At 70.2% G+C, this 115,343-nt stretch carries 101 protein-coding genes and 3 pseudogenes (2 of these 104 running past the window's edge); 44 read left to right on the forward strand and 60 right to left on the reverse strand.

Annotated features, from left to right (window positions below; all coding sequences use genetic code 11):
• The 5 genes from ACGFZQ_RS19855 to ACGFZQ_RS19875 all read left to right on the forward strand — a co-directional run.
• Positions 1-1,301, forward strand: the 3' portion of a protein-coding gene (locus tag ACGFZQ_RS19855) for an ABC transporter transmembrane domain-containing protein (protein WP_393841436.1). Its footprint begins 574 nt before the window's first position; the window shows 1,301 of its 1,875 coding nt (coding positions 575-1,875); the start codon falls outside the window, past its left edge; its stop codon occupies positions 1,299-1,301.
• Positions 1,298-3,040, forward strand: a complete 1,743-nt coding sequence (locus ACGFZQ_RS19860; RefSeq protein WP_393841437.1) for an ABC transporter ATP-binding protein — start codon at positions 1,298-1,300, stop codon at positions 3,038-3,040. Before ACGFZQ_RS19855 ends, ACGFZQ_RS19860 begins: the two co-directional genes overlap by 4 nt.
• Positions 3,041-3,331: 291 nt before the next feature.
• Positions 3,332-5,365, forward strand: a complete 2,034-nt coding sequence (locus ACGFZQ_RS19865; protein ID WP_393841438.1) for a M4 family metallopeptidase — start codon at positions 3,332-3,334, stop codon at positions 5,363-5,365.
• Positions 5,366-5,618: 253 nt separating this feature from the next.
• Positions 5,619-7,262, forward strand: coding sequence for a M4 family metallopeptidase (locus ACGFZQ_RS19870; RefSeq protein WP_393841439.1), 1,644 nt, complete (start codon positions 5,619-5,621; stop codon positions 7,260-7,262).
• A 69-nt stretch (positions 7,263-7,331) separates the two neighbouring features.
• Entirely contained in the window at positions 7,332-7,847 is a 516-nt protein-coding gene (locus ACGFZQ_RS19875; RefSeq protein ID WP_351739759.1) for a DUF1990 domain-containing protein, read from the forward strand.
• Positions 7,848-7,933: 86 nt separating this feature from the next.
• Here the strand turns inward: ACGFZQ_RS19875 and ACGFZQ_RS19880 are convergent, their stop codons facing one another.
• Complete coding sequence (locus tag ACGFZQ_RS19880; protein ID WP_393841440.1) at positions 7,934-10,558, reverse strand: glycosyltransferase family 1 protein; 2,625 nt, start codon at positions 10,556-10,558, stop codon at positions 7,934-7,936.
• A 217-nt stretch (positions 10,559-10,775) separates the two neighbouring features.
• Between ACGFZQ_RS19880 and ACGFZQ_RS19885 the strand changes: the two genes are divergently transcribed.
• From ACGFZQ_RS19885 to glgB, 5 genes are all read left to right on the forward strand, one after another.
• Entirely contained in the window at positions 10,776-11,978 is a 1,203-nt protein-coding gene (locus ACGFZQ_RS19885) for a S8 family peptidase (RefSeq protein ID WP_393841441.1), read from the forward strand.
• 264 nt (positions 11,979-12,242) lie between these two features.
• Positions 12,243-14,297 carry an alpha-1,4-glucan--maltose-1-phosphate maltosyltransferase gene (locus ACGFZQ_RS19890; protein WP_393841442.1) on the forward strand — a complete coding sequence of 685 codons (2,055 nt, stop codon included), beginning with the start codon at positions 12,243-12,245 and terminating at the stop codon, positions 14,295-14,297.
• On the forward strand, positions 14,294-15,991 hold the full coding sequence (gene treS / locus ACGFZQ_RS19895) for a maltose alpha-D-glucosyltransferase (RefSeq protein ID WP_393841443.1): 1,698 nt from the start codon (positions 14,294-14,296) through the stop codon (positions 15,989-15,991). Before ACGFZQ_RS19890 ends, treS begins: the two co-directional genes overlap by 4 nt.
• Before the next feature lie 104 nt (positions 15,992-16,095).
• Positions 16,096-17,466 carry a maltokinase gene (locus tag ACGFZQ_RS19900; protein WP_351749011.1) on the forward strand — a complete coding sequence of 457 codons (1,371 nt, stop codon included), beginning with the start codon at positions 16,096-16,098 and terminating at the stop codon, positions 17,464-17,466.
• Between the two features lie 17 nt (positions 17,467-17,483).
• Positions 17,484-19,670, forward strand: coding sequence for a 1,4-alpha-glucan branching enzyme (glgB, locus tag ACGFZQ_RS19905; RefSeq protein WP_393841444.1), 2,187 nt, complete (start codon positions 17,484-17,486; stop codon positions 19,668-19,670).
• Here the strand turns inward: glgB and ACGFZQ_RS19910 are convergent.
• From ACGFZQ_RS19910 to ACGFZQ_RS19930, 5 genes are all read right to left on the reverse strand, one after another.
• Entirely contained in the window at positions 19,645-21,885 is a 2,241-nt protein-coding gene (locus ACGFZQ_RS19910) for a HelD family protein (RefSeq protein WP_393841513.1), read from the reverse strand. The genes glgB and ACGFZQ_RS19910 overlap by 26 nt on opposite strands.
• A 180-nt stretch (positions 21,886-22,065) precedes the next feature.
• On the reverse strand, positions 22,066-22,383 hold the full coding sequence (trxA, locus tag ACGFZQ_RS19915; RefSeq protein ID WP_393841514.1) for a thioredoxin: 318 nt from the start codon (positions 22,381-22,383) through the stop codon (positions 22,066-22,068).
• Positions 22,384-22,397: 14 nt separating this feature from the next.
• Positions 22,398-22,826: a MerR family transcriptional regulator gene (locus ACGFZQ_RS19920; RefSeq protein WP_393841445.1), complete on the reverse strand. Its 429-nt coding sequence runs from the start codon at positions 22,824-22,826 to the stop codon at positions 22,398-22,400.
• 29 nt (positions 22,827-22,855) lie between these two features.
• A complete protein-coding gene (locus ACGFZQ_RS19925) occupies positions 22,856-23,629 on the reverse strand; it encodes a DUF2127 domain-containing protein (protein WP_393841446.1) in 774 nt (257 codons plus the stop codon).
• 141 nt (positions 23,630-23,770) lie between these two features.
• A complete protein-coding gene (locus tag ACGFZQ_RS19930) occupies positions 23,771-25,444 on the reverse strand; it encodes an MFS transporter (RefSeq protein WP_393841447.1) in 1,674 nt (557 codons plus the stop codon).
• Positions 25,445-25,619: 175 nt separating this feature from the next.
• Between ACGFZQ_RS19930 and ACGFZQ_RS19935 the strand changes: the two genes are divergently transcribed.
• Positions 25,620-26,237, forward strand: a complete 618-nt coding sequence (locus ACGFZQ_RS19935; protein WP_393841448.1) for a TetR/AcrR family transcriptional regulator — start codon at positions 25,620-25,622, stop codon at positions 26,235-26,237.
• Between the two features lie 218 nt (positions 26,238-26,455).
• On the opposite strand, the gene ACGFZQ_RS19940 is transcribed toward ACGFZQ_RS19935, so the two are convergent.
• On the reverse strand, positions 26,456-27,835 hold the full coding sequence (locus tag ACGFZQ_RS19940; RefSeq protein ID WP_393841449.1) for a cation:dicarboxylate symporter family transporter: 1,380 nt from the start codon (positions 27,833-27,835) through the stop codon (positions 26,456-26,458).
• A 151-nt stretch (positions 27,836-27,986) separates the two neighbouring features.
• Between ACGFZQ_RS19940 and ACGFZQ_RS19945 the strand changes: the two genes are divergently transcribed.
• The gene (locus ACGFZQ_RS19945; RefSeq protein WP_393841450.1) at positions 27,987-29,612 is read left to right on the forward strand and encodes an ATP-binding protein; all 1,626 of its coding nucleotides are present in this window, start codon (positions 27,987-27,989) and stop codon (positions 29,610-29,612) included.
• Complete coding sequence (locus tag ACGFZQ_RS19950) at positions 29,609-30,292, forward strand: response regulator (protein ID WP_393841451.1); 684 nt, start codon at positions 29,609-29,611, stop codon at positions 30,290-30,292. Before ACGFZQ_RS19945 ends, ACGFZQ_RS19950 begins: the two co-directional genes overlap by 4 nt.
• On the opposite strand, the gene ACGFZQ_RS19955 is transcribed toward ACGFZQ_RS19950, so the two are convergent.
• Positions 30,268-30,453, reverse strand: coding sequence for a hypothetical protein (locus ACGFZQ_RS19955; protein WP_393841452.1), 186 nt, complete (start codon positions 30,451-30,453; stop codon positions 30,268-30,270). The two genes, ACGFZQ_RS19950 and ACGFZQ_RS19955, sit on opposite strands and share 25 nt — an antisense overlap.
• 52 nt (positions 30,454-30,505) lie before the next feature.
• Complete coding sequence (locus ACGFZQ_RS19960) at positions 30,506-31,066, reverse strand: hypothetical protein (RefSeq protein ID WP_393841453.1); 561 nt, start codon at positions 31,064-31,066, stop codon at positions 30,506-30,508.
• A gap of 112 nt (positions 31,067-31,178) precedes the next feature.
• Here ACGFZQ_RS19960 and ACGFZQ_RS19965 point away from each other — a divergent pair, with 112 nt between their 5' ends.
• The 4 genes from ACGFZQ_RS19965 to ACGFZQ_RS19980 all read left to right on the forward strand — a co-directional run bounded on the left by ACGFZQ_RS19965 (position 31,179) and on the right by ACGFZQ_RS19980 (position 34,850).
• Positions 31,179-31,421: a hypothetical protein gene (locus ACGFZQ_RS19965; protein ID WP_393841454.1), complete on the forward strand. Its 243-nt coding sequence runs from the start codon at positions 31,179-31,181 to the stop codon at positions 31,419-31,421.
• Positions 31,415-31,864, forward strand: a complete 450-nt coding sequence (locus tag ACGFZQ_RS19970) for a DNA-binding protein (RefSeq protein WP_393841455.1) — start codon at positions 31,415-31,417, stop codon at positions 31,862-31,864. Before ACGFZQ_RS19965 ends, ACGFZQ_RS19970 begins: the two co-directional genes overlap by 7 nt.
• Before the next feature lie 57 nt (positions 31,865-31,921).
• Positions 31,922-32,770, forward strand: a complete 849-nt coding sequence (locus ACGFZQ_RS19975) for a 5'-methylthioadenosine/S-adenosylhomocysteine nucleosidase (RefSeq protein ID WP_393841456.1) — start codon at positions 31,922-31,924, stop codon at positions 32,768-32,770.
• A 61-nt stretch (positions 32,771-32,831) separates the two neighbouring features.
• Positions 32,832-34,850, forward strand: a complete 2,019-nt coding sequence (locus ACGFZQ_RS19980; RefSeq protein WP_393841457.1) for a tetratricopeptide repeat protein — start codon at positions 32,832-32,834, stop codon at positions 34,848-34,850.
• Between the two features lie 5 nt (positions 34,851-34,855).
• On the opposite strand, the gene ACGFZQ_RS19985 is transcribed toward ACGFZQ_RS19980, so the two are convergent.
• A complete protein-coding gene (locus ACGFZQ_RS19985) occupies positions 34,856-35,332 on the reverse strand; it encodes an ATP-binding protein (protein WP_393841458.1) in 477 nt (158 codons plus the stop codon).
• Positions 35,333-35,573: 241 nt separating this feature from the next.
• Between ACGFZQ_RS19985 and ACGFZQ_RS19990 the strand changes: the two genes are divergently transcribed.
• A complete protein-coding gene (locus ACGFZQ_RS19990) occupies positions 35,574-36,425 on the forward strand; it encodes a helix-turn-helix domain-containing protein (RefSeq protein ID WP_393841459.1) in 852 nt (283 codons plus the stop codon).
• Between the two features lie 9 nt (positions 36,426-36,434).
• Complete coding sequence (locus tag ACGFZQ_RS19995; RefSeq protein ID WP_217554459.1) at positions 36,435-36,626, forward strand: hypothetical protein; 192 nt, start codon at positions 36,435-36,437, stop codon at positions 36,624-36,626.
• Here the strand turns inward: ACGFZQ_RS19995 and ACGFZQ_RS20000 are convergent.
• On the reverse strand, positions 36,623-37,084 hold the full coding sequence (locus ACGFZQ_RS20000; RefSeq protein ID WP_393841460.1) for a PPOX class F420-dependent oxidoreductase: 462 nt from the start codon (positions 37,082-37,084) through the stop codon (positions 36,623-36,625). The genes ACGFZQ_RS19995 and ACGFZQ_RS20000 overlap by 4 nt on opposite strands.
• A 142-nt stretch (positions 37,085-37,226) precedes the next feature.
• Here ACGFZQ_RS20000 and ACGFZQ_RS20005 point away from each other — a divergent pair, with 142 nt between their 5' ends.
• From ACGFZQ_RS20005 to ACGFZQ_RS20020, 4 genes are all read left to right on the forward strand, one after another.
• Positions 37,227-38,600: an extracellular solute-binding protein gene (locus tag ACGFZQ_RS20005; RefSeq protein WP_393841461.1), complete on the forward strand. Its 1,374-nt coding sequence runs from the start codon at positions 37,227-37,229 to the stop codon at positions 38,598-38,600.
• Positions 38,597-39,457, forward strand: coding sequence for a carbohydrate ABC transporter permease (locus ACGFZQ_RS20010; RefSeq protein WP_393841462.1), 861 nt, complete (start codon positions 38,597-38,599; stop codon positions 39,455-39,457). The genes ACGFZQ_RS20005 and ACGFZQ_RS20010 overlap by 4 nt, the downstream gene beginning before the upstream one ends.
• Positions 39,458-39,465: 8 nt before the next feature.
• The gene (locus ACGFZQ_RS20015) at positions 39,466-40,296 is read left to right on the forward strand and encodes a carbohydrate ABC transporter permease (protein WP_393841463.1); all 831 of its coding nucleotides are present in this window, start codon (positions 39,466-39,468) and stop codon (positions 40,294-40,296) included.
• A 100-nt stretch (positions 40,297-40,396) separates the two neighbouring features.
• Positions 40,397-41,113 carry an XRE family transcriptional regulator gene (locus tag ACGFZQ_RS20020; RefSeq protein ID WP_393841464.1) on the forward strand — a complete coding sequence of 239 codons (717 nt, stop codon included), beginning with the start codon at positions 40,397-40,399 and terminating at the stop codon, positions 41,111-41,113.
• Positions 41,114-41,194: 81 nt separating this feature from the next.
• Here ACGFZQ_RS20020 and ACGFZQ_RS20025 read toward each other — a convergent pair whose 3' ends face one another.
• Positions 41,195-42,220: an ATP-dependent 6-phosphofructokinase gene (locus ACGFZQ_RS20025; protein ID WP_393841465.1), complete on the reverse strand. Its 1,026-nt coding sequence runs from the start codon at positions 42,218-42,220 to the stop codon at positions 41,195-41,197.
• Between the two features lie 175 nt (positions 42,221-42,395).
• Between ACGFZQ_RS20025 and pta the strand changes: the two genes are divergently transcribed.
• The 3 genes from pta to pyk all read left to right on the forward strand — a co-directional run bounded on the left by pta (position 42,396) and on the right by pyk (position 47,201).
• Entirely contained in the window at positions 42,396-44,486 is a 2,091-nt protein-coding gene (pta, locus tag ACGFZQ_RS20030; RefSeq protein ID WP_393841466.1) for a phosphate acetyltransferase, read from the forward strand.
• Positions 44,483-45,700 (forward strand): acetate kinase, encoded by a 1,218-nt coding sequence (locus ACGFZQ_RS20035; RefSeq protein WP_393841467.1) that lies wholly within the window; start codon positions 44,483-44,485, stop codon positions 45,698-45,700. Before pta ends, ACGFZQ_RS20035 begins: the two co-directional genes overlap by 4 nt.
• 73 nt (positions 45,701-45,773) lie before the next feature.
• Positions 45,774-47,201 (forward strand): pyruvate kinase, encoded by a 1,428-nt coding sequence (pyk, locus tag ACGFZQ_RS20040; RefSeq protein ID WP_351748476.1) that lies wholly within the window; start codon positions 45,774-45,776, stop codon positions 47,199-47,201.
• Between the two features lie 193 nt (positions 47,202-47,394).
• Here the strand turns inward: pyk and ACGFZQ_RS20045 are convergent, their stop codons facing one another.
• The 4 genes from ACGFZQ_RS20045 to ACGFZQ_RS20060 all read right to left on the reverse strand — a co-directional run bounded on the left by ACGFZQ_RS20045 (position 47,395) and on the right by ACGFZQ_RS20060 (position 51,729).
• Positions 47,395-48,747, reverse strand: coding sequence for a hypothetical protein (locus tag ACGFZQ_RS20045; RefSeq protein ID WP_393841468.1), 1,353 nt, complete (start codon positions 48,745-48,747; stop codon positions 47,395-47,397).
• Positions 48,737-49,315: a DUF6114 domain-containing protein gene (locus ACGFZQ_RS20050; RefSeq protein WP_393841469.1), complete on the reverse strand. Its 579-nt coding sequence runs from the start codon at positions 49,313-49,315 to the stop codon at positions 48,737-48,739. The genes ACGFZQ_RS20045 and ACGFZQ_RS20050 overlap by 11 nt, the downstream gene beginning before the upstream one ends.
• 142 nt (positions 49,316-49,457) lie before the next feature.
• Positions 49,458-50,105, reverse strand: coding sequence for a DUF6230 family protein (locus ACGFZQ_RS20055; RefSeq protein WP_351748479.1), 648 nt, complete (start codon positions 50,103-50,105; stop codon positions 49,458-49,460).
• Between the two features lie 646 nt (positions 50,106-50,751).
• Entirely contained in the window at positions 50,752-51,729 is a 978-nt protein-coding gene (locus ACGFZQ_RS20060) for a tetratricopeptide repeat protein (RefSeq protein ID WP_393841470.1), read from the reverse strand.
• Between the two features lie 231 nt (positions 51,730-51,960).
• Between ACGFZQ_RS20060 and ACGFZQ_RS20065 the strand changes: the two genes are divergently transcribed.
• The gene (locus tag ACGFZQ_RS20065; protein ID WP_393841471.1) at positions 51,961-52,593 is read left to right on the forward strand and encodes a TetR/AcrR family transcriptional regulator; all 633 of its coding nucleotides are present in this window, start codon (positions 51,961-51,963) and stop codon (positions 52,591-52,593) included.
• A gap of 37 nt (positions 52,594-52,630) precedes the next feature.
• On the opposite strand, the pseudogene ACGFZQ_RS20070 reads toward ACGFZQ_RS20065, so the two are convergent.
• The 9 genes and pseudogenes from ACGFZQ_RS20070 to ACGFZQ_RS20110 all read right to left on the reverse strand — a co-directional run.
• A pseudogene (locus ACGFZQ_RS20070) lies at positions 52,631-52,906 on the reverse strand (DUF6086 family protein); the annotation flags it as partial.
• A gap of 104 nt (positions 52,907-53,010) precedes the next feature.
• Positions 53,011-54,711: a methylmalonyl-CoA mutase gene (locus ACGFZQ_RS20075; RefSeq protein ID WP_393841472.1), complete on the reverse strand. Its 1,701-nt coding sequence runs from the start codon at positions 54,709-54,711 to the stop codon at positions 53,011-53,013.
• A 75-nt stretch (positions 54,712-54,786) separates the two neighbouring features.
• On the reverse strand, positions 54,787-55,125 hold the full coding sequence (locus ACGFZQ_RS20080; protein WP_351748484.1) for a DUF3817 domain-containing protein: 339 nt from the start codon (positions 55,123-55,125) through the stop codon (positions 54,787-54,789).
• Positions 55,126-55,179: 54 nt separating this feature from the next.
• Positions 55,180-55,689 (reverse strand): MarR family transcriptional regulator, encoded by a 510-nt coding sequence (locus tag ACGFZQ_RS20085; protein WP_351710567.1) that lies wholly within the window; start codon positions 55,687-55,689, stop codon positions 55,180-55,182.
• A gap of 264 nt (positions 55,690-55,953) precedes the next feature.
• Positions 55,954-56,601 (reverse strand): TetR/AcrR family transcriptional regulator, encoded by a 648-nt coding sequence (locus ACGFZQ_RS20090; RefSeq protein ID WP_393841473.1) that lies wholly within the window; start codon positions 56,599-56,601, stop codon positions 55,954-55,956.
• Entirely contained in the window at positions 56,598-57,278 is a 681-nt protein-coding gene (locus ACGFZQ_RS20095) for a DUF4166 domain-containing protein (protein ID WP_351748486.1), read from the reverse strand. Before ACGFZQ_RS20095 ends, ACGFZQ_RS20090 begins: the two co-directional genes overlap by 4 nt.
• Positions 57,275-58,018: a hypothetical protein gene (locus ACGFZQ_RS20100; protein ID WP_393841474.1), complete on the reverse strand. Its 744-nt coding sequence runs from the start codon at positions 58,016-58,018 to the stop codon at positions 57,275-57,277. The genes ACGFZQ_RS20095 and ACGFZQ_RS20100 overlap by 4 nt, the downstream gene beginning before the upstream one ends.
• 159 nt (positions 58,019-58,177) lie before the next feature.
• Positions 58,178-58,471: an MTH1187 family thiamine-binding protein gene (locus tag ACGFZQ_RS20105; protein ID WP_393841475.1), complete on the reverse strand. Its 294-nt coding sequence runs from the start codon at positions 58,469-58,471 to the stop codon at positions 58,178-58,180.
• Positions 58,468-58,821 carry a DUF3817 domain-containing protein gene (locus tag ACGFZQ_RS20110; RefSeq protein WP_393841476.1) on the reverse strand — a complete coding sequence of 118 codons (354 nt, stop codon included), beginning with the start codon at positions 58,819-58,821 and terminating at the stop codon, positions 58,468-58,470. The genes ACGFZQ_RS20105 and ACGFZQ_RS20110 overlap by 4 nt, the downstream gene beginning before the upstream one ends.
• Before the next feature lie 215 nt (positions 58,822-59,036).
• Here ACGFZQ_RS20110 and ACGFZQ_RS20115 point away from each other — a divergent pair, with 215 nt between their 5' ends.
• The 5 genes and pseudogenes from ACGFZQ_RS20115 to ACGFZQ_RS20135 all read left to right on the forward strand — a co-directional run bounded on the left by ACGFZQ_RS20115 (position 59,037) and on the right by ACGFZQ_RS20135 (position 63,516).
• The gene (locus ACGFZQ_RS20115) at positions 59,037-59,669 is read left to right on the forward strand and encodes an AIM24 family protein (RefSeq protein ID WP_351748504.1); all 633 of its coding nucleotides are present in this window, start codon (positions 59,037-59,039) and stop codon (positions 59,667-59,669) included.
• 1 nt (position 59,670) lies between these two features.
• Positions 59,671-60,321 carry an AIM24 family protein gene (locus tag ACGFZQ_RS20120; protein ID WP_351710633.1) on the forward strand — a complete coding sequence of 217 codons (651 nt, stop codon included), beginning with the start codon at positions 59,671-59,673 and terminating at the stop codon, positions 60,319-60,321.
• On the forward strand, positions 60,318-61,115 hold the full coding sequence (locus tag ACGFZQ_RS20125) for an AIM24 family protein (protein WP_351748491.1): 798 nt from the start codon (positions 60,318-60,320) through the stop codon (positions 61,113-61,115). Before ACGFZQ_RS20120 ends, ACGFZQ_RS20125 begins: the two co-directional genes overlap by 4 nt.
• Before the next feature lie 92 nt (positions 61,116-61,207).
• Positions 61,208-61,684: a MarR family transcriptional regulator gene (locus ACGFZQ_RS20130; protein WP_351710553.1), complete on the forward strand. Its 477-nt coding sequence runs from the start codon at positions 61,208-61,210 to the stop codon at positions 61,682-61,684.
• 216 nt (positions 61,685-61,900) lie between these two features.
• Positions 61,901-63,516 (forward strand): annotated as a pseudogene (locus ACGFZQ_RS20135) (IS200/IS605 family accessory protein TnpB-related protein).
• Between the two features lie 31 nt (positions 63,517-63,547).
• Here the strand turns inward: ACGFZQ_RS20135 and ACGFZQ_RS20140 are convergent.
• The 4 genes from ACGFZQ_RS20140 to ACGFZQ_RS20155 all read right to left on the reverse strand — a co-directional run bounded on the left by ACGFZQ_RS20140 (position 63,548) and on the right by ACGFZQ_RS20155 (position 67,116).
• On the reverse strand, positions 63,548-64,072 hold the full coding sequence (locus ACGFZQ_RS20140) for a hypothetical protein (RefSeq protein WP_393841477.1): 525 nt from the start codon (positions 64,070-64,072) through the stop codon (positions 63,548-63,550).
• Complete coding sequence (locus tag ACGFZQ_RS20145) at positions 64,039-64,755, reverse strand: MFS transporter (RefSeq protein WP_393841478.1); 717 nt, start codon at positions 64,753-64,755, stop codon at positions 64,039-64,041. Before ACGFZQ_RS20145 ends, ACGFZQ_RS20140 begins: the two co-directional genes overlap by 34 nt.
• 151 nt (positions 64,756-64,906) lie before the next feature.
• Positions 64,907-65,863, reverse strand: a complete 957-nt coding sequence (gene meaB, locus ACGFZQ_RS20150; RefSeq protein WP_393841479.1) for a methylmalonyl Co-A mutase-associated GTPase MeaB — start codon at positions 65,861-65,863, stop codon at positions 64,907-64,909.
• Positions 65,864-65,910: 47 nt separating this feature from the next.
• Complete coding sequence (locus tag ACGFZQ_RS20155) at positions 65,911-67,116, reverse strand: acetyl-CoA C-acetyltransferase (protein ID WP_393841480.1); 1,206 nt, start codon at positions 67,114-67,116, stop codon at positions 65,911-65,913.
• Between the two features lie 179 nt (positions 67,117-67,295).
• Between ACGFZQ_RS20155 and mce the strand changes: the two genes are divergently transcribed.
• From mce to ACGFZQ_RS20190, 7 genes are all read left to right on the forward strand, one after another.
• The gene (gene mce, locus ACGFZQ_RS20160) at positions 67,296-67,736 is read left to right on the forward strand and encodes a methylmalonyl-CoA epimerase (protein ID WP_351748497.1); all 441 of its coding nucleotides are present in this window, start codon (positions 67,296-67,298) and stop codon (positions 67,734-67,736) included.
• Positions 67,737-67,958: 222 nt separating this feature from the next.
• Positions 67,959-71,807 (forward strand): polarized growth protein Scy, encoded by a 3,849-nt coding sequence (scy, locus tag ACGFZQ_RS20165; protein ID WP_393841481.1) that lies wholly within the window; start codon positions 67,959-67,961, stop codon positions 71,805-71,807.
• Positions 71,808-72,002: 195 nt separating this feature from the next.
• Entirely contained in the window at positions 72,003-72,938 is a 936-nt protein-coding gene (locus ACGFZQ_RS20170; RefSeq protein ID WP_351748500.1) for a cellulose-binding protein, read from the forward strand.
• A gap of 170 nt (positions 72,939-73,108) precedes the next feature.
• A complete protein-coding gene (locus tag ACGFZQ_RS20175) occupies positions 73,109-74,065 on the forward strand; it encodes an ATP-binding cassette domain-containing protein (RefSeq protein ID WP_351747594.1) in 957 nt (318 codons plus the stop codon).
• Positions 74,065-74,841, forward strand: coding sequence for an ABC transporter permease (locus tag ACGFZQ_RS20180; protein WP_393841482.1), 777 nt, complete (start codon positions 74,065-74,067; stop codon positions 74,839-74,841). Before ACGFZQ_RS20175 ends, ACGFZQ_RS20180 begins: the two co-directional genes overlap by 1 nt.
• Before the next feature lie 120 nt (positions 74,842-74,961).
• Entirely contained in the window at positions 74,962-76,209 is a 1,248-nt protein-coding gene (locus ACGFZQ_RS20185; protein WP_393841483.1) for an ABC transporter ATP-binding protein, read from the forward strand.
• Complete coding sequence (locus ACGFZQ_RS20190; RefSeq protein WP_393841484.1) at positions 76,206-77,087, forward strand: ABC transporter permease; 882 nt, start codon at positions 76,206-76,208, stop codon at positions 77,085-77,087. Before ACGFZQ_RS20185 ends, ACGFZQ_RS20190 begins: the two co-directional genes overlap by 4 nt.
• A gap of 7 nt (positions 77,088-77,094) precedes the next feature.
• On the opposite strand, the gene ACGFZQ_RS20195 is transcribed toward ACGFZQ_RS20190, so the two are convergent.
• Positions 77,095-77,436, reverse strand: coding sequence for an ATP/GTP-binding protein (locus tag ACGFZQ_RS20195; RefSeq protein WP_393841485.1), 342 nt, complete (start codon positions 77,434-77,436; stop codon positions 77,095-77,097).
• Between the two features lie 224 nt (positions 77,437-77,660).
• On the opposite strand from ACGFZQ_RS20195, the gene ACGFZQ_RS20200 reads away from it, so the two are divergent.
• The gene (locus tag ACGFZQ_RS20200; protein ID WP_351747603.1) at positions 77,661-78,689 is read left to right on the forward strand and encodes an LLM class flavin-dependent oxidoreductase; all 1,029 of its coding nucleotides are present in this window, start codon (positions 77,661-77,663) and stop codon (positions 78,687-78,689) included.
• A 106-nt stretch (positions 78,690-78,795) separates the two neighbouring features.
• Here ACGFZQ_RS20200 and ACGFZQ_RS20205 read toward each other — a convergent pair whose 3' ends face one another.
• Positions 78,796-79,188 (reverse strand): SCO5389 family protein, encoded by a 393-nt coding sequence (locus tag ACGFZQ_RS20205; RefSeq protein ID WP_351747605.1) that lies wholly within the window; start codon positions 79,186-79,188, stop codon positions 78,796-78,798.
• A 340-nt stretch (positions 79,189-79,528) separates the two neighbouring features.
• Here ACGFZQ_RS20205 and nucS point away from each other — a divergent pair, with 340 nt between their 5' ends.
• Positions 79,529-80,200 (forward strand): endonuclease NucS, encoded by a 672-nt coding sequence (gene nucS, locus ACGFZQ_RS20210; protein WP_351747606.1) that lies wholly within the window; start codon positions 79,529-79,531, stop codon positions 80,198-80,200.
• Between the two features lie 73 nt (positions 80,201-80,273).
• Here the strand turns inward: nucS and ACGFZQ_RS20215 are convergent, their stop codons facing one another.
• From ACGFZQ_RS20215 to ACGFZQ_RS20225, 3 genes are all read right to left on the reverse strand, one after another.
• Positions 80,274-82,775 (reverse strand): ATP-binding protein, encoded by a 2,502-nt coding sequence (locus ACGFZQ_RS20215; protein ID WP_393841486.1) that lies wholly within the window; start codon positions 82,773-82,775, stop codon positions 80,274-80,276.
• Between the two features lie 319 nt (positions 82,776-83,094).
• A complete protein-coding gene (locus tag ACGFZQ_RS20220) occupies positions 83,095-83,418 on the reverse strand; it encodes an STAS domain-containing protein (protein WP_186284954.1) in 324 nt (107 codons plus the stop codon).
• Positions 83,419-83,604: 186 nt separating this feature from the next.
• Positions 83,605-84,453: a 3-hydroxyacyl-CoA dehydrogenase family protein gene (locus ACGFZQ_RS20225; RefSeq protein ID WP_351747609.1), complete on the reverse strand. Its 849-nt coding sequence runs from the start codon at positions 84,451-84,453 to the stop codon at positions 83,605-83,607.
• 251 nt (positions 84,454-84,704) lie between these two features.
• Here ACGFZQ_RS20225 and ACGFZQ_RS20230 point away from each other — a divergent pair, with 251 nt between their 5' ends.
• The 3 genes and pseudogenes from ACGFZQ_RS20230 (at position 84,705) to ACGFZQ_RS20240 (ending at position 87,732) form a co-directional block, all read left to right on the forward strand.
• Complete coding sequence (locus tag ACGFZQ_RS20230; protein WP_393841487.1) at positions 84,705-85,292, forward strand: cob(I)yrinic acid a,c-diamide adenosyltransferase; 588 nt, start codon at positions 84,705-84,707, stop codon at positions 85,290-85,292.
• Between the two features lie 159 nt (positions 85,293-85,451).
• Positions 85,452-85,823: pseudogene (locus tag ACGFZQ_RS20235) on the forward strand (response regulator transcription factor); the annotation flags it as partial.
• Between the two features lie 85 nt (positions 85,824-85,908).
• Complete coding sequence (locus tag ACGFZQ_RS20240) at positions 85,909-87,732, forward strand: glycoside hydrolase family 18 chitinase (protein WP_351747617.1); 1,824 nt, start codon at positions 85,909-85,911, stop codon at positions 87,730-87,732.
• A gap of 34 nt (positions 87,733-87,766) precedes the next feature.
• Here the strand turns inward: ACGFZQ_RS20240 and ACGFZQ_RS20245 are convergent, their stop codons facing one another.
• The 26 genes from ACGFZQ_RS20245 to nrtL form a co-directional block, all read right to left on the reverse strand.
• The gene (locus tag ACGFZQ_RS20245) at positions 87,767-88,213 is read right to left on the reverse strand and encodes a DUF2550 domain-containing protein (RefSeq protein WP_351747619.1); all 447 of its coding nucleotides are present in this window, start codon (positions 88,211-88,213) and stop codon (positions 87,767-87,769) included.
• 129 nt (positions 88,214-88,342) lie between these two features.
• Entirely contained in the window at positions 88,343-88,717 is a 375-nt protein-coding gene (locus ACGFZQ_RS20250; protein ID WP_351710510.1) for a F0F1 ATP synthase subunit epsilon, read from the reverse strand.
• Between the two features lie 113 nt (positions 88,718-88,830).
• Positions 88,831-90,267, reverse strand: coding sequence for a F0F1 ATP synthase subunit beta (atpD, locus tag ACGFZQ_RS20255; protein ID WP_393841488.1), 1,437 nt, complete (start codon positions 90,265-90,267; stop codon positions 88,831-88,833).
• Positions 90,267-91,181: a F0F1 ATP synthase subunit gamma gene (locus tag ACGFZQ_RS20260; protein WP_393841489.1), complete on the reverse strand. Its 915-nt coding sequence runs from the start codon at positions 91,179-91,181 to the stop codon at positions 90,267-90,269. Before ACGFZQ_RS20260 ends, atpD begins: the two co-directional genes overlap by 1 nt.
• 21 nt (positions 91,182-91,202) lie before the next feature.
• A complete protein-coding gene (gene atpA, locus ACGFZQ_RS20265; protein WP_351710504.1) occupies positions 91,203-92,792 on the reverse strand; it encodes a F0F1 ATP synthase subunit alpha in 1,590 nt (529 codons plus the stop codon).
• 133 nt (positions 92,793-92,925) lie between these two features.
• Positions 92,926-93,741, reverse strand: a complete 816-nt coding sequence (locus tag ACGFZQ_RS20270; RefSeq protein ID WP_393841490.1) for a F0F1 ATP synthase subunit delta — start codon at positions 93,739-93,741, stop codon at positions 92,926-92,928.
• A complete protein-coding gene (locus ACGFZQ_RS20275) occupies positions 93,738-94,283 on the reverse strand; it encodes a F0F1 ATP synthase subunit B (protein ID WP_351710500.1) in 546 nt (181 codons plus the stop codon). Before ACGFZQ_RS20275 ends, ACGFZQ_RS20270 begins: the two co-directional genes overlap by 4 nt.
• A gap of 37 nt (positions 94,284-94,320) precedes the next feature.
• The gene (locus ACGFZQ_RS20280) at positions 94,321-94,569 is read right to left on the reverse strand and encodes a F0F1 ATP synthase subunit C (RefSeq protein WP_067003022.1); all 249 of its coding nucleotides are present in this window, start codon (positions 94,567-94,569) and stop codon (positions 94,321-94,323) included.
• Between the two features lie 76 nt (positions 94,570-94,645).
• Positions 94,646-95,479 carry a F0F1 ATP synthase subunit A gene (atpB, locus tag ACGFZQ_RS20285; protein WP_362575525.1) on the reverse strand — a complete coding sequence of 278 codons (834 nt, stop codon included), beginning with the start codon at positions 95,477-95,479 and terminating at the stop codon, positions 94,646-94,648.
• Between the two features lie 225 nt (positions 95,480-95,704).
• The gene (locus ACGFZQ_RS20290) at positions 95,705-96,145 is read right to left on the reverse strand and encodes a hypothetical protein (protein ID WP_393841491.1); all 441 of its coding nucleotides are present in this window, start codon (positions 96,143-96,145) and stop codon (positions 95,705-95,707) included.
• A gap of 301 nt (positions 96,146-96,446) precedes the next feature.
• Positions 96,447-97,814 carry an MraY family glycosyltransferase gene (locus ACGFZQ_RS20295; protein ID WP_393841492.1) on the reverse strand — a complete coding sequence of 456 codons (1,368 nt, stop codon included), beginning with the start codon at positions 97,812-97,814 and terminating at the stop codon, positions 96,447-96,449.
• 125 nt (positions 97,815-97,939) lie between these two features.
• Positions 97,940-99,208, reverse strand: coding sequence for a serine hydroxymethyltransferase (gene glyA / locus ACGFZQ_RS20300; RefSeq protein ID WP_351747632.1), 1,269 nt, complete (start codon positions 99,206-99,208; stop codon positions 97,940-97,942).
• 84 nt (positions 99,209-99,292) lie between these two features.
• Complete coding sequence (locus ACGFZQ_RS20305; RefSeq protein WP_393841493.1) at positions 99,293-99,976, reverse strand: protein-tyrosine-phosphatase; 684 nt, start codon at positions 99,974-99,976, stop codon at positions 99,293-99,295.
• Positions 99,973-100,620: an L-threonylcarbamoyladenylate synthase gene (locus ACGFZQ_RS20310; protein WP_351710488.1), complete on the reverse strand. Its 648-nt coding sequence runs from the start codon at positions 100,618-100,620 to the stop codon at positions 99,973-99,975. Before ACGFZQ_RS20310 ends, ACGFZQ_RS20305 begins: the two co-directional genes overlap by 4 nt.
• 79 nt (positions 100,621-100,699) lie before the next feature.
• Positions 100,700-101,545: a peptide chain release factor N(5)-glutamine methyltransferase gene (gene prmC / locus ACGFZQ_RS20315; RefSeq protein WP_351747636.1), complete on the reverse strand. Its 846-nt coding sequence runs from the start codon at positions 101,543-101,545 to the stop codon at positions 100,700-100,702.
• 35 nt (positions 101,546-101,580) lie between these two features.
• Complete coding sequence (prfA, locus tag ACGFZQ_RS20320; RefSeq protein ID WP_351710484.1) at positions 101,581-102,657, reverse strand: peptide chain release factor 1; 1,077 nt, start codon at positions 102,655-102,657, stop codon at positions 101,581-101,583.
• Between the two features lie 108 nt (positions 102,658-102,765).
• The gene (rpmE, locus tag ACGFZQ_RS20325; protein WP_190206740.1) at positions 102,766-102,990 is read right to left on the reverse strand and encodes a 50S ribosomal protein L31; all 225 of its coding nucleotides are present in this window, start codon (positions 102,988-102,990) and stop codon (positions 102,766-102,768) included.
• Positions 102,991-103,323: 333 nt separating this feature from the next.
• Positions 103,324-104,457: an LCP family protein gene (locus ACGFZQ_RS20330; protein WP_393841494.1), complete on the reverse strand. Its 1,134-nt coding sequence runs from the start codon at positions 104,455-104,457 to the stop codon at positions 103,324-103,326.
• Between the two features lie 217 nt (positions 104,458-104,674).
• Positions 104,675-106,501, reverse strand: coding sequence for a trypsin-like serine protease (locus ACGFZQ_RS20335; RefSeq protein ID WP_393841495.1), 1,827 nt, complete (start codon positions 106,499-106,501; stop codon positions 104,675-104,677).
• Positions 106,502-106,631: 130 nt separating this feature from the next.
• Positions 106,632-108,671, reverse strand: a complete 2,040-nt coding sequence (rho, locus tag ACGFZQ_RS20340; RefSeq protein WP_393841496.1) for a transcription termination factor Rho — start codon at positions 108,669-108,671, stop codon at positions 106,632-106,634.
• A gap of 404 nt (positions 108,672-109,075) precedes the next feature.
• On the reverse strand, positions 109,076-110,005 hold the full coding sequence (gene thrB / locus ACGFZQ_RS20345; RefSeq protein WP_393841497.1) for a homoserine kinase: 930 nt from the start codon (positions 110,003-110,005) through the stop codon (positions 109,076-109,078).
• A gap of 331 nt (positions 110,006-110,336) precedes the next feature.
• The gene (gene thrC, locus ACGFZQ_RS20350; RefSeq protein WP_393841498.1) at positions 110,337-111,395 is read right to left on the reverse strand and encodes a threonine synthase; all 1,059 of its coding nucleotides are present in this window, start codon (positions 111,393-111,395) and stop codon (positions 110,337-110,339) included.
• A gap of 6 nt (positions 111,396-111,401) precedes the next feature.
• Positions 111,402-112,694, reverse strand: coding sequence for a homoserine dehydrogenase (locus ACGFZQ_RS20355; RefSeq protein WP_393841499.1), 1,293 nt, complete (start codon positions 112,692-112,694; stop codon positions 111,402-111,404).
• 93 nt (positions 112,695-112,787) lie between these two features.
• Positions 112,788-113,087, reverse strand: a complete 300-nt coding sequence (locus tag ACGFZQ_RS20360) for a hypothetical protein (RefSeq protein ID WP_393841500.1) — start codon at positions 113,085-113,087, stop codon at positions 112,788-112,790.
• A 16-nt stretch (positions 113,088-113,103) separates the two neighbouring features.
• Positions 113,104-114,495: a diaminopimelate decarboxylase gene (gene lysA, locus ACGFZQ_RS20365; protein ID WP_393841501.1), complete on the reverse strand. Its 1,392-nt coding sequence runs from the start codon at positions 114,493-114,495 to the stop codon at positions 113,104-113,106.
• A 19-nt stretch (positions 114,496-114,514) separates the two neighbouring features.
• On the reverse strand, positions 114,515-115,343 hold the 3' portion of the coding sequence (nrtL, locus tag ACGFZQ_RS20370) for an ArgS-related anticodon-binding protein NrtL (protein ID WP_393841502.1). 179 nt of this gene lie beyond the right edge of the window; only the last 829 of its 1,008 coding nucleotides appear in the window; its start codon lies off the right edge, out of view; it ends in the stop codon at positions 114,515-114,517.

Raw genomic sequence — 115,343 nt, forward strand, 5'->3', positions numbered from 1 at the left:
TCCAGGGCCGGGAGACCGAGTACCGGGAACGCCAGGGCGTCCTCACGGCCCGTATCGGCGACCTCGCGGGCGGCCTCCGCGTCCTCAACGGCCTCGGCGGCAAGGGCCTGTTCGCGGACGCCTTCCGCAAGGACTCACAGCACCTGCGCGTGCAGGGCTACCGGGTGGGCTCGGTCGCCAGCTGGGTCCAGGCCCTGGGCGTCGGCCTGCCCACGGTGTACCTGGCGGTGGTGACCTGGATCGCGGCCCGGATGGCCGCCCGCGGGGAGATCACGGTGGGCCAGCTGGTGTCGGTGTACGGCTATGTCGCGGTCCTGGTGGGCCCGGTGGCGTTCTTCCTGGACATGGGCTACCAGCTCAGCCGGGGCGTGGTGGCCGCCCGCAGGGTGGTACGCCTGCTGCACCTGGCCCCGGAACCGGACGAGGGCACGGAGCAGGCCCCGGCCGACCCGTCCGTCCTGCACGACCCCCGGTCGGGGGTCCGGGTCCGCCCGGGCCGTCTGACGGCACTGGTGGGCGCGAGCGCGACGGAGACGGGGGCGGTGGTGGACCGTTTGGGCCGCTACACACGGTCGGACGTGACGTGGGGAGGAGTACGGCTGGAGGCGGTACCCCTCCTCGAAGTACGGTCCCGCATCCTGGTGGCCGACAACGAGGCCCACTTCTTCGCCGACAGCCTGCGCAACTCCCTCAGGGGCGCAGAGCCGCATCCAAGAGGCGGCCACGCCGCGCCCCTCAAAGGCGCAGAGCCGTATCCCGGGGGCGGCCCCGACGCGCCCCTCAGGGGCGCGGGGCGAGACACTATGCGGCTCCGCCGCGTGGGCGCGACCAGCCCCCACTCACCCGCACCCGCCGCTGAACCCTCGTACGCACCCTCTGACGCGCGAACCGCCCAAGCCCTCCACGCGGCCGCGGCGAACGACATCCTCCAGGCCCTCCCCGCCGGCCTCGACTCCCCCATCGACGCCCAGGCCCGCAACCTCTCCGGCGGCCAACGCCAACGCATCCGCCTGGCCCGCGCCCTCCTCACCGACCCCGAGGTCCTCCTCGCCGTGGAGCCCACCTCCGCCCTGGACGCCCACACCGAGGCCCTCGTAGCGGAGCGCCTCCGCACCGCCCGCACCGGCCGCACCACCCTCCTCACCACCACCTCGCCCCTGATGCTGGCCCGCGCCGACGAGGTGATCTACCTGGTCGACGGCAAGGTCGCGGCGACCAGCACCCACGAGGGCCTGCTGGAGTACGCGCCCGGCTACCGCGCCCTGGTGGCCCGGGACACGGAGGAGGAGGTCGTCCGGTGACGACGAGTCAGCTTCCCGTCGCCGGACGCGCCGACGTACGCCGGGCCGTCCTCCGCCTGGTGCGGGCCGACCGCGGCGCCTTCTCCGCCGCCCTGCTGCTGAACGCGCTCGCCGCCGGCACCGGCCTGGCCGGCCCGTGGCTGGTGGGCCGGATCGTGGACGCGGTGCGGGCCGGCCGCGGTGTCGGCGCCGTGGACCGCCTCGCCCTGTGGATCCTGCTCTGTTCGCTCGCCCAGCTGCTGTTCGCCCGCTCCGCCCGCTACGTCGGCCACCGCTTCGGCGAGCGGACCCTGGCCCGGGTCCGCGAGGAGTTCGTGGACCGGGCGCTCATGCTGCCCGCGTCGGTCGTGGAGCGGGCCGGCACCGGGGATCTGACCGCGCGCGGCACCTCCGACGTGACCGCCGTCGGCACCACGCTGCGGGACATCGGCCCCGAGCTGCTGGTCTGCTCGGTGCAGGCGCTGTTCGTGATGGCCGCGGTCTTCGCACTGGATCCGATGCTGGGCGCGTTCGGGGTGCTCGGGCTGACCCCGATCTGGTTCGCCCTGCGCTGGTATCTGCGCCGGGCCCGGGACGGCTATCTCGCGGAGGGCGCGACGACCTCCGGGGTCGCGGAGATCGTCACGGCGACGGTGGCGGGCGCGCGCACGGTGGAGGCGTTCCGGCTCCAGGAACGCCGGATCGCGGCGAGCCGGGACGCCCTGGAGGCCAACCGGAAGACCCGCTTCTACACGCTGCGTCTGCGGACCGTGTTCTTCCCGGCGGTCGAGGTGTCGTACACCCTGCCGGTGGCCGGGGTGCTGCTGGTCGGCGGACTGCTCCATGCCGGGGTCGGCGTGGTGGTGTCGGCGGCGCTGTATCTGAGGCAGTTCACGGAGCCGCTGGACCAGATTCTGATGCGGGTGGAGCAACTCCAGTCCAGCAGCGCCTCGTTCGCTCGGGTGGAGGGTCTGGCGCAGGCTCCGCGGACGGAGGCGGACGGGGGGTCCGCGGCTCCGGCGGACGACCGGATCGATGTGCGCGGGGTGCGGTACGCCTATGAGCGCGGCGGCGAGGTGCTGCGCGGGGTGGATCTCACGGTGCGGCCCGGGGAGCGGCTCGCGGTGGTCGGGCCGTCCGGCGCCGGGAAGACGACGCTGAGCCGGCTGCTGGCGGGCGTCGACGCGCCCGGGTCGGGCACGGTGACCGTGGGCGGGGTGCCGCTCGCCGGGCTGGCACCGGAGCTGCTGCGCCGCCAGGTCGTCCTGGTCACCCAGGAACACCATGTCTTCCTCGGCACGGTCCGGGACAACCTGCTGATCGCCGAACCGACCGCGAGCGACGCGGACCTGTGGACGGCGCTGACGACCGTGGGCGCCGACGGCTGGGTCCGCGGCCTCCCCGGCGGCCTCGACACCCGGCTGGGCGCGGGCGGTGGTGCCACGGACGGCTCCCAGGCGCAGCAACTCGCGCTCGCCCGGGTGGTCCTGGCGGATCCGCACACGCTGATCCTGGACGAGGCGACGGCCCTGCTGGACCCCGCGACCGCCCGGCACGCCGAACGCGCCCTGGCCGCCGTTCTGGAGGGCCGTACGGTCATCGCCATCGCCCACCGGCTGCACACCGCGCACGATGCGGACCGGGTCGCCGTGATGGAGGACGGTCTGCTCACCGAACTCGGCACCCACGAGGAGCTGGTGGCGGCGGGCGGGGCGTACGCGGCGCTGTGGGCGACCTGGCACGGCGACAAGGCCCCCTGAGATCCGCCTGCCCACCCAACGATCCGCATACCGAACATGAACATCCGGTCAACGAACGATTTCCGGCCAAATTCCTGACGCGGTCCTGACAGATCGCGTTTTCTGGTGCCACTCTTCCCACGGCCGACTCACAGCAACCCCACAGAATCACCCTGTCGCTGCCGGGTCCGGCACTGCACCGCGCACGTGGTTCCGCGTTCCGCCTGTTCCGCATGTTCTGCCCGGACGGCCCACCCGCCCTCCGGATCTCCCCTGGCCGTGTGACCCGCGGCCACGCAGAAGGAGTCAGTGTTGAGAAGCAGTTCCTCTCGCAGACGCACCCCCCACCGCACCGCAGTAGTGGCCCTCGCCGGCGTCACCGCCCTGATCGCCGCGGCCGTCCAGTCGGGCGCCGCCAGTGCCACCCCGGCCGCACCGCAGGCCGGCCGGATCAACCCCGCGCACGCCGCCGTGAAGCTCTCGCCCTCGCAGCGCGCGGAGCTGCTGCGGGACGCGACCGCCGAGAAGGCCGCCACCGCCAGGTCGATAGGCCTCGGCACGCAGGAGAAGCTGGTCGTCAAGGACGTCCTGAAGGACGCCGACGGCACCGTCCACACCCGCTACGAGCGCACCTACGCGGGCCTCCCGGTCCTCGGCGGCGACCTCATCGTCGACACCGCCAAGTCGGGCGCCACCGAGCGGGTCGTCAAGGCGAACAACGCCACGCTCAAGGTCGCCGACCTCACCCCGGCCGTCAGCGCGGCGAGCGCCGAGAAGCAGGCCGTCTCCCGCGCCAGGACCCTCGGCTCCACCAAGTCGGCCGCCGACGGCGCCCGCAAGGTCATCTGGGCCGGCTCGGGCACCCCCGTCCTCGCCTACGAGACGATCGTCGGCGGCTTCCAGGACGACGGCACCCCCAACCAGCTGCACGTCATCACCGACGCCGCCACCGGCAAGAAGCTCTACGAGTACCAGGGCATCGAGAACGCCACCGGCACCGGCACCACCCAGTACAGCGGGACGGTCTCGCTGACGACGACCCAGTCGGGTTCGACGTACAACCTGACCGACGGCGACCGCGGCGGCCACAAAACGTACAACCTGAACCACGGCACGTCGGGCACCGGCACACTGTTCTCGCAGTCGAGCAACACCTGGGGCAACGGCACCACGTCGAACGCCGCCACCGCGGGCGCCGACGCGCACTACGGGGCCGCGGAGACCTGGGACTTCTACAAGAACACCTTCGGTCGCAGCGGCATCAAGAACAACGGCGTCGGCGCCTACTCCCGCGTCCACTACGGCAACTCGTACGTGAACGCGTTCTGGGACGACGGCTGCTTCTGCATGACGTACGGCGACGGCTCCGGCAACGCGGACCCGCTGACCGCCCTCGACGTGGCCGGCCACGAGATGAGCCACGGTGTCACCTCCAACACCGCGGGTCTCAACTACAGCGGCGAGTCCGGCGGCCTGAACGAGGCCACCTCGGACATCTTCGGCACCGGCGTCGAGTTCTACGCGGCCAACTCCTCCGACGTCGGTGACTACCTCATCGGCGAGAAGATCGACATCAACGGCGACGGCACCCCGCTGCGCTACATGGACCAGCCCAGCAAGGACGGCGGCTCCGCCAACTACTGGTCCTCGTCCGTCGGCGGCCTCGACGTGCACTACTCGTCCGGCGTCGCGAACCACTTCTTCTACCTGCTGAGCGAGGGCAGCGGCGCCAAGGTCATCAACGGCGTCAGCTACAACTCGCCCACGAAGGACGGCCTTCCGGTCACCGGCATCGGCCGGGACAAGGCGCTGCAGATCTGGTACCGCGCACTCACCACCAAGTTCACCTCGACCACCAACTACGCGGCCGCCCGCACCGGCACCCTCGCGGCGGCGGGTGAGCTGTACGGCACCACCAGCACCGAGTACAAGGCGGTGCAGGACGCCTGGGCGGCCGTGGCGGTCGGCTCCCGCTCGGGCGGTGGCGGCGGTACGGGCACCTCGTACGAGAGCACCACCCCGGTGTCGATCCCGGACAACGGGCCCGCGGTCACCTCGTCGATCACGGTCTCCGGCCGGACCGGGAACGCGCCGAGCAACCTCCAGGTAACGCCGAATATCAGCCACACCTGGCGTGGTGACCTGGTGATCGACCTCGTCGGTCCGTCCGGAACGTCCTACCGCCTGAAGGCCTTCAGCTCCTCCGACTCCGCGGACAACGTGACGGACACCTACACGGTGAACGCCTCCTCGGAATCGGCCAATGGAACCTGGAAGCTGAAGGTCCAGGACCAGGCCGCACAGGACACCGGCAAGATCAACAGCTGGAAGCTGACCTTCCCGTAAACCGCAGGACACGGACGTGGGCGACGGGCGCCGTCCGGGGGTTCGACTCCCCCCGGGCGGCGCCCGTTTTACATGTTCGCAATGTTCACCGAACACCTGCTTTTCGGCCAACATCACTTCAGGGTCCTGACATGTACGCGACCTTGATGTCACTCTTCCTTCACCCGTCGCACAGCACAGCAACTTCACAACCCCACAGCCGGGCCGGTAACCCCACATCGCCCCGGACTCCCCACATCCTGAAGGAGCTTGAGTGAGCCCCCTCTACGCGCGTCACAAGCGCACCACTCTGGCCATCGCCACCGCTGTCGCCGCCGGCGCCCTGCTCACCACGGGTATGACCGCGAACGCCACGGCCGCCGACAAGCAGCTGGCCGGCGCCCCGACCCTGCTCTCCAACTCCGCCCGCACCGCCCTGATCCAGAAGGCGGACGCGAACGTCGCCGAGACCGCGCAGCAGATAGGCCTCGGCACCAAGGAGAAGCTGGTCGTCAAGGACGTCGTGAAGGACGTCGACGGCACCGTCCACACGCGCTACGAGCGCACCTACGCGGGCCTCCCGGTCCTCGGCGGCGACCTGGTCGTGCACACCTCCAAGGCGGGCAAGACCGAGGGCGTCACCAAGGCGAACAAGGCGACCATCAAGGTGGCCTCCCTCAAGCCGCAGATCAGCACCGCCAAGGCGGAGAAGTCCGCGCTCACCGCGGCCAAGACCCTGGGCTCCACCAAGTCGGCCGCCGACGGCGCCCGCAAGGTCATCTGGGCCGGCAACGGCACGCCCGTCCTCGCCTACGAGACGATCGTCGGCGGCTTCCAGGACGACGGCACCCCCAACCAGCTGCACGTCATCACCGACGCCGCCACCGGCAAGAAGCTCTACGAGTACCAGGGCATCGAGAACGCCACCGGCACCGGCAAGAGCCTCTACTCCGGCACCGTCAGCCTCAGCACCACCCTGTCGGGGTCGACGTACCAGCTGTACGACACCACGCGCGGCGGCCACAAGACGTACAACCTGGCCCGCGGCACCTCCGGCACCGGCACGCTGTTCACCGACGCCGACAACACCTGGGGCACCGGCGCCGCCTCCAGCTCCTCCACGGACCAGACGGCCGCCGTGGACGCCGCCTACGGCGCCCAGGAGACGTGGGACTTCTACAAGGCCACCTTCGGCCGCAGCGGCATCAAGAACAACGGTGTCGCGGCCTACTCCCGGGTCCACTACAGCAGCGCCTACGTCAACGCCTTCTGGGACGACAGCTGCTTCTGCATGACCTACGGCGACGGCTCCAGCAACACCCACCCGCTGACCTCGCTGGACGTGGCCGGCCACGAGATGAGCCACGGTGTCACCTCCAACACCGCCGGCCTGAACTACTCGGGCGAGTCCGGCGGCCTGAACGAGGCGACCTCCGACATCTTCGGCACCGGCGTGGAGTTCTACGCGGGCAACAGCAACGACGTCGGCGACTACCTCATCGGCGAGAAGATCAACATCAACGGCGACGGCACCCCGCTGCGCTACATGGACCAGCCCAGCAAGGACGGCGGCTCCGCCAACTACTGGTCCTCGTCGGTGAAGAACCTGGACGTGCACTACTCGTCCGGTGTCGCCAACCACTTCTTCTACCTGCTGTCCGAGGGCAGCGGCTCGAAGACGATCAACGGCGTCACCTACAACTCGCCGACGTACAACAGCTCCACGCTCACCGGCATCGGCCGGGACAAGGCGCTGCAGATCTGGTATAAGGCGCTGACGACGTACTTCACGTCGACCACCAACTACAAGTCGGCGCGCACCGGCACCCTCTCGGCGGCGGCCGCGCTGTACGGCTCCGGCAGCACCGAGTACAACGCGGTGGCGGCGGCCTGGACGGCCGTCAACGTGACCGCGTGACCCGATAGCAGCGGTACGGGCGGACCCCGGGACGAAGGCATCCCCGGGGTCCGCCCTACGCTCTCTCCCATGTCCTTCACGTACGAGGCGGTCGGCGCGACCCGCGAGGATCTCGCCGCCTGCCCGCCCGGCTTCCACCCGCTCCATGTGCGCACGCGCATAGGCGAGGGCGCGGAGGTCTTCCACAAGTCCGCCGAGGCGGTCCTCACCTGGGAACTCCACCGCGCCCTGGGCGTCGGCATCGAGGCCTCCGCCGACCGCGCGGCCCCCGGCGTGGACGTCACCGTCACCCTCGCCGGCCTCATCAAGGCCCCCTGCCGGGTCGTCTGGACGGCGGAGGAGTCCCGCCGGGCGGGCTGGGCCTACGGCACCCTCACCGGCCACCCCGAGTGCGGCGAGGAGGCCTTCCTGGTCACCCGCACCGGCGACGGCACGGTCTGGCTGACGGTCGCGGCCTTCAGCAAGGCCGCCAAGTGGTACGCCCGCGCGGGCGGCGCGGCGACCCGGGGGCTGCAGCACGCGTATGCGCGCAGGTGCGGCAAGGTGCTGCGCAATCTGTGCGGGGACGAGGCGGACTCGTTCTGAACGGGCCCGCCCGGCCGACGCGCATCGGCCGACGGGTCCGGCGGCCGGGAGGCCTGGTGCCCTGCCCGGGCCGCCGGACCCCCGCCTCACCGCATCAGCACCCCCGCCCCCTCCACCGCCCCTTCCGACGGTGCCGTCACCAGTCCCAGCTCCGCGCCGGACGCCAGCAGCCGGTGTGACGGGAGGATGCGGACCGTGTAGCCGTAGGGGCCCGTGCGGTCCAGGGCCAGGGGGCCCTCGTAGGTCCAGTGGCCCTCCAGGTCCGGGCCTCCGGTCGGCTTCAGCGGCACCGTCGTCGCGTCCGTGATGCGGTCCTCGGAGTCGACCCGGCCGGAGACCGCCTGCACCTCCACGTCGTCGGGCGTGAGGTCGCCCAGCCGGACGCGGACGCGCAGGGCGAGGGTGGTGCCCAGTTCGGCGGTGGCCGTGGCCGCGGTGGTCGCCACGTGGCCGACCGACACCCCGTGCCAGGCGGCCCGCACCCTGACCTTCCAGGCGGACAGTTCACGGGCCTTGTCGGCGGTCATCGAGCGGTGGGCGTGCGCCGCCGGAGTGTAGAGGCGCTCCACGTACTCCCGGACCATGCGGCCCGCCAGCACCTTCGGGCCCAGCAGGGTGAGCGTCTGGCGGACCATCTCGATCCAGCGGTCCGGGAGCCCGGTCCGGCCGCGCTCGTAGAAGCGGGGGGTGACCCGTTGTTCGAGGAGGTCGTAGAGGGCGGCCGCCTCGATGTCGTCCCGGCGCTCCGCATCCGTGCCGGCGCCGTCGGCGGTCGGGATCGCCCAGCCGAAGTCCGGCTGGAACCACTCGTCCCACCAGCCGTCCAGGACCGAGAGGTTGAGGCCGCCGTTGAGCGCCGACTTCATCCCGCTGGTCCCGCACGCCTCCAGCGGGCGCAGCGGGTTGTTCAGCCAGATGTCGCAGCCGGGCAGCAGCTTCTGCGCCATCGCCATGCCGTAGTCGGGCAGGAAGACGATCCGGTGCCGGACGCGCGGATCGTCGGCGAACCGGACCAGCTCCTGGACCAGCCGCTTGCCGCCGTCGTCCGCCGGGTGCGCCTTTCCGGCCACCACGACCTGGATCGGCCGCTCGGAGTGCAGCAGCAGGTCCATCAGCCGGTCGCGGTCGCGCAGCATGAGCGTGAGCCGCTTGTACGACGGGACGCGCCGGGCGAATCCGATGGTCAGGACGTCCGGGTCGAGGGCGTGGTCGATCCAGCCCAGCTCGGCCGTCCCGGCACCCCGCTGCCGCCAGGACGCCCGCAGCCGCTCCCGCACCTCGAGGACCAGCTGCTCCCGCAGGTTCCGGCGCAGGTCCCAGATCTCCTGGTCGGTGACGTCGGCGACCGCGTCCCAGCGCTCGGTGCCGCCGACGGTCAGCGCCTCCTCGGTACGCCGGTCGCCCAGCTGCCTCGCCCCCAGCCGCACCACCTCGGGCGCCACCCAGCTCGGGGCGTGCACCCCGTTCGTCACGGAGGTGATCGGCACCTCGTCGGCGTCGAATCCCGGCCACAGCCCGGAGAACATCTCCCGGCTGACGTTGCCGTGCAGCAGCGAGACCCCGTTGGCGCGCTGGGCGAGCCGCAGCCCCATCACGGCCATGTTGAAGAGGTTGGGTTCGCCGCCGGGGTAGGTCTCCATCCCCAGGCGCAGGATGTGCTCCACCCCGATCCCGGGCAGTTCGGCGTCGGGGCCGAAGTGGTGGGCGACCAGCTCCCGGTCGAAGCGGTCGATGCCGGCCGGGACGGGGGTGTGGGTGGTGAAGACGGTGCCGGCGCGCACCGCCTCCAGCGCGGAGTCGAAGTCCAGCCCGTGGGCGCACAGCTCGGCGATCCGCTCCAGGCCCAGGAAGCCCGCGTGCCCCTCGTTGGTGTGGAAGACCTCCGGCTCGGGGTGGCCGGTCAGCCGGCAGTACGTCCGTACGGCGCGCACACCCCCTATCCCGAGCAGCATCTCCTGGAGCAGCCGGTGTTCGCTGCCGCCGCCGTAGAGCCGGTCGGTGACCCCGCGTTCGCCGAGGTCGTTCTCCTCCACGTCGGAGTCCAGCATCAGCAGCGGCACCCGGCCCACCTGGGCCAGCCAGATCCGGGCGCGCAGCAGCCGGCCGCCGGGCAGGGCGAGGGAGACGTGTGCCGGGGTGCCGTCGGCGTCCTTGAGCGGCACCACCGGGAGTTCGTTCGGGTCGAGGACGGGATAGTGCTCCTGCTGCCAGCCGTCCCGGGACAGGGTCTGCCGGAAGTACCCGTGCCGGTACAGGAGGCCGACGCCGATCAGCGGTACGCCGAGGTCACTGGCCGACTTCAGGTGGTCGCCGGCCAGGATGCCGAGGCCGCCGGAGTACTGCGGCAGGGCGGCCGTGATGCCGAACTCGGGCGAGAAGTAGGCGACGGCGGCCGGGAGTTCGGCGGCCTGCGGCCGGGACTGGTACCAGCGGTCGCCGGTCACGTAGTCGCCCAGGTCGTCGGCGGCCGCCGTCAGCCGGCGCAGGAACCGGCGGTCACCGGCCAGCTCGGCGAGCCGCGCCGGCGGCACGCTGCCGAGCAGCCGCACCGGGTCGCCCTCCGAGGCGGCCCAGCGTTCGGGGTCGACGGCCTGGAAGAGGTCACGGGTCTCGGTATGCCAGGACCAGCGCAGATTTCGGGCCAGGTCGCTGAGGGGGCGGAGGGGGTCGGGGAGAACGGGACGGACGGTGAACCGACGGATCGCCTTCACATTCCACTCCACGCGTTCGTGGTGAGAGCCGTACGGCGGTGTGCGGCTCGGCGTTCCTCAGACGGTACCGGTGTCGAGGGGGCCGTTGTCGGAGCTCCGGCACCAGATCCCGGCTCCGTCCCCCGGTGGGCGGACCGAGATGCGTCACGCCTCCTTGTGGGACCCGGCCCCGCACGAGACGCTGCCTCCCTGAGCTGAGGAGGGGGAACTCACAGCCATGTCACGGACGATCAACCGGCGTCCGCGTCTGGCGGGGGGCTTGACCGCGGTCGTCACGGCCGCGGTGCTGTCATCGGCCACCCTGCCCGCGCACGCCGTACCGGAGGGGACCGTGTTCGGCGCCGGCCGACCGGGCTCGGTCGGCGGAAGCTATCTGGTGACGCTCGAAGAGGGGATCAAGGGCTCGTCGGCGGCCGGGAAGGACGTCGCCACCCGCTATGGGGCGAAAATAAGCCATACTTACGACAGTGTGCTGAACGGATACGCCGTCCAGGCAAGCGCTGGACAGGCCCGGCGGCTCGCCGCGGACCCACGGGTCGCCTCCGTCGTCCAGGACAGCCGGATACGGCTCGACCGCACCCAGACCAACCCGCCGTCCTGGGGCCTGGACCGCGTCGACCAGGCGGGACTGCCGCTCGACAAGGCGTACACCTGGCCGGGGTCGGGGGGCGCGGGCGTCACCGTCTACGTGATCGACACCGGCATCCGGATCACCAACCGCGACTTCGGCGGCCGGGCGGGCTACGGCTGGGACTTCGTCGGGAACGACAGATCCGCCGGCGACGGCAACGGCCACGGGACACATGTCGCCGGCACCATCGCCGGGACCCGGTACGGCGTCGCCAAGAAGGCGAAGGTCGTCTCCGTACGGGTCATGGACGACGCGGGGTCGGGCACCACCGCCCAGGTCATCGCCGGTATCGACTGGGTCACCGCACACGCCCGCAAGCCTGCGGTGGCCAACCTCAGCCTGGGCGGTGCGCACAACGCCCAGCTCGACGCCGCGGTACGCGACTCGATCAGGTCCGGGGTGACGTACACGGTCGCGGCCGGCAACGACGGCCTCCCGGCCGGCCGCTACTCGCCGGCCGACGTACCGCAGGCCCTCACCGTCGGCGCCACCGACCGCGCCGACGCCCGCGCGGGCTTCTCCAACTTCGGTGCGGCCGTCGACCTGTTCGCCCCGGGCGTGGCGATCACCTCGGACTCGTACACGAGCGACACCGGCAAGGCGACCTACTCGGGTACGTCGATGGCGTCACCGCACGTGGCGGGCGCCGCCGCGCTCTATCTCGCCGGTCATCCGAAGGCCACCCCGGCCCAGGTCGCCAAGGCCCTGATTGCGGAGGCCGCGAGCGGGAAGGTGACTGGTGCGGGGCTCGGGTCACCCAACCGACTCCTCCGGGTGCCGAAAACGTAAAGCGTTTTCTCCTATGCGAACACGCCACCGGTCCCGTTCGTACAGAACGGGGCCGGTCTTGTGCGTAGACATACGGCTGAGTAGTTAACAAAGTGCCGGATTGCGCACCCGAATAGGGTGGGAAGGCTCCTCCGGTACACCCCATGGACACAGCGCTGATACTCCGCACAGGTAGACCCTCAAGTACACCTTCGGACACCGCCGCAGGACCCATCTCCCACCATCCATCCGCCCACACCCACGTTGCCGCGGACAGGAGCGGTCATGCCCGCCACGCACCAGTCGTCAGCACCTCCGACTCAGCGCACGTCACCTCGTGCCACACCCCCCGCGGACGAGGCCACCGCCGTCGGCCGCATACCCGTCCTCGACGTCCGTCCCCTGGTCCAGCAGGGGCGCCGGCCCGCCAAGGCGGTGACCGGGGAGTCGTTCGAGGTCACCGCCACCGTCTTCCGCGAGGGCCATGACGCCGTCGCCGCCAACGTCGTACTGAAGGACCCCAGGGGCCGCCCGGGTCCCTGGACACCGATGCGGGAGCTGGCCCCCGGCACCGACCGCTGGGGCGCCACCGTCACCGCCGACGGAAAACCGGGCCGTTGGACCTATCAGGTCGAGGCCTGGGGAGATCCGGTCACCACCTGGCGCCACCACGCCCAGATCAAGATTCCGGCGGGCATCGACACCGGTCTGGTCCTGGAGGAGGGCGCACGGCTGTACGAACGGGCCGCCGCCGGTGTCCCGAAGTCCAGGAAGCGGGAGATCCTGCTGGCCGCCGCGGCCGGCCTGCGCGACGAGGAACGGCCCGCCCCCTGGCGGCTGGCCGCGGCCCTCACGCCCGAGGTCGACAAGATCCTGACCCGGTATCCACTGCGGGAACTGGTCACGTGCTCCGAGCCGTTGCCGCTGCTCGTCGAGCGCGAGCGGGCCCTGTACGGCTCCTGGTACGAGTTCTTCCCACGCTCCGAGGGCACGCCCGAGCGGCCGCACGGCACGTTCCGGACAGCGGCCCGCCGGCTGCCGGCCATCGCGGAGATGGGCTTCGACGTCGTCTACCTCCCGCCGATCCACCCCATCGGAACCACCTTCCGCAAGGGCCGCAACAACACCCTCGACCCCACCCGGGACGACGTGGGCGTGCCGTGGGCGATCGGTTCCCCGGAGGGCGGTCACGACGCCGTCCACCCGGACCTGGGGTCCCTGGAGGACTTCCGGTGGTTCGTGGCCGAGGCCGGCCGGCACGGCCTGGAGATCGCCCTCGACTTCGCGCTCCAGTGCTCGCCCGACCACCCCTGGGTGGAGAAACACCCCGAGTGGTTCCACCACCAGCCCGACGGGACCATCGCCTACGCCGAGAACCCGCCGAAGAAGTACCAGGACATCTACCCCATCGCCTTCGACACCGACATGCCCGGCCTGACCGCCGAGACGGTCCGGGTGCTGCGGCACTGGATGGACTGCGGGGTACGGATCTTCCGCGTCGACAACCCCCACACCAAACCGGTCGTGTTCTGGGAACGGGTGATCGCCGAGATCAACCGCACCGACCCCGACGTGATCTTCCTGGCCGAGGCCTTCACCCGCCCCGCGATGATGCGCACCCTCGCCCAGACCGGCTTCCAGCAGTCCTACACGTACTTCACCTGGCGCAACACCAAACAGGAACTCACCGAGTACCTCACCGAGCTGTCCGGCGAGAGCGCCGCCTGGATGCGGCCGAACTTCTTCGCCAACACCCCCGACATCCTGCACGCCTACCTCCAGCACGGCGGCCGCCCCGCCTTCGAGGTCCGCGCCGTCCTGGCCGCCACCCTCTCCCCCACCTGGGGCATCTACAGCGGCTACGAACTCTGCGAGAACACCCCCCTCAGGGAAGGCGGCGAGGAGTACCTCGACTCCGAGAAGTACCAGCTCAAACCCCGCGACTGGACCCGCGCCGACACCGACGGCATCGCCCCCCTCATCACCCGCCTCAACACCGTCCGGCGCAGCAGTCCGGCCCTGCGGCAGCTGCGCGATCTCCACTTCCACCACGCCGACCAGGACGCGGTGATCGTCTACAGCAAGCGGAGCGGATCGAACACGGTTCTGGTGGTCGCCAACCTCGACCCCCACCACACCCAGGAGGCCACGGTCTCGTTGGACATGCCGCAACTCGGCCTGAACTGGCACGAGTCGGTGCCGGTGCGCGACGAGCTCACCGGTGAAACCTTCAACTGGGGCAGGGCCAACTATGTGCGCCTGGAACCGGGTCGACGACCCGCGCATATCTTCACGGTTCTGCGACCGTCCCCGCGGATCGGAGGGTCACCCACAACATGATCGTCAACGAACCCGTCCAGGACACCTTCGAGGACACGCCTGCCAAGGACCGGGACCCCGACTGGTTCAAACGGGCCGTCTTCTACGAGGTCCTCGTCCGGTCCTTCCAGGACAGCAACGGTGACGGCATCGGCGACCTCAAGGGTCTGACCGCGAAGCTCGACTATCTGCAGTGGCTCGGTGTCGACTGCCTCTGGCTGCCGCCCTTCTTCAAGTCCCCGCTGCGGGACGGCGGTTACGACGTCTCCGACTACACCGCGGTACTCCCCGAGTTCGGTGACCTCGCCGACTTCGTGGACTTCGTCGACGCGGCCCACCAGCGCGGCATGCGCGTGATCATCGACTTCGTCATGAACCACACCAGCGACCAGCACCCGTGGTTCCAGGAGTCGCGCAAGGACCCGGACGGGCCGTACGGCGACTACTACGTCTGGGCGGACGACGACAAGCAGTACCAGGACGCGCGGATCATCTTCGTCGACACCGAGGCGTCCAACTGGACCTACGACCCGGTCCGCAAGCAGTACTTCTGGCACCGCTTCTTCTCCCACCAGCCGGACCTCAACTACGAGAACCCGGCGGTGCAGGAGGAGATCCTCTCCGCGCTGAAGTTCTGGCTGGACCTGGGCATCGACGGCTTCCGGCTGGACGCGGTGCCGTACCTCTACCAGCGCGAGGGCACCAACTGCGAGAACCTGCCCGCCACCCACGACTTCCTGAAGCGGGTGCGCAAGGAGATCGACACCCAGTACCCGGACACCGTGCTGCTGGCGGAGGCGAACCAGTGGCCGGAGGACGTCGTCGACTACTTCGGCGACTACCGCAGCGGCGGCGACGAATGCCACATGGCGTTCCATTTCCCCGTGATGCCGCGGATCTTCATGGCGGTACGCCGGGAATCCCGCTACCCCGTCTCGGAGATCCTCGCCAAGACCCCCGCCATCCCCTCCGGCTGCCAGTGGGGCATCTTCCTGCGCAATCACGACGAGCTCACCCTCGAAATGGTCACCGACGAGGAACGCGACTACATGTGGGCCGAATACGCCAAAGACCCACGGATGCGCGCCAACATCGGCATCCGCAGGCGGCTCGCCACCCTCCTCGACAACGACCGCAACCAGATCGAACTCTTCACCGCCCTGCTGCTCTCCCTCCCCGGCTCGCCGATCCTCTACTACGGCGACGAGATCGGCATGGGCGACAACATCTGGCTCGGCGACCGGGACGCCGTCCGCACCCCCATGCAGTGGACCCCCGACCGCAACGCCGGCTTCTCCTCCTGCGACCCGGGACGCCTCTACCTGCCGGCGATCATGGACCCGGTCTACGGCTACCAGGTCACCAACGTCGAGGCCTCGATGTCCTCCCCGTCCTCGCTGCTGCACTGGACGCGCCGGATGATCGAGATCCGCAAGCAGAATCCTGCCTTCGGACTGGGGTCCTACACCGAACTCCAGTCGTCGAACCCGGCCGTGATCGCGTTCCTGCGCGAGTACGAGGACGATCTGGTCCTCTGCGTCCACAACTTCTCGCGGTTCGCCCAGCCCACCGAGCTGGACCTGCGGCGCTTCAACGGCCGGCATCCGGTGGAGCTGTTCGGCGGGGTGCGGTTCCCGGCCGTCGGTGAGCTGCCGTACCTGCTGACCCTGGCGGGGCACGGCTTCTACTGGTTCCGGCTGCGCGCGGACGGGTGACCGGAACCCGGCATAGTCCACCCCGGGCGGCGGCGGTTTCCTCCGGCCCGCCCGGGGCACGCATCACTAACGCCCCCGACGACCGGGGAAAGGACGTACCCGCCATGGCGGAAACGGTCACCCCCTCCACGCCCCCTCTCCTCGCCTCGCTCGATCCCCTCCTGCGCGAATGGCTGCCCCGGCAGCGCTGGTTCGCGGGCAAGGGCACTCCGGTCACCGGTTTCGCCACGGTGGCCGAGACCGAACTCCTGCCGTCGGACAGCAGGCTGGGCCTGCACCATCTGCTGGTCCGCGCCGAACAGCCGCCCGCCCCCGCCGAGGCCGGCGACTGCTACCAGCTCCTCATAGGCGTACGCGAGGCGCTGCCGCCCCGGCTGGCGCCCGCGCTGATCGGCCACCTGACCGACGGCCCGCTGGCCGGACACACGGTGTACGACGCCCTGTACGACCCCCGGCCCGCCGAGGTGCTCCTGGAGGCGCTGCGCACCCGGGCCCGCATCGGCGGGCTGTTCTTCGAACGCGACCCCGGTCCGGAGATACGCGACGGGCTGGTGGCCCGGCTCCTGACCGCCGAGCAGTCCAACTCCTCGGTCGTCTACGGAGATACGTTCATCCTGAAGCTCCTGCGGCGGGTCGTGCCCGGCGTCAACCCCGACCTGGAGATACCCCTGGCCCTGGCCCGCGAGGGCTGCGCCCGGGTGCCCGCCCCGACGGCCTGGCTGCGGGCCGAGCTCGCCGGGGAGTCGTACGTCCTGGCCGTCCTCCAGCCCTTCGTACGCGGCGCGACCGACGGCTGGGAGCTGGCCCTGCGCGAGCTGGCCAAGGGCGAGGACTTCGCGGCGGACGCGCGGGCGCTGGGGCGGGCCACCGCCGAGGTGCACACGGCGCTGGCCCGGGCGCTGCCGACCGTCACCCTCGGGCACAGGCAGCTGGAGTCGATGGTCGCGGGCATGACCGAGCGGCTGGCGGCGGCCGCCCAGGCGGTGCCGGCGCTGCAGCCGTACGAGGACGGGCTGCGCTCGGCCTACCAGGCGCTGGCCGGCCTGGCCGCCGAGGGCCGCACCTGGACCGCCCAGCGGGTGCACGGCGATCTGCACCTGGGACAGTGCCTGCGCTCGGCGTCCGGGGAGTGGTCCCTGATCGACTTCGAGGGCGAGCCGGCCCGCCCGCTGGCCGAGCGCCGGATGCCGCAGCCGCCGGTGCGCGACATCGCCGGCATGCTGCGCTCCTTCGACTACGCGGCCCACTCGGTGACCCCGCCGGCCCGCGCCTGGGCGCGGCTGTGCCGGGCGGCCTACTGCTCGGGGTACGCCGAGATCACCGGCGTCGACCCCCGCACCGACCCCGTGCTGCTGCGGGCCTACGAGACCGACAAGGCCGTCTACGAGGTCGTCTACGAGGCCCGGCACCGCCCCGACTGGCTTCCCGTGCCCCTGTCGGCCGTCCACCGCCTCGCCACCTCCGACTCGACCTGATCCCGGGAGACCCGTCCGTGACCTCCAAGAAGTCCGTATCCGTAGCCGCCGAGGACCGCGATCGGCTGCTGCTCGGCACGCACCACGACCCGCATTCGGTCCTGGGCGCCCATCCGGTGCCGGGCGGCGGGATAGCCGTGCGGGTGTTCCGCCCGTACGCCCGCGCGGTGACGGTGGTCGCCGGCCGGGATCTGCGGGCCGACCTGCACGACGACGGCGACGGCTTCTTCTCCGTCCTGCTCCCCCTCTCCGACGTGCCGGTCTACCGGCTGCTGGTGGAGTACGACGGGACCGTCCAGGAGACCGAGGACGCGTACCGCTTCCTGCCCACCCTGGGCGATCTGGACCTGCATCTGCTCGGCGAGGGCCGGCACGAGCGGCTGTGGCAGGCGCTCGGCGCGCATCCGACGACCCACCAGGGCGTGCCGGGCACCCGGTTCTCGGTGTGGGCGCCGAACGCGCGGGGCGTGCGGCTGGCCGGCGGTTTCAACTTCTGGGACGGCACCGGGTATCCGATGCGCTCGCTGGGCTCCTCCGGGATCTGGGAGCTGTTCGTGCCGGGCGTCGGCGCGGGCGAGCTGTACAAGTTCGACATCACCCGCCCGGACGGCTCCCACACCCTGCGCGCCGACCCGCTGGCCCGGCGTACCGAGGTCCCGCCCAGCACGTCGTCCATCGTCCACGCGTCCCGGCACGAGTGGGCCGACGAGGAGTGGATGACCCACCGGGCCGACACCCCCGTGCACGAGGCCCCCTTCTCCGTCTACGAGGTGCACCTGCCGTCCTGGCGCCCCGGCCTGACCTACCGCGAACTGGCCGACCAGCTCCCGGACTACGTCCGCGACCTGGGCTTCACGCATGTCGAGCTGATGCCGGTCGCCGAGCACCCCTTCGGCGGCTCCTGGGGCTACCAGGTCACCGGCTTCTACGCGCCGACGGCCCGCCTCGGCACCCCCGACGACTTCAAGTACCTGGTCGACGCCCTGCACCGGGCGGGCATCGGGGTGCTGATGGACTGGGTGCCCGCGCACTTCCCGCGGGACGACTGGGCGCTGGCGGAGTTCGACGGGCGGCCGCTGTACGAGCACTCGGACCCGCTGCGGGCCGCCCACCCGGACTGGGGCACCCTGGAGTTCGACTTCGGGCGCCGGGAGGTGCGCAACTTCCTGGTGGCGAACGCGCTGTACTGGTGCGAGGAGTTCCACATAGACGGGCTGCGGGTGGACGCGGTCGCCTCGATGCTCTACCTGGACTACTCGCGCGAGCCGGGCCAGTGGACGCCGAACGAGCACGGCGGCCGGGAGAACCTGGACGCGGTGGCGTTCCTCCAGGAGATGAACGCGACGGTCTACCGGCGGGTGCCGGGCGTGGTGACGATCGCCGAGGAGTCGACGGCCTGGGAGGGCGTGACCCGCCCCACCGACACCGGGGGGCTCGGCTTCGGCCTGAAGTGGAACATGGGGTGGATGCACGACTCGCTGGAGTACATGTCCCACGAGCCGGTCCACCGCAGGTACCACCACCACGAGATGACCTTCTCGATGGTGTACGCGTACAGCGAGAACTACGTGCTGCCCATCTCCCACGACGAGGTCGTGCACGGCAAGCGCTCGCTGGTCTCCAAGATGCCCGGCGACTGGTGGCAGCAGCGCGCCAACCTCCGTGCCTACCTGGCCTTCATGTGGGCCCACCCCGGCAAGCAGCTCCTCTTCATGGGCCAGGAGTTCGCCCAGGGCGCGGAGTGGTCGGAGGCGCACGGCCCCGACTGGTGGCTGCTCGACCCGGCCTACGGCGCCGAGGCCGACCACCGGGGCGTCCGCGACCTGGTCCGCGACCTCAACACCGTCTACCGCGCCACCCCGGCCCTCTGGCAGCGGGACACCTCCCCCGCCGGCTTCCAGTGGATCGCGGGCGACGCGGCCGAGGACAACGTCTTCGCCTTCCTGAGGTACGACGCCGAGGGCACCCCGCTGCTCGCGGTCTCCAACCTCGCCCCCGTGGTCCGCTCCGACTACCGCCTGGGCATCCCGGACGAGATCCCCGCCTGGCACGAGACCCTCAACACGGACGCGGCCCCGTACGGCGGCAGCGGTGTCACCAACCCCGACCCGGTCAAGCCGGAGCCGCAGGGCAGCCATGGCCGCCCCGCGAGCATCCGCCTGACCCTGCCGCCGCTGGCTACGGTGTGGCTGCGGCCTGCCTGAGCCCGGCCGGCAGGCCGCCGGTGTGCAGTACGCCCAGTCGCTGGGTGGCGCGGGTGAGGGCCACGTACAGGTCGCTGGTGCCGTAGCGGCCCGGTTCGACCACCAGGACCGAGTCGAACTCCAGACCCTTGGCCTGGCGCGGGTCCAGGAGCACGACCGTCCGGGTCAGGTCGGGTTCGGCGCCGGCCGTGACGCCGTCCAGGCGGTTGGCCAGGGAGCGGTGGAGGTCGCGCGGGGCGATCACGGCCAGGCGGCCCTCCGCCGGGGTGAGTTCGGCGACCGCCTTCTCCACGGCGCCGGGGAGGTCGTCGTGGGCCTGCCGGATCCACGGGCGCACGCCCGTCGAGCGGACCGAACTGGGGGGCTCGAAGTCCGGGTTCTCGGCGCGGACCACGGCCGCGGCGAGGTCCATGATCTCGGACGGGGTGCGGTAGTTGACGCCGAGGCGGGTGTGGTCCCAGCGGTCCTCGACATACGGTTCGAGGATCTTGGACCAGGAGCCCACGCCGGCCGCCTCCGCGGTCTGGGCGGGGTCGCCGACCAGGGTCATGGAGCGGGTCGGGCTGCGCCGCATCAGCAGCCGCCAGGCCATCGGCGACAGCTCCTGCGCCTCATCGACGATGATGTGCCCGAAGGCCCAGGTGCGGTCGGCGGCGGCCCGCTCGGCCGCGCTGCGGAAGTCCTCCTCCTCGTGGCGCTCGGCGAAGCGTTCGGCGTCGATGATGTCGTGCGCGGACAGGACCTCCGAGGCGTCGGGATCGCTGTCCTCCTTGTCGTCGAACTCGTAGGTCCGGGAGGCGTAGGACACGTCGAGGACGCCCTGTGCGTAGGCGATCTGGGTCTCCCGCTCGCGTTCGGCGCGGGCCCGGGCGACGCGCTCGTCGATGCCCAGCAGCTCGGCCGCCTCGTCGAGGAGGGGGACGTCCGAGACCGTCCAGGACCGGGTGACCGGGCGGCGGACCGCGGCCGCGTCCTGGGCGCCGAGATACCCCTCGGGTGCGGCCAGGAAGTCGGCGACCAGGCGCTGCGGGGTCAGCCGCGGCCACAGCTGGTCGACGGCCGACCAGACCTCGGGGTTCTCGGCGAGTTCGTCGCGGATCTGGGTGATGTCGGAGGCGTCCAGCAGGCTGCTGCCGTCGAAGGGGTCGGTGCCGACCCGCTCGGCGTACAGCTCGGTGAGGGTGTTGAGGATGTGGCCCTCGAAGTACTCACGGGCCACGTTGTGCGGGAGATCGGCGGCGCGGGTGCGCTCGCGGGCCATGTTGACCAGGCCGTCGTCGAGCATCAGCACTTCGCGGTCGTGCTCGACGGTGATGACCGGGTCGGGCAGCGCCTGCCGGTCGCGTACGACGGCGGCGAGCACGTCGGCCATGTCGGCGCGGCCCTTCACGGCGGCCGCCTCCGGGGTGTCGGCCGCCGTGGCCTTCACCCCGGGGTACAGCTCGCCGACGGTCGCCAGCAGCACGCCGGTCTCGCCGAGCGAGGGCAGCACCTCGCCGATGTAGCCGAGGAAGGCGGGGTTGGGACCGACGATGAGTACGGCCCGCTTGGCGAGCAGTTCCCGGTGTTCGTAGAGGAGATAGGCGGCCCGGTGCAGGGCGACCGCGGTCTTGCCCGTCCCGGGGCCGCCCTCGACGACCAGGACCCCGCGGTGCGGTGCCCGGATGATCTCGTCCTGCTCGGCCTGGATGGTCTGCACGATGTCGTTCATCCGGCCGGTGCGGGCCGAGTTGAGGGCCGCGAGCAGCACCGCGTCGCCGGACGGGTCCTCGTGGCCGGTGCGCTCCTGGTCGCCCAGGTCGAGGATCTCGTCGTGCAGGGAGGCGACCGTGCGGCCGTCGACGGTGATGTGCCGGCGGCGGCGCAGGCCCATCGGGGTGTGGCCGGTGGCCAGGTAGAAGGGGCGGGCGACCGCGGCGCGCCAGTCGATGAGGACCGGGGTGCGCTCGGCGTCGTTCCGGCGCAGTCCGATCCGGCCGATGTGGTGCTTCGTGCCGGAGACCAGGTCGATCCGGCCGAAGCAGAGGGAGCCGTCCACGGCGTTCAGCGCGGCGAGCAGCCCGGACCGCTCGGCGACCAGGATGTCCCGCTCCAGTCGGGCCTGCATCGGCTTGTCGCCGAGGGCGAGGGCGTCCGCGACCGCGTCCTCGGTGTCGCCGCGCAACGCGTCCACCCGTGCGTACAGTCCGTCGATGAATTCCTGCTCGTGCTGCAATTCATCGTCCGGATATTCGGTGTTTGACAATTCCGCTCCCGCCCGGATATACTGTGCCCACTGAACTTCTTCGCGATCGAGTCGATTTCATCGTCGACTTGAAGTCACGAACTCTTGAATATACGCAAAGAAATCCCCCGAGCGCAATTGCTCGGGGGATTCTTCGTATAACCGGCCGGTTCAGAGCAGCACGTCGGACAGCTCCTCCAGGAGCCGCCGCTTGGGCCGGGCGCCCACCATCGACTTCACCGGCTCGCCGTCCCGGAACACCATGAACGTGGGCATCGACAGCACCTTGTAGGCGTTCGTCGTCTCCGGGTTGTGGTCCACGTCCAGCTGGACCACCTTCAGCCGCTCGCCCTCCTCCGCCGCGAGGGCCGTGAGCACCGGCGCCATCTGCCGGCACGGCGGGCACCAGTCGGCGGTGAACTCCACCAGCACCGGCCCCTCCGCCCCGATCACCTCCGCCGCGAAGTCCGCGTCCGTCACCTCGGCCACACCCGCCGCCTTGGTCATCCGCCATCCCCTCCCAGCTCGCACACCGGTTCCGGACCACCCGGAACCTGCGCCTCGGCGGCCAGCACGTCCCGCGCCCGCTCGGCCCGCCCCAGCTGGGCCCCGACCTCGGCCCGCACGGCCTGCAACTCGCCGATGAGCGAGTCCAGCTCCGCCAGCTTGCGCCGGTAGACCGCGAGCGACGCCGGACAGGTGTCGCCCTCCGGGTGCCCGGCCCGCAGGCACTCCACGAACGGCCGGGTCTCCTCCAGCTCGAACCCGAAGTCCTGGAGCGTCCGGATCTGCGTGAGCAGCTTCAGATCGCTCTCGTCGTAGGTCCGGTGGCCGTTGTCGGAACGCCGCGCGGGCAGCAGCCCGCGCGCCTCGTAGTACCGCAGGGTGCGCGTGGTGGTACCGGCCCGTGCGGCCAGCTCGCCGATTCGCATGTCCACGACGGTAGGACTTGACGCCGACGTCAAGGCAAGCTCGGCTGCACGCCCGCGGACTCCTCGACCTCCAGCAGGGAGGCGCTGTGCCGCTCCTCATCGAAGGCCCGGCGCCCGCCGCGCAGCCCGAACAGCCGCTTGGCGAGGGCGATGTAGAGCACCGCGAGGATGTTCAGCACCAGGGTGGCGATCTTCAGGTAGCTGACCTTCTCGGTGAGTTCCCAGATCTCCAGCGGCAGGAAGGCGGCGGTGGCGACCACCGTCAGGTACTCCGCCCACCGCTTGGCGTACCAGAGGCCGACCGCCTCGACGAGTTCGATCAGCGCGTACGCCAGCAGCAGCGCGGCCACCAGCAGCAGCGTGGAGTGCTTGTAGCCGAAGGCCTTCTGTATGGAGCCGACGACCGGTGAGTGGTCGAGGTCGTAGTGGAAGTGCTTGAAGACCGGCCGGAAGGTGTCCAGGTACTCGTTGAAGAGCCGGCGCACCGCGTCCTGGCTGTTGCTGAACTTCCACACCGCGACCGCGACCAGCACGATGAACACCCCGCGCACGGCCCGCTCGATCGCCAGGAACCGCAGGATGAACAGATCCCGCAGCACCTTTCCGCGTGGCACCAGCGGGGCGTCCGCCGCCGGGCCCCAGCCGTGCGGCTCGCCGAGCGCGAAGTCGCCGCACCGCAGACAGCGCCAGGCCTCCCCGACCGCGGTCTGGGCGTGCAGCCGCACCCGCAGCCGCGGGTCGTCGGGGGCATAGGTCACATGCCCCTTGCGCGCGCAGTGCCGACGGTCCCAGTCGATCTTCATCCCCCGTGCCTCCATGCAGCCATGCCGACGTGCCGTTCCGGTCGAAGTCCCGGTCGACGCCTCGGTCGAAGTTCCGGTCGAAGTTCCGGTCGAACAGGAACGGCACGTTAGTGGATACGGCTGACAAGTGGCGGTGAGGGGTCAGCGCGCCCCGCTGTCCGCCAGCTCCCGCTCCCCGGCCGGAGCCTCCGCTTCGGCCTTCTCGCGCCCCGGCAGCAGTACCGCCACCAGCACGGTCCCGATGCCCAGGATCACCGCGCCGACCAGGCTGGTATGGGCCACCGCGGCGGCGAAGGAGGAGCCGACGGCGTCCGCCATCTGCCCGGCACCCTCGGCCAGTTGCCGCGCCTGTGCCTTCAACTGGGCCGCCTGCTGCGGGTCGGTGGCCTGCGCGGCCCGGGCGGCCGTCCGCCTGGCCTGCTCGCCGATGCCCTGGGCGACCGCGTAACCGGCGCCGACCGAGTCCTGGGCGGTGGCGAGGGCGCTGGCGGGCAGCTTGCCGCCGCTGGTGGCGTCCGTGAGGTGGCTGCCGTACGAGGTGACGAGCAGCGAGCCGAGGATGGCGATGCCGAGGGAGCCGCCGAGCTCCAGCGAGGTGTCGTTGACGGCGCCGCCGACGCCCAGTTCGGACTCCGGGAAGGCCCCCATGATCGCGTCCGTGCAGGGCGAGAGCGCGAGGCCGATGGCCAGCCCGAGGATGATCAGGGGCGCCAGGAAGTCCCCGTATCCCGAGGCGGCGTCCACCCGGGTGAGCAGGGCGAGTGCGGTGGTCCCGCCGACCATCCCCGCCGTGACCGTCCACTTCATGCCGACGCGCGGGGTGAGCCAGCCGGTCAGGGCCGAGCCGGCGAAGACCGCACCGGCGAGCGGGAGCATGCGGACGCCGGTGCCGAGGGCGTCGTAGCCGAGGACGAACTGGAGGTGCTGGGTGAGGTAGTAGAAGGCGCCGAAGACGGCCAGGAAGAACAGGGCGACGGCGAGGTTGGAGCCGGCGAAGCGGCGGTGGGCGAAGCGGCGGACGTCCAGGACCGGGTGCGGGTGGCGCAGCTCCCACAGGGCGAAGGCGACGAGGCCGGCGCCCGCGACCACGGCCGCGGTGACCGCCCTGACGCCCCAGCCGAAGTGCGGCCCCTCGATGATCATGTAGACCAGCGAGCCGGTCCAGAGCACGGAGAGCAGCCCGCCGACGTAGTCGATGCGGTGGTGGTGACCGGCCCTGGACGGCGGTACGAGGACAAGGGCGCCGACGATCGCGACAGCCGCGATCGGCACGTTGATGAGGAAGGTCGAGGACCAGCCGTGGTCGCGCAGCAGGGCACCGGCGACCACCGGTCCGGCGGCGATGGCGAGCCCGGCGGTGGCGGTCCACAGGGTGATGGCCTTCGCCCGCTCGTGGCGCGGGAAGGTGGCGGCGAGCAGGGAGAGGGTGGCCGGCATGATCAGCGCGGCGCCGGTGCCCATCACGGCACGGGCCGCGATCACGGTCGTGGCGCTGTCGGCGAGATACCCGAAGACGGCCCCGCCCCCGAACACGACCAGCCCCAGGATCAGCGCCCCGCGGCGGCTGTACTTGTCGCCGATCGCGCCGAGCAGCAGCATCAGGGCGGCGTACGGCACGGTGTAGCCGTCGATGACCCACTGCAGGTCGGCGCTGCTGAGCCCGAGATCGGTGGTCATGTCGGGCGCGGCCACCGTGAGGGCGGTGTTGGCCATCACGATGACCAGCAGGCTCAGGCAGAGCACCAGCAGTGCCCACCAGCGGCGCGGATACGGCCGCTCCGTCGTCTCGACCGGTTCCTTCATGACGAGTCGCATGGCAGGGATCGCCTTCCTCACGCGTCTGATGCCGTCTGATGCGCACGACTGGACTTGCACAACGGCGTGCAATTGCACAACCGTGTGCAATATAGAGGATCTGCACACCACTGTGCAATCTGAGGAGGTGAAGCCCTTGCGGAGAGACGGCGAGCCCCGCCGCGGGGCAGGCAGAATGGCAGTCATGACCACGGGTAACCCCTCCCGCGCCGACGTGAACCGGCGCCGCATCCTCGACGTCGCCCTCGCCGAGCTGCTGTGCGACCCCGACGCCTCGATGGACCAGATCGCGCGCGCGGCAGGGGTCGTACGACGGACCGTGTACGGCCACTTCCCGAGCCGGGAGGCGCTGATCGGCACGCTGGTCGACGGCGCGGTGGAGGCGCTGGTGGCAGCCGACGCGAAGGCCCGCCGGGAGACCGCGAACCCGGCGGAGGCGGTGGCCCGGTCGGTGCTCGCCATCTGGGAGATCGCCGACCGCTACCGGCTGCTGGTCGGCCTCGCCCAGCGCACGGTCACCATGCGGGGCATCCGCGACCGTCTGGCCCCCCTGCGCGAGAACAAGGCGGAGCTACTGCAACGCGGCCTCGACGAGGGCGACTTCACCTCACCGCTGCCGGCGCCGGCCCTGGCGTACGTCCATGAGCAGCTACTGTTCGCGGTGATGGAGGCGGTCAACGACGGTCTCCTCGACGCGAAGGAGGCGGGCCGCTCCGCCGCGGTCAGCGCACTGACGGCAGCGGGCGTGCCCGCCTCCAGGGCCACGGAGTTGGTGGCCGAGTTGAGCGAGTAACCCGGGTACGGCTCCGGGCGGCTGAGCGGGGGGGAGTTGTCAGCCGCCCGGAGGACGGTGGCCGGACGGCCGGCCCGGGTTCAGGCCGAGCCGGACGTCCGACGGTTCGGGAGCGCCCCGAAGGGGCGCGGGCCGTATCGATGTGCGGACTCCGCCGCGTGGGCGCGACCAGCCACAGGCGACCGGCACCCGCGCATCCACAGCGGCTCGGCAGACGCTCAGGCCTTCGCCAACTCCTCCCGCTGCTCAGGAACCTCGGGCGTACCCGGCTCCCCGTCGTCCAGCAGCGTCTTCTCGTCGAACGGCAGCTCACCCGCGAGCACCTGCTGCACGCGGCCCTTGTCGATCTCCTTGGTCCACGTGCCGATCAGCACCGTGGCGACCGCGTTGCCGGCGAAGTTCGTCAGCGCGCGGGCCTCGCTCATGAACCGGTCGATGCCGACGATCAGACCGACGCCGTCCACCAGCGCGGGCTTGTGCGACTGCAGACCACCGGCCAGCGTGGCCAGACCGGCGCCGCTGACGCCCGCCGCGCCCTTCGAGGCCAGCAGCAGGAAGAGCAGCAGCGGGATCTGCTCACCGATCGACATCGGCGTACCGAGGGCGTCGGCGATGTACAGCGACGCCATGGTCATGTAGATCATCGTGCCGTCGAGGTTGAAGGAGTACCCCGTCGGAACGGTGATACCGACGACCGGCTTGCTGATCCCCAGGTGCTCCATCTTCGCGATGAGCCGCGGCAGCGCGGACTCGGAGGAGGAGGTGGACAGGATCAGCAGGAACTCGCGGGCGAGGTATTTGAACAGGGTGAAGATGTTCAGCCCGGCGATCGCCCGGAGCATCGCGCCCAGCACCACGAAGACGAACAGCACACAGGTGATGTAGAAGCCGAGCATCAGCACGGCGAGGCTCTTGAGCGCGTCGAGCCCGGCGGACCCCACGACGGCCGCGATGGCACCGAACGCACCGATCGGCGCGGCCCACATGATCATGCCCAGGATGCGGAAGACGAGCCGCTGGATGTGCTCGACGCCCCGCAGCACCGGCTGCCCGGCCGACCCCATGGCCTGCAGCGCGAACCCGGCGAGCAGCGCGATCAGCAGCGTCTGCAGCACCTGGCCCTCGGTGAAGGCGGAGACGAAGGTGGTCGGAATGATCGACAGTACGAAGTCGACGCCGCCGAGCGCCTCGGAGTCCACCTGGGCGTGTCCGGTGGCCTTCAGGGCGTTGGTGATGTGCAGCCCGTCACCGGGGTGCAGGATGTTGCCGACGACCAGGCCGATGGTGAGCGCGACCAGCGACATCACGGTGAAGTAGCCGAGCGCGATACCGCCCACGGCACCGACCTTGGCGGCCTTCCGTACGGACCCGATCCCGAGCACGATCGTGCAGAAGATGATCGGCGAGATCATCATCTTGATCAGGTTGACGAATCCGGTACCGAGGGGCTTGAGCTCGACGCCGGCGTCGGGCCAGATGAGCCCCACGGCGATACCGAGCCCCACCGCGATGATCACGGCGATGTACAGGTAATGGGTACGGTCCCGCTTCACAGCGGGAGCGGCAGGTGCCGTACTGGGGGAGCTTGCGGCGGCCACGGCTGCCCTCCTTGACGTCTTCGTCGGTATCACCGGCGTGCGGCTCACGTCCGGGGGATATGGGGGTTGCCGTGACTATCTCCTGGTCTGTGAGCCCGGTCACCCTTCCGTTCATTTCGTTCACGCTTCACCCGAGAGGCACACTGCTGCCATGCGCCTCCCGTCCCTCCCCCGCCCCCGCAGCCTGGCCGGCCAGCTGTTCGCCATGCAGGCCGTGCTGATAGCGGTGCTGGTCGCCGGGTACGCACTGTTCACCTACGTGAACGACCGCCACCAGGCGCAGGAGGCGGCGGCCCGGCAGGCGACGGCGGTGGCAGGGTCGGTGGCGGACGCGCCCTCGGTGCGTTCGGCGATCCACACGTCCGATCCGAGCGCCCTGCTGCAGCCGTACGCCCTCCAGGTCATGCGGGACACCGAGGTCGACTTCATCACGATCATGACCCCGGACGGCATCCGCTGGACCCACCCCGACAAGAACGAGATCGGCAAGCACTACCTGGGCCATATCGAGGCGGCCCAGCACGGCCACACCTACAGCGAGACGTACAAGGGCACGCTCGGCGCGTCGGTACGCACGGTGACGCCGGTCCTGGAGAACGGCCGTGTGATCGGCCTGGTGAGCGCCGGCATCAAGGTGGAGGCGATCAGCAAGCGGGTCCAGGAGCAGGTCACGGCCCTGCTGGGGACCGCGGCCGGCGCGCTGCTGCTGGGCGCGCTCGGCACCTACGTCGTCAACGCCCGCCTACGACGTCACACGCACGGCATGAACGCGGCCGAGCTGAGCCGGATGCACGACTACCACCAGGCGGCGCTGCACGCGGTCCGGGAAGGCCTGCTGATGCTGGACGGCCAGTTCCGGGTGGCGCTGATCAACGACGGGGGCCGGGAGCTGCTGGGGGTGGGCCCGGAGGGGCAGGTCGTGGGCCGCTCGGTGGCGGACCTGGGCCTGCCGGCACCGCTGACCGGCGCGCTGCTGGCCTCGGAGCCCCGGGTGGACGAGGTGCATCTGACGGCGGACCGGGTGCTGGTGGTGAACACCTCGCCGGTGTCGGGCGGTGAGCGCCGCGGCACGGTGGTCACCCTCCGGGACGTCACCGAACTCCAGGCCCTGACAGGCGAGTTGGACTCGGAGCGGGGCTTCACGCAGGCACTGCGCTCGCAGGCGCACGAGGCGGCGAACCGACTGCACACGGTGGTCTCGCTCATCGAGCTGGGGAGGGCTGCGGAGGCGGTGGACTTCGCGACGGCGGAGCTGGAGCTGGCGCAGGCGCTGACCGACCAGGTGGTGGCGGCGGTCAGCGAACCGGTCCTCGCCGCGCTGCTGCTGGGCAAGACGGCCCAGGCGAACGAGCGGGGCGTGGAGCTGGTGGTCTCGGACGAGAGCCGGCTGGATGACGGTTTGCTACCGGAGAGCCTGTCGGCGCGCGATCTGGTCACCGTCCTCGGCAACCTGATCGACAACGCGGTGGACGCGGCCCAGGGGACGGTCCGGGCGCGTGTGACAGTGACCGCCTTCGCGGAGGAAGCCGAGCTGGTGATGAGGGTGGCGGACACGGGTGCGGGGGTGGACCCCGCGCATGCGGAACTGGTCTTCCAGCGCGGCTTCTCGACGAAGCCGGCGGGACCGGGCGGCCGGGGGCTGGGGCTGGCACTGGTCCGGCAGGCGGTGACACGTCTGGAGGGCACCCTGACCGTGACGGAGGCGCCGGAGGGCGGGGCGGTGTTCGAGGTGCGGTTGCCGTTGCGGGCGTCGCTGGCGGGGGGCGAGGCCCGATGACCGGGGAGCCGATCAGAGTCCTGGTCGTCGAGGACGATCCGGTGGCCGCGGACGCGCATGTCATGTACGTGGGCCGGGTGCCGGGGTTCGTGGCGGTGGGGAAGGCGCACACGGGGGCCGAGGCACGGCGGATCATGGACCGTACGGCCGTCGATCTGCTGCTCCTGGACCTGCACCTGCCGGACGTGCACGGCCTGCAGTTCGCCCGCTCGCTGCGGGCGGCCGGCCATCAGGCCGACGTCATAGCGGTGACGTCGGCGCGGGACCTGGCCGTGGTGCGGGAGGGCGTCTCGCTGGGTGTCGTCCAGTACGTACTGAAGCCGTTCACCTTCGCGACGCTGCGGGACCGGCTGACCCGGTACGCCGAGTTCCGGGCGGCGGTGGGCGAGGCGAGCGGCCAGGACGAGGTGGACCGGGCGCTGGGCGCGTTGCGGGCACCGTCGCCCGCGGCACTGCCGAAGGGGCTGAGCGCGCCGACGCTGGAGCGGGTGACGGTCGCGTTGCGGGAGTCGGAGGAGGGGCTGACCGCGGCGGCGCTGGCGGAGAGCGTGGGGATTTCGCGGATCACGGCTCGGCGCTATCTGGAGCACCTGGTGGAGGCGGGGACGGCGGGCCGGAGTCCGTTGTACGGGCAGGTGGGGAGGCCGGAGTTGGTTTATCGGTGGGGGCGGGGGCGGTAGGGGCGTCGAGTTCGGCGGCCCAGCTCCGCGACCCGGTCACCCCAGTCCCGTAACGCCTCCGGCCGCCCCGAACCGTCCGCCGCTTCGGCCAGCGCCAGCCCGGCATCCCCTCCCGCGCCCTCGGCCAGGGCCGCCAGCAAAGCCGACAAAGCCGCTCTCATGCGCCGTTCCGTCCCCCGATGCCCCTGATGCGTGGGCATCAACGGTACGGCGTCAGCCCGCACTCCGTACTGCTCTCGCCGGCCTCATGTACAGCAGAACCTGCACCCCGAGCCCCACCACCGCGAGCGCCTCCACCACCGACAGCCCGACCAGCAACCCACCGCCGTCCCCGCCGGCCCAGAACACCACCAGCGCGGCCAGCGGCACCGCGCAGAACGCCGTCAGATCGATCACGGCCTGGATCGTCTTGCGGGTCCGCCGCCGGACGTCGGTCCGGTGGTACGCCTCCCAGCCGAAGGTGCTGAAATCCCCACCCTCGGGGGCCAGTTGGGCGAGTCGGGGCCCCAGCTCATCCCGCACGTAGAGCCCGATCGCGGAGATCTTCTCGTCGTTGACCAGGTACGTCCACCCGAGCACCACACACACCGGCGGCAGCGCCAGCAGCATCGACGCCTGCTTGGCCTGCGCGGCCGCCGCGATGACGGCCGCGACCACCGCGAGCGTCACGTACAGCAGGTTGTCCCGGAACCCGATGCGCGCCTTCTGCTCGTCCTTGATCGTCTGGTACTCGGCGAGCAGCAACTGCCCGACGGTGACCCCTTGCTCCGGCATACGGCTCTCCCCACCCGACGCACCGACTTACGCCGGGACGACCATACCGCCTCCGACCTGGACATTCTCCGCCTCACTCGTTTTTTCCTACCACTGGTGTTACGTTTTATGAGTGAGCAGTCATGCCGTTTCTCCCACGCCGGAACGGGCCGGCAAACGGTCCGTGTCCCTCCCCCAGTCGTTGATAAAGGAAATCGAGGCCAGGACCGGCAGGACCGGCTTCTCAGCCGTCGTGTCCGAGGCCCTGGAACAGTGGCTGGCCATGGCCAAGCTGCGTGAGGTCACCGAGGCCGACGAGCAGGAGTTCGGCCCGATCGGTGCCGACGCCCTGCGGCACGCGGAGGACGAGTGGTAAGCAAGCGCCTCAAGACTCTGGGCAAGGGGGGAGGGACACTGGTCCTGGACGCGCAGGGGCTCTCCCTCCAGGTTGACGGCGATGAGCGGATGCGCGCCCGGATCAAGGCGGCAGAGCTGAACGGCCGCCGAGTCGCGCTGTCCGCCCTCACCCCGCTGGAAGTCCGGCGCTCAGGGCAGGCCGGCCGACGCCTCGCTTTCCTGCTGTCCCACTTCGACGTCAAACCGGTCGACGAGGCGGTCCTGCGCACCGCGGCCCTCCTCCTGGACACGACGGGCCTGGACGGTCACGAATGTCTGGTCGACGCGGTCGTCGTCGCCACCGCCGCTCTCTGCACGCCACCGGTGCGCCTGGTGACGTCGGACGGTTCTCACATACCCAAGCTGTGCGCCGCCGTCCATGAGCTGCCGCAGCAGCCCTTCATCGGCCTCATCACCGTCTGATCCGCAGCCTGGGCCAACGGGACCGCCCGGCAGGAGACTTGGCGCTACCGTGGACGAATGCCCGCGAAGCGACCGCGTCCCACCGCCGCAGCCGTCATCCTCACCGCCCTGCCGGAGGAGTACGACGCCGTGCGCGCCCATCTCGTCGACGCCGAGGAGATCGTCCACCCCAGGCACGGCACCCGGGCCGAACTCGGCCGGCTCGCGGACACCGCCTGGACCGTGGCGCTCGCCGAACTGGGCGTGGGTGCCCTGACCGCCGCCTCGCTCACCACACAGATCGTCGACTGGCTCGACCCCGAGGCGGTGCTCTTCGTCGGCGTCGCGGGCGGCCTCAAGGACGACATCGAGATCGGTGACGTCGTGGTCGGCACGAAGGTGTACGCCATCCACGGCGGCAAGCAGACCCCGGACGGCTTCCAGGCTCGCCCCGAGATGTGGGTCGGCTCGCACCGGCTGGTACAGGCGGCACGCTCCGCGCTGCGGGACATGCCGGACGTACGAGGGCACCGCAAGCCGATCGCCGTCGGCGATGTCGTCCTGGCCGACGACAGATCGGCCTTCGCCGCCCACATCCGCCACCACTACAACGACGCCTGCGCGATCGAGATGGAGGGCTCCGGCGCCGCGCACGCGGCCCACCTGAACGGCCAGTTGGACACCCTGGTGATCCGGGGCATCAGCGACCTCGCCAACGCCGACAAGCACACGGCAGACGCCTCCGGCTCGCAGATCCTCGCCGCCGAACGGGCCGCGTCGGTCGCGGTGGCGGTCCTGCGCAAGCACCAGCCCCGGGAGTCCTCCGACTCCGAGGAGGATCCCCAAGGACGGTACGGCGGCGACCACATCGACTTCAGGGGCGGCACCTTCCACGGCCCCGTCATCGGCAAGCAGACCGGACGGTAGCGGCAAGGGCACGACCCACGGCCCGGTCCCCCACGCGACGGCCACCCTGCCGCCACGCCCGTTGAGCTTCACCGGTCGGACGGCGGAGCTGGACCGCCTGCTCCCTCACCTCGCCCCGGAAAATGCTGACGGGGACGCCCTCCCCGTCCTCATCTTCGCCGTCACCGGCATGGGTGGCATTGGCAAGACCGCGCTGGCGGTGGAGACGGCACATCGGGCGCGGGCGGAGGGGTGGTTCCCGGGCGGCACGCTCTTCGTGGATCTGCGCGGGTACGACCCCGATCCGGTCACCGCGGACCAGGCAGTCCTGGCCCTCCTCGACGCGCTCGGCGTCCGGGGGCAGTACCTGCCGCCGACCACGGAACGCCAGTACGACGCCTACCGCAGACTCCTCGCCGAACAGCAGGACCGGATGCTGCTGATCCTGGACAACGCCTCGGATCCGTCCCAGTACCTGCCGCTGCTGCCGGGCACGGACCACCACAGGGTGCTGATCACCTCCCGGGACCGACCCGACGCCCTGTCGATACGCCTCATCGACCTGGAGACCCTCGACCCGGACGACTCCGTCGCCCTGGTCAGCCGGGCACTGTACGCCACCGACGAGCGGGACGAACGCCCGGCGCGCGAGCCGGACGACCTACGCGAACTGACCGATCTGTGCGGCCACTTGCCCCTGGCCCTTCAGATCGCAGCCGCCATGCTGCGCCGACGCCGGCACCGGAGCATCGCCTCACTGGTCGCCGAGATCAAGGCGACCGGGGACCCGACCACCGTCCTCGACAACGGCAGTCACGGTACGGATCAGTACGGCCGTTCGCTGGTCCTCCGGCCCGTGCTGGAGACCTCGTATCGCCGACTGCCCCCCGATCAGGCTCGGTTGCTGCGGCTGCTCGCCCTCGCACCGGGTGCGGAAACCGGCACGGAGGCGGTGGCCGCACTGGCCGACCTCGGCGAGGAGACTGTGCTGTCCTTGCTGGAGGACTTGGCCGCCACACACCTCGTCACGCCGGTCCGGGACGGCGAGGGGGCGGCTTCGGTGGTGCGGTGGCGGTTGCATGACTTGGTGCGGGCATATGGAGTCGGTGTGGTGGCGGGGGACATGGAATTGCGGGAGGAGGGGGAGGCGGCGCGGGCACGGGTGTTGGAGTTCTACTACCGGTGGGCGGACGCAGCGGATGACCGGTTGCGTTGGCTGCCGGGGATGGCGAATCCGGAGCGGTTCGGTGATCGGTGGGAGGCGTTGGCCTGGTTCGACGGGGAGCGGGCGGGGCTGGTAGCGGCGGTCGGGTGGGCACGGGAGGAGCGGTTCTCGGATGCGGCGGTACAGCTGGCCGACTGTCTGTCCGAGTATCTCGGCTGGCGGCGTTACTTCGATGACTGGATCACCGTGGCCGCCGCGGCGCGGGAGGCCGCATACGGTGCCTCAGACCGCCGCAGCGTGGCCGGCACGTGGAACAACCTCGGCCTCGCCCTCCTGGAGTCGGGCCGCGCGGAGGAAGCGATTGACGCCCACACTCGTGCCCGCGACCTGTGCCAAGACGCCGACGACCGCCATAGCGAGGCCATCGCTTGGAACAACCTCGGCCTCGCCCTGCGGCAGACGGGCCGCGCGGAGGAAGCGATTGACGCCCACACTCGTGCCCGCGACCTGTACCAAGACGCCCACGACCGCCACAGCGAGGCCATCGCTTGGAACAACCTCGGCCTCGCCCTCCTGGAGACGGGCCGCGCGGAGGAAGCGATCGAGGCCCACACCCGTGCCCGCAACCTGTACCAAGACGCCGACGACCGCCACCGCGAAGCCACCGCGTGGAACAACCTCGGCCTCGCCCTGCGACAGGCGGGCCGCACAGAGGAAGCGGTCGAGGCCCACGCTGAGGCATTGGGCGCCTTTGAGGAATTCGAGGACTGGTACCGAGCCGGCACAGCCTTCCAAAACCTGGCCATCGCTCACGAGACCGCCCACCGCCCAGCAGACGCGCGCGCCTGCTGGCTCCAGGCCATCGACGCCTACACTCGCGCCAACGCCCCCGCCGACGCCGCCCAAGCCCGCATCTACGCCGCCCAACTCGCCTAACGCTCTCACCACCCCCCAGCCCCCCACCCCGGCAACACCGCCCACATCCGCGTCCCGCCCCCGGGCTCCCGCCCCTCCCCGAACCCCCACTCCCCCTCACACGCCCGCACCACGCACCCCAGCACCCGCAGCGCGGCCCGCCTCCGCACCTCGCAGGCCGCGGCGACCCGTGGGTGACGGTGCCGAGGATGCCCGTCGTAGAGGATCACCCGCAGCGCGTCCTCCCGGTACCGCAGCGACAGATACACCTCCTCCCCCGGCGTGAATCGACCGGCACACGCGGCCAGTTCACTCACCACCTGTACGGCCGCGTCCGTCATGTCCTCCAGCCCGTGCACCTTCAGCACGACCCGAGTGGCCGCCCGCGCGACCCGGCAACTGGCCGCGCCCGCAGGCAGCGTGAAGCTGTAGGCGAGCGTGTCCGGAGAGGGCGCCGACACCTCCGGGACGTCGTCCGTGACGATGGGACAGGGCGTGGCCATGAGTAACTCCTCTTCAGCAGACGGGACTTGAGACACCCACACGACAGCGCCGGTGGCCTGTCGCGTGAACCCGGGCAGGCTCGCGCGATGCACTTCCGGTGACACCGATCCGTAAGCAACTCGTCACCGACTGTAGAGCATCACCGGAGTACACGTACTACTCTCGGCGGAACCGGTCGGTGGACCAACCCCCCGTCTCAAGGCAGACTGGCCCCGTCGACAGCCAGCCGCGAGGGACCACATGCCGCCGAGAAACACACCGACGGAACGCCAGCGCCGCCTCGGCGAGGAGTTGCGCAGGATGCGGATCGCGGCCGGGATGACCACGGAGTACGCCGCAGGCCTGCTGGGCGTCCCGCGCACCAATGTGCCCAACATGGAGTCCGGCCGCTCCGGCATCAGCCCCGAACGCGTGCGTACCCTCGCCGACAACTACGGCTGCACGGACCAGGCCTTCGTCACCGCACTCGCCGCCATGGCGGGCAGCCGCGAGAAGGGCTGGTGGGAGACGTACCGGGGGCAACTACGCGACGGCTTCCTGGACATCGCCGAACTGGAGTGGCACGCCAGGCGGCTGCGCATAGCGGTCACTGTGCACATGCCCGGACTCCTCCAGACCGAGGAGCACGCACGTGCGGTCTTCGGCGCCGTCTTCCCGCCCCTCGCCCCGGCCGACATCGACCTGCGCACCGCCCACCGCATGGACCGGCAGCAGGTTCTCGACCGTCCCGAGCCCCCCGCCCTCGACGTGATCCTCCACGAGGCGGCCCTGCGCATGGAGTTCGGCGGGCCGAAGGCGGCGCGACGACAGCTCGACCACCTGCTGCGCATGTCCGAGGGCGACAGCGTCACCCTCCGGGTCATCCCGTTCAAGGCCGGCGGCTTTCCCGGCGCCGGGCAGTCCGTCGTCTACGCCGAGGCCGCCGTACCCCGCCTCGACACCGTCGAGCTGGACAGCACCCACGGTCCCGAGTTCCTCGACACGGAGGCACAGCTCGGCAAGTACCGGGCCCAACTCGACGCGGCCGCCGCCGTGGCCCTCGACGCCGACGCGGCCCGCGACTTCATCCGCACCCTCGCCAACGACCTCTAGGAGCACCCCGTGCCGGACATCACCTGGGAAGAGCCCTTCTGCGGCGAGGGCGCCAACTGCTTCCGCCTGGGCACCGACCCCCAAGGCAACGCCTACATAGCCGTCGCCGGCCAGGAGGACACCTACCTCACCGACACCCGCGAAGCCCTCCGCACCCTCATCCGGGACATCAAGGCCGGCAGAGCCGACCACCTGCTCTAGCCGTTCTCCCCCTCCAGCACACCCGGCCGGAACGGCTCCACCCCGACCACCCGCCGTACCTTCACCGGCTCGATCAGCAGCATCACCCGCCGCTCCCCGGGCAGCAGCCACGGGTACCGGTCCTCCCCGATGTACTTCCGGGTCAGCCGGTCCATGGAACGCTCCGCCTCCTCCCCCTCCACGAACCGCACCACCCGGCCCCGGATCTCCACCCGGTCGTAGGGGTTGTCCGGGTCGTGGTGCGAGAGCGAGACGCCGGGGTTGCGCCGCAGGTTCTCCTCCTTCACGCGGCCGATCGCCGTGTTGACCATGACGTGGTCGCCCTCGAGGTCGACCCACATGGGCGACACCTGCGGCGTACCGTCCGGCCCGACGGTCGCGAGATGCCAGAAGTTCGGCGCCAGCAGCCGCTCACGAACCTGCTCGTCCAGCTTGCCTGTGCGGTCCACGGAATACATAGGGGCATCCTCGCCTCATCCCTGTCCCAGCAAACCAGCAAACCCCCGCACACTCATTGACCTGACTAGACCACTCCACTTACCTTCGCACGGCAAGAGAGACGAACCCCCAGGCCACAGTGCAGTGGCCGCCGAGGAGGTCGTGCCCGTGCGCCCCACCGCCGTCAGCATCCTTGCCCTCTCCCTCGTCACCGCCGCCGCTTCCCTCACCGCGTGCGGCAGCGGGTCCGGGAGCAGTCCCGACACCGTGAAGATCTCTTTCAAGCAGTCCATGGACAACTCCGTGAAGGTGACGGACACCTATCTCGCGGACATCAAGAAGCAGTTCGAGAAGGAGTACCCGGGGAAGAAGGTCGAGCTCGTTCCCATCAAGGCCTCGGACGCGGACTACTACACCAAGCTCCAGCAGATGCTGAGGTCCCCGCGCACCGCTCCCGACCTCGTCTACGAGGACACCTTCCTCATCAACTCGGACATCACCAGCGGATATCTGAAACCCCTCGACTCCTACCTCGCCAAGTGGAAGGACTGGGGGCAGTTCATCGACACCGCGAAGTCGGCGGCCAAAGGTGAGGACGGGAAGACGTACGGCGTCCCGGACGGCACCGACACCCGTGGTCTCTGGTTCGACAAGCGGGTGTTCGAGAGAGCCGGGCTGCCCACCGACTGGCAGCCCAAGAACTGGGACGACGTGCTCGCCGCCGCCCGGACCATCAAGGCCAAGGTGCCCGGCGTCACGCCCCTCAACGTCTACACCGGCAAGGCCGCCGGTGAGACCGCCAGCATGCAGGGCTTCGAGATGCTGCTGTACGGCACCAACGACGGGACCGCCGACCCCCTGTACGACAAGACCGGCAAGAAGTGGATCGCCGGGAGCCAGGGGTTCAAGGACGCGTTGTCCTTCGTCGAGACCGTGTACAAGGACAAGCTGGGGCCGGACGTCTCCGACGCGCTCGACCCCAACTACCGGAACACCGTCTGGGGTGAACTCATGCCCCAGGGCAAGCTGGGCATCAACCTCGACGGGTCCTGGCTTCCCCAGGACTGGCTCAAGGGCAGCGGTCATGAGTGGTCCGACTGGTCCAAGCAGCTCGGCCTCGCCTACATGCCGACCCAGCACGGTCAGGCACCCGGCAAGGTGAGCATGTCCGGCGGCTGGACCTGGGCCGTCCCCGCCAAGGCCGGCAACCCCGACCTCGCCTTCGACTTCATCAAGACCATGCAGACCAAGGCGAACGCCCAGAAGTGGTACATCGCCAACTCGGGGATCGCGGTGCGGAAGGACGTCGCGAGCGATCCGTCGTACACGTCCGCCCAGCCGGGCATCAAGTTCTTCACCGATCTCGTCGCCAGCACGCACTACCGGCCCGCCTACACGGCCTACCCGAAGGTCTCCACCGCCGTCCAGGAGGCCATGGAGAGCGTGACCACCGGTGACGCGTCGGTCGACAAGGCGGCGAGTACCTACGACTCGACGCTCAAGGACGTCACCGACAACCAAGTGGTCACCCAGTGATCACCCGTCGCATCGGCCGCACTCTCCCGCTCACCCCCGCCCTGGTCCTGATCCTCCTCTTCCTGGGCGGGCCGATCGTCTACTGCGCATGGATCGCCTTCACCGACCTCCAGCTCACCGGGCAGGCGCACTCCTCCTTCGTCGGCTTCGCGAACTTCCGCCGGGCGTTCCACGACGACGCCTTCCTGAACGCCGTCTGGCTGACCCTCGTCTTCACCGTGGTGTCCGCGCTCGTCGGGCAGAACACGCTGGGGCTGGCGCTCGCCGCGCTGATGCGGCGGGCGTCGAAGCCGGTGCGGAAGCTCACCGGCGGGATCGTGATCACGGCGTGGGTGCTGCCGGAGGTCGTCGCCGGGTTTCTGCTGTACGCCTTCTTCCGGCGGGAGGGGACGCTCAACGCGATCCTGGACTTCCTCCATCTCCCGTCCCAGAACTGGCTGTTCACGCTGCCGATCCTGGCCGTGTCGTTCGCCAACGTGTGGCGGGGCACCGCCTTCTCGATGCTCGTCTACTCCGCCGCCCTCGACGAGATACCGGACGAGATCGAGGAGTCGGCGGAGGTCGACGGCGCCGGGGGCTGGCGCCGGATGTGGCACATCACGCTGCCGATGATCCGCCGGTCCATCGGGACGAACCTGATGCTCAACACCCTCCAGACGCTCTCCGTCTTCGGGCTGATCTGGGTGATGACCAGGGGCGGCCCGGGGGACAAGAGCCAGACGCTGCCCCTCTTCATGTACGAACAGGCCTTCCAGAACAGCATGATCGGGTACGGGACGGCCGTCGCCCTGCTCCTTCTCCTGGTCGGCTCGCTCTTCTCCGTCGTCTACATGCGCCTGCTGCGCACGGAGGTGTGAGCCGGAAGATGCCTCGCAATCGCCGGCGCTCCCGCCGCCTCGCCGCCGACCTGGGACTCCTCGTCGTGGCCGCCGCCTTCGTGCTGCCGCTCGCCTGGGTGCTGCTCTCCGCCGTCGACCCGCACGCCGATCTCCGGGTGCGGATCCCGGACGGGTTCACCTTCGCCAACTTCGACGCGATCCTCACCCCCGACATCACCTACACGCCGCTCCTCAACAGCCTGATCCTGTGCGGCGGCGCCACCGCGCTCACCGTCGTCTGCGCCGCCCTCGCCGCCTATCCGCTCTCCCGCTACCGCTCCCGGTTCAACCGGCCGTTCCTGCTCTCCATCCTCTTCGCGACGAGCCTGCCGATCACCGCGATCATGGTGCCGGTGTACGCGCTGTTCGTACGGATCAACCTCATCGACACCATGCAGGGCACCATCCTGTTCTTCGCCGCCTCCCAACTCCCCTTCGCCATCTGGCTGATGAAGAACTTCATGGACGGCGTGCCGAAGGAGCTGGAGGAGGCCGCCTGGACGGACGGCGCCAGTCCCTTCCAGTCGCTGGTGCGGATCGTGCTGCCGCTGATGGGGCCGGGGCTCGCCGTCGTCACCGTCTTCGCCTTCGTGATGATGTGGGGCAACTTCTTCGTCCCGTTCATGCTGCTGCTCTCGCCGGACCAGATGCCCGCCTCGGTCAGCATCAACGACTTCTTCGGCAACCGCGGCATGGTCGCCTACGGCCAGCTCGCCGCGTTCTCCGTCATCTACTCGACGCCGGTGATCCTGCTGTACGTCCTGGTGGCACGGCGGCTGGGCGGCGGGTTCGCGCTGGGCGGCGCCGTCAAGGGATGAACAGGTCGACCGTATGGTCGAATCCGTACGTTCCCACAATCCGTGTTCCTGGCCGAACGGACCGTAGTCAGTGCCCTCGCGCGCCCTTACCTTGTGCGCTGTGCGCCGACCTCCAGCTCTGCCGAACCAGCCAGGTCCCCCCTTCAACGCCCCCGCCGCCCGCAGACTCCGTGCCGCTCTCGGCATGGGCCCCGAACATGTGGCCCACCACCTGCGGGCCTCGTACGGGCTGCCGTACGCCACCCTCGATCTCGTCCTCGCCTGGGAGCGCGGGGCGGTGATCCCGAGCAGTCCCGAACTCACAGCGCTCTCGGGCGTGTTGTGGTGCTCACCGGGCGAGCTGATCGACCGGCCGCGGTCCCTGCGCGAGCATCGCGTCGCCCGCGGGCTGGCACCGGAGGACGTGGCGCTGACCCTGGGCCTCGAACTCCTCGTCTACCTGGCCATGGAGGAGGACGGGCACTGGCAGGGCACGGAACGCCAGTCCGCCGCCCTCGCCGACCTGCTCAAGCTCTCCCTGCCCGACTACATCACCGTCACCGGCCGCGAGGAGAAACTGGCCGAACTGCTGCGCAGCGCGGTCACCACCCGCTGGCAGGCCTACGTCCGCCCGGTGAGCAAGGTGGTCCCCCTGGACAAACGCCTGATCGAGAACGTCCTGCGGGGATTGCACGAGGACTACCAGGGCCAGATGACAGCCACCCTGGCCTGGGGCAACACGACCACGACAGCGGAGGACGCCAAGGAAATGGGCGAGGACTTCCTGGCCGGGATAGTGCCCCGCTTCTGGAGCCGGGTCGACGATCCAACGCCGTAAGAGAAGCGCCCCAAGGGGGCGCGGCGAACTGCGCGACCAGCCACATACGGCCCGCAGTTCACCTACGACCGAACCCGCCCCTTAAAAAACCGACTCCGCCTCGTCCATCCGGTCCTTCGGCACCGTCTTCAGCTCGGTGACCGCCTCCGCGAGCGGCACCATCACGATGTCCGTCCCCCGCAGCGCCGTCATCCTCCCGAACTCGCCCTGGTGCGCCGCCTCCACGGCGTGCCAGCCGAACCGGGTCGCGAGGACGCGGTCGTAGGCCGTCGGCGTGCCGCCCCGCTGCACGTGCCCGAGGATGACCGGCTTGGCCTCCTTGCCGAGCCGCCGCTCCAGCTCGTACGCCAGTGCCGTGCCGATGCCCTGGAAGCGCTCGTGGCCGTACAGGTCGATCTCGCCCTTGCCGTAGTCCATCGTGCCCTCGGCGGGATGTGCGCCCTCGGCCACGCACACCACGGCGAACTTCTTGCCGCGGGCGAACCGCTTCTCGACCATCTTGACCAGGTCGGCGGGGTCGAAGGGCCGCTCGGGCAGGCAGATGCCGTGCGCACCGGCCGCCATCCCGGACTCCAGGGCGATCCATCCGGCGTGCCGGCCCATCACCTCGACGACCATCACCCGCTGGTGGGACTCGGCGGTGGTCTTCAGCCGGTCCATCGCCTCCGAGGCGACGCCCACCGCCGTGTCGAAGCCGAACGTGCGGTCGGTCGAGGAGATGTCGTTGTCGATGGTCTTCGGGACGCCCACGACCGGCAGGCCGGCGTCGGACAGCATGCGTGCCGCCGTCAGCGTGCCCTCGCCGCCGATCGGGATCAGCACGTCGATGCCGAACTCCTCCGCCATGTCGGTGGCCCGCTCGCAGGCCTCGCGCAGGCGGTCCCGCTCCAGCCGCGACGATCCCAGGATCGTGCCGCCGCGGGCCAGGATGCCGCCGACGGCGTCCAGGTCGAGGGGGCGGTAGTGGCCCTCGAGCAGGCCCCGGAAGCCGTCCTCGAAACCGATGACCTCGTCGTCGTACTGTGCGACTGCGCGGTGTACCACCGATCGGATGACGGCGTTCAGGCCGGGGCAGTCGCCGCCTGCGGTAAGAACTCCGATGCGCATGGTGGTGTGTCTCCTGCTCGCTGTCGTTACCGGTGAGCCGATCCGATTGTTTCATGCCGCGCGAGTGGGTGAAATCCTGACGGGCGCCTTATCCGGCGCCAAGGGTATTGTCAAGAGGGTTCCGCTCACCCCGGTGGGCGATTTTTATGCGGCTACGCAGGGATGGAGTGCACACGTGACGCGCAGCGTGTACGTGACCGGGATCGACCGCGGCGACGGCCGTCAGGTCGTGGAGCTGGGCATGATGGAGCTCCTGACCCGGCGGGTCGACCGGGTCGGTGTCTTCCGCCCTCTCGTCCACGACGGGCCCGACCGTCTCTTCGAGCTGCTGCGTGCCCGGTACCGGCTCTCCCAGGACCCGGCGACCGTCTACGGCATGGACTACCACGAGGCGTCCGCCCTCCAGGCGGAACAGGGCGTCGACGAACTGGTCTCCACCCTCGTCGACCGCTTCCACCTGGTCGCCCGCGGCTACGACGTCGTGCTCGTCCTCGGCACGGACTTCGCCGACACCCAGTTCCCGGACGAGCTGTCCCTCAACGCCCGGCTCGCCAACGAGTTCGGCGCCTCCGTGATCCCGGTGGTCGGCGGCCGCGACCAGAGCGCCGAGTCGGTGCTCGCGGAGACCCGGAACGCGTTCCGGGCGTACGACGGTCTCGGCTGCGACGTGCTGGCGATGGTCGCCAACCGGGTCGCCCGCGAGGACCGCGACGAGATAGCCGAGCGGATCACCGACCGGCTGCCGGTGCCGACGTACGTGCTGCCGGACGAGCCCGCGCTGTCCGCGCCGACGGTCGCCCAGATCAGCCACGCGCTCGGCGCGAAGGTGCTGCTCGGCGACGACTCGGGCCTGGCCCGGGACACGCTGGGCTTCGTCTTCGGCGGCGCGATGCTGCCGAACTTCCTGCCCGCGCTGACCCCGGGCTGCCTGGTGGTGACCCCCGGCGACCGCGCCGACCTGGTCGTCGGCTCGCTCGCCGCGCACAGCGCCGGCACCCCGCCGATAGCCGGCGTGCTGCTCACCCTCGACGAGCGGCCCACCGACGAGATCCTCACCCTCGCCGCCCGACTCGCCCCGGGCACCCCCGTCCTCTCGGTACCGGGCAACAGCTTCCCGACCGCCGCCCAGCTGTTCTCCCTGGAGGGCAAGCTGAACGCGGCCACCCCGCGCAAGGCGGAGACCGCGCTCGGCCTGTTCGAGCGGTACGTCGACACCGCCGGCCTCGACAGGCAGGTCTCGGCGCCGAGCAGCGGCCGGCTCACCCCGATGATGTTCGAGCACAAGCTGCTCGAACAGGCGCGTACGGACAAGCGGCGGGTGGTGCTGCCGGAGGGCACCGAGACGCGGGTGCTGCACGCGGCCGAGGTGCTGCTGCGCCGGGGCGTCTGCGACCTGACCCTCCTCGGGCCCGTCGACCAGATCCGCAAGAAGGCCGCCGACCTCGGTATCGACCTCGCGGACGCCCAGCTGATCGACCCGGCCACCGCCGAGCTGCGCGACACCTTCGCCGAGCAGTACGCCCTGCTCCGCGCCCACAAGGGCGTGACGGTGGAGCTGGCGTACGACGTGGTCACCGACGTCAACTACTTCGGCACCCTGATGGTCCAGGAGGGGCTGGCGGACGGCATGGTCTCCGGGTCCGTGCACTCCACGGCGGCCACCATCCGCCCGGCGTTCGAGATCATCAAGACGAAGCCGGGCTCGTCGATCGTCTCGTCCGTGTTCTTCATGTGCCTCGCCGACAAGGTGCTGGTCTACGGCGACTGCGCGGTCAACCCGGACCCGAACGCCGAGCAGCTCGCCGACATCGCCATCCAGTCGGCCGCCACCGCCGCCCAGTTCGGGGTGGAGCCGCGGATCGCGATGCTGTCGTACTCCACGGGTACGTCCGGTTCGGGGGCGGACGTGGACAAGGTGCGGGAGGCGACCGAGCTGGCGCGCTCACGCAGGCCCGATCTGAAGATCGAGGGGCCCATCCAGTACGACGCCGCCGTGGAGCCGAGTGTCGCGGCGACCAAGCTGCCGGGCTCGGAGGTCGCCGGACAGGCCAGCGTGCTGATCTTCCCGGACCTCAACACCGGCAACAACACCTACAAGGCCGTGCAGCGGTCGGCCGGCGCGATCGCCGTCGGACCGGTGCTCCAGGGGCTGCGCAAGCCCGTCAACGACCTGTCCCGGGGCGCCCTCGTCCAGGACATCGTCAACACCGTCGCCATCACGGCGATCCAGGCCCAGAACCCGAGCGAGAAGGCAACCCTCCAGTGAGTCCGACCCGTGTCCTCGTCCTCAACTCCGGCTCCTCGTCGGTGAAGTACCAGCTGCTGGACATGCGGGACAGCAGCCGGCTGGCGATGGGCCTCGTCGAGCGCATCGGCGAGCAGACCTCGCGGCTGAAGCACACCTGTGTCTCCACCGGGGACGTCCGGGAGCACACCGGGCCGATCGCCGACCACGACGCCGCCCTGAAGGCCGTGGCGGAGGAGCTGGCGAAGGACGGGCTCGGGCTCGACTCGCCGGAACTCGCCGCGATCGGGCACCGGGTGGTGCACGGCGGGATGTTCTTCACCGAGCCGACCGTCGTCGACGACGAGGTGCTCACCGAGATCGAGCGGCTGATCCCGGTCGCCCCGCTGCACAACCCGGCCAACCTGACCGGCATCCGTACCGCGCGGGCGCTGCGCCCGGACCTGCCGCAGGTCGCCGTCTTCGACACGGCGTTCCACACGAGCATGCCGGAGTCCGCGGCGCGCTACGCGATCGACCCGAAGGTCGCCGACCGGCACCGGATCCGCCGCTACGGCTTCCACGGCACCTCGCACGCCTATGTCTCCCGGGCGACCGCGCGACTGCTGGGAAAGACACCTGAAGAGGTGAACGTCATCGTGCTGCATCTCGGCAACGGGGCGTCGGCCTCGGCGGTCGAGGGCGGCCGGTGCGTGGACACCTCCATGGGCCTGACGCCCTTGGAGGGGCTGGTGATGGGTACGCGTTCCGGTGATCTGGATCCCGCCGTCATTTTCCATTTGGCGCGTGTTGGCGGAATGTCCATGGATGAGATCGACACTCTTCTCAACAAGGGGAGCGGTCTGTTCGGACTGTGCGGTGACAACGACATGCGGGAGATCCGGCGCCGGATCGACGAGGGCGACGAGCAGGCGAAGCTGGCCTTCGACATCTACATTCACCGTCTGAAGAAGTACATCGGCGCCTACTACGCCGTGCTCGGCCGGGTGGATGCCGTGGCGTTCACGGCGGGGGTCGGCGAGAACGCGGCGCCCGTGCGGGAGGCTGCCGTTGCCGGGCTGGAGGGGCTGGGACTGGCCGTCGACCCGGAGCTGAACGCCGTACGGGCGGACGGGCCGCGGCTGATATCCCCGGCGGACGCGCGCGTCGCCGTAGCGGTGGTGCCGACGGACGAGGAACTGGAGATCGCCACCCAGACGTATGCGCTGGTCGGTGCCGACAGAAATAACAGCTGAGCATATCGGCGCCCATTTGTATCTTCCGCCAGACGGAATATTCCGTAGCGAAACAAACCGATAGGATCGCCCCATGCGCCGTTCGAAAATCGTCTGTACTCTCGGCCCCGCGGTCGACACCCACGAGATGCTCGTCGCCATGATCGAGGCCGGCATGAACGTGGCCCGGTTCAATTTCAGTCATGGCTCGCACGCCGAGCACCAGGGACGCTACGACCGTGTCCGGGCCGCCGCCAAGGAGACCGGCCGGGCCATCGGAGTCCTCGCCGACCTGCAGGGCCCGAAGATCCGTCTGGAGACCTTCGCCGAGGGCCCGGTCGAGCTGGAGCGCGGTGACGAGTTCGTCATCACGACCGAGGACGTCCCGGGCGACAAGCACATCTGCGGTACGACCTACAAGGGCCTGCCGGGCGATGTCTCGCGCGGCGACCAGATCCTCATCAACGACGGCAACGTCGAGCTGAAGGTCCTGGACGTCGAGGGCGCGCGGGTGAAGACGATCGTCATCGAGGGCGGTGTCGTCTCCGACCACAAGGGCATCAACCTGCCCGGCACGGCCGTCAACGTGCCCGCGCTGAGCGAGAAGGACATCGAGGACCTGCGGTTCGCGCTGCGGATGGGCTGCGACCTGGTCGCCCTGTCCTTCGTCCGGGACGCCAAGGACGTCAACGACGTCCACCGGATCATGGACGAGGAGGGCCGCCGGGTCCCCGTCATCGCCAAGGTGGAGAAGCCGCAGGCGGTGCAGAACATGGAGGACGTCGTGATGGCGTTCGACGGTGTGATGGTCGCCCGTGGTGACCTCGCCGTCGAGTACCCGCTGGAGCGGGTCCCCATGGTGCAGAAGCGCCTGATCGAGCTGTGTCGGCGCAACGCCAAGCCGGTGATCGTGGCGACCCAGATGATGGAGTCGATGATCACCAACTCCCGGCCGACCCGCGCCGAGGCCTCCGACGTGGCCAACGCGATCCTGGACGGCGCGGACGCGGTCATGCTGTCCGCCGAGTCCAGCGTGGGCGCGTACCCGGTGGAGACCGTCAAGACGATGTCGAAGATCGTCTCGGCCGCCGAGCAGGAGCTGCTGAGCAAGGGCCTGCAGCCGCTCGTCCCGGGCAAGAAGCCGCGCACCCAGGGTGGTTCGGTCGCCCGTGCCGCGTGCGAGATCGCCGACTTCCTCGGCGGCCGCGGCCTGGTGGCCTTCACCCAGTCCGGCGACACGGCGCGCCGTCTCTCCCGCTACCGCGCCCAGCAGCCGATCATCGCCTTCACCACCGACGAGAACACCCGCAACCAGCTCACCCTCAGCTGGGGCGTGGAGTCGCACGTGGTGCCGTTCGTGAACACCACGGACGAGATGGTCGACATGGTCGACCAGGAGCTCGCCAAGATCAACCGCTTCAACCCGGGCGACACCGTCATCATCACGGCCGGTTCGCCCCCCGGCGTCTCCGGCACCACCAACATGCTCCGCGTCCACCACATCGGCGGCATCAACAAGTGACGCACCCGTAAAGGGCCTGGTACGACACCGAGGGCGCCCCCTGCGACGGGGGCGCCCTCGTACAGGGCCTCCCGGCCGCCCATCGGCGCGTATCCCGGAGGGTCCGGACAGCACTGTGGCCCGGTCGTCCGCGTGAGGCGGACGACCGGGCCACAGTTCTGTGCGCGGCTCCCGAACGGGTCTGTGGTGGTGCTCAGCCGGTTCCGTCGGTGGTGTAGACGTGCATCCCGGGGACGTGCAGGGTGCCGCCGAACTGGGCGGCCTGGACGACCTTCACGTTGGTGAAGTAGATCAGCGGGATGTTCAGCGGCGGCGGGCTGTCCGGGGTGAACGTGATCGGGATCAGACCGAACAGGTTCCCCGAGATGGACTCCGTGTACATCGTGGTGTCGCCGTCGCGGATCGTGGACGTCGAACCGGACGCGGCCTGCACGTGGTAGGTCTTGCCGATGTTCGTGTCCTTGACCGTCTGGTGCAGGTCGCCGATGTCGGTGCCGCCGGAGATGACGTACTTCAGCACCTTCTTCGTCTTGCCGCTGGCCGTCTTCACCTCCACGACACCCTGGTAGTCGGCGCTCTTCAGCAGCAGCGAGCTGGCACTCAGGTACCAGGGGTCGTCCGCCACCGCCACCTTGTTGTCGACGCCGCTCACGTCGTCGGTGGCGACCTTGCAGTCGTCGGCCGACGTGCTGGAGCTCGCGGACGGGCTCGGCGAGGCGGTGGCGTCGTCGGCCGCCTTGGTGGCTTCCTCGGTGACCTCGTCGGCCGCCTTGGTCGCCGTGTCGGTGGTGTCCTTCACGGTGTCCGTGACCTTCTTGACGGTCTTGGACACGGTGTCGGAGCCGCTGTCCTTGCTCGACGAGGACGCCGAGTCGGACGACGAGTCGGCGGACGCCGAGGCCGACGGCGAGGGGGTGGCGCTCGCGGTGGAGTCCGACGAGGACGAACTCGTCGTGCTGCCGCCGCTGAGGATGCCGGTGATGGTGTCCCCGATGGAGTCCAGCAGGCCGCCGCTGCCGCTGCTCGCGGAGGCCGACGGCGAAGGGGTGGCCGTGCCGTCGGAGCCGGACGAACCCGAGTCGTCCGACGACGAGGACGACTTGGACGCGGACGGCGTCGGCGTGGCCGTGTCGTCGGAACCTGAATCCGACGAGGACGACTTGCCCGAGTCCTTGCCCGAGTCCGACGACGACTTCGAGTCCTTGGCATCGTCCGACGCCGTGGTGGACGGCGTGGCCGAGTCCGTGGAGTCGCCGCTCGCACTCGCGGAGGGCGAGGCGGAGTCCAGGGCTGAAACGCAGTCCTTGTAGTCCTCGGCAAGGCTCTTCGACGACGACGACGTGTTGTTGGTGTCGGCGATCGCGAGCGTCGACGTGAACCCCATGCCCATGATCACGGCCGTCGGCATCGCCACGGAAGCTATCGCCTTGCCGGCCGGCATGTGGAACCTGGTGAACAGCGGCTTCTTGGGTGCCGCGTGGCGCGGCCCGGTTCTCACACGGGATGCGTCCACATCTGTCCCGTGGGTCACCTCGTCAGCCGGCACTGTGCCTCCCGTTCGCCCCGTTCAGCGGGCTCGTTCCTGACAGGTCATTCGCCTTGCCCACGCCGTCCGAGCCCGTGAAGTGGGTGTCCTCGCCGGGGGTGTGGTCCCCGGCCGGCGGAACGTCGCCCTCCGGCTGCGGCGCACCCGGTGCCCAGGCGACCTCCGGCTGCGGCGGGGTACCCGGTGCCCAGGCCACGGCCATCGCTCCGCCGATGAGGGCGAAGAGGAAGCCCATGATGAAGCCGCCGAAGTTGGACACGGGAAGGGACACCAGCGCCAGCAGGATCGCGGCGACTCCCGCGAACGTGCGGATGTGCTTCTGGAACCAGACGCTGACGCCCAGGACGACGAGCAGCACGCCGATGATCAGGGACCCGGCACCCGCGGTGGTCGCCATCGCCACCGTGAGGTTGCCGATCTGCAGATGCGCGTACGGGAAGTACATGATCGGAAGACCGGCGAGCAGGATGTACAGACCGGCCCAGAACGGCCGCGTGCCCCGCCAGGAGCGGAACTGCAGCCTCCGGCGGCTGAACTGGCCGGGTGCGGCAGGAGTCTCGACGCTCATGGAAAACAGCTCCCTGGTGCGGCGTTGCTGTGGTGATGGTGCTGTGGTTGGGCGGTGTCGTTGTGCTGCACCGCGTGTGAAGACCGCGGGAAGAAGGTGGCGGGCGGGGGTGCCGTCGGCGCCCCCGCCCGTCACGGAGTGCTCAGTAGCACTCCGCACCCTTCGTCGAGATCGACATGTGCAGGTTGCTCAGCTTGAAGGTTCCGGCAGTGGTGGCCCACGCCGTCTGCTTCACGCCGGACAGCGAGGCGTGGTCGGCCTCCTGCGCGAACCCGTTCGGGTTCGTCTGCTTGTTGGCGACCTCGCCCGACTTGATGCCGGGACCCTTGGTCGAGCTGCCGGCCGCGACACCGATGTTGATGTTGGTGAACGTCGCGTCGGCGCTCAGGTCGTCCAGGTCGATGTACAGCTTGCTGGCCTCGACCGGCTTGCTGCTGTCGGTGCCCGCGTGCAGGATCAGGCTGACGTTCCCGAAGATCGGGACGTTCGGCGTGACCACGGACTGGCACAGGTTGGTGATGGTCGCGGTGTTGAACGCCGAGACCGCAACCGGGTGGATCGTCTTGTCACCGGCGAGGGTGACACCCGAGTCGACGGCACCGTACTGGACGAAGCCGTCACCTTCGAGCTGGTCGGCCGTGACCTTGAACTGCTGGCCCGACACACTGAACGACGCGGCGAGAGCGCCCTGCGCGAGGGCGACACCTATACACGCCGTGGCGGCCACGCTGGGCACCATGACCACAGCGAACCGCTTCCATCTGGTCCCGCCACGCACCTGGGACTCCATATTTCCTCCTTCTCGGACGTACATCTCCTGGCCCGGAATCGCCCCCAACGGCGGCTCGGCCGGGCAGGGATGGGAGAAGTGCTACGTCCTCGGAAGGGGAGCGCCCGCACTCGGAGGCGCGAACCGCACCTCGATCACCGGCGATCACCCCCGAGCGACAACCACTGGTCGCGCCTGACACGCATCACGCACAACCCTGCTGGACAGGCTTCACCTCGCGGCGAAGACCCCCCTGCCCAAGAGCCGGCGTCACTGCCGCCGACTCTGCTCGGTGGGGACCCAGATGAACCCGCGGTCCCGACCGGCTGTCGGGGTACGGCAATGGACCGAGCGTCGCCGATCGTGGTGCATTCTCGCCGCCCGCACAAGGGGCTTCGTTACTGGGTAGTAACGGCCGGATAACCGAAGGACGACCCGGTGGTCTCGGAGAGCAACGCAGGGTGGCGTCCAGGGGCAGAACAAAAATGTTGATTCCCGGACGGAATCCGACAGATCAACGCCCCTGATTTACTGCGAGTAACAGCGGCCGCGATTACCAAGATTTGGTAAAGAGCGGCCGCTGTGACCCCGCGTCGGCAAATCTTTCACTCCGGCATCACAGGACGTGACGTTTAGCGACTGGTCAGAACTGTGTTCAGACCGTGACTCAGAACAGCGCCCGCGCCAGCGCCCGGCGCGCCCCCACGACCCGGGGGTCGTCGGTGCCGACGACCTCGAAGAGCTCAAGGAGCCGCCGCCGTACGGCGTCCCGGTCGTCCCCGGCCGTCCGCTGCACGGTCTGGATCAACCGTCCGAAGGCGTCCTCGACATGGCCGCCCACCAGGTCCAGGTCGGCGGCCGCGATCTGCGCCTCGGCGTCGGCCGGCTTCCCGGCCGCCTCCTCGCGCACCCGCTGCGGGTCCATCCCCTGCACGCGCTTGAGCAACTCGGCCTGGGCCAGTCCCAGTTTGGCCTCGCTGTTGCCCGGGTCGTCGCTCAGCACGTTCTGGTACGCCTGGATCGCACCGCCCAGGTCACCCGCGTCCAGCGCCTGGACGGCGGCTTCGAGGAGCGCGTCGTAGGGACCGGCCGGCATCGCGGGCCCGGCCGCCGGGGCGGTGCCCGGCTGCGCGTCGGGGTCGACGGTCAGACCGGTCAGCCCGAAGCGTTCCTCGGCGACCTGGATCAACTGGTCGAGGGTGCCCCGGATCTGGTCCTCACCGGCGGCGCCCTGGAAGAGCGGCAGCGCCTGACCGGCGACCACCGCGAACACCGCCGGGATCCCCTGGATTCCGAACTGCTGCATCAGCATCTGGTTGGCGTCGACGTCGATCTTGGCCAGCAGGATGCGGCCGTTGTACTCGACGGCGAGTCGCTCCAGGACCGGGCTCAGCTGCTTGCAGGGCTGACACCACTCGGCCCAGAAGTCGATGACGACGGGGACTTCGGCGGATCGCTGGAGGACATCGCGCTCGAAGCCGGCTTCGTCGACGTCGATGACCAGATCGGCCGGGGCGACGGCGCCGGCACCACCCTGCCGGGCCGTTTCGGCGCGCGCCTGCTCGGCCTTGGTCTTGGCCTCCTGGGCCGCCTTGACCGCGGCGAGGTCGACGACGCCGCTCATGGACATGTTCCGTGGCTGCATGCGTCTATCCTCCCCCGTTCCCGCGCGTGTGTGAAAAGCGTCGTGAAAGCCGGCCGAACAAGCGTCCGGTAATGGCGCCGGGTCCCCACCCCACGCCGTGGTCGTCGCCCGTGCGGTCACCCACGAGCTTTCGCTACGACCCGTAGCGTAATGCCTCAAGGGCCCCGCGCGACACCCCACTCCGGTGATCTCCCTCACGACGTCACATGAACCGCCGGTTATGGTCGTGGGATGCAGAGCCGCACCCCCGCCAGCCGTACCGGGCGCCCGCGCAGCGCCGAAGCGGACGCCGCGATCCTGGAAGCCACGCGGCAGGCGCTGGTGGAACTGGGCTGGTCCAAGCTCACCCTCGGAGACGTGGCAACGCGGGCCGGGGTTGCAAAAACGACCCTCTATCGCCGCTGGGCCGGCAAGAACGAGTTGGTCGTGGACGCGGTCGCGGAACTGTTCGACGAACTCGAACTCCCCGACCGGGGCAGCCTCGCCGACGACATCGAGGGCGTGGTGCTCCAGTTCGCGGCGATCCTGGACCGCCCGGAGGCGAAGAGCGGGCTGATGGCGGCGGTGGCCGAGTCGACCCGGGACGAGGCGCTGCGGGAACGTATCCGTGCGTCCATCGTGGACCGTCAGAAGCGGCTGGTCCTGGAGGGCCGGGAGCGCGCCCAGCGGCGCGGGGAACTCCCCGAGCAGCCCGACCCGTGCGAGGCGGAGCGCACCGCGGAGCTGATCTTCGACCTGGTGGCGGGTTCGGTGGTGCACCGCGCCCTGGTGAGCGGCAAACCGGCGGACGAGGAGTGGGTGCGCGGCCTGACCCGGATCCTGCTGCTGGGCCTGGCGGGCTCGGCGGACGACGCCAGGACGTGACCACGGCCCCCCACCGCGAAGTCGGCGTCGAGCGCTTTCAGCGGACGACGACGGTGCCGTCTCCCATTTCCACGACATGCCCTTGGAGGACACGGTCCTCGTCGCGGGCCCATTCCAGGTAGCCGCGCTCCGTCGGGGTGCTCGCGGTGACCGTAGCGCCGGCCTTGTCGGCCGGCATGACCATCACGGGCAGCAGGCCGTCCATCAGCTTGATCATCTCCGAGTGCCCCGTCCTGCCCCGCCTGCGCAGAGCGGCGGTGACGAACTCGCCGTAGAACCGGGTGTCCATCTGGACCCAGTCGCCGGACGAGCGCCGGTTCCCAGACGTCCTCGTCGGTCTCGGTGACCGTGAATATGCAGCTCATCACGGTCACCGTACGCGGGCGTCCACGCCCGCTCCGGAACCCCGCCGTACGGTCAGAACCCCGCCGGCTCCGTGTACACCCCCCACTCGTCCCGCAGCACCCCGCAGATCTCGCCCAGGGTCGCCTCGGCGCGTACCGCGTCGAGCATCGGCTCGATCATGTTGGCCCCGGAGCGGGCGGCGCCGAGCATCGCGTCCAGGGCGGTGCGCACCGCGCCCTCGTCGCGTGCGGTCCTGCGCTCGTCCAGCACCCGCACCTGCTCCCGCTCCACCTCGTGCGAGACCCGCAGGATCTCCAGGTCCCCGGTGACGGAACCGGTGTGCACGTTGACGCCGACGACCCGCTTGTCGCCCTTCTCCAGCGACCGCTGGTACTGGAAGGCGGACTCGGCGATCTCCCCGGTGAACCAGCCGTCCTCGATGCCCCGCAGGATCCCGGAGGTGACCGGCCCGATCGGGTGCCGTCCGTCCGGATGGGCGCGCAGCCCGCGCTCCTTGATCTGGTCGAAGATCTTCTCGGCGTCGGCCTCGATCCGGTCGGTGAGCTGCTCGATGTACCAGGAACCGCCCAGCGGATCCGCCACGTTGGCGACCCCGGTCTCCTCCATGAGCACCTGCTGGGTGCGCAGCGCGATCTCGGCGGCCTGCTGGCTGGGCAGCGCGAGGGTCTCGTCGAGCGCGTTGGTGTGCAGCGAGTTGGTCCCGCCGAGCACGGCCGCGAGCGCCTCCACGGCCGTCCGCACCACGTTGTTGTACGGCTGCTGGGCGGTCAGCGAGACACCCGCGGTCTGGGTGTGGAAGCGCAGCCACTGCGACTTCTCCGACCGGGACCCGTACACGTCCCGCATCCACCGCGCCCAGATCCGGCGTGCGGCACGGAACTTGGCGATCTCCTCGAAGAAGTCGACGTGCGCGTCGAAGAAGAAGGAGAGTCCGGGCGCGAACACGTCCACGTCGAGGCCGCGGCTGAGCCCCAGCTCCACGTACCCGAAGCCGTCCGCGAGCGTGTAGGCCAGCTCCTGCGCGGCCGTCGCACCCGCCTCCCGGATGTGGTAGCCGGAGACGGACAGCGGCTTGTACGCGGGGATGCCGGCCGCGCAGTACTCCATCAGGTCGCCGATGAGCCGCAGATGGGGTTCGGGCTGGAAGAGCCACTCCTTCTGGGCGATGTACTCCTTGAAGATGTCGGTCTGGAGCGTCCCGTTGAGCACCGCCGGATCGACGCCCTGCCGCTCGGCGGCGACGAGGTACATGCAGAAGACCGGGACCGCCGGACCGCTGATCGTCATCGACGTCGTGACGTCGCCCAGCGGGATGTCCTTGAACAGGACCTCCATGTCGGCGGCGGAGTCGATGGCCACCCCGCAGTGCCCGACCTCGCCGAGCGAGCGCCGGTCGTCGGAGTCGCGGCCCATGAGGGTCGGCATGTCGAAGGCCACGGACAGACCCCCGCCACCGTTGGCGAGGATCATCTTGTACCGCTCGTTGGTCTGCTCGGCGTTGCCGAACCCGGCGAACTGGCGGATGGTCCAGGTCCGCCCGCGGTAGCCGGTCGGATACAGCCCGCGCGTGAAGGGGTACTCCCCCGGCCAGCCGATCCGCTCGAATCCCTCGTAGGTGTCCCCTGGGCGGGGCCCGTACACCGGCTCCACGGGATCCCCGGAGAGCGTGGTGAAGTCCGCGTCCCGCTTGCGGGCCGCGTCGTAGCGGGCCTGCCAGCGTAGGCGGCCCTCCGTGATGGCGTCAGCGTCCATACCTTCGAATTTACTAGGACGTCCTAGTAAATGTCGATGGCGAACCGCCGTACGGGTGTCCGTACGGCGGTGGCGTCAGACCTTCGCCGCCACCGGGGTGCCCTCGGTGATCTTGTCGTCGAGTTCGCGGGTGACCTTGCGCTCCACGAAGAACGCGGCGGTCGGGATGGTGCCGGCGAGCAGCACCCACAGCTGCTTGCCGACCGGCCACTTCGCCTTGGAGCCCAGGTCGAAGGCGAAGACCAGGTAGACGACGTAGAGCCAGCCGTGCGCGATGGCGACGACCCGCGTGAAGTCGGCCGCACCGTCGATGTCCAGCCCGTACTTGGCGATCATGCTCAGGCACAGCAGCACCAGCAGCACACCGGTGACATAGGCCAGGACGCGGTAGCGGGTCAGCACGCTCTTTTTCATGGGGACGAGCGTAACCACCCGTTCCGGGAGATCTTGCCCCGGGTCGGTGCTCGGTCAGTCCTCGTCGAAGTCGTGCGCCGAGACCCGCAGCGGACGCAGCATCGCGAAGATCTCCGCGCATTCCTCGGAATCGTACGCCCCGAGCCCGAAGTCCATCGCCATCAGGTCCCGGGTGGCCGCCTCGACGACCTCGCGGCCCTTCTCGGTGATCGTGGCGAGCGTGCCGCGCCCGTCGTTGGGGTTGGGCCGCTTGTCCACCAGACCGGACCTCACCAGCCGGTCTACGGTGTTCGTCACGGACGTCGGGTGCACCATCAGACGCTCACCGATCTTCGACATCGGCAGCTCACCGGCCTTGGAGAAGGTGAGCAGCACCAGCGCCTCGTAGCGCGCGAACGTCAGCCCGTACGGCTTGACCACCGCGTCGACCTCGGCCAGCAGGATCTGCTGGGCCCGCATGATCGACGTGATCGCGGCCATCGACGGGACGTTTCCCCAGCGCTGCTTCCAGAGGTCGTCGGCACGGGCGATGGGGTCGAAGGGAAGGCTGAGAGGCTTCGGCACGCCACCGACCCTACCGGCCGGTCATATACCGGTCAGCCGTGTCTCGGCTTTCGGTCACCTGCGCCACGACACCGCTGCCACGGCCGGCACCGCACCGACGCCGGGGCCCGTGCCTGCCGGGGACGGCCCACCCACGCGCCGTCACGCATCCGGCCGGGAGACCTGTCAGGGCCCCGGCGTGAAGCGGGCGGCTGCCGCGCCCACCGCCCGGGAGGCCGTACCGCGGCCCGGCGCCCGGTGGGCCGGGCGGCCGGCCGTCGGCGGCTAGCGGGTGTGGCGACGCAGGTGGTGGCGGACCGCTCGCTGGGCGACCGGGCCCAGCGACTCCAGCGCGGCCACCAGTACGCCGAGCTGTTCCAGGGCGTCCAGGGCCGCGTGGGCGCCGGACGCGTCGACGCCCTCGTAGAGCTCGATGCCCACGAAGGACGCGGCGACCGCGCGGGCGAGCCCGGCCGGGTCGGCGAACTCGCCGAACGGCGTCGCCGCGAGGACCCGGACCAGCACCTTCTCGATCTCGGCGATCCACAGCTCGAGGCCGGCCGCGGTGGCGGGGCGGAGCGCCTCGTGGGTCTGGGCGCCGGCCAGCAACTGTCCGAGCAGGGCGACATGGCCGCCCGCGCGCTCCTCCTCGTGGATCTGCCGCCCCACGGCGAGGAGTTCGGAGAGCGAGCCGACCGCGGCCAGGCGGGGGCGGAACCGGTCGACGGCCTGCCCCGCGCCGTACCGGCAGGCGGCCGCGAGGAGCTCGTCCACGGAGCCGAAGTGGTAGAAGACCAGCGCCTGGTTGACCCCCGCGGCCGCCGCCACCGTACGGGCCGAGGTCTTGGCGATGCCCTGCTCGGTGAGCGTCCGCAGCGCGCCCTCCAGCAGCTTGTTCTTCGTCTCCAGGGACTTCGCGGTCTCCGGGCTCACGCGCGGGACTCCTCACGGACCGGCCGCAGCCCCGGCCGTACCCCGCAGCGGCGGATGTCGGTGTACGACGCCTCGAAGGAGCCCTGGTAGCCGAAGAGCGGACCGAAGTACCGGTTCACGACCCGCACCTGGATACGGAAGCGGCCGGCCCGGTCGTCGTAGGACTCGCGCACCTCGGCGGTGGCACCCGCGAGTTCGGGGACGCGGACGTCCACCGGGCCCTCCCTGAACCGGTGTTCGCCGGAGCGGATGAGCAGGGAGCCGTCGGGCTCGGCACGGAGGTGCAGCTCGCTGGCGAGGTGCTGGTGGGTGCCGAGGTAGTCGAGGATGCGGTCGCCCTTGGGGCTGAGCACCATCTGGGCGTCGAAGCGGCGGGCCCGGCCGGGCAGGTCGAAGGTGCGCACGAAGGTCACCGTCTCACGGCCGAAGGTGTCGACGTAGGGCACGTTCTCGATCACGAACGGAACGTTCCGGCCCGCCTTCGGGACCAGGATGTTACGGGTGGCGCCCAGCGCCAGGAACGGCCTCACGAACGCCGGCCCGTGCCAGATCCGTTCCATCACCCCCCGGCCGGTGCAGGCCTCACCGCTCGCCAGGCCGACCGAGAAGCGCCGCTGGAGCTGTGGGTGCAGCCGGTCGAAGCCGGCGCCCAGCACGGTACGGAACATGGAGGTCACGGCTGCCTCTCCAGGGTGTGCAGGACCCGGGGTGCGGTCACCCGGGTCGGTGGGGTGCGCAGGCAGCGGCGGGCGGCCGGGGTGGTGGCGAGCGGGGGCGCGAAGAGGGCCAGCGAGAGGGCGACCACGAGGAGGAGCGGGACCAGGAAGGCGACGGCGGGCGAGAGGGCGTCGAGGACCGGCCCCTGGCTCAGGCCGGCGGTACAGCCGACGGCCGTCAGCGCGCGGGCCGCCAGCTCGGCCAGCCAGTTCCACCGCGCCCGCTCCGGGGTGATCCCGCGCTCCAGCCACAGCCGCAGCCGGTCGAAGGACCAGGCGGTCGCCCACCCCATCAGCGGGCGCAGGACGAGCCGGTCGGCGAGCGCGCCGAGGCCGCCCCAGCGGGACCGGTAGTCGTAGCCGGTGAGGAAGCGGACGCCGTCGGCGACCGGGACGTAGCGCCAGTAGCCGCTGCCCTCGGCGAGCGGCGAGAGCGGGTGCGGGGAGGCGAAGCGCAGGGCGGAGGTGCGGGTGCCGTCCGGGCGCTCCTTCTCCCCCGCCGAGATCCCGGTGCCGGCGACCGTGAGGAACGGCAGCACCCGGGTGGCGTAACGGAAGCGCTGCGGCTCGCCCGGCACCCGCGGGAGGTAGTCGATCTCGGTGAACCTGAGGTCCCAGCGCTGGTGCTGGGCCGGGTCCTGGGTCCGTGCCCACAGTTCGTCGAGGTCGGCGCGGATGCGCGCCTCTATATAGAGCCCCATTGGTGTCGTACCCCCGTCACCTGGTCCTTTGAGTGTTTTTTGAGCGACCGCTCAAACTCTGGCGGCGACGGTACTCCTTTTTGAGCGATCGCTCAATCACGGGGCGGAAGAAAACCCCGGCCCTGCAAGGACCGGGGTTCCGACTTCGGGGGCTGTCGACTACTGGGCGAGGTGCCGCTCGACCGTCTCCACCTTGCTGGTGAGGCCGTCGGTGACGCTGGGGCGGATGTCCGCCTTGAGGACCAGGGAGACGCGCGGGGCACGCTCCTCGACGGCGGCGACGGCACGCTTGACGACGTCCATGACCTCGTCCCAGTCGCCCTCGATCGAGGTGAACATGGCATCGGTGCGGTTGGGCAGCCCGGACTCGCGGACCACCCGGACGGCGTCGGCGACGTACTCCCCGACGTCCTCGCCGACGCCCAGCGGCGTCACGGAGAAAGCGACGATCATGCCTTCACGGCCCCTTCCTGGCGGGCGCGGGCCGCGATGGCTGCGTCGACTGCGTTCTCGGCCTCGCGGCGCAGCTTGCGCTCGGCGAAGAAGCCGCCGGTCGGCAGGACGGAGAGGACGAAGTAGAAGGCGGCGGTCCCCAGCGGCCACTTGGCACGGTTCCAGGCGTCGGCCCAGAAGATCACGTACAGGATGAACAGGACACCGTGGATCGCGCCCATCACGGGCACCGCGTTGAAGTCCGTGGTCCGCTTCAGCACCGAGCAGAGGAGAAGGATCAGGAAGGAGACGGCCTCCGGGGCGGAGACCAGGCGGAGGCGGCGGATGGCGGTGGCGGTCTTGATGTCCACGAGTCACCTTCGGTGGGAGAGACGTCCACTCTTTGTGAACGCAAGCACAAACGTTCCCCCATTGTGGCAAAGGAGCCTCGCGCGCCCCGCGCGGGGGGTGGGAGGCCGGGCCGTCGACGGAGGGGCTCCGGCCCCCTAAGGGTCGGATCCGGGACGAGGTCCACCCCTGGGGCCTGTTGGCGGCGTCGGCCTGCGGCTACCTTCGCAGCGTGGCGATGTTTCGACTTCAAGGCAGCAAGGTGCTGGCCGTCGAGATGACCGGGGACGCCGTGAAGGCGAAGAACGGCTCGATGGTCGCGTACGACGGGCAGATGGCGTTCAAGAAACTGAGCGGCGGCGGTGAGGGGATACGGGGGATGGTGACCCGGCGGCTCACCGGCGAGCAGATGACGGTGATGGAGGTGAAGGGGCACGGGACGTGCTGGTTCGCGGACCGGGCGTCCGAGATCAACCTGGTCGGCCTCCAGGGCGACAAGCTGTACGTCGAGTCGAGCAACCTGCTCGCGACCGACGCCGGCCTGCGCACCGGCACGACCTTCACGGGCCTGCGCGGCGCCTCCCAGGGCAACGGTCTGTTCACGACCACGGTCGAGGGCCACGGCCAGGCGGCGATCACGTCGGACGGGCCGGCGGTGGTGCTCCGGGTGAGCGCGCAGTATCCGCTGACCGTCGACCCCGGCGCATACATCGCCCACCAGGGCAACCTCCGCCAGTCCTTCCAGTCAGGTGTGACATTCCGCACGCTCCTCGGAGAGGGCGGCGGCGAGGCCTTCCAGATCCGGTTCGAGGGGGACGGCTTGGTGTACGTGCAGCCGAGCGAGCGGAACACGATCGCGGGGGATGTGTGAGATGGCCCTGCGCGAGGTGAACTCCAAGATGGTCGAGGCGACCGTCATGCCCGGACAGCGGCTCTACAGCCAGCGCGGGGCGATGCTCGCCTACAAGGGCGAGGTGTCCTTCACGCCCAACATCCAGGGCGGCCAGGGCGGGCTGATGTCGATGCTCGGCCGCCGGGTCGCGGGCGAGGCCACCCCGCTGATGACCGTCGAGGGCAGCGGCACGGTGTTCTTCGGGCACGGCGGCCACCACGTCCAGGTCATCACCCTCACCGGCGACACCCTCTACGTCGAGGCGGACCGGCTGCTCGCCTTCGAGGGCACGCTCCAGCAGGGCACGATGTTCATGGGCTCCCAGGGCGGCGTGATGGGCATGGTGCGCGGCCAGGTCACCGGCCAGGGCCTGTTCACCACCACCCTCAAGGGCCAGGGCGCGGTCGCCGTGATGGCCCACGGCGGGGTGTTCGAGATCCCGATCACCCCACAGCGCCCGGTCCATGTCGATCCGCAGGCCTACGTCGCCCACCACGGCGACGTCCGCAACAAGCTGTCGACCGCGCTCGGCTGGCGGGACATGGTGGGCCGCGGCTCCGGCGAGGCGTTCCAGCTGGAGCTCAGCGGAAACGGTGTGGTGTACGTCCAGGCGTCGGAGGAGAAACTGTGAGCGCATACGGTGCCGCCGGACCGGTCGTCCACGACCCCATGACCCTCCCCGTCGACGACAACGTCAACAAGTACACCTTCTGCGTGGAGCTCAAGAGCGGCCAGTGGTTCCTGCAGAAGGGGAAGATGATCGCCTACTACGGCTCGATCGACTTCAACGGCGTCGGACACGGGCGTCTGGACCGTCTGGTCCGCACTTCGTTCCATTCGCCTCTGCACGCGAGCGACTGGGTGGTGGCGGAGGGCTCGGGCAAGATGCTCCTCGCCGACCGGGCCTTCGACGTCAATTCGTACGATCTGGAAGACGGCAACCTGACCATTCGCTCTGGCAACCTGCTCGCTTTTCAGCCAAGTCTCGCGCTCAAACAGTCGATCGTGCCGGGTTTTCTGACCCTTATCGGAACCGGAAAGTTTGTGGCCGCGTCCAACGGTCCGGTGGTGTTCATGGAACCCCCGATCCGGGTGGACCCGCAGGCACTCGTGGGATGGGCCGACTGCCCCTCCCCCTGCCACCACTACGACCACGGTTACATGACAGGTGTCATGGGCGGTCTACGTGCGATGACGGGCCTCGGCGGGGCCTCCGGGGAGGAGCACCAGTTCGAGTTCGTAGGGGCCGGTACGGTGCTGCTCCAGTCCACCGAGACCCTGATGGCGGAGCAGGCCACGGGAGCGGTTCCACACGAGCCCGGAGTACCCGGCGGAAGCGGGCCTTTCACAGGTCATTCACAGCAATCCGGCACACCGCGCCTTCCCGGACAGCTGGGGGACCTGCAACGTCGCTTCGGGCTGTGAGCGGTAGTCTGCGGAGTGTGACATCGAACGCGTGCGCGCAGTCACACCACCCTCACTAGTTCGCCTTTCAACATTTTAGGTAGACTTCATACATGGAGACCGAGACGGCCACGCGCTGGCTGACCGATGCGGAGCAGTGCGCCTGGCGCACCCACCTGGAGGTCAACAGGCTGTTGACGTACCAGCTCGAAAAGGATCTGCAACCGTTCGGCCTGACAATGAACGACTACGAGATCCTGGTGAATCTGTCCGAGTCCGAGGACTACCGGCTGCGGATGAGCGACCTCGCGGCCGCGACGCTCCAGTCCAAGAGCCGGCTCTCGCACCAGATCACCCGTATGGAGAACGCGAACCTGGTCCGCCGGGAGAACTGCGAGTCCGACCGCCGCGGGCTGTTCGCCGTCCTCACCGAGCACGGCATGGAGACGATGAAGAAGGTGGCGCCACATCATGTCGCCTCCGTGCGACGGCACTTCATCGACCTGCTGTCGCCGGAGGCACTCATAGAGCTGGACAAGGGCCTCAAGCCGATCGCGGAACACCTGCGGGGGCAGCGCGGGCGCCCGTGACGGCGAACGGCACCCGACGACGGCGGACGAGGGTTGTGAACAGCTTGCGATCGGCGTCGGTTGAACGCGTTCTGGTGCGCATGAGTGGGCCTTCCGGGCTCTGGCAGGCTCACTCTGGGCGGGGAACGGGAGTTCTTTCGTCGAATGTGTGACCTTCACTGACGGTGGTCGTTGGGTGGGGTGACGGATTTCGGCGACACCGGGGGGGTGTGGGCGGTGAGTGGACTGCGGGAGGTGGCGGCGCCGTTCGTGGCGCCCGGTCCCGCGGGGGTTGCGATCCGTACCCGGCTCAAAGGCCTGACCGGCCAGGACGAGAAGGTGCTGGGCCTGGTCGGTGACCACCTCGGGTCACTCGCCTCCCGTGACCTGAAGGCCAGGTGCGCGGTCGGACTGGCTCACGACGGCGAGCAGTGGGCGCAGCGCAAGCGTGCCCTGAGCGGGGAGTCCTCCTCCCGCTGGGCCGGGTCACCCACGACCAGTGGGCGCTCGCCCGGCGCGGCCGGCTCGCGCACATCCAGAGCCTTCAGGCGGGGATTGCGACGATCACTCACCGGCTGTCCCTGCCCCTGGGCGAGAAGGGCGGCAAGCACGCTCCGGGCGGCTACCGCTCCCGCAAGGAGTGGCATGCCAAGTCCCGCCGTCTGCGCGTCCTCGAAGACCGGCTGAAGGCAGCACGGGCCGACTGGCAGGCCGGTGTCGTGCACGTGGCGCGCGGCGGCAAGCGGCTGCTGACCACACGGCACCACCTTGACGCCGCCGGGATTACCGAGGAGCAGTGGCGCACACGGTGGCAGGCCGCACGACGGTTTCTCCAGGCGGACGGCGAGTCCGGGAAGCGTTACGGCAACGAGACTCTCCGCGTCACTCCCGGCGGCGAGGTCTCCCTCAAGCTCCCCGCGCCGCTCGCGTACCTGGCCAACGCCCCGCACGGCCGGTACGTCCTGGCCGCGACAGTGTCGTTCGCTCACCGGGGCGGGCAGTGGACCGACCGTGTCACCGCGAACCGGGCGGTGGCCTACCGTATCCATGAGGACACCGTGCGGGGCCGCTGGTACCTGACCGCTTCGTGGACCATCCCGCCGGTACAGACGGTGCCGCTGGCGACGGCTCGCGCGAGGGGTCTGGTCGGTGTCGACACCAACGCCGATCACCTGGCCAGCTGGCGCCTGGACGAACACGGCAACCCCCTCGGCCGGCCACTGCGCTTCGGCTACGACCTGTCCGGTACCGCCGGTCATCGTGACGCCCAGGTGAGGCATGCGCTGATCCGGCTGCTGCACTGGGCCAGGCGCCACGGTCTCGCGATCGCCGTCGAAGACCTAGACTTCACCGCGGAGACCACCCGGGAGAAACACGGCCGCAAGAAGCGGTTCCGGAAGCTGATCTCGGGCATGCCGGTGGCCAGGCTGCGGGCCCGGCTGGTGAGCATGGCGGCAGAACTCGGCATCCCCGTCATCGCCGTCGACCCCGCCTACACCAGCCGGTGGGGCGCCCAGCACTGGCAGAAACCCCTCACCACCACTACTCGTAAGACCACTCGCCACGACGCAGCCGCCGTGGCGATCGGAAGGCGCGCCCTGGGACACCCGATCCGGCGACGGACAGCACCGCCCCCACACGACCAGAGCGATCGTGTGGGGCATCGGACCGTCCAGGCCGTATCGGTGGCCCCGGGGCGTGAGGGACACCGCCCCCGCATTCCCGGACCACGGACACGATCCGTCGGCGCCGGACGCGCAGCGAACGCGGTCGACCAGAACGCCCCACACCGTTCAGGGCGTTCGGCTGAGCACGAGTCCTGGCAACAGGACTCACTCCCGCTCAGTCTCTAGGAACGGTTCAGGTCTCGTCCGCCGTCCCTCCTCAGGGGTGTAGCGGGGTGACCGCCCGTACCGCTGCGGCGGAGGTCAGGGCCGCGGCTCCTGCCAGGGCGAAGCAGAGTCCCACCGGCAGGTGTCCGAGTGCCAGCCCGGCCACCACCGAGCCGCCCGAACTTCCGGCGTTCACCGCCGCGTTGACCCACGCCCCGGCCCGGGTCCGTGCGGAGTCACCCGCCATCTCGTCGGCCAGCAGGTACGCCGTCGTCAGGGTCGGTGCCACGAAGACGCCCGTGGCCGTCATGGCCAGGGCCAGGGTCCAGACACCGGGGGCCAGCCCGGCGAGGGCCAGCACCGACCCCAGGGCCACCGTCAGCCAGGCCAGCCGTTCGGCGGCCGGGATGCGCCAGTCCACCGCCCCGTTCAGCAGGCCTCCCACCGCGCTGCCCACCGAGAGCGCGGCCAGGACCCAGGGCACGGCCTCCGTGCCGTACGACCGCTGCTCGGCGAAGGCCATCACCAGCAGGTCGGCACCGCTCAGGGCGAGCCCCAGGCCGGCGGCCGCGACCACGGGGCCGCCGGGAAACGCCCGGGCGGGCCAGCGGCCTGCCGCTTCGAGGGAGTGGTGCCCCGCACCGCCGGTGACGTCACGAACGCGCAGGTGCCGGTCAGCATGAGCACCGCGCTCAGCAGCAGCCCGGCCGGCGGCGGACCGAAGCGCAGCAGCAGCCCGACCAGCGCCGGACCGGACACGAACAGCAGTTCCTCGGCGACCCCGTCCAGGCTGTAGGCCCGCCGGAGCAGTGCCGGGTCGTCGACCAGGCGGCCCCACACCGCCCGCATGGTGGGGCCGAGGGGTGGCGCGACGCAGCCGGAGAGAGCGGCGGTGACGGCGAGCGCCGTCGGCGGGGCGCCCGGACGCCAGGTCTGGGCCGCGAGCAGGCAGAGCAGGGCGCTGTAGGCGCCCGCCATGGGCGGCAGGGCCCGCCGGGGGCCGTACCGGTCCACCAGGGTCGCCCGGACCGGCATCAGGGCGACCGCGGAGCCGCCGAAGAGGGCCATCACCAGCCCCGTCACGGCGTAGGAACCGGTCGCGCGGGTCACGGAGAGCAGGACGGACAGGGAGACGGTGCCGTAGGCGAGGCGGGCCGCGAGGGCGGCGAGGAAGGTGCGGCGCGCGTGCGGGACGCGCAGGACGGCGGCGTACGACGGTCGCCGGGCGGGTGAAGGGCGCGATGAAGTCAGCGCGGACATGGGCCGGTTCCTCGGTCAGAGGCGGAAGAGGGGACACCTGTGCGCGCCACGGCACGGGACGTGAGGGTGCCGGTGGCGCGGGGTGCCCGCTTACGCCAAGGAGAGGAACATGCGGGTCAAAATAGCAGCCGGGGCCGTCGGCCGGTCGAGATCAGTTCTCGGTCAGCCCCGCCACCAGCTCGTCCGCCGCGCGGTACGGGTCCAGTTCGCCGGCCACGATGCGGTCCGCGAGTGCGTCGACGTGGCGGTCTCCGTGGAGGTCGCCGATGCGTGCGCGCAGCGCCGTCACCGCGATGGTCTCGACCTCGCGGGCGGCCCGGGCCAGCCGGCGTTCCGCCAGGACGCCCCGCTCCTCCATCCACGCGCGGTGCTTCTCCAGGGCCTCCACCAGCTCGTCGATGCCCTCCGCGCGGGCGGCGACGGTCTTGACGATCGGGGGGCGCCAGTCGCCGGGGCCCCGGGACTCGCCCAGGCCCAGCATGTGGTTCAGCTCGCGGGCGGTCGCGTCCGCGCCGTCCCGGTCGGCCTTGTTGACCACGTACACGTCGCCGATCTCCAGGATTCCGGCCTTCGCCGCCTGGATGCCGTCGCCCATCCCCGGGGCCAGCAGGACGACGGACGTGTCCGCCTGGGAGGCGATCTCCACCTCCGACTGCCCCACGCCGACCGTCTCGACGATGATCACGTCGCAGCCCGCCGCGTCCAGGACGCGGATGGCCTGGGGGGCCGCCCAGGCCAGGCCGCCGAGGTGGCCCCGCGTGGCCATCGAGCGGATGTAGACGCCGGGGTCCGAGGCATGGTCGGACATGCGGACGCGGTCGCCCAGCAGAGCGCCTCCGGAGAAGGGCGAGGACGGGTCGACGGCCAGCACACCGACACGTTTGCCCTGCTTGCGATAGGCGGTCACCAGGGCCGAGGTGGAGGTCGACTTGCCGACCCCAGGAGAGCCCGTCAGGCCGACCACATACGCGTTGCCGGTCAATGGCGCGAGTGCCGCCATGACCTCCCTGAGCTGTGGGGACGCCCCCTCCACCAGTGAGATCAGCCGGGCCACCGCACGCGGTCGGCCCTCCCTGGCCTGGGCCACCAGTGAGGAGACGTCCTGCATCACAGCTCCGTTCGCTTCCGTTCGCTCAGAGAAACAGAGAAACGCACTCAGGCCTTCGGCACCCGCACGATCAGCGCGTCACCCTGGCCACCGCCACCGCACAGCGCCGCCGCGCCGACCCCGCCGCCGCGCCGCTTGAGCTCCAGGGCGAGGTGCAGGACAAGGCGGGCGCCGGACATGCCGATGGGGTGGCCCAGGGCGATGGCGCCGCCGTTGACGTTCACCGTTTCGGTGGACACCCCGAGGTCCTTCATTGACTGCACGGCGACCGCGGCGAAGGCCTCGTTGATCTCGATGAGGTCCAGGTCGCCGACCTCCAGGCCCTCCTTCTTCAGGGCGTGCTGGATGGCGTTGGACGGCTGGGACTGGAGGGAGTTGTCCGGGCCGGCCACGTTGCCGTGCGCGCCGATCTCCGCCAGCCACTCCAGGCCCAGCTCCTCGGCCTTGGCCTTGCTCATCACGACCACGGCCGCCGCGCCGTCCGAGATCTGCGAGGAGGAGCCGGCCGTGATCGTGCCGTCCCGGGTGAACGCGGGCCGCAGCCGGCCCAGCGACTCGACCGTGGTGTCGCCGCGGATACCCTCGTCCTTGCTGAAGACGACCGGCTCGCCCTTGCGCTGCGGGATCTCGACCGGGGTGATCTCGGCCTCGAAGACGCCGTTCTTCTGCGCGGCGGCGGCCCGCTGGTGGGACAGGGCGGCGATCTCGTCCTGCTCGGGGCGGAGGATGCCCAGGCGCGTGTTGTGCTTCTCCGTCGACTCGCCCATGGCGATGTTCTCGAAGGCGTCGGTGAGACCGTCGTACGCCATCGCGTCGAGCATCTCGATGGCACCGTACTTGAAGCCCTCGCGGGACTTCGGGAGCAGGTGCGGGGCGTTGGTCATGGACTCCTGGCCGCCCGCGACCACGATGTCGAACTCGCCCGCCCGGATCAGCTGGTCGGCCAGGGCGATGGCGTCGAGGCCGGAGAGGCAGACCTTGTTGATGGTGAGCGCCGGGACGCTCATCGGGATGCCGGCCTTCACGGCGGCCTGCCGGGCCGGGATCTGACCCGTGCCGGCCTGGAGCACCTGCCCCATGATCACGTACTGCACCTGGTCGCCACCGATCCCCGCACGGTCGAGGGCGGCCTTGATCGCGAAGCCGCCGAGGTCGGCCCCGGAGAAGGACTTCAGCGAGCCCAGCAGTCGTCCCATGGGCGTCCGCGCGCCCGCGACGATCACTGAGGTGGTTCCATCGGTTCCAGAAGTCATGAGCTGCGATTCCCCTTACCGGCTGCACTGCCGAGGAGTGAACGAGTGGGGGGCCTGGGGGATCCCCCCAGTTGAGGGTGTACTTCGAATGTATTGCGTGGCACTCCGTGCCGTCATCGGGCCGTCAGTGTGATCGCTGGCACGTTGCGTAACCATCTCCGTGGCGCTGCACTGAATCCATGCTGACGCGAATCGACCACATCGGGATCGCCTGCCACGACCTCGACGCGACCGTCGAGTTCTACCGGGCCACGTACGGCTTCGAGGTGTTCCACACCGAGGTCAACGAGGAGCAGGGCGTGCGGGAGGCCATGCTCAAGATCAACGAGACGTCCGACGGAGGTGCCTCCTACCTGCAGCTTCTGGAGCCGACCCGGGAGGACTCGGCGGTCGGCAAGTGGCTCGCGAAGAACGGCGAGGGGGTGCACCACATCGCCTTCGGTACGGCGGATGTGGACGGTGACGCCGCGGACATCCGTTCCAAGGGCGTACGCGTTCTGTACGAGGAGCCACGGATCGGCTCCATGGGGTCGCGGATCACCTTCCTGCACCCGAAGGATTGCCACGGAGTACTGACAGAACTGGTCACTTCGGCGCCTGTTGAGTCACCTGAGCACTGACCCTCGTACATATGGGCCGGTAGGGTTGGGGGCGGTCGTCCCTTCGTACGTTCGCAGGGCCGGGGCGGCCGCATGCCGGGGTCCGGGTTTCGGGGGACGAGCGTCGGGGCAGCAGCCCGTGCTCCGCCATTGATCTGACACCATTCCCCGGGGGCCCCGTTCGGCGGATGGACGGAGCTCGTTCGGAGAAGGTTGCGACCAGGGGACGGATGGGACCGCGCAGTGCGGGGCTACGAGAGCCAGGAGCGAGAGCCGGCGGCTGACGTCGACCACCTCTCTCGGTTCGAGGCCGAGATGAAGCGGCTGAAGACCGAGCGGGAAAAGGCGATCCAGCATGCCGAGGACCTCGGCTACCAGGTCGAGGTGCTGCGCGCCAAGCTGCACGAGGCGCGGCGCACCATCATGTCCCGGCCCGCGTTCGACGGCGGTGACATCGGCTATCACGCCGAGCAGCTGCTGCGGAACGCCCAGGTGCAGGCCGACCAGATCCGCCAGGAGGCGGAGCGGGTGGCCGCGGAGGCCCGGGCGCAGACCCAGCGGATCCTCCAGGAGCACGCCGAGCAGGCCGCACGGCTCCAGGCCGAGCTGCACCAGGAGGCGGTGACCCGCCGCCAGCAGCTGGACCAGGAGCTGGCCGAGCGCCGGCAGACCGTCGAGTCGCACGTCAACGAGAACGTGGCGTGGGCCGAGCAGCTGCGGGCCCGGACCGAGTCCCAGGCGCGGCGGCTGCTCGACGAGTCGCGGGCCGAGGCCGAGCAGGCCATGGCCGCCGCCCGTGCCGAGGCCGAGCGGCTGGCCACCGAGGCCCGGCAGCGGGTCACCAGCGACGCCGAGGCGGCCCGCGCGGAGGCCGAGCAGCTGCTGCTGCGCGCCCGCCGGGACGCCGAGCGGCTGCTGAACGCCGCGTCCACGCAGGCCCAGGAGGCCACCGACCACGCGGAGCAGCTGCGCAGCTCCACGGCGACGGAGTCGGACACGGCCCGCCGGCAGGCCGGTGAGCTGAGCCGGGCCGCCGAGCAGCGCATCGCGGAGGCCGAGGAGGCGCTGCGCAAGGCGCAGTCCGAGGCCGAGAAGCTGGTCGCCGAGGCCGAGGCGAACGCCACGAAGGCCCTCTCCAGCGCCGAGGCCACCAACCAGCAGCGGACCCAGACGGCCAAGGAGCAGGTCGCCCGGCTGGTCAGCGAGGCCACCAAGGAGGCCGAGGCCACCAAGGCGAGCGCCGAGCAGGTCGTCGCGGACGCCAGGGCCGAGGCCGAGAAGATCATCGCGGAGGCCTCCGAGAAGGCCCGCACCCTGACCGCCGAGGAGAGCGCCTCCCAGCTGTCCAAGGCCGCCAAGACCGCCGAGGACGTCCTCAACAGGGCGGCCGAGGAGGCCAAGCGCACCACCAAGGCCGCCGCCGAGGAGGCCGAGCGGATCCGCACCGAGGCGGAGACCGAGGCGGACCGGCTGCGCGCCGAGGCGCACGACATCGCCGAGCAGCTCAAGGGCACGGCGAAGGACGACACCAAGGAGTACCGCGCCAAGACGGTCGAGCTGCAGGAGGAGGCCCGCCGGCTGCGCGGCGAGGCCGAGCAGCTGCGTTCCGACGCGGTCGCCGAGGGCGAGTCGATCCGCGCCGAGGCCCGGCGCGAGGCCGTGCAGCAGATCGAGGAGGGGGCCAGGTCCGCCGAGGAGCTGCTCGCCAAGGCCAAGGCCGACGCGGACGAGCTGCGGCAGACCGCCACCGCGGACAGCGAGAAGGTCCGCACCGAGGCCATCGAGCGCGCGACCACGCTGCGCCGGCAGGCCGAGGAGACCCTGGAGCGCACCCGCCAGGAGGCCGACCGGCACCGCACCGAGGTCCTGGAGCAGTCCGAGGCCCTCAAGGAGGACGCCGAGCGGGCCGCGCGCGAGCTGCGCGAGGAGACCGAGCGGGGCGTGGAGGCCCGGCGCGCGGAGGCCGCCGACGAGCTGACCCGGCTGCACACCGAGGCCGAGGAGCGGTTCGCGAACGCCGAGCAGGCGCTCACCGAGGCCCGTGAGGAAGCCGGCCGGATCCGCCGGGAGGCCGGCGAGGAGACCGACCGGCTGCGCTCCGAGGCCGCCGAACGCATCCGCACGCTCCAGCAGCAGGCCGAGAACGAGGCCGCACGGCTGCGCGACGAGGCCGCCGGCGACGCGTCCGCGTCCCGCGCGGAGGGCGAGTCCATCGCCGTACGACTGCGGTCCGAGGCCGCGGCCGAGGCGGAGCGGCTCAAGCAGGAGGCCCAGGACACCGCCGACCGGGTCCGCGCCGAGGCGCAGGCGGCGGCCGAGCGGCTGTCCACCGAGGCGTCCGAGACGCTGGCCGCCGCCCAGGAGGAGGCCACCCGGCGGCGCCGGGAGGCCGAGGACCTGCTCGGCTCCGCCCGCCAGGAGGCCGACCAGGAGCGTGAGCGGGCCCGCGAGCAGAGCGAGGAGCTGCTCGCCTCCGCGCGCAACCGCGTCGAGGAGGCGCAGACCGAGGCGGTACGGCTGGTCGAGGAGGCCGACCGGCGGGCCACCGAGATGGTGTCGGCCGCCGAGCAGCACGCCCAGCAGGTGCGTGACTCGGTCTCGGGGCTGCACGAGCAGGCGCAGGAGGAGATCGCCGGGCTGCGTTCGGCCGCCGAGCATGTGGCGGACCGGACCCGCCGGGAGGCCGAGGAGGAGTCGGACCGGGTCCGCGCGGACGCCTACTCCGAGCGGGAGCGGGCCAGCGAGGACGCGACCCGGATCCGCCGCGAGGCCGCGGAGGCGTCCGAGGCGGCGAAGGCGCTGGCCGAGCGGACCGTGACCGACGCCATGGCGGAGTCGGAGCGGCTGCGTTCGGAGGCGTCCGCGCACGCCCAGCGGGTGCGCACCGAGGCCTCCGACACCACCGCGCAGGCCGAGCAGGACGCCACGCGCACGCGTGCCGAGGCCCGGGAGGACGCCAACCGCATCCGTTCGGACGCGGCGACCCAGGCGGACACCCTCATCACCGAGGCCCGCAACGAGGCCGAGCTGCTGCAGAACGAGACCATCGCCGAGGCCGACCGCGTCCGCGCGGACGCCATCGCCAAGGCGGAGAAGCTGATCGCGGACGCCTCCGGGGACGCGGAGCGGCTGCGGGCCGAGGCCGCCGAGACGGTCGGCTCCGCCCAGCTGCACGCCGAGCGGACCCGCAGCGACGCCGAGCGGCTCAAGGCGGACGCGGAGGCCGAGGCCGAGCGCATGGTCAACGCCGCCCGCGAGGAGGCCGACCGCACCCTCGACGACGCCCGCAGGGACGCCAACAAACGGCGTCAGGACGTGGCCGAGCAGGTCGACACCCTCATCAACGAGACGACCGCCGAGGCCGACAAGCTGCTCACCGAGGCCCAGCAGCAGGCCCACAAGACCACCGCGGACGCCGAGGCGCAGGCCGACAGCATGGTCGGCGCGTCCCGCAAGGAGGCCGACCGGCTGGTGTCCGAGGCCACGGTCGAGGGCAACTCGCTGGTGGAGAAGGCCCGTACGGACGCGGACGAACTGCTCGTCGGCGCCCGCCGGGACGCCACCGCCATAAGGGAGCGGGCGGAGGAGCTGCGCGACCGCATCACCAGCGAGATCGAGGGGCTGCACGAGCGGGCCCGCCGCGAGGCCGCCGAGACCATGAAGTCCACCGGCGACCGCTGTGACGCGCTCATCAAGGCGGCCGAGGAGCAGCTCGCCAAGGCCCAGGCCAGGGCCAAGGACCTGGTCTCGGAGGCCAACTCCGAGGCGGGCAAGGTCCGCATCGCCGCCGTCAAGAAGGCGGAGGGGCTGCTCAAGGAGGCCGAGCAGAAGAAGGCCACGCTCGTCCGGGAGGCCGAGGAGCTCAAGGCCGAGGCGATCCGCGAGGCCCGGGCCACGGTCGACGCCGGCAAGCGCGAACTGGAGATCCTGGAGCGCCGCCGCGAGAACATCAACGGCGAGATCTCCCGTGTCCAGGACGTCCTGGAGGCGTTGGAATCCTTCGAGACCCCGTCGTCCAACAAGGACGGCGGAGTCAAGGCGGGCAGTACGGTGGGTGCCCCTCGATCGGGTGGCAAGTCGTCAGAAGGCTAGAGACTGATGCCCGTTCTGTAGTGTTCTATGGCTTTTGACCAAACCTTTGACAGAGGCTTTGGCAAGCGATCTCACAGCTAGCCACCCAAAAGGGGTGTCATTCTCCAGATCAAACACGTATCCGCTCGATGACACACCGCTTCGGCCCCTAGGATTCCACCTATCACCTCACCGGTCTCACTCGACAGGAACCCCATGAGCGACACTTCCCCCTACGGCTTCGAGCTTGTGCGGCGTGGGTACGACCGCGCTCAGGTGGACGAACGCATCGCCAAGCTCGTCTCCGACCGTGACAGCGCTCTCGCCCGCATCACCGCTCTGGAAAAGCGCATCGAGGAGCTCCACCTCGAGACGCAGAACGCCCAGGCTCAGGTCACCGACGCAGAGCCGTCGTACGCCGGTCTCGGCGCGCGTGTCGAGAAGATCCTTCGCCTCGCCGAGGAGGAGGCGAAGGACCTGCGCGAGGAGGCCCGTCGGGCGGCCGAGCAGCACCGTGAGCTCGCCGAGTCGGCGGCCCAGCAGGTACGCAACGACGCAGAATCGTTCGCTGCGGAGCGCAAGGCGAAGGCCGAGGACGAGGGCGTCCGGATCGTCGAGAAGGCCAAGAGCGACGCGTCGCAGCTGCGTTCCGAGGCCCAGAAGGACGCGCAGTCCAAGCGTGAGGAAGCGGACGCGCTCTTCGAGGAGACCCGCGCGAAGGCCGCGCAGGCCGCCGCCGACTTCGAGACGAACCTCGCCAAGCGGCGTGAGCAGTCCGAGCGTGACCTGGCCTCGCGGCAGCAGAAGGCCGAGAAGCGCCTCGCCGAGATCGAGCACCGCGCGGAGCAGCTGCGCCTCGAGGCGGAGAAGCTGCGCACCGACGCGGAGCGCCGGGCGCGTCAGACCGTCGAGACGGCTCAGCGTCAGGCCGAGGACATCGTCGCGGACGCGAACGCCAAGGCCGACCGGATCCGTTCGGAATCCGAGCGTGAGCTGGCCGCGCTGACCAACCGCCGCGACAGCATCAACGCCCAGCTGACCAACGTCCGCGAGATGCTGGCCACGCTGACCGGTGCGGCGGTCGCCGCGGCGAGCTCTCCGGCGGAGGACGAGCCGATCTCCCGTGGGGTTCCGGCTCAGCAGTCCCGGTAAGCGCGGACTGGTAACGACCGACGTTCAAAGACCCGCATGCCCTTCGGGGGGTGCGGGCCTTTGTCGTGCGAGTGCGGGTGGGATGTGGTTGCTCGCGCACCCGAAGACGGCGCTCCCCCGGGCCGCCCCTTCCGGTGGCAGCCCCCGTAAGCCGGTCTTAGCGTGGCCGCATGATCGAGCTGGAGGGCCTGACCAAGCGCTACGGGGACAAGACCGCGGTCGACGACCTCACCTTCGCCGTGCGGCCCGGCATCGTGACCGGATTCCTCGGACCCAACGGCGCCGGCAAGTCCACCACCATGCGGATGATCCTCGGGCTCGACCACCCCTCGGCCGGCCACGTGCGGATCGACGGCAAGCGGTACGCGCAGCTCAAGGACCCGCTGACGTACATGGGCGCGCTGCTCGACGCCAAGGCCGTGCACGGTGGGCGCAGTGCCTTCAACCATCTGCTGTGCCTCGCGCAGAGCAACGGGATTCCGAGGCGCCGGGTGGCCGAGGTCCTTGACACCGTCGGGCTCACGGCGGTGGCGCGAAAGAAGGCCAAGGGGTTCTCGCTGGGCATGGGGCAGCGGCTCGGGATCGCCGGGGCCCTGCTCGGGGATCCGCGGATCCTGATGTTCGACGAGCCGGTGAACGGACTCGACCCGGAGGGGATCCACTGGATCCGGAATCTGATGAAGTCGCTGGCCGCGCAGGGCCGGACCGTGTTCGTCTCCTCCCACCTGATGAGCGAGATGGCGCTGACCGCCGATCACCTCGTCGTCATCGGGCAGGGGCGGCTGCTCGCCGACACCTCCATGGCGGACTTCATCCGGACGAACTCGCGGTCGTACGTCCGGATCCGCTCCCCCCAGCGCGAGCGGCTGCTCGACGTGCTGCACGGGGCCGGGATCACCGTCGTCGAGACGGGGACCGGGGCGCTGGAGGTGGAGGGCGCGAAGGCCGAGCCGATCGGGGAGCTGGCCGCGCAGCACGGGATCGTGCTGCACGAGCTGAGCATCCAGCAGGCCTCGCTGGAGGAGGCCTTCATGCAGTTGACGGCGGAGTCCGTGGAGTACCACGCGCACGCCGACTCGGCCCCGGTGCCGCAGGCCTGGGGTTCCGGCTGGGACAAGGGGGCGTGATGGCGGTCGTCACTCAGGTCGTGCGGTCCGAGTGGACCAAGATCCGGTCCGTCTCCTCGACGGTGTGGACGCTGTCGCTGGCCGTGGTCGTCAGCGTGGCGCTCGGGATGCTGCTCTCCGCGCTGGCGAACAGCCAGTTCGGCAACATGCCCGCGCGGGAACGGATCGACTTCGATCCGACGAACATCAGCTTCGCCGGGCTGACCCTCGGACAGCTCGCGATGATCGTGTTCGGCGTGCTGGTGGTGTCGAACGAGTACAGCACCGGCATGATCCGCACCTCGCTGGCCGCCGTACCGCAGCGCGCCACCTTCCTCTTCAGCAAGATCGCGGTGGCTACGGGCCTGGCGCTGGTCGTCGGCATGGTGACCAGCTTCGCCGCGTTCTTCCTCGGGCAGGCCATGCTCGGCTCCCACCGGGCCCACCTCGGCGACACCGGGGTGCTGCGCGCGGTCATCGGCGGCGGGCTCTACATGACGCTCATCGCGATGTTCTCCATGGGCGTGGCCGCGATGCTGCGCTCGCCGATGCTGTCGCTCGGCATCCTGATGCCGTTCTTCTTCCTGATCTCCAACATCCTCGGCAACGTCGACGCGACCAAGAAGATCGGCCGGTTCCTGCCGGACCAGGCGGGCGGCCACATCATGCAGGTGGTGCCGAGAGCCGGCGACGACGTCCCGTACGGGCCCTGGGGCGGCCTCGGGATCATGGGGCTGTGGGTGGTCGCGGCGCTCGCCGGCGGGTACGTCCTGCTGAGGAAACGGGATGCTCAGTGACCGGACCGATACGGACCGGCTTTGCCAGCTCTTGATGGGAACCGTCAGCGCCCGGATATCCTCCTAACCCTTACGGGGGCGTCTGCCCTGCTGTCCTGATCCTTTCGATGGGTGCGGAGCATGATCGAGGCTGTCGGCCTGACCAAGCGCTACGGCGACAAGACCGCCGTGTACAACCTTTCCTTCCAGGTACGGCCCGGCGCCGTCACCGGCTTCCTGGGACCCAACGGCTCGGGCAAGTCGACGACCATGCGGATGATCCTGGGTCTGGACAACCCGACCGCGGGCGCGGTGACGATCGGCGGCTACCCCTACCGCAGGCTGCCCAACGCCGCCCGCCAGGTCGGCGCGCTGCTCGACGCCAAGGCGGTGCACGGCGGCCGGTCCGCCCGCAACCACCTGCTCTCCCTGGCCCAGCTGTCCGCCATCCCGGCCCGCCGGGTCGACGAGGTGCTCGGGGTGGTCGGCCTCCAGGACGTGGCCGGAAAGCGCTCCAAGGGCTTCTCGCTCGGTATGGGCCAGCGCCTCGGCATCGCCGCCGCGCTGCTCGGCGACCCCCAGGTGCTGCTCTTCGACGAGCCGGTCAACGGCCTCGACCCCGAGGGCATCCTCTGGGTGCGCAACCTGATGAAGTCCCTCGCCGCCGAGGGCCGTACGGTCTTCGTCTCCTCCCACCTGATGAGTGAGATGGCGCTGACCGCCGACCACCTCATCGTCATCGGGCGCGGCCAGCTGCTCGCCGACATGAGTGTGACGGACTTCATTTCGGCCAACTCCGCCGACTTCGCGCGGGTGCGTACCCCGGACACCGAGCCGCAGCTGCGCGAGAAGCTCAGCTCGGCGCTGACCGAGGCCGGCGGCCATGTCCTGCCCGAGCAGGACGGGGCGCTCCGGGTGACCGGCCTGCCGCTGCCGCAGATCAGCGACCTCGCGCACGAGGCGGACGTACGGCTGTGGGAGCTCTCGCCGCACCAGGCCTCGCTCGAGGAGGCGTACATGCGGATGACGCAGGGCGCCGTGGACTACCGCTCCACCGTCGACCAGAAGGCCGGCCTCCAGCAGCCGCTGCCGCCCGGCGCGCAGCCGCCGATGCCGGTGCCCGGGCAGGGCCAGCCGGGCTGGTACGCCCCGCCGCCGCCCCAGCAGGGCGGCCAGCCGTTCGCTGGGCCGTACGGCGCGCAGGGGGCGCCCGCAGGCGCGTACGGCGCCCCGCAGGCCCCCTACGGGGCTCCCCAGGCCGCTCCCCACCCCAACCCCTACGCCGCGCCGGCCCCGGCGCCCGCCGGATCGTCACAGCCGGCTCCCGCGCCCGCGCCCGCTCCCGCCTCCGCCCCCGCCGACCTGACCAAGCCCGAGGACGCCCGATGAGCACCCACCAGCCCCCGATGCCGCAGGCAGCCCCGGCCGCGCCCGACTGGCAGGCGGCGCCCGGCGGTCCGTACCCCGGTTACACCTCGCCGATCCCGGTGGTGCGCACCCACCTCGGGCACGCCATCGCCTCGGAGTGGACGAAGATCCGCTCGGTGCGCTCGACGATCTGGACGCTCGGCGTCTTCGTTCTCCTTGTCGTCGGCATCGGCCTGCTGGCCGGCGCGTTGGTCAGCAACTCCTCCTCGTCGGACGACCTGTCCGGCGAGAACGCGCTGTCGCTCGGCTTCTTCGGGCTGCTGCTCGGCAGCATGTGCATCATCACGCTGGGCGTGCTGACCACGGCCTCCGAGTACGGCACCGGAATGATCCGTACGACGATGGTGGCCTGCCCCTCCCGCGCGCGGGTGTTCGCGGCGAAGGCGATCGTCTTCTTCGCGCTCGCGTTCGTGATCACCCTCGCGGCCAGTGCGTTCGTGGCCATGACGCAGGTGTCGATGCTGAGCGACGTGGCCCGGACGCCGACCGGCGGAGAATGGCTGAAGGGCACCTTCGGCGTCAGCCTCTACATCGCGCTGCTCGGGCTGCTCTCGCTGATCATCGGCTCGATCATCCGGCACTCGGCGGGCGCCATCACCATCATGATCGGCGCGGTGCTCGCCCCGCTGGTGATCGCGCTGTTCATGTTCTCGCAGTCGCTGGAGAAGGTGCGCACGGCCCTGTTCGAGTACTCGATCCCGAACCAGCTGAGCGTCTTCTACTCCAACTCCCTCAGCGATTCCGGACCTTCGGGCTGGGACCCGCTGTGGATCATCCTGCTCGTGACGGCCGTCGCGTTCGCCGGCGCCTACGCGCTGCTGGAGAAGCGGGACGTGTGAGTTCTCGCTAGAACCTCGGCGCGTTACGGGACCGCTGCACCCGCGTGGTGCGGCGGTCCTTCGCGTTCCAGCAGGCCTTGTGCCAGTGCCGGCGCTCGTCGACACCCGAGTGCTCCGGCCAGGCCACGACATGCGGGACACCGGAGGGAATCACCTGGTCGCAGCCCGGGCAGCGGTATGTCTTGCCGACCGCGCTGGCGCCCGCGACATGACGCACGCTCCACTGCTCGCCCTGCCAGCTCTCGCTGGACTGCCAGCCGCCGTACCGGTCCGCGTGTTCGTCCTCGGCGCTCCGGCCGGAGGAAGTGGCTCCATTCGGGCCCTTGGGTCGGTTGCGACGCGGGGACACGGGACACCTCTCGGGGCTATACAGGAAGCAAGGGCTGTGTCCAGCCTACGACGCGCGCGCGGGGGTACGCGTAGGGCACCAACCCGTACAAGTCCCCCTCCAGGGCGACCCATTCTCCAGACAATCCGCAAATCTCTTCGCCAGGCCGTGTCCTCGGCACGTGTCAGACGGTTATGCCGGGTGGGGGAGCTCCGGGTAGGAGCACAGGAAAGCAGGAAAATGCGATGCGCGTAGGAAGTTTTGTGCTGGCCGCCCAGTTCCCGGGCCAGGGCCAGGGGGAGGCGCTGCACCGGGCGGTGCGCACGGCGGAGGTGGCCGAGGAGGCCGGTCTGGACGCGGTCTGGCTGGCCGAACACCACTTCGTGCCGTACGGCACGTGTCCGTCCGCGGTCACGCTGGCGGCTTTACTGCTGGGCCGCACCAGGCGTCTCGGGGTCGGCACGGCGGTGAGCGTGCTGCCCACGGTCCACCCGGTGGCGCTCGGCGAGCAGGCCGCACTGCTGCACGTGACGAGCGGCGGCCGCTTCACGCTAGGCGTGGGCCGGGGCGGACCCTGGGTGGATCTGGAGGTGTTCGGGAGTGGACTCGACGCCTACGAACACGGCTTCCCGGAATCACTCGAACTGCTGATGCGCTGGCTGCGCGAACCGGCCGTGTCGGCCTCCGGCCCCCGCTTCTCGTTCCGTGAAGTCCCGGTCGTACCGCGCCCGTCGGAGGCGCTGACGGAGGCGCCGGGGCCGGAGGTGGTGGTCGCGTGCACCTCTCCGGCGAGCGTCCGGCTGGCCGCCGAGCGGGGGCTGGCGATGCTGCTCGGGATGCACGTCGGGGACGAGGAGAAGGCCGAGATGGTCGCACTGTGGCGGCAGCACGCGCGGGCGGCCGGAAGGCCGGCCGAGGAGATCCTCGGCGCGGCCCATGTCTCCGCCGGCGTCTGCCAGATCGCCGACCGGCGCACCGACGCCGTGGAGACGCTGACGAAGGCGATGCCGGGGTGGCTGAAGCAGGGCCTGGAGGCCCATACGACGGTGGACGGCCGGTTCCGCTCGATGCGCGACCCGCTCGCCTACACCGAACTGCTCTGCGGACTGCACCCGGTGGGGACCCCGCGGCTGTGTGCCGACCGGCTCGCGGCGACCTCCGAGCGGACCGGCATCTCCCGATTCGCCCTGCTGACCGAGGGCTCGGGGGACCTTGCGGCCACGGAGGAGAACGTACGACGGCTGGGTGCCGAGGTACTGCCGCACCTCCGGTGACCTCACACCTCCGCGGGGAGCTTGCCGCCCCAGTGACTGATAGCACCTCCCGCGTGTGGAGCGGCAAGCAAGCGGCTCACTGCGTCAGAAGTACCGGAGCTCCGCGTCAGCAGTCCCGGAGCTCCGGGGACTGGTTCAGCAGCTGATTGCGCACCGAGGTGAAGCGCGCCAGCGTCTCGTCGACCGAGACGTCCAGCGGGAACACCGCGACACGGTGGCAGTTCTGGAAGGCCAGCCGCACACCGAAGTGCCGCTGCAGGGCGCCGCGTATGGCGTCACTCGCGAGCGCACGCAGCAGCTGACCGCGTGCCTGCTCGTCCGGCGGGGGCGTCTGGTTGTCGGCGAACTCTCCGCCGTCCACCTTCAGCTGGGCCACCAGGGAGCTGATCATCTCCCATGCATAGGGCAGGGAGGTCCGGACGCAGTCGACGAAATCTGCTTCATCGACCTCGCCTCGCTCGGCCTGTTCGAGTAGGGCCGGTGAGACGTCGAGCGACATGGGTTCTCCTCTCGCACCCCCGAACAGCGGGGGTTGCCGGACAGGTAGGGGAGTTCGCGATACCGAACACTCTGAGTACACACTTCGCGACCTCCCGTTTACTACGGTAGGCAACGGACGGTGACCTCACCAGGAGATTGCGTATATGCGACGGTCCCTTTAGGCACACAATCGGCCAGGGTTGAACAGGGGTGTGCAGGCGACCCGTCAGGACCGGTCGTGGGGGCCTGGTCGGAGGACGGATCAGGAGGTGCGGCCCGCAAGGCCCCGGTTGAGGGTGGTAGCCGGAGACGGCGATCGAATCGCGTGGAGGGCGGGGCGTCGAGTAGCGTTGCCGACCATGCGTCTCGTCATCGCCCGGTGCTCCGTCGACTATGCCGGCCGGCTCACCGCCCACCTTCCCTCGGCCCCCCGCCTGATCCTGGTCAAGGCGGACGGCAGCGTCTCGATCCACGCGGACGACCGGGCCTACAAGCCCCTCAACTGGATGTCGCCGCCGTGCACCCTCAAGGAGGGAGCGGGCGACGAGGAAGGCGTCTGGACCGTCATCAACAAGGCGGGCGAGAAGCTCATCATCACGATGGAGGAGGTCCTGCACGACTCCTCGCACGAGCTGGGCGTGGACCCGGGCCTGATCAAGGACGGCGTGGAAGCGCACCTCCAGGAACTGCTGGCCGACCGTATCGAGACCCTCGGCGAGGGCTACACCCTGATCCGCCGCGAGTACATGACGGCGATCGGGCCGGTGGACATCCTGTGCCGGGACGCCGACGGCGGCACCGTGGCGGTCGAGATCAAGCGCCGGGGCGAGATCGACGGCGTGGAACAGCTCACCCGCTACCTGGACCTGCTGAACCGCGACCCTCATCTCGCCCCCGTACGAGGCGTCTTCGCGGCCCAGGAGATCAAGCCCCAGGCCCGCGTCCTCGCCACGGACCGCGGCATCGGCTGCACGATCCTGGACTACGACGCGATGCGGGGCATCGAGGACGACAAGCTGCGTCTGTTCTGAAAAGCAGGCGGCGGGAACGAGTCGGGCGCCCCACGCGGTGAGCGGGGCGCCCGACTGTTTCAGATCACCTTGTTCAGATGACCGTGCCGGTCGAGGTGCCGGAGGTGGTGCCCTCCGATGCGCTCGACGTCGTCACCGTCGGGGAGTCGGAGGTCGGGCCGCTTGCCGAGTCGGTGGTGCTGGGGGTGTCGGTCGGACCCGGCGACGAGGGGGAAGGCGACTCACTCGGCGTCGGCGACTCGGACGACTTCGAAGGGCTCGGTGAGACCGACTTCGAAGGCGTCGGCGTCGGAGTGGGCGACTTGGACGGCGAGTGAGTCGTACCGCCGCCCGACGAACCCTTCGTTCCCGTCGGCGTCTCCGAAGGCGTCGCCTCGTCCGACGGCGGCGTCGGGTCGTCCGACGTGCCGAGCGTGCCGTCGGGGCCCGGGTCCGTCGGTTTGGTCGTCGTCGTGCCCGTGTCCCCCGTGCCCGACGACTGCTTGGGGTCGGCGCCCAGGGTGCCGTCGCCCGTGCCCTCGCTCGCCGACGGGTTGACGCTCACGTTGTTGGCCGGGTTGTCGGCGTTGTCGTGGGAGGTCATGCCGAGCCCCACCACCGTGCCGAGGACGGCGGTGAGGAGCACGCCCGAGCCCACCGCCACCAGGTTGCGGCGGGCCATGCGGACCAGACCGCCGCCGCCCCGGGCCGGCGGCGACTGCGCCGGGACCCGGCGGGTGACCACCGTGTCCGAGATCGGGGAGTGGACGGCCGGGAAGGGCGTCGTGACGCCGCCCGCCGGGGATATGGACTCCTCGTGGCGGGCGTCGGGGATCTCGTCGCCCGCCATCGCGGCGAGGGCGGGAATGACCTCGCCCGAGCGGTCGGCGACCAGCGCCAGCGCACGCCGGCCGGCCGTCGTACCCCGCTTGTCGGAGAGCGCCCCGCGCAGCCCGATGGAGGCCTCCAGTTCGGCCCGGGCCCGGTCCAACTGGCCACCGCAGAGCGCGAGTATCCCCAACTCGTGGTGGAAATAGGCTTGTTCACCTACCTCGCCGGCAAGGCGGGCGGCCTCCGTACCGGCGCGCAGCGCACGTTCCCAGGCGCTCCAGTGCAGCCCGGCCGCGAACGCGGGCGCGGCCGTGCGGGCCAGCCGTACCGGCGTGGACTCCTCGTCCTCGGCCGGGGGCACGGTGGCGGGCACCAGGACCGCCAGGGCGGCGAGGACCGCGTCCGCCTCGGCGCACACCCGGTCCGGGGTGACCGAGGGGTGCCCGGCCCACCAGGAGTAGTGCTGGCCGGCGGCGAGCGCCTGGACCTCGATGTCGTCGGCGTATCCGGCGGCCTCCAGCTGCTGCTGGACGCCCGCTGCGAGCCGGTAGCGGGAGCCGACCGGGGAGACCAGTCCGCAGCCCGCCAGTTCGCCGAGGGCGGCGTCCGCGTGGGTGTCGCCGACGAGGGCGGGCAGATGGGCCTGGTGCGGGACCTCGCCGCCGAGGGTGACCGCGAAGCGCAGGGTGGCGCGGGCGGAGGCGCTGAGGCGGGCGGCGAGCAGCGGGGCGGGCGCGGCGGCCTCGCCGAGGGAGGGCAGCGGGACCTCTTCGGTCGCCTCGGCGTCGAAGGGCACTTCGACCGCCATGTCGGACAGCTCGGACGCGAAGACGCCGAGCTCGTCGACGGCGCCGGTGCTGGCCCGCAGCTGGTCGCGCTGGCGCAGCAGCGCGCCCGCCTGGACGAACCGCAGCGGCAGACCCTCCGACTCGAACCAGAGGTCGCCGGCCCAGTTGGCCTCCTCCTCGCTGAGCACCCGGCCGACCGCGCGCTCCAGGATGTCCACTCCCCCGGCCCGCTCCAGGCCGCTGAGGAAGAGCTCCTCGACGGCGGAGTCGGCGGTGGGAGCCGGTACGTCCGGGGTGGCGCCGATCAGGAAGGCGCACTCGGGGGTGGCGTCGATCAGCTCGTCGAGCCCGGAGCCGCCGAACTCGATGTCGTCGAGGACGACGACCGCGCCGATGTCACGGACCAGTTCGAGGAGCTCGTCGTGGTCGGGACGGTGCGCGGGCGCCTTGTAGACGGCGTAGAAGAGGTCGTGGAGCAGGTCCGCGGGCGTGCGGTGGAAGCCGCTGAGGCGGACCACGCCATCGGGGGCGAGGTCCGAGCAGTCGTCGGCGACCAGGTCGAGGAGCGCGGTGCGGCCGGAGCCCGAGGGGCCGGTGAGCCGCACGGAGCGGCCGCGGGCGAGGAGTCGTACCAGACGCTCGCGGTCGTCCTGGCGCTCCAGGAGCGGCAGCTCGGGCTGGGCGGGACCGGGCGGCACCGGCGGCCGGGCGGCGCGCTCGTACTCGGCGCGCTCGGCGGCGGTGCGCTTCTCCGGTCTGGCGGGGCGCTCGGTCGGCGGGCAGGGTTCTATCTCGCTGCCGTCGACCGGGTTCACGGTCAGCAGGAAGTCGCCGGAGACCAGCCGCGCCGTGCGGACGAGCGCCGGGGTGCTCTGGCCGAAGTCGTTGGTGAGGGATTCCCTCGGCGGGCGCTGGCGCGGCGTGCTGCCGTCGCCGCCATGGCCGTACGCCTCGGGTCCCGGGTTGATCGGGTCCATAGGTTCCTAGCCCCCCAAAAGCGTGGTGTGCCGTGAATGCGGGCCCCTCCCGGCCTGTCGCACACTGCGCTGTCGCTTCTGGTCCGGGCCCGCGCTCGAAGGGTGACAAGGCAGCGGGCGACCGAACCCTAAACCTTCGCACAGTATCTACGACAGTCCGGGGTACCGCGCCGTCCAAGACATCACAGTCTCGTGAGGATTGCGCCTGACGTGCGCTGGTGCGCGGTCCGTCCGGGTCACCCCCGTCGCCCGGTACACACCGTGTCCCACCCGTTCGCCGCCGCACACCCGGTTCCGGCGTGACGCCCCGGTCCCGGTGTCACACCCGGGGCAGCGACTCCACCCCGATACCCCCCTCGATCGCCAGGATCCGGTGCAGCCTGGTGGCCACCAGCAGGCGCTGCATCTGCGGCGGTACACCGCGCAGCACCAGGCGGCGGCCGCAGCGGCCGGCCCGCCGGTGGGCCCCCATGATCACCCCGAGTCCGGTGGCGTCCCAGGAGTCCAGCTCGGACAGGTCCAGCACCAGATCGCCGACTCCGTCGTCGACGGCCGAGTGCAGGACCGTACGGGCGTCCGCCGCGCTGCGCACGTCGAGGCGGCCCCCGACGACCAGCTCGGCGTGGTCGCCCCTGATGTGCATATGCGCTCCCCGAGAGTGCGTGTCCTACTCCGTGAAAGTGATGTCCAGTGATGCAACCTCTGACTGCGTTCGACGGCCAGAGGTTGCCATCTGTAAGCGAACCGATACCGAATTCACCCCCGAGAGTGAAACTCCCGGGATTTGTGCGTTTTCGGAGGCGGTTCAGAGGCTCTACGTACTGATGTTTCAGTACGTGTAGAAGCCCTGCCCGCTCTTGCGCCCGATGTCACCGGCGTCAACCATCCGGCGCATCAGCTCCGGCGGGGCGAACTTCTCGTCCTGCGACTCGGTGTAGATGTTGCCGGTGGCGTGCAGCAGGATGTCGACGCCGGTGAGGTCCGCCGTGGCCAGCGGGCCCATGGCGTGGCCGAAGCCGAGCTTGCAGGCCAGGTCGATGTCCTCGGCGGTGGCGACGCCCGACTCGTACAGCTTGGTGGCCTCGACGACGAGCGCCGAGATCAGCCGGGTCGTCACGAAGCCGGCGACGTCCCGGTTGACGACGATGCAGGTCTTGCCGACGGACTCGGCGAACTCCCGCGCGGTGGCGAGGGTTTCGTCGCTCGTCTTGTAGCCGCGGACCAGTTCCACGAGCTGCATCATCGGCACCGGCGAGAAGAAGTGGACGCCGACGACCCGCTCGGGATGCTCGGTGGCCGCCGCGATCTTGGTGATCGGGATGGCGGAGGTGTTGGAGGCGAGCACGGCGTCCGGGCGCACGATCTTGTCGAGCGCGCGGAAGATCTCGTGCTTGACCTCCAGCTTCTCGAAGACGGCCTCGACGACGAGGTCGGCGTCGGCCGCCGCGTCCAGATCGGTGGTCGTGGTGATCCGGGCCAGGGCGGCGTCGGCGTCGTGCGCCTCCAGCTTCCCCTTGCTCACGAACTTGTCGTACGAGGCCTGGATGCCTCCGACGGCACGGTCCAGCGCCTCGTCCGTGACGTCACGCAGGACCACGTCCCAGCCGGCCTGCGCGGCGACCTGGGCGATGCCGGAACCCATCAAGCCGGCACCGATGACGGCAAGCTTCCGTGCCACTCCGCTCCCCTTACACGCTGTTTAGGTATGCCTCTTGGGCGGGACCCTAGCGCTCGTGAGGGGCCGGGAAACCCGGTAAGTAATGCGTGTCACGGTCTCAGGGCGTGAGACAACCGTCACGTCTTGTCAGCCGTGCCCTGCGGCATGGTTCATTACGCGCCACCTCCTGGCCGCCGTCGCCCTCGCGACACCCGCCGTGACGGTGGGCACACGCGTGTTCCGGACCGCCGGAGCGTAACTACGCTGGCCGTATGGTCAATCTGACGCGCATCTACACCAGGACCGGCGACCAGGGCAGCACCGCCCTCGGGGACATGAGCCGGGTCGCCAAGACCGATCTGCGGATCTCGGCGTACGCGGACGCCAACGAGGCGAACGCGGTGATCGGGACGGCGATCGCGCTGGGCGGGCTGGACGAGGAGATCGTCAAGGTGCTCACCCGGGTCCAGAACGACCTCTTCGACGTCGGCGCGGACCTGTGCACGCCCGTGGCGGAGAACCCGGAGTTCCCGCCGCTGCGGGTCGAGCAGTTCTACGTCGACAAGCTGGAGGCGGACTGCGACCGCTTCAACGAGGGGCTGGGGAAGCTCCGTTCGTTCATCCTGCCCGGCGGTACCCCCGGTGCGGCCCTGCTCCACCAGGCCTGCACGGTCGTGCGGCGGGCCGAGCGGTCGACCTGGGCCGCGTTGGAGGCGCACGGCGCCCAAGGAGAGAAAGGCGGCATGAACCCGCTGACCGCGACCTATCTCAACCGGCTGTCGGACCTACTGTTCATCCTTGCCCGGACGGCCAACAAGGACGTCGGCGACGTGCTGTGGGTCCCCGGCGGGGAGCGCTGACCCCGGCTCCGCCGGGTCCGCCGTCCCGTCCGGCCGCTTCTGCGGCCAGACCACGTACGTCAGCGCGATCACGCCATGGAGGCCGACGGCCCTGAGCGCCACCCACTGGAAGGTCCGCAGGGACGAGGTGTCGCCGTCGCCGACGTACCAGATCGCGGCCTCCAGGCCGCGGACGCGCGGGACCTGCTGGCGGCGGTGCGGACGGTGGCGCGGGGCGAGGGGATCGTCGCCCCGGCGGTGACCCGGCGGCTGATCGCGGAGTTCGCAGCCGGGCCGGGGTGCCGGCCGAGGGCCGATCCGGCCGTGCTGGACGCGCTGACCCGGCGGGAGCGGGAGGTGCTGGGGTGTCTGGGTGAGGGGCTGTCCAGCGCCGAGGTCGAGGTCCGCCTCGACATGGCCGAGGCCACGGTGAAGACACACGTCAGCCGGTTGCCGGCGAAGCTGGAGCTGCGCAGCCGGGTGCAAGCGGCGGTGCCGGCACAGGAGTTGGGAATCCAGTCCCGTTTCAGCAGAGTGGTCCAGACCTATTGACCGGTGGTCCAGACCTTTCTATTCTCGCGGCACTGTGGGCGCGAAGGCTCAGTCGTGCCCCCCGACTCCCCAGAGGAGGCGCAGGATGCGCTTCAGACACAGAGCCGCGGCAGGGTTCGCGACACTGTTGCTCCCCCTGGCCGGCCTGGTCGGCCTCGCAGGCCCCGCCCAGGCCGCGACGACCGCCACCGCCACCTACACCAAGACCTCGGACTGGGGCACCGGTTTCGGCGGCCAGTGGACCGTCAAGAACACCGGTACCACGTCGATCAGTTCCTGGACCGTCGAGTGGGACTACCCCTCCGGGACCTCGGTCACCTCAGCCTGGGACGCGGACGTCACCTCCTCCGGCACCCACTGGACCGCCAAGAACAAGTCCTACAACGGCTCCATCGCCCCCGGCGCCTCGGTCTCCTTCGGCTTCAACGGCGCGGGCTCCGGCTCTCCCAGCAACTGCCTGCTCAACGGCGCCAGCTGCGACGGCGGCACCACCGTCCCCGGTGACGCGGCGCCCTCCGCGCCCGGCACCCCGACCGCGTCCGGCATCACCGACACCTCGGTGAAGCTGAGCTGGTCCGCCGCCACCGACGACAAGGGCGTCAAGAACTACGACGTGCTGCGCGACGGCAAGGTCGTCTCCACGGTGACCACCGCGTCGTACACCGACACGGGTCTCACGGCCGGCACCGACTACTCCTACACCGTCCAGGCCCGCGACACCGCGAACCAGACCGGTCCGGTCAGCGGCGCGGTCTCCGTGCACACCACCGGCGGGACCACCACTCCCCCGACCACCGGCTCCAAGGTCAAGCTCGGCTACTTCACCGAGTGGGGCATCTACGGCCGCAACTACCAGGTCAAGAACCTGGTGACGTCCGGCTCCGCGGCGAAGATCACGCACATCAACTACGCCTTCGGCAACGTCACCAACGGGCAGTGCGCGATCGGTGACGCCTACGCCGACTACCAGAAGACGTTCACCGCCGACCAGTCGGTCAGCGGCGTCGCCGACACCTGGGACCAGCCGCTGGCCGGCAACTTCAACCAGCTGCGCGAGCTGAAGGCCAAGTACCCGAACATCAAGATCCTCTGGTCGTTCGGCGGCTGGACCTGGTCCGGCGGCTTCGCCCAGGCCGCGGCCAACCCGACCGCGTTCGCCGACTCCTGCTACAACCTGGTCGAGGACCCGCGCTGGGCCGATGTCTTCGACGGCATCGACATCGACTGGGAGTACCCGAACGCCTGCGGGCTGAGCTGTGACACCAGCGGGGCCGCGGCCTACAAGAACCTGATGGCCGCGCTGCGCGCCAAGTTCGGCTCGAACAACCTGGTCACCGCGGCCACCACCGCGGACGGCACCTCCGGCGGCAAGATCGACGCCGCGGACTACGCGGGCGCGGCCCAGTACGTCGACTGGTACAACGTGATGTCGTACGACTTCTTCGGCGCCTTCGACGCGGACGGCCCGACCGCCCCGCACTCCCCGCTCACCACGTACACCGGCATCCCGACGCCCGGCTTCACCACGGCCGACGCGATCGCCAAGTTCAAGTCGAAGGGCGTCCCCGCGAGCAAGCTGCTGATCGGCATCGGCTTCTACGGCCGCGGCTGGACGGGCGTGACGCAGGACGCACCCGGTGGTACGGCCACCGGTCCGGCGCCGGGCACCTACGAACAGGGCATCGAGGACTACAAGGTGCTCAAGACCTCCTGCCCGGCCACCGGCACCGTCGCGGGCACCGCGTACGCGCACTGCGGCAGCAACTGGTGGTCCTACGACACTCCGTCGACGATCGCCGGGAAGATGAGCTGGGCCAAGACCCAGGGTCTCGGCGGCGCGTTCTTCTGGGAGTTCAGCGGTGACACCAGCGACGGCGAGCTGGTGAGCGCCATCAACTCGAACCTGTAGTAAAGCGGGCCCCCCACCCAGCGGGTGAACGTGGCTACGCCACGTTCACCCGCTGTCCGGGCGGGGCTGCTTCCAGCCACGCGAGGAATCCGGTCAGCGCGTCGTCGCTCATGGCGAGTTCGAGGCGGGTGCCCCGATGGACACAGGTGAGGATCACGGCGTCGGAGAGCAGGGCCAGTTCCTCCTCGCCCTCCGGGAGGCGGCGGCCGGCCACCTCGATCCGGTCGCGTTCCAGGACCCGGCGGGGTCGGTAGGCGTAGGAGAAGACCCGGTACCACTCGACGCTGTCGCCGTTGTAGCGGGCCACGCCGTAGCTCCAGCCCTTGCCGCTGGTGTCCGGTTTCTCGGGGACGTCCCAGCGCAGCGAACAGTCGAAGGTGCCGCCGGAGCGCTGGATCAGCCGGCGCCGCAGCCCGAACAGGAACAGTCCCACCACCACGAGCGCGACCACGATTCCGCACACAGTCAGAGCGAGGACCATCGGCACCGACCTCCTCGTCTCCTAGGTAATGGAACGTAAAAAGACCCAGATCTACCTCAGCCGCGGCTGGGACCGGATGGCTCCGGTCCCAGCCGCGGCTGAGTTACGTCAACGCATACGCGCAGTGTGTCAGCGCGACGTCGCCGCCCGCAGACGGACGTCGGCGCGTCGCTCGGCAGTGGCGTCGCCCTCCGCCTTCGCGCGCTCCAGCTCCCGCTCCGCGCGCTGGACGTCGATCTCGTCCGAGAGCTCGGCGATCTCGGCCAGCAGCGACAGCTTGTTGTCCGCGAACGAGATGAAACCGCCGTGCACCGCGGCGACGACCGTCCCACCTTCACTCGTACGGATGGTCACCGGGCCCGACTCCAGCACACCGAGCAGCGGCTGGTGACCGGGCATGACGCCGATGTCGCCGGACGTGGTGCGCGCGACGACCAGGGTGGCCTCGCCGGACCAGACCTGGCGGTCTGCGGCGACCAGCTCGACATGCAGCTCAGCAGCCAAAGGTGGCTCCTCGGGTCACCACCCGGTGCGATCACCGGGTGTTGGATACAAGTCTAATGGGCGTGAGAGAGGGGGCGGGACGCGCCCGCCCCCTCACACGAACTCAGGCGAGTTCAGGAGACGCCCAGCTCCTTGGCGTTGGCCTTGAGGTCCTCGATGCCACCGCACAGGAAGAACGCCTGCTCCGGGAAGTGGTCGTACTCGCCGTCGATGATCGCGTTGAACGCCACGATCGACTCGTCCAGCGGCACGTCCGACCCGTCGACGCCGGTGAACTGCTTGGCGACGTGGGTGTTCTGGGACAGGAAGCGCTCCACGCGACGGGCCCGGTGGACGACGAGCTTGTCCTCCTCGCCGAGCTCGTCGATACCGAGGATCGCGATGATGTCCTGGAGGTCCTTGTACTTCTGGAGGACCGTCTTCACGCGCATGGCGGTGGCGTAGTGGTCCGCCGCGATGTAACGCGGGTCCAGGATCCGGGACGTGGAGTCCAGCGGGTCCACGGCCGGGTAGATGCCCTTCTCGGAGATCGGACGGGACAGCACCGTCGTCGCGTCGAGGTGGGCGAAGGTGGTGGCCGGGGCCGGGTCGGTCAGGTCGTCCGCGGGGACGTAGATCGCCTGCATCGAGGTGATCGAGTGACCGCGGGTCGAGGTGATGCGCTCCTGGAGGAGACCCATCTCGTCGGCCAGGTTCGGCTGGTAGCCCACCGCGGAGGGCATCCGGCCGAGCAGGGTCGAGACCTCGGAACCGGCCTGCGTGAAGCGGAAGATGTTGTCGATGAAGAACAGCACGTCCTGCTTCTGCACATCGCGGAAGTACTCCGCCATGGTCAGACCCGCGAGGGCCACGCGCAGACGGGTGCCCGGGGGCTCGTCCATCTGGCCGAAGACAAGGGCGGTCTTGTCGATGACGCCCGAGTCCGCCATCTCCTCGATGAGGTCGTTGCCCTCACGCGTGCGCTCGCCGACACCGGCGAACACGGAGACACCGTCGTGGTTGTTGGCGACGCGGTAGATCATCTCCTGGATGAGCACCGTCTTGCCGACGCCGGCACCGCCGAACAGACCGATCTTGCCGCCCTTGACGTACGGGGTCAGCAGGTCGATGACCTTGACGCCGGTCTCGAACATCTCGGTCTTCGACTCGAGCTCGTCGAAGTTCGGGGCCTTGCGGTGGATGGACCAGCGCTCGCCCTCGTACTTCTCGTCGCTGTTCAGGACCTCGCCGAGGGTGTTGAACACCTTGCCCTTGGTGAAGTCGCCGACCGGGACGGTGATGCCGTCGCCGGTGTCGGTGACCGGGGCCTGGCGGACCAGACCGTCGGTGGGCTGCATCGAGATCGTGCGGACCAGGCCGTCACCCAGGTGCTGGGCGACCTCCAGGGTCAGGATCTTCTTCTCGCCGGCGTTGGCCGGGTCGGCCACCTCGACGTGCAGCGCGTTGTAGATCTCCGGCATCGCGTCGACGGGGAACTCCACGTCGACGACCGGGCCGATGACCCGGGCGACGCGGCCCGTGGCCGTCGCGGTCTCAACAGTGGTGGTCATTAGCGGTCACTCCCCGCGGTCGCGTCGGCCAGGGCGCTGGCGCCACCGACGATCTCGCTGATTTCCTGGGTGATTTCGGCCTGGCGGGCCGCGTTGGCAAGCCGGGAGAGCGTGTTGATCAGCTCGCCCGCGTTGTCGGTCGCCGACTTCATCGCGCGCCGCGTGGCGGCGTGCTTCGAAGCGGCCGACTGGAGGAGCGCGTTGTAGATACGGCTCTCCACGTAGCGCGGCAGGAGGGCGTCGAGGACGTCCTCCGCCGAGGGCTCGAAGTCGTACAGCGGAAGGATCTCGCCCGGGGGCCTCTCCTCCGCGACCTCTTCGAGGCGCAGCGGCAGCAGTCGGGCATCGAGCGCCGTCTGCGCCATCATCGAGACGAACTCGGTGTACACGATGTGGAGTTCGTCCACACCGCCGTCCGCCGTGTCCTTCTCGATGGCCTCGATCAGGGGCGCCGCGACCTTCTTGGCGTCCGCGTACGAGGGCTCGTCGGTGAAGCCCGACCACGACTCCACGACCTTGCGCTCGCGGAAGTTGTAGTGGGCCAGACCGCGGCGGCCGACGATGTAGGTGTCGACCTCCTTGCCCTCCGCCTCAAGACGCGCCGTCAGCTGCTCGGCGGTCTTGATGGCGTTGGAGTTGAAGGCGCCGGCCAGACCGCGGTCGCTCGTGAGGAGCAGGACCGCGGCACGGGTCGGGTTCTCCGCCTCCGTGGTGAGCGGGTGCTTGGTGTTCGAACCCGTACCGACCGCCGTGACCGCGCGGGTGAGCTCGGTCGCGTACGGCGCGGAGGCCCGCACCTTGCGCTGCGCCTTGACCACGCGCGAGGCGGCGATCATCTCCATCGCCTTGGTGATCTTCTTGGTCGCGGTGACGGATCGGATGCGACGCTTGTAGACCCGGAGCTGGGCTCCCATGAGTCAGGTCCCTTCCTTACGTCACTTGGCCGCGGCCGGGGCGTCCTCGCCGAGAAGCTTGCCGTCCGAGGTCTCGAACTGCTTCTTGAACTCGGCGATCGCGTCGGCAACAGCGGTGAGGGTGTCGTCCGACATCTTGCCGCCCTCCTTGATGGAGGTCATGAGGCCCTGCTCCTTGCGGTGCAGGTACTCGAGCAGCTCCTTCTCGAAGCGGCGGATGTCGGAGACCGGGACGTCGTCCATCTTGCCGGTGGTGCCGGCCCACACGGAGACGACCTGGTCCTCGGTCGGCATCGGCTGGTACTGAGCCTGCTTGAGCAGCTCGACCAGTCGGGAACCACGCTCCAGCTGCGACTTCGACGCGGCGTCCAGGTCGGAACCGAAGGCGGCGAACGCCTCCAGCTCACGGTACTGGGCGAGGTCCAGACGGAGGCGGCCGGAGACCTGCTTCATCGCCTTGTGCTGCGCGGAACCACCGACTCGGGAGACGGAGATACCGACGTTCAGCGCGGGGCGCTGACCGGCGTTGAACAGGTCCGACTCCAGGAAGCACTGGCCGTCGGTGATGGAGATGACGTTGGTCGGGATGAACGCCGAGACGTCGTTGGCCTTGGTCTCGACGATCGGCAGACCGGTCATCGAACCGGCGCCCATCTCGTCGGACAGCTTGGCGCAGCGCTCCAGCAGACGGGAGTGCAGGTAGAAGACGTCACCCGGGTAGGCCTCACGGCCCGGCGGGCGGCGCAGCAGCAGGGAGACGGCGCGGTAGGCGTCGGCCTGCTTCGAGAGGTCGTCGAAGATGATGAGGACGTGCTTGCCGTCGTACATCCAGTGCTGGCCGATGGCCGAACCGGTGTACGGCGCCAGGTACTTGAAGCCGGCCGGGTCGGACGCCGGGGCGGCGACGATGGTCGTGTACTCCAGCGCGCCGGCCTCTTCGAGGGCGCCACGCACGGAGGCGATGGTCGAGCCCTTCTGGCCGATGGCGACGTAGACGCAGCGGACCTGCTTCTTCGGGTCGCCCGAGCGCCAGTTGTCGCGCTGGTTGATGATCGTGTCGACGGCCAGGGCGGTCTTGCCGGTCTGGCGGTCACCGATGATCAGCTGGCGCTGGCCGCGGCCGACCGGGGTCATCGCGTCGACGGCCTTGTAGCCGGTCTCCATCGGCTCGTGCACCGACTTGCGGGCCATGACGCCGGGAGCCTGCAGCTCCAGGGCGCGGCGGCCGGACGTCTCGATCTCGCCGAGGCCGTCGATCGGGTTGCCGAGCGGGTCGACGACGCGGCCGAGGTAGCCCTCGCCCACCGCGACGGAGAGGACCTCACCGGTGCGCTGCACCGGCTGACCCTCCTCGATGCCGCTGAACTCACCGAGGACGATGGCGCCGATCTCGCGCTCTTCCAGGTTGAGCGCGAGGCCGAGGGTGCCGTCCTCGAACTTCAGCAGTTCGTTGGCCATGGCCGAGGGCAGGCCCTCGACCTTCGCGATGCCGTCGCCGGCAAGGGTGACCGTACCGACCTCCTCGCGCGAGGCCGCGTCCGGCTTGTACGACTGGACGAAGTTCTCCAGCGCGTCCCGGATCTCCTCCGGCCGGATCGTGAGCTCCGCCATCTGGGTTCCCTGCTCTCCTTGTTGGGCCCGAAGTTTCACTTGGGGGGTCTGGGGGCGACCCCCAGGATTCTTCATGTACGGCCCAACCCGGGCCGTCGTAAGTACGTACTGCTTGTTCTCGAGTACCGAGGTGCTAGCTCGCCATGCGGCGGGCCGCGTCCTCCAGCCGGTCCGCGATCGAACCGTTGATGACCTCGTCACCGACCTGCACCCGGATCCCGCCGACGACCTCGGGGTCGACGTCGAGGTTGAGGTGCATCGTGCGGCCGTAGAGCTTCGCGAGGGCGGCGCCCAGGCGCCGCTTCTGCGGCTCGCTCAGCGGAACCGCCGAGGTGACGACGGCGACGACGCGACTGCGACGCTCCGCGGCGAGCTTGGAGAAGGCGTCGAGGCCCGCTTCCAGGCTACGTCCCCGCGGCGCCGTCACAAGGCGCGTGACCAGACGCTCGGTGACCGGCTTGGCACGGCCGCCGAGCAGCCGGTGCAGCAGTTCGGTCTTGGCCGCGCCGGTGGCCTTACGGTCGGTGAGCGCGGCGCGCAGCTCGGTGCTGGAGGAGACGATCCGGCCGAACCGGAACAGCTCGTCCTCCGCGTCGTCCAGCGTGCCGGACTTCTCCGCGGCCGTGAGGTCGGCGGTGCTCGCCAGCTCCTCCAGCGCGTCCACCAGGTCGCGGGACTGCGACCAGCGGGAGCGGACCAGGCCGGACACCAGGTCTGCGGTGGTCTCGGAGACCTGGCCGCCGATCAGGCGCCGGACCAGCTCGGCCTTGGCCTCGCCGGCCTGTGCCGGGTCGGTGAGGACCCGGCGCAGGCCTCCCTCGCGGTCGAGCAGCGTGGTGACGGCCGCCAGCTCGTCCGCGAGCCGCGTCGCGTCCACGGACGTCGAGTCCGTCAGCGCGTCGAGACGCTCACGTGCGGCTGCCAGTGCGTCGCGGCTCGCTCCGTTCATCGGGCCGCCTCGGCCTTCTCCTCAAGCTCGTCGAGGAAGCGGTCGATCACGCGGCTCTGCCGGGCGTGGTCCTCCAGGGACTCGCCGACGAGCTTGCCGGCCAGGTCGGTGGCCAGCTGGCCCACGTCCTGACGCAGCGCCTGCGCGGCGGACTTGCGGTCGGCCTCGATCTGGGCGTGACCGGCGGCGACGATCTCCTCACGCTGCCGCTGGCCCTCGGCGCGCATCTCGGCGATGAGCGTGGCGCCCTGCTCCTGAGCCTCCTGGCGCAGGCGCGCGGCCTCGTGCCGGGCCTCGGCCAGCTGCGCCTTGTACTGCTCAAGGACGCTCTGGGCCTCGGTCTGCGCGGCCTCGGCCTTCTCGATACCGCCCTCGATGGCCTCGCGGCGCTGCTCCAGAACCTTGTTGATGTTCGGAAGGAGCTTCTTGGCGAGGAAGCCGAAGACGATGACGAAGGCGATGAGGCCGATGACGAGCTCTGGGATCGGCGGGATGAGGGGGTTCTCGGCCTCCTCCGCCGCCAGCTGAACCAGGGGGCTCATATCAGTGCCTTTCGTCTGAACGTGCGCTGCGGTCGGGTCAGGAGGCCGGGTAGACGAACGGCATGACCAGACCGATCAGGGCGAGCGCCTCACAGAAGGCGAAGCCGAGGATCTGGTTGGCGCGGATCAGGCCGGCCGCCTCGGGCTGGCGGGCGAGGGCCTGGGTGCCGTTACCGAAGATGATGCCGACGCCGACGCCCGGGCCGATCGCGGCGAGGCCGTAACCGATGGAGCCGAGGTTGCCCTTGATCTGGACAGCGGCCAGGGTCTCGTGCAGAACGGACATGCCGGTTCTTCCTTCTCTTTCAATGACCGGTGGGGGTTGGCCACCGGATGCCTGGGGTGGGTGGTCGGGTTGGCGCTCAGTGGGACTCGGCGAGCGCGCCCTGGATGAAGCTGCAGGTCAGCAGTACGAAGACGTATGCCTGGACAGCCTGGATGAAGAGCTCGAAGGCGGTCATCACGAGGACCATCACGAACGAGACACCGGAGTAGGCGATGCCGACGCCGTTGAGCATGTACCAGCTGGCAACCGTGAAGAGCAGCAGCAGGGTGTGGCCGGCGAACATGTTCGCGAAGAGCCGGACGGCGTGGGTGAAGGGCCGCACGAGCAGGTTCGAGAAGAGTTCGATCGTCATCGAGAGCGGAAGGACCGCGCCGAGCGACTTGTCGTAGCCGGTGAAGTTCTTGAAGGCGCCGACGAAGCCGTGCCGCTTGAAGGTCAGCGAGACCCACAGGATGTAGACGATCGCGGCCAGGGCGGCGGGGTACGAGATGATCGCGGTCACTGGGAACTGGGCGATCGGGATGATCGACCAGAGGTTCATCATCCAGATGAAGAAGAAGAGCGAGACGACGAGCGGGACGTACTTCTCGCCTTCCTTCTTGCCGATGGTCTCGTAGACGACACCGCGGCGGACGAAGTCGTATCCGGCCTCGGCCACCATCTGGAGCTTGCCCGGGATGACCTTCGGCTTGGCGAAGGCGGCCCAGAAGAAGCCGATGACGATGATCGACCCGAGCAGCGCCAGCAGCATCGTCTTGTTGAAGTACACGTTGCTGTCCGCGCCGCCGAAGAGCGGCTTGAACAGGAACGAGTGCAGGCCCGGAGCGACCGTGTCGAAACCGCACCCGTCGTTTCCGAACAGGTGACAGCTCGTGTCGAAAGCGAGCGTCTGCGTCGGGTCAGCACTCACCGCGGGCTCCTTCAGCGTGGCGCATAGGTACGGCAACCTCGTTGTGTCGGCGCGGCGCATGGCCGCGGTTCGGCACGGGACTGGTGTTACGGATGTGGGGGCGGCTGGGGGGCATCTCGCCTCGCGATTGAGCAGGCGTCAGCTCAGATGCCCGCGCCCGCGATGCCGCAGTTGGCACCGGACGATAGCAGCATCTCTCGTGCGCCTTTATCCCGGGCCTACCTCTCACGACGATCGTCCGGACTTCTCGGACTTCTCGGACTTCTCGGACTTCTCGGGTTCGACGTAGAGGATCTTGGCCTTCATGTGGGCGCGGGTCTGTGCCGCGATCCACGTGAGCGTGGCGACCACGAGCGTGATGGCGAAGGCCCGGGGGTTGAACAACGTCGTGTTCTTGAAAACGGCCATGAAGATGAACAGCAGCAGAAGCTGGGCCGCGTAGAGCATCAGGCCCATCATCTGGAAGAGCTGCGGCATGGATTTGGCCGTGCGCTGCAGGACGTAGAGACCGACCCCCATGAAGAGGATCACGATCACCGTCGCGACAACCGCCCCGATCGCCCCCTTGCCGCCCGCGACCACTCCGCTGACGACGGCAGCGAGCACGCCGACGGCGGCCGTGGGTACGGCGGCCTGGGCCAGGATCCGGGCGTCATTGGACGGCATGGCGGCAACTCCGCTTTCACAGGGGGCAGGTGTCGTCATGGACGAGCGTAGTCCCGGCCGGAGGGTCGAAGACCTCACGCCAATGGACCATCGCACTTGGGTCCTTCGGCTCTGTCCGGGGTTCTCGTGAACCGTATCACAAACTATTTGATGAGGTCTTTACCTGGTAGGTGTGCTCGCTGTCACACATGAGAGTGAACATGCCCGCCTGAGCGAAAACCGAGCCGTTGTGTCTGGTATTAGGGGTCTTTGTTCCCCCACGACTTGGCAATGCTCTAGTCAGATTCTTACCTTGCGGGGGTCAGCGCGAGGTCTCGGAGGTAGGCCGATCCAGGATGCGCGACCGGGCGCCGAGGGCCGTCGCGCCGTTGACCCGGGGCACCCCGGCGGTCACCGCCGGACGGTGCCCGTCACACGGTTCCTCGGCCTTCTCCGGCACACCGGGGACGGCCGCCAGGTCGGCGGTCGCGGCCGCCGGCTCGGCGGTCTCCGGACCGGCCGCGCGGCGCCGGTAGCGCGGTGGCACGAACCGCTGGGCCCACACCGGCACCCGCGGGGTGAACCGCGGCAGCAGGAGCAGCGCCAGGCCGATCGCGCTGAGGAAGACCACGCCGAGCACGATCCACATGGACGCGGAGTTCACCGAGTACGCCAGCGCCCCGAAGCCGATCAGCGCCGACCAGAAGTACATGATCAGCACGGCCCTGCTGTGCGAGTGGCCGATCTCCAGGAGCCGGTGGTGCAGGTGCCCGCGGTCGGCGGCGAACGGCGACTGGCCGCGCCAGGTGCGCCGCACGATCGCCAGCACCAGGTCGGCGGCCGGCACCGCGATGATGGTCAGCGGCAGCAGCAGCGGGATGTAGACCGGCACCATCTGGTGCACCGCGTTGCGCTCGGACCCTGCGAACAGGTTCATCACGTCCGGGTCGAGCTGGCCCGTGATCGAGATCGCACCGGCGGCCAGCACCAGGCCGATCAGCATCGAGCCGGAGTCGCCCATGAAGATCCGCGCCGGATGGATGTTGTGCGGCAGGAAGCCCAGGCACATGCCCATCAGGATCGCCGAGAACAGCGTGGCCGGGGCGGCGGCCTCGATGCCGTACGAGTACCAGATCCGGTACGCGTACATGAAGAACGCCGCGGCGGCGATGCACACCATGCCGGAGGCCAGGCCGTCCAGGCCGTCGACGAAGTTGACCGCGTTGATGGTGATGACCACCAGGGCCACCGTCAGCAGAGTGCCCTGCCACGGGGTCAGGGCGACCGTGCCCACACCCGGGATGGGCAGCCACAGGATGGTCAGACCCTGCATGACCATGACGCCCGCAGCGATCATCTGACCGCCCAGCTTGATCAGGGCGTCGATCTCGAACTTGTCGTCGAGCACACCGATCAGCCAGATCAGCGCGGCGCCGGAGAGCAGCGCCCGCGGCTCGTTCGACTTCTCGAAGACCTCGTTGAGGTTGGTCAGGTGGTCGGCGACCAGCAGACCCGCGCACAGCCCGAAGAACATCGCGATCCCGCCGAGCCGCGGAGTGGGCTCCCGGTGCACGTCACGGGCCCGGATCTCCGGCATGGCCCCGGCCACGATCGCGAACTTCCGCACCGGCCCTGTCAGCAGATACGTCACCGCGGCCGTGATGCAGAGCGTCAGCAGGTATTCACGCACAGGCTTCCCCACAGGTCTCGCTGGCCATCACAGCCCCACACCCTAGCGACGGTCGCATATGTATGGGGACTTCCGGGTAGCGACGATGGTTGCACGTGTGGCTGTGAGGCGGGCGTGCAACGGCTCTACGACGCTGCGCCTACCCCGTCTCCACCGGGATACGGCGGAAATCTACCGGTGAGCTCGCGCACCTCGTCACGCACCCTCCCCGGGTCCGTCGTACCGCGCAGCACCTCCGCCAGCATCTCCGCGATCCGGGTCATCTCCCCCTCCTCCATGCCCTGTGTGGTCACGGCGGCGGTGCCCAGCCGCAGGCCGCGCGCCTCCCCGTGCGGCAGGGCGCAGCTGTCCAGGACGATTCCGGCGGCGACCAGCCGGCCCCGGGCGGTACGCCCGTCGACGCCGAGGGGTGCGGGGTCGACCGTGATCAGATGGGTGTCCGTGCCCCCCGTCGTGACCACCAGCCCCTGGTCCGCGAGGCCGGCCGCGAGAACCCTCGCATTGGCGACCACCTGATGGGCGTACACGGTGAACGCCGGTGTTGCCGCCTCCCCGAACGCGACCGCCTTGGCGGCGATGGTGTGCATCTGCGCACCGCCCTGTGTGAAAGGGAACACAGCCCGGTCGAGGCGCTCGGCCAGCTCGGGCGAACCGCACAGGAGCATCCCGCCGCGCGGCCCGCGCAGCACCTTGTGTGTGGTCGCGCACACCACGTCGGCGTACGGCACCGGGTTCGGCGCCGCTCCCCCGGCTACCAGCCCGATGGGATGGGCGGCGTCGGCGATCAGATACGCGCCCACCTCGTCGGCGACCTCGCGGAAGAAGGCGTAGTCGATGTGCCGGGGATAGGCGATGGACCCGCACACGATCGCCTTGGGCCGGTGGGACCGGGCCAGCGCCCGCACCTGGTCGTAGTCGATGAGCCCGCTCTCGGCGTCCACGCCGTACCCGACGAAGTCGAACCAGCGGCCGGAGAAGTTGGCCGGCGAGCCGTGCGTGAGATGACCGCCGTAGGGCAGCCCGAGGGCGAGCACGGTGTCGCCGGGGCGCAGCAGGGCGGCGTAGGCGGCCAGTACGGCGGACGACCCGGAGTGGGACTGCACATTGGCGTGCGCGGCGCCGAACAGGGCCTTGGCACGGTCGACGGCGAGCCGCTCGGCGACGTCCACGATCTCGCAGCCGCCGTGGTGCCGGGCGCCCGGATACCCCTCGGCGTACTTGTTGGCGAGCGGCGAGCCGAGGGCGGCCAGCACGGCCGGGGAGGAGAAGTTCTCGGCGGCGATCAGCTGCAACGACGTCGACTGCCGCGCCAGCTCCCCCAACAGGATCTCCGCCAGCTCCGGATCCTGCCGCCGCAGCGGATCGGCCTCGACGAGGGTAGGGCTGACCGACATGACGGGCTCCGGGCGGTCGACGGTGACGTACGTCCAATGTAGGCCCGGGGTGGGTGGGGTGCGCGGTGTGTACGGCGCCCCGGGTCACATCCGCGCCGGGACGCCCGTCAGCGCCGTGACCACGGGGTCCAGGGCCTCGTGTATCTCGTCGCCGATGGAACGGAAGAACGGCAGCGGGGCGCCGTACGGGTCGTAGACCTCGTCCGCCTCCGCCGTGGGGGCCAGCAGCCATCCGCGCAGCGCGGCCGCCGCACGGACCAGTGCGCGGGCGCGGAAGACCACGCCCTCGTGCAGCGGGGGCAGCGTCGCCGGGTCGATCGCGCGGACCAGGCGGGTGAACTCCTTCAGGGTGAAGGTGCGCAGGCCCGCCGAGTGGCCCATGGAGATGACCTGGGCGCGGTGGTCACGGGTGGCGGTGAGCACCAGGTCGGCGCGGATGACGTGCTCGTCGAGCAGCTCGCGTCCCACGAACCCGGTCGCGTCCGCGCCGAAGTCGGCCAGGACCGCCTCCGCGTTGGCCTCCATGGGCGCGCCCTCATGGCCCCAGGTGCCCGCGCTCTCCACGATCAGCCCGCCGCCCAGAAAGGTGCCGAGCCGGTCCGTCACGAGATGGCGGGTCAGCCGCTCGGTGATCGGCGAGCGGCACACGTTGCCGGTGCTGACGTGGAGGATGCGGAAGCTGTCGCGCGGAAGCCCCACGAACGTGGTCGTGATCTCCGATGCGCGCTCCCCGTTGCCTATGCCACGCCCCGCGTCAGGGGCTGTCAATTCGCCACCTCGAGGTCGGGTACGACCTTGCGCAGCTCCTCTGCCGAGATCGCGCCCGCGCGCAGCAGCAGCGGCACCTCACGGCTGACGTCGACGATCGACGACGGGACGTTGCCCGGGGTCGGACCGCCGTCGAGGTAGACGGAGACGGAGTCGCCGAGCATCTCCTGCGCGGCGTCACAGGTCTCCGGGGACGGGTGGCCGGTGAGGTTGGCGGAGGAGACGGCCATCGGGCCGACCTCGGTGAGCAGTTCGATGGCGACCGGGTGCAGGGGCATGCGCACGGCGACCGTGCCCCGGGTGTCGCCGAGGTCCCACTGCAGGGAGGGCTGATGCCTGGCGACCAGGGTGAGGGCGCCCGGCCAGAACGCGTCGACCAGCTCCCAGGCCAGCTCGGAGAAGTCGGTGACGAGCCCGTGGAGCGTGTTCGGGGACCCGATCAGCACCGGAGTGGGCATGTTGCGGCCCCGGCCCTTGGCGTCGAGCAGGTCGGAGACCGCCTCCGCGGTGAACGCGTCGGCGCCGATGCCGTACACCGTGTCCGTGGGCAGCACCACCAGTTCGCCCCGGCGGACGGCGGACGCGGCTTCGCGCAGACCCGTCGCGCGGTCGGTCGCGTCGTTGGTGTCGTATCGCCGTGCCATGTCTAGCGGGCCTCCTCGTACACGAAGTACACGTACGTCCGGGACTCCCGGGACTTCCGGGGCTCAGTCTGGGGGGTGCTCACGGCAGCGCCTTGCGGGCGGTCGCGAAGCGGGGGCGGTTGTTGAGGTCCGGGTGGTCGGCCGCGTCGGCCCAGCCCCGCTCCTCGGTGAAGATCCACGGCACCTGGCCGCCCTGGGTGTCGGCGTGCTCGATGACGACGACACCGCCGGGGCGCAGCAGCCGGTGCGCGGTGCGTTCGATGCCCCGGATGAGGTCGAGGCCGTCCTCGCCGGAGAACAGGGCCAGCTCCGGGTCGTAGTCGCGCGCCTCGGGGGCGACGTACTCCCACTCGGTGAGCGGGATGTACGGCGGGTTGGAGATGACCAGGTCGACATGGCCGTCGAGGTCGTGGAAGGCGTCCAGGGCGTCTCCCTGGCGCAGGTCGACCCGGGAGTCCGCCATGTTCTTGCGGGTCCACTGGAGCGCCTCCTCGGACAGCTCCACGGCGTGCACGCGCGAGCGCGGGACCTCCTGGGCGAGGGCGAGCGCGATGGCGCCGGAGCCGGTGCACAGGTCGACGATGCACGGCTCGACGACGTCCATGGCGCGTACGGCGTCTATGGCCCAGCCGACGACGGACTCGGTCTCCGGGCGCGGTACGAAGACGCCCGGCCCCACCTGGAGTTCGAGGTAGCGGAAGTAGGCCCGCCCGGTGATGTGCTGGAGCGGCTCGCGCTGCTCCCGCCGGGCGATGACCTCCCAGTAGCGGGCGTCGAAGTCGGAGTCCTTGACGGAGTGCAGCGCGCCCCGCTTCACGCCGTGCACGAACGCGGCGAGCTCCTCCGCGTCGTTGCGCGGCGAGGGCACGCCGGCGTCGGCCAGCCGCTGGGTGGCCTGGGCCACCTCGGCGAGCAGCAGGTTCACGCTGGTCCTCCGTGTCGTACTCAGTCGTGCATGCCTTACGCGGCCGCGAGCTTCGCGGCCGAGTCCGCGTCGACGCAGGCCTGGATCACCGCGTCGAGTTCGCCGTCCAGGACCTGGTCCAAGTTGTACGCCTTGAAGCCGACGCGGTGGTCCGAGATGCGATTCTCCGGGAAGTTGTACGTGCGGATCTTCTCGGAGCGGTCGACGGTGCGGACCTGGCTGCGGCGAGCGTCGGCGGCTTCCTTCTCCGCCTCCTCCTGCGCCGCGGCGAGCAGCCTGGAGCGCAGGATACGCAAGGCCTGCTCCTTGTTCTGCAGTTGGCTCTTCTCGTTCTGGCAGGAGGCGACGACTCCGGTGGGCAGGTGCGTGATGCGCACGGCGGAGTCGGTGGTGTTGACGGACTGCCCGCCGGGTCCCGAGGACCGGTAGACGTCGATCCGGAGGTCGTTCGGATTGATCTCGACGTCGACCTCCTCGGCCTCGGGGGTCACCAGCACACCCGCCGCCGACGTGTGGATACGGCCCTGCGACTCGGTCGCCGGCACACGCTGCACGCGGTGCACGCCGCCCTCGTACTTCAGCCGCGCCCAGACGCCCTGCCCGGGCTCGGTCGCGCCGTTGCCGCCCTTGGTCTTCACCGCGACCTGGACGTCCTTGTAGCCGCCCAGCTCGGACTCGGTGGAGTCGATGATCTCGGTCTTCCAGCCGACGCGCTCGGCGTACCGCAGATACATCCGCAGCAGGTCACCGGCGAACAGCGCCGACTCGTCGCCGCCGGCCCCCGCCTTGATCTCCAGGATCACGTCCTTGTCGTCGGACGGGTCCCGGGGCACCAGGAGCAGCCGCAGCTTCTCGGTCAGCTCGTCGCGCTGCTTGTCCAGCTCCTTGACCTCGGCGGCGAAGTCGGGGTCGTCGGCGGCCAGTTCACGCGCGGTCTCGATGTCGTCGCCGGTCTGCTTCCAGGAGCGGTACGTGCCGACGATCGGGGTGAGTTCGGCGTAGCGCTTGTTCAGCTTGCGCGCGTTGGCCTGGTCGGCGTGGACCGACGGGTCGGCGAGCTTCTTCTCCAGGTCGGCGTGCTCGACGACGAGTTCCTCGACGGCCTCGAACATTTTTGGGCTCCTGATACTGCGTACGGAAGGGAAGGCGGGCGACCAAAAACGCCGGTCCCGGGCGCGCCCCCGCAGGGACACGGCCGTGGACCGGCGAAATGGGGCTCGCTACTTCTTGGAGCCGGCGGCAGCCTTGCCGAAGCGGGCCTCGAAGCGGGCCACACGGCCACCGGTGTCGAGGATCTTCTGCTTACCCGTGTAGAACGGGTGGCACTCGGAGCAGACCTCAGCCCGGATGGTGCCGGACTGGATGGTGCTGCGGGTGGTGAACGACGCGCCACAGGTGCAGCTGACCTGCGTCTCGACGTACTCGGGGTGGATCTCGCGCTTCAAGGTGTCTCCTAGATTTCGGGAGGGCACCGGGTCGCTGCCGCGGGCTGCGGGGCGTGAACCGGGGCCGACGTACCAGTCTGCCAGGGCTGGGCGCATAGCCCAAAACCGGGGGGAGCGGGCGGGTATTCCCAAGGGTGCGGGGGGATGGTCGCGCCTAGGGGGGTGCGGGGTATGCGCGTGGGCGAGTGCGGGTGCTCTGTGGCCGGTCGCGCAGTTCCCCGCGCCCCTGAAAAGCAGGTCAGCTGGTCCCACCTGTCTTCTGGGGGCGCGGGGCTGTATCGACTTACGGCTCCGCCGCGCGGGCGCGACCGGCCCCACGCACCGGCAGCCGGACTACGACGTCACGACGCCCTTGGCCTGCCCCGTCGCCGTGCCCTTCGTCGCGCTCGCCGGGATCGGCCGGTCGTTCTTCAGGGCCGTCCAGACCTGCTTGGCCTTGGCCTCGGCCACGATCACCCGGTTCGGGTTCGCCGGGTCGTACTCGACCGGCATCGTGACCATGTGCATGTTCTTGGAGCCGATGGACTTCAGACCGTTCGCGAAGTCGATCAGGGAGTTCACCGAGCCCAGGTCGGAGTCGGTGGTGACCGTCTTCGTCGCGGTGTCGGCCAGGTCGTACAGCTTCTTGGGGCTGGTGAAGACGCCCACCTGCTTGACCTGGTCGATCAGGGCCTTGACGAACGCCTGCTGGAGCTGGATACGGCCCAGGTCGGAGCCGTCGCCGACGCCGTGCCGGGTGCGGACCAGGCCGAGCGCCTGCTCGCCGTCGAGCGTGTGCTCGCCGGCCTTGAGGTCGAGGTGGCTCTGCGGGTCGTCGATGTTCTTGGTCGTGGTGACCGTGACCCCGCCCAGCTCGTCGATGAGCTTCTGGAAGCCCGAGAAGTCGACCTCCAGGTAGTGGTCCATGCGGATACCGGTGACCGCCTCGACGGTCTTGACCGCGCAGCTCGCACCGCCCGTGGAGTACGCGGAGTTGAACATCACGTCGGTGGCCGCGTCGTGCCTGACACCGTTCGCGTCGGTGCAGGACGGGCGGTCGATCAGGGTGTCCCGGGGGATGGACACCACACTGGCCCGCTTGTGGCCCTGGTAGACGTGGACGATCATCGCCGTGTCGGATCGGGCGCTGCCGTCGTCCGCACCGCCGCCGAGCTTCTTGTTGGCACCGGAGCGCGTGTCCGAGCCGAGGATCAGGATGTTCTCGGAACCGTTGTCGACCTTGGTGGGCCGGTCGCTGCCGAGCGCCTGGTTGATGTCGACGGTCTTGAGGTTGCCGTTGAGCTTGAAGTACACGTAACCGAGTCCGGTGCCGCCGAGAACGAGGATGCCGGCCGCCGTCCAGGCCGTGACGCGGAGCGCCCTGCGGCCCGTACCGGGGGCCTTGCGGCGGCGGCCCTTGCCCCGGCGGCCCGGGACCTTCGGACCGGCCTCGGGTATAGCGGGCTCCGGCGTGCTCTCGGCAGACATGGGCTCCTCTGTTCTCCTACGACTGCTCGGTTACCCCCTGCTTTCAGGGTCAGGCCCGGCGTACCAGGATCATCGGCACGTACCGGACCATCGTCGCTCCGCCTGGTCAGACGGCGAAACTCGGGAAAGGGTTGCACAACGCAGAGTGCCCACCGCGTAGGGCGATGGGCACTCTGTGTAGTCGGGCAAGTGGAGCGAACCCCGCTCACCAGGTATTTCAGCCGAAGATGTCGTACTGCTGGAAACCGGTACCGAGAGACTTCCTTGTGCCGAAGATCTCACTGGTCGCCTTGCCGGTACCCGGGTAGAGGTACAGCGTGCCGCCGGTCGTACGGGCCAGCAGGTCTGCCTTGCCGTCGCCGGTCAGGTCACCGACCGCGGCCAGGGTGTTGAAGCCGGTCCAGCCGGAACGGACCTTCACCCGGGCCGAGAAGAGGCCGGTGCCGGACTTGCCGGTGCCCTTGTACAGGTAGAGGTCGCCGCCGCTGCTCTTGCGGGCCAGCAGATCGGCCTTGCCGTCGCCGTTGAAGTCGCCGACGCCGCGCAGCTGGTTGTACTGGCTCCAGCCGCCACCGATCCGGACGCGGGAGCCGAAGGTGCCGTTGCCCTTGCCCGGGTACAGCCACAGGACTCCGGCGGAGTCCTCGGAGAGCACGTCGGGCAGGTAGTCGCCGGTGAGGTCACCGGGGATGATGGTGGCCTTGCGGGTCTTCCAGTTCGTGAAGATCTTCGTGGTGACCCAGGAGCCGCTGGTCTGGGCGCTGTTCAGCGCGAAGTGGTCCCAGTAGACGTCACCGGTGGAGGCCACCCGGTAGACCAGGTCCTGGAAGCCGTCCCGGTTGAGGTCGGCCTGCAGGATGAGGTTGACGCCGGTCCAGTCGCCCCAGGACTGGCGGGCGGCCAGCGAGGTGCCCTTGGAGTCCAGCTCGTAGCCGACCTTGGACGACGACTTGCGGGCGAACAGGTCGGCCTTGCCGTCCGTGTAGCTCAGGTTGGTGTCGGTGATCTGCGCGTAGGCGGCACCGACGTAGGTGCTGACCTTCGTGAAGACGCTGTAGGCGCCCTTGGCGACACAGTCCTGGACGCCCCAGGAGACCACGCCGACGATCCGGCCGCCGACGACCAGCGGGCCGCCGGAGTCGCCGTTGCAGGCGGAGGTGGTACCGGTGTCGGAGCCGGTGGCGGGCTTGCCGGCGCAGACCATGTGGCCCTTGACGATGTCACTGCCGTAGGCGCCCGTGCAGGCGGTGTCGGACTGGATCGGCAGGGTGGCCGTCTTCAGGGTCTCGGAGATGTCGTCCGAGGTGGAGCTGGTGCGTCCCCAGCCGTAGACCTTGGCGCTGGTGTTCGCCTTGTAGGAGGTCGTGTCGGTGTTGGTCGTCATCCGGATCGGCGTGGCCTTGACCGGGGCGGCCAGGGTGAGCACGGCGACGTCGTTGTTGGGGACGCCGTGGCTCGACACGGTGTACGACGGGTGGTTCCACTGGCGCAGGACGGCGGTGGCGGTGCCGCCGTGCAGGTTGGCGGTGCCGTCGGCGTTGGTGGTGGGCAGCGAGGCGGTGCCGGTGACGACGGCGGAGTCGGTGGTGCTCCACTTGAAGCCCTTGACGCAGTGCGCGGCAGTGAGGATCTTCGTGGGCGAGATGACCGAGCCTCCGCAGAAGAAGCCCTCGTCGTCGCTGGTGCTGGTGGTGCCCTTGTCGTCGTAGTACCAGAGCTGCGCCATCCACGGCGCCGAGGAGATGGTGGTCGTGCCGCCACCGATGATCTTCGGCGAGACGGCCGAACCGCTCGCGGCGGCCGGCTTCTTCGTGGTCGTCGTCCCGCTGTCGGCGGTGATCGCACGGGCGATCCGCTTGTTCAGGACGGCCTGCGACGTCGTGCTGACGGACGGTTTGACCGTGGGCGTCGGCTGGGTGGCCGCGCTGGCGGACGTCGAGATCAGCGCGGCGGTGACGGCCGCCGCGACACCGGCCGCGGCGACGGGCAGCGCGAACCGTATCCGACGTCTGTGCCGACCACTCCCGGACGTGGGTGTACCCACCTAAGTCCCCCCTCGGGATCAGGATTTCGAGATTCGGTCAACTGACCGAAGAGCGAGATCGTACACCGGCCGGAAATACGCCAGAAGCCGTCCCCCCAGGTGGGGGAACGGCTTCCGGTTAGGGCAGTCGTCAGTCGCCGTTACCGGGCGTCGGCGTCGTCTTCTGAATCTGCATCAGGAACTCGGCGTTCGACTTCGTCTGCTTCATCTTGTCGAGCAGCAACTCGACCGCCTGCTGCTGGTCGAGCGCGTGCAGCACCCGGCGCAGCTTCCAGACGATGGCCAGCTCGTCGGGGGCGAGCAGGATCTCTTCCTTACGGGTGCCGGACGCGTCGACGTCCACCGCCGGGAAGATGCGCTTGTCGGCGAGCTTCCGGTCGAGCTTGAGCTCCGCGTTGCCGGTGCCCTTGAACTCCTCGAAGATCACCTCGTCCATGCGGGACCCGGTGTCCACCAGGGCGGTGGCGAGGATCGTGAGAGATCCGCCGTCCTCGATGTTGCGGGCCGCACCGAAGAAGCGCTTCGGCGGGTACAGGGCGGTCGAGTCGACACCACCGGACAGGATGCGGCCGGAGGCCGGCGCGGCCAGGTTGTACGCACGGCCCAGACGCGTGATCGAGTCGAGCAGCACGACGACGTCGTGGCCCAGCTCCACCAGACGCTTGGCCCGCTCGATGGCCAGCTCGGCGACCGTGGTGTGGTCCTCGGCCGGGCGGTCGAAGGTCGAGGAGATGACCTCGCCCTTCACCGACCGCTGCATGTCGGTGACCTCTTCCGGACGCTCGTCGACGAGGACGACCATCAGGTGGCACTCGGGGTTGTTGTGCGTGATCGCGTTGGCGATCGCCTGCATGATCATGGTCTTGCCGGTCTTCGGCGGGGCCACGATCAGACCGCGCTGGCCCTTACCGATCGGCGCGACGAGGTCGATGATGCGGGTGGTCAGCACGCCCGGGTCGGTCTCCAGACGGAGCCGGTCCTGCGGGTACAGCGGCGTCAGCTTGTTGAACTCCGGGCGGCCACGGCCCTGTTCGGGCGCCATGCCGTTGACGGAGTCCAGGCGCACGAGCGCGTTGAACTTCTCGCGGCGCTCGCCCTCCTTGGGCTGACGGACCGCACCGGTGACGTGGTCTCCCTTGCGCAGACCGCTCTTGCGGACCTGGGCGAGGGAGACGTACACGTCGTTCGGGCCCGGCAGGTAGCCGGAGGTCCGGATGAACGCGTAGTTGTCGAGGATGTCCAGGATGCCCGCGACGGGGATCAGGACGTCGTCGTCGGTGAGCTGCGGCTCGGCGCCACCGATCTCGTCGCGGCCACGACGGCCCCGGCGGTCCCGGTACCGGCCACGACGGCCACGACGGCCGTCGCCGAAGTCGTCGTCGTCCTGCGGGCCGGCATTGCGGTCCTGACGGCCGCCGCCCTGCTGCTGCGGCTGCTGCTGACGGTCCCGGTCCTGACGGTCCCGGTCCTGACGGTCCTGACGGCCGCCCTGGCCACCGCCCTGCTGCTCGTCGCCCTTGCCGCGCCGGTCACGGTCCCGGCCGCGCTCACGGCGGTCACGGCGGCCGCGGCCCTCGCCGTCGGCGTCGCCCTGCGGCTGCCCGGCGGGCGTCTCGGCCTTCGACTCGCTCTTCGCCTCGGCGACGACGGTCTCGGCGCCGCTCGCGGTGGGGCTGCCGGCCTCGGCGGTGGCCCGGCGACGGCGGCGCTCGGCCGGCGCGTCCTCGCCGCCACGCTCGGCGTCGCGGGCGATGCCGCCGGCGGGCTGGCCGGGGATCTCGATCTGCTGCTGGGCCACGGCCTGCTCGGCGGGGGCCTCGGCGGCCTGCCCCGCCTGCTTCTCGGCGGCCTCGCCGCCCGTACGGGCCTTCGAGGTGGCCCGGCGCTTCGGCTTGGTCTCGGTGGCGCTCTCGGCGGCCTTGGGGGCGGTGCCCCCACCGGCCTGCGCCTCCTTGATGACCTCGATCAGCTGGCTCTTGCGCATCCGCGCCGTGCCCCTGATACCGAGGCCGGATGCGACCTGCTGAAGCTCTGCCAGCACCATGCCCTCAAGGCCGGTACCGCGGCGCCGCCGGGAGCCGGCACCGGTGGCAGGCGCGGAGGCGTCCGTGGCGGGCGCGGCAGCGGTCTCCTCGACACGTGCGCCCATCAGATCGGTGGTGTCGCTCACGAAGGGTCCTTCCCTGGAGCGGACGTCGGCCTGTCTGGCTCGGCGACCGGTTGTGCTGTCCGGCTGCGGTCCTTGCTGTGTGGACCGTGCCGGGGCGGTGGTCCGCCAAAGCGGCGGAGAGGATTTCTGGTGACGGCGCTTCCTCAGCCGTGGCACCCGGTGTCACGTGGCGTGGTAGCACCAATTCCGAAGCGTGCCCAGCGGCCCGCTCAGTGTCCGCGTACGACGTACTGCCCAGGTACGACATACGAAACGCTGAGTGGCTTGGGAGACTCCCGGAAGAATGTCTGTCCCGGACGGGGACACGAAGCACCTCGCCATGGTGGGGTCGGGTGCAGACTTGAGGTTAACACTACCGGATCCAACAAACATTCCCCCTCTCCAAATCCGGCAACCGTGCGCAGTTAAATGTCACTGGAGGGCGCAAGCGGCAGCACGCTCGCTCCCTGTACATCGAGGTTCAGCCGGTTGGCGGCCCAGTCCGAGCCCGCCAGGGCTTCGATCTTTTCGGCGCTCGCGGCGTCGGCCAGCGCCATGACGGTGGGTCCGGCGCCGGAGATCACGGCCGGGATCCCGTCGGCGCGCAGCCGCTCCACCAGCGCCGCGCTCTCCGGCATGGCCGGTGCGCGGTACTCCTGGTGCAGACGGTCCTCGGTGGCGGGCAGCAGCAGCTCGGGGCGCCTGGTGAGGGCCTCGACGAGCAGGGCGGCACGGCCCGCGTTGGCGGCGGCGTCGACGTGCGGCACGGTGCGCGGGAGCAGTCCGCGCGCGGTCTCCGTGAGGACCGGCTTCCCGGGCACGAAAACCACCGGAACGATGGAATCGGCGGGCTCCATCCTGATCGCCCGGGCGGCGCCGGACTCCATCCAGGAGAGCGTGAAGCCGCCCAGCAGACAGGCCGCGACGTTGTCGGGGTGGCCCTCGATCTCGGTGGCCAGTTCGAGGAGCGCGGCGTCGTCGAGCCTGGCCTCGCCACCTATGGTCACGGCACGCGCGGCGACGATGCCGGCGCAGATGGCGGCGGAGGAGGAGCCCAGGCCGCGGCCGTGCGGGATGCGGTTGGCGCACACGATCTCCAGGCCGCGGGGCTGTCCGCCCAGCAGGTCGAAGGCGGTGCGCAGGGAGCGTACGAGGAGGTGGCTCTCGTCACGCGGCAGCGTCTCGCTGCCCTCACCCGCGATGTCGATGTGCAGCCCGGAGTCGGCCACCCGTACGACGACATCGTCGTAGAGCCCCAGCGCGAGGCCCAGGGCGTCGAAGCCCGGACCGAGGTTGGCGCTGGTGGCGGGGGTGCGCACCCGGACGGCGGCGGCGCGGAACGCTGGACCGGCCATCGCTCGATGACTCTCCTTGAGCTGCGTGATGGTCGAATGACACTCGATAGGTACCTGAGGGAACCTCGGGCCGCGGAGGCGGCACGGCACCGCGCCATATGCGGAGGCATATGCAGCGGGCGGGTTCGGTACAGCCTATCGAAGGAAGGTTCTGTCGCGACATAGGGCGCACAGGAGGCGCACGATGCGTGTCGTAAGCCCCTCGTGCCCCCTCCTTAGGGAGTCCCCTGTTTGGGACGCCACAGCCTGTTCACCGGTTGCCCGGCGAGGGTTGGCCGAGCGTTGCCCGGACGCCGCTCGTGCGGTTCCCGGGCGTCGCTCCAGTGGTTCTCTAAACGAGCCCGAGCCGCTCGGCCGCGGCGGCCGCGTCGACGGGCACGGTGACCGGCTGCGGGGCACCGGCGACGGCCCAGTCGGGGTCCTTCAGGCCGTTGCCGGTGACCGTGCAGACGATGCGCTGGCCCGGGTCGACCTTGCCCTGCTCTGCGGCCTTCAGCAGACCGGCCACGGAGGCGGCGGAGGCGGGCTCCACGAAGACACCCTCCTGAGCGGCCAACAGCCGGTAGGCGCGCAGGATCTCACGGTCCGTCACCTCGTCGATGAAGCCCTCGGACTCGTCCCGGGCCGCGAGCGCGAACTGCCAGGAGGCGGGGTTGCCGATCCGGATCGCGGTGGCGATGGTCGAGGGGTCCTTGACGATCTCGCCGCGCACGATGGGCGCGGAACCGGACGCCTGGAATCCCCACATCCGGGGGGTCCCGGCGGCGATCCCGTCCGCGGCGTACTCCTTGTAGCCCTTCCAGTACGCGGTGATGTTGCCCGCGTTGCCGACCGGCAGGACGTGGATGTCGGGCGCGTCACCGAGCATGTCCACGATCTCGAAGGCAGCGGTCTTCTGCCCCTCGATGCGCACCGGGTTGACCGAATTGACCAGCGCCACCGGGTAGTTCTCGCTCAGGTTGCGGGCGAGGGTGAGGCAGTCGTCGAAGTTGCCGTCGATCTGGAGGATCTTCGCGCCGTGCACGAGGGCCTGGCCCATCTTGCCGAGCGCGATCTTGCCCCGCGGGACGAGCACGGCCGAGACCATGCCGGCACGCACGGCGTAGGCCGCGGCGGAGGCGGAGGTGTTGCCGGTGGAGGCGCAGATGACCGCCTGCGCGCCCTCCTCCTTGGCCTTGCTGATGGCCATGGTCATGCCGCGGTCCTTGAAGGACCCGGTGGGGTTGGCACCCTCCACCTTCAGGTGGACCTCGCACCCCGTGCGCTCGGAGAGCACCTGCGCGGGCACGAGGGGCGTGCCGCCCTCGCGAAGCGTCACGACCGGCGTGGTGTCGGAGACGGGCAGCCGGTCCCGGTACTCCTCGATGATTCCGCGCCACTGGTGGGTCATTGCTGGTTACTCTCCTTCAACCCGCATGATGCTGGCGACACCCCGCACGGTGTCGAGCTTGCGCAGCGCCTCGACGGTCCCGGACAGGGAGGCGTCGGAGGCCCGGTGGGTGACGACGACGAGGGAGGCCTCGCCGTCCTTGCCCTGCTGGCGAACCGTATCGATGGAAACCCCGTGTTCGGCGAACACGGTCGCCACCTGGGCGAGAACACCCGGTTTGTCGGCGACGTCGAGGCTGATGTGGTAGCGCGTGACGACATCGCCCATGGGCGACACCGGCAGGGCGGCGTACGCCGACTCGCCGGGCCCCGTTGCCCCGCTGAGCCGGTTGCGGCAGACGGCGACCAGGTCGCCGAGGACCGCGGAGGCGGTCGGGGCGCCGCCGGCGCCGGGACCGTAGAACATCAGCTGGCCGGACGCGTCGGACTCGACGAAGACGGCGTTGTACGCGCCGCGCACGGAGGCGAGCGGGTGGGTCAGCGGAATCATCGCCGGGTGCACACGCGCGGTGACGGAGCCGCCGTCCGCCGCCCGCTCGCAGATGGCGAGCAGCTTGATGGTGCAGCCCATGTTCTTGGCGGAGGCGAAGTCCGAGGCGGTGACCTCGGTCATGCCCTCGCGGTAGACGTCGTCGAGACGCACCCGCGAGTGGAAGGCGATCCCGGCGAGGATGGCGGCCTTGGCGGCGGCGTCGAAGCCCTCGACATCGGCGGTGGGGTCGGCTTCCGCGTACCCGAGCGCGGTGGCCTCGTCGAGGGCCTCCTGATAGCCGGCCCCCGTCGAGTCCATCTTGTCGAGGATGAAATTGGTGGTCCCGTTGACGATCCCCAGCACCCGGTTGACCTTGTCGCCGGCGAGGGACTCGCGCAGCGGCCGGATCAGCGGGATGGCTCCGGCGACGGCGGCCTCGTAGTAGAGGTCCTTGCCGTTCTGCTCGGCGACCGCGTGCAGGGCGGCGCCGTCCTGGGCGAGCAGCGCCTTGTTGGCGGAGACGACGGAGGCGCCGTGCTCGAAGGCGGTGGTGATCAGGGTGCGGGCGGGCTCGATGCCCCCGATGACCTCGACGACGACGTCGATGTCCCCCCGCTTGACCAGGGCGGTCGCGTCCGTGGTGACCAGGCTCGGGTCGATGCCCTCACGCACCTTGGAGGGCCGTCGTACGGCGACCCCGGCCAGTTCGACCGGGGCACCGATCCGCTGCGCGAGGTCGTCGGCGTGCGTCGTCATGATGCGCGCCACCTCTGAGCCGACAACCCCACAGCCCAGCAGCGCCACCTTCAGCGGACGCGTACGCATCATCCGACCTCGTTTCCTCATACCGTCTACGGTTGGACCAGTCTCACTCACCGGACGGGAGTTTCTACCCTTCGTCCGGATCGTGAGACATCTATTTCATTTTGCGGAGGTGGCAGACAGGAGATCTTCCGTCTCCGCCATCCGGTTCATCGGACGCCGTCCGAGAATGCCGTCGGATGCCGCCGAATGCCCTCGGATGCCATTGAAGTGCCGTCGAATTGCCGTCGGAATGCCGCCCGATGCGATGTGCCGCGATCGGCGGCGATCCGGTGCGATGTGCCGCGATCGGCGGCGATCCGGTGCGATGTGCCGCGATCGGCCGCGATCCGGTGCGATCGGCCGCAATCCGACGGCATCCAACGGCATCGGACACCAACGGACGACGTCGGATTTCATCGGACGGCATCGGATGTCACCCGACGTCGAGGCGCAGGAGGTCCTCCTCCGTCTCGCGGCGGACGATGACCCGGGACTCGCCGTCCCGCACCGCGACGACGGGCGGCCGGAGCACATGGTTGTAGTTGCTCGCCATGGACCGGCAGTAGGCACCGGTGGCCGGCACGGCGATCAGGTCACCGGGTGCCAGGTCGCCCGGCAGGAACGCGTCCTTGACGACGATGTCCCCGCTCTCGCAGTGCTTGCCGACGACCCGGGCGAGCATCGGCTTGGCGTCGCTCGTCCGCGACACCAGAGCGACGCTGTATTCGGCGTCGTACAACGCGGTCCTGATGTTGTCGGACATGCCGCCGTCGACGGAGACGTACGTCCGCAGCCCGTCGAGGGGCTTGATGGTGCCGACCTCGTAGAGGGTGAAGGCGGTCGGCCCGACGATGGCCCGCCCCGGCTCGACGGAGATACGCGGAGTCCGCAGCCGGGCGGCATCGCACTCCCGGGTGACGATCTCGGTGAGCGCCTTGGCGATCTCGTGGGGCTCGCGGGGGTCGTCGTCGCTGGTGTAGGCGATACCGAGCCCGCCTCCGAGATCGATCTCGGGGAGCTCGACACCGTGCTCGTCACGGATGTCCTTCAGCAGCCCCACGACCCGGTGCGCGGCGACCTCGAAGCCCGACATGTCGAAGATCTGCGACCCGATGTGCGAGTGGATCCCGATGACCTCCAGCCCGTCCAGCTGCAGCGCCCGCCGTACCGCCTCGGCGGCCTGCCCCCCGGCCAGCGGAATCCCGAACTTCTGGTCCTCGTGCGCGGTGGCGATGAACTCGTGCGTGTGTGCCTCGACGCCGACGGTGATACGAATCTGCACGCGCTGCCGCTTGCCGCGGGACTGGGCGATGTGGGCGACCCGCACGATCTCCTGGAACGAGTCGAGCACGATCCGCCCGACGCCGGCCTCGACCGCCCGCTCGATCTCCTCCGTCGACTTGTTGTTGCCGTGGAAGGCGATCCGGTCGGCGGGCATCCCGGCGGAGAGGGCGGTGGCCAGCTCACCGCCGGAGCACACATCGAGGTTGAGCCCTTCCTCGTGCAGCCAGCGCACGACGGCCCGCGACAGGAAGGCCTTCCCGGCGTAGAACACGTCGGCGTCCGGGCCGAAGGCGGTGCGCCAGGCCTGTGCCCGGGCCCGGAAGTCGGTCTCGTCGAGGACGTAGGCGGGGGTGCCGTGCTGCTCGGCGAGGGTCTTCACGTCGATGCCGCCGACCGTGACGGTCCCCTCGGCGTCACGGGTGACGGTCTGGGCCCACACCTTGGGGTCGAGGGCGTTGAGGTCGGCGGGCGGGGCGGCGTAGTGCCCTTCGGGCAGGACGTCGGCGTGACGGGGCCCGGCGGGATGTGCGGAACGGCTCATTGCTCTTCTGGCGCTCTCTTCAGAGGTGATCGGGTGCGTCGATGCCGAGCAGGGACAGGCCGCCGGCCAGCACCGTCCCGGTGGCTTCGGCGAGGGCGAGCCGGGCGCGGTGGGCGGCCGAGGGTTTCTCCTCGCCACGGGGCAGCACGGTCGGCAGGAACGGCAGCGCGGCATCGGCGAGGGTGACGAGATGCCGGGCGAGCCGGTCGGGGGCGCGGTGGGTGGCCGCGGCGGTGAGGATGCGGGGGTAGTCGGCGAGGGCGGTGACGAGGGCGCCCGGGGCGCCGGGGACGTCGCCGGGTTCGGCAGCGAAGCCGAGCCGTCCGGCACCGCGGCCGACGGCTCGCGTCCGGGCGTGGGCGTACCGCACCCGGAAGAGCGGGTTGCTCTCGCGCTGCACCAGGTGGTCGGCGGTGATCCGGGGCCGGTCGTGGGCGGCGGGATGCAGCAGGGCCCACTGGGCGGCGTCGGGCCCGAGCGGGGCCGGGTCCTCGGGCGCCGGCACGGGCCGGAGACTTACGGACTCGCCGTGACCGACCTCACCGTGACCGACCTCGCCGTGACCGACTTCGCCGCGGCCGCCCTGGGTGGCGACGATCCGTACGACGGCGTCGGCGACGACCTCGGCCCGGACGTCGTACGGCACCCGCAGCGCGACCACCTGCCCGGCGAGGGCGTCGCCGTGGCCGTAGCCGGGGCCGAGGGCGCGGATCTCGGCGACCAGGGTCGCCGTGGGGGACGCGGCGGGGCTGAGGCTGATGTTCAGGAACCCGGGTCCGGTGACGACGACGTCACCGACGCCGGCGGCATTCGCGAGATGGGGCACCAGGATCTCGGCGACCCGCAGG

The sequence above is a fragment of the Streptomyces sp. NPDC048254 genome, assembly GCF_043201895.1.
Lineage (GTDB): Bacteria > Actinomycetota > Actinomycetes > Streptomycetales > Streptomycetaceae > Streptomyces.

Bases quoted from the DNA above. Each gene is read 5' to 3' on its own strand.
- ACGFZQ_RS20230 (WP_393841487.1), top strand. From the start codon at position 84,705: ATGGTCAATCTGACGCGCATCTACACCAGGACCGGCGACCAGGGCAGC.
- ACGFZQ_RS20190 (WP_393841484.1), top strand. From the start codon at position 76,206: ATGAGCACCCACCAGCCCCCGATGCCGCAGGCAGCCCCGGCCGCGCCC.
- ACGFZQ_RS20245 (WP_351747619.1), bottom strand. From the start codon at position 88,213: ATGGTCCTCGCTCTGACTGTGTGCGGAATCGTGGTCGCGCTCGTGGTG.
- ACGFZQ_RS20205 (WP_351747605.1), bottom strand. From the start codon at position 79,188: ATGTCGCTCGACGTCTCACCGGCCCTACTCGAACAGGCCGAGCGAGGC.
- ACGFZQ_RS20065 (WP_393841471.1), top strand. From the start codon at position 51,961: ATGCAGAGCCGCACCCCCGCCAGCCGTACCGGGCGCCCGCGCAGCGCC.
- ACGFZQ_RS19900 (WP_351749011.1), top strand. From the start codon at position 16,096: ATGGCGGAAACGGTCACCCCCTCCACGCCCCCTCTCCTCGCCTCGCTC.
- ACGFZQ_RS20105 (WP_393841475.1), bottom strand. From the start codon at position 58,471: ATGATCGTCGCTTTCTCCGTGACGCCGCTGGGCGTCGGCGAGGACGTC.
- ACGFZQ_RS20185 (WP_393841483.1), top strand. From the start codon at position 74,962: ATGATCGAGGCTGTCGGCCTGACCAAGCGCTACGGCGACAAGACCGCC.
- ACGFZQ_RS20175 (WP_351747594.1), top strand. From the start codon at position 73,109: ATGATCGAGCTGGAGGGCCTGACCAAGCGCTACGGGGACAAGACCGCG.
- ACGFZQ_RS19960 (WP_393841453.1), bottom strand. From the start codon at position 31,066: ATGCCGGAGCAAGGGGTCACCGTCGGGCAGTTGCTGCTCGCCGAGTAC.
- ACGFZQ_RS20270 (WP_393841490.1), bottom strand. From the start codon at position 93,741: ATGAACGGAGCGAGCCGCGACGCACTGGCAGCCGCACGTGAGCGTCTC.
- ACGFZQ_RS20275 (WP_351710500.1), bottom strand. From the start codon at position 94,283: ATGAGCCCCCTGGTTCAGCTGGCGGCGGAGGAGGCCGAGAACCCCCTC.
- ACGFZQ_RS20220 (WP_186284954.1), bottom strand. From the start codon at position 83,418: ATGCACATCAGGGGCGACCACGCCGAGCTGGTCGTCGGGGGCCGCCTC.
- ACGFZQ_RS20055 (WP_351748479.1), bottom strand. From the start codon at position 50,105: ATGGAGTCCCAGGTGCGTGGCGGGACCAGATGGAAGCGGTTCGCTGTG.
- ACGFZQ_RS20130 (WP_351710553.1), top strand. From the start codon at position 61,208: ATGGAGACCGAGACGGCCACGCGCTGGCTGACCGATGCGGAGCAGTGC.
- ACGFZQ_RS19930 (WP_393841447.1), bottom strand. From the start codon at position 25,444: ATGCGACTCGTCATGAAGGAACCGGTCGAGACGACGGAGCGGCCGTAT.
- ACGFZQ_RS19935 (WP_393841448.1), top strand. From the start codon at position 25,620: ATGGCAGTCATGACCACGGGTAACCCCTCCCGCGCCGACGTGAACCGG.
- ACGFZQ_RS20060 (WP_393841470.1), bottom strand. From the start codon at position 51,729: ATGCAGCCACGGAACATGTCCATGAGCGGCGTCGTCGACCTCGCCGCG.
- ACGFZQ_RS19950 (WP_393841451.1), top strand. From the start codon at position 29,609: ATGACCGGGGAGCCGATCAGAGTCCTGGTCGTCGAGGACGATCCGGTG.
- ACGFZQ_RS20080 (WP_351748484.1), bottom strand. From the start codon at position 55,125: ATGAAAAAGAGCGTGCTGACCCGCTACCGCGTCCTGGCCTATGTCACC.
- ACGFZQ_RS20075 (WP_393841472.1), bottom strand. From the start codon at position 54,711: ATGGACGCTGACGCCATCACGGAGGGCCGCCTACGCTGGCAGGCCCGC.
- ACGFZQ_RS19925 (WP_393841446.1), bottom strand. From the start codon at position 23,629: ATGAAGATCGACTGGGACCGTCGGCACTGCGCGCGCAAGGGGCATGTG.
- ACGFZQ_RS19975 (WP_393841456.1), top strand. From the start codon at position 31,922: ATGCCCGCGAAGCGACCGCGTCCCACCGCCGCAGCCGTCATCCTCACC.
- ACGFZQ_RS20050 (WP_393841469.1), bottom strand. From the start codon at position 49,315: ATGAGCGTCGAGACTCCTGCCGCACCCGGCCAGTTCAGCCGCCGGAGG.
- ACGFZQ_RS20180 (WP_393841482.1), top strand. From the start codon at position 74,065: ATGGCGGTCGTCACTCAGGTCGTGCGGTCCGAGTGGACCAAGATCCGG.
- ACGFZQ_RS20015 (WP_393841463.1), top strand. From the start codon at position 39,466: ATGCCTCGCAATCGCCGGCGCTCCCGCCGCCTCGCCGCCGACCTGGGA.
- ACGFZQ_RS20145 (WP_393841478.1), bottom strand. From the start codon at position 64,755: ATGTCCGCGCTGACTTCATCGCGCCCTTCACCCGCCCGGCGACCGTCG.
- ACGFZQ_RS20240 (WP_351747617.1), top strand. From the start codon at position 85,909: ATGCGCTTCAGACACAGAGCCGCGGCAGGGTTCGCGACACTGTTGCTC.
- ACGFZQ_RS20355 (WP_393841499.1), bottom strand. From the start codon at position 112,694: ATGATGCGTACGCGTCCGCTGAAGGTGGCGCTGCTGGGCTGTGGGGTT.
- ACGFZQ_RS20280 (WP_067003022.1), bottom strand. From the start codon at position 94,569: ATGTCCGTTCTGCACGAGACCCTGGCCGCTGTCCAGATCAAGGGCAAC.
- mce (WP_351748497.1), top strand. From the start codon at position 67,296: ATGCTGACGCGAATCGACCACATCGGGATCGCCTGCCACGACCTCGAC.
- ACGFZQ_RS19885 (WP_393841441.1), top strand. From the start codon at position 10,776: ATGTCACGGACGATCAACCGGCGTCCGCGTCTGGCGGGGGGCTTGACC.
- atpA (WP_351710504.1), bottom strand. From the start codon at position 92,792: ATGGCGGAGCTCACGATCCGGCCGGAGGAGATCCGGGACGCGCTGGAG.
- ACGFZQ_RS19955 (WP_393841452.1), bottom strand. From the start codon at position 30,453: ATGAGAGCGGCTTTGTCGGCTTTGCTGGCGGCCCTGGCCGAGGGCGCG.
- ACGFZQ_RS20170 (WP_351748500.1), top strand. From the start codon at position 72,003: ATGAGCGACACTTCCCCCTACGGCTTCGAGCTTGTGCGGCGTGGGTAC.
- ACGFZQ_RS20260 (WP_393841489.1), bottom strand. From the start codon at position 91,181: ATGGGAGCCCAGCTCCGGGTCTACAAGCGTCGCATCCGATCCGTCACC.
- treS (WP_393841443.1), top strand. From the start codon at position 14,294: ATGATCGTCAACGAACCCGTCCAGGACACCTTCGAGGACACGCCTGCC.
- nucS (WP_351747606.1), top strand. From the start codon at position 79,529: ATGCGTCTCGTCATCGCCCGGTGCTCCGTCGACTATGCCGGCCGGCTC.
- ACGFZQ_RS20100 (WP_393841474.1), bottom strand. From the start codon at position 58,018: ATGGGGCTCTATATAGAGGCGCGCATCCGCGCCGACCTCGACGAACTG.
- ACGFZQ_RS19945 (WP_393841450.1), top strand. From the start codon at position 27,987: ATGCGCCTCCCGTCCCTCCCCCGCCCCCGCAGCCTGGCCGGCCAGCTG.
- glyA (WP_351747632.1), bottom strand. From the start codon at position 99,208: ATGTCGGTCAGCCCTACCCTCGTCGAGGCCGATCCGCTGCGGCGGCAG.
- ACGFZQ_RS20330 (WP_393841494.1), bottom strand. From the start codon at position 104,457: ATGTCTGCCGAGAGCACGCCGGAGCCCGCTATACCCGAGGCCGGTCCG.
- ACGFZQ_RS20120 (WP_351710633.1), top strand. From the start codon at position 59,671: ATGGCCCTGCGCGAGGTGAACTCCAAGATGGTCGAGGCGACCGTCATG.
- ACGFZQ_RS20360 (WP_393841500.1), bottom strand. From the start codon at position 113,087: ATGAAATCCGACGTCGTCCGTTGGTGTCCGATGCCGTTGGATGCCGTC.
- ACGFZQ_RS20025 (WP_393841465.1), bottom strand. From the start codon at position 42,220: ATGCGCATCGGAGTTCTTACCGCAGGCGGCGACTGCCCCGGCCTGAAC.
- ACGFZQ_RS19875 (WP_351739759.1), top strand. From the start codon at position 7,332: ATGTCCTTCACGTACGAGGCGGTCGGCGCGACCCGCGAGGATCTCGCC.
- meaB (WP_393841479.1), bottom strand. From the start codon at position 65,863: ATGCAGGACGTCTCCTCACTGGTGGCCCAGGCCAGGGAGGGCCGACCG.
- ACGFZQ_RS19920 (WP_393841445.1), bottom strand. From the start codon at position 22,826: ATGCGAATCGGCGAGCTGGCCGCACGGGCCGGTACCACCACGCGCACC.
- prfA (WP_351710484.1), bottom strand. From the start codon at position 102,657: ATGTTCGAGGCCGTCGAGGAACTCGTCGTCGAGCACGCCGACCTGGAG.
- atpD (WP_393841488.1), bottom strand. From the start codon at position 90,267: ATGACCACCACTGTTGAGACCGCGACGGCCACGGGCCGCGTCGCCCGG.
- ACGFZQ_RS20215 (WP_393841486.1), bottom strand. From the start codon at position 82,775: ATGGACCCGATCAACCCGGGACCCGAGGCGTACGGCCATGGCGGCGAC.
- ACGFZQ_RS19890 (WP_393841442.1), top strand. From the start codon at position 12,243: ATGCCCGCCACGCACCAGTCGTCAGCACCTCCGACTCAGCGCACGTCA.
- ACGFZQ_RS20290 (WP_393841491.1), bottom strand. From the start codon at position 96,145: ATGCCGTCCAATGACGCCCGGATCCTGGCCCAGGCCGCCGTACCCACG.
- ACGFZQ_RS20000 (WP_393841460.1), bottom strand. From the start codon at position 37,084: ATGTATTCCGTGGACCGCACAGGCAAGCTGGACGAGCAGGTTCGTGAG.
- ACGFZQ_RS20310 (WP_351710488.1), bottom strand. From the start codon at position 100,620: ATGGCACGGCGATACGACACCAACGACGCGACCGACCGCGCGACGGGT.
- ACGFZQ_RS20200 (WP_351747603.1), top strand. From the start codon at position 77,661: ATGCGCGTAGGAAGTTTTGTGCTGGCCGCCCAGTTCCCGGGCCAGGGC.
- thrB (WP_393841497.1), bottom strand. From the start codon at position 110,005: ATGGCCGGTCCAGCGTTCCGCGCCGCCGCCGTCCGGGTGCGCACCCCC.
- ACGFZQ_RS20115 (WP_351748504.1), top strand. From the start codon at position 59,037: ATGTTTCGACTTCAAGGCAGCAAGGTGCTGGCCGTCGAGATGACCGGG.
- ACGFZQ_RS19990 (WP_393841459.1), top strand. From the start codon at position 35,574: ATGCCGCCGAGAAACACACCGACGGAACGCCAGCGCCGCCTCGGCGAG.
- lysA (WP_393841501.1), bottom strand. From the start codon at position 114,495: ATGAGCCGTTCCGCACATCCCGCCGGGCCCCGTCACGCCGACGTCCTG.
- ACGFZQ_RS20155 (WP_393841480.1), bottom strand. From the start codon at position 67,116: ATGACTTCTGGAACCGATGGAACCACCTCAGTGATCGTCGCGGGCGCG.
- pyk (WP_351748476.1), top strand. From the start codon at position 45,774: ATGCGCCGTTCGAAAATCGTCTGTACTCTCGGCCCCGCGGTCGACACC.
- thrC (WP_393841498.1), bottom strand. From the start codon at position 111,395: ATGACCCACCAGTGGCGCGGAATCATCGAGGAGTACCGGGACCGGCTG.
- ACGFZQ_RS19985 (WP_393841458.1), bottom strand. From the start codon at position 35,332: ATGGCCACGCCCTGTCCCATCGTCACGGACGACGTCCCGGAGGTGTCG.